At 60.0% G+C, this 115343-nt stretch carries 93 protein-coding genes and 6 tRNA genes (2 of these 99 only partly in view); 55 read left to right on the top strand and 44 right to left on the bottom strand.

Features of this window, described 5'->3' with window-relative positions:
• The 9 genes from ACOQOQ_RS13440 to ACOQOQ_RS13400 all read left to right on the top strand — a co-directional run.
• Positions 1-3335, top strand: the 3' portion of a protein-coding gene (locus tag ACOQOQ_RS13440) for an indolepyruvate ferredoxin oxidoreductase family protein (protein ID WP_420567495.1). The gene continues 85 nt to the left of window position 1, outside the view; only the last 3335 of its 3420 coding nucleotides appear in the window; its start codon lies beyond the left edge, outside the window; the stop codon is at positions 3333-3335.
• Positions 3336-3431: 96 nt separating this feature from the next.
• Positions 3432-4307 carry a lysophospholipid acyltransferase family protein gene (locus ACOQOQ_RS13435; protein ID WP_420567494.1) on the top strand — a complete coding sequence of 292 codons (876 nt, stop codon included), beginning with the start codon at positions 3432-3434 and terminating at the stop codon, positions 4305-4307.
• Between the two features lie 27 nt (positions 4308-4334).
• Positions 4335-5147 carry a glutamate racemase gene (gene murI / locus ACOQOQ_RS13430; protein WP_420567493.1) on the top strand — a complete coding sequence of 271 codons (813 nt, stop codon included), beginning with the start codon at positions 4335-4337 and terminating at the stop codon, positions 5145-5147.
• A gap of 103 nt (positions 5148-5250) precedes the next feature.
• Positions 5251-5685, top strand: coding sequence for a cytochrome c maturation protein CcmE (gene ccmE, locus ACOQOQ_RS13425; RefSeq protein WP_420567492.1), 435 nt, complete (start codon positions 5251-5253; stop codon positions 5683-5685).
• An 85-nt stretch (positions 5686-5770) separates the two neighbouring features.
• Complete coding sequence (locus ACOQOQ_RS13420; RefSeq protein WP_420567491.1) at positions 5771-6382, top strand: holin-associated N-acetylmuramidase; 612 nt, start codon at positions 5771-5773, stop codon at positions 6380-6382.
• A complete protein-coding gene (locus ACOQOQ_RS13415; RefSeq protein ID WP_420567490.1) occupies positions 6373-6885 on the top strand; it encodes a holin family protein in 513 nt (170 codons plus the stop codon). The genes ACOQOQ_RS13420 and ACOQOQ_RS13415 overlap by 10 nt, the downstream gene beginning before the upstream one ends.
• Positions 6886-7011: 126 nt before the next feature.
• Positions 7012-8880: a cation:proton antiporter gene (locus ACOQOQ_RS13410; protein WP_420567489.1), complete on the top strand. Its 1869-nt coding sequence runs from the start codon at positions 7012-7014 to the stop codon at positions 8878-8880.
• Entirely contained in the window at positions 8877-10280 is a 1404-nt protein-coding gene (locus ACOQOQ_RS13405) for an MATE family efflux transporter (RefSeq protein WP_420567488.1), read from the top strand. The genes ACOQOQ_RS13410 and ACOQOQ_RS13405 overlap by 4 nt, the downstream gene beginning before the upstream one ends.
• Before the next feature lie 308 nt (positions 10281-10588).
• Positions 10589-11347, top strand: coding sequence for a sulfite exporter TauE/SafE family protein (locus ACOQOQ_RS13400; RefSeq protein ID WP_420567487.1), 759 nt, complete (start codon positions 10589-10591; stop codon positions 11345-11347).
• A gap of 15 nt (positions 11348-11362) precedes the next feature.
• Here ACOQOQ_RS13400 and ACOQOQ_RS13395 read toward each other — a convergent pair whose 3' ends face one another.
• On the bottom strand, positions 11363-13963 hold the full coding sequence (locus ACOQOQ_RS13395) for a cation-translocating P-type ATPase (protein WP_420567486.1): 2601 nt from the start codon (positions 13961-13963) through the stop codon (positions 11363-11365).
• A gap of 474 nt (positions 13964-14437) precedes the next feature.
• Between ACOQOQ_RS13395 and ACOQOQ_RS13390 the strand changes: the two genes are divergently transcribed.
• From ACOQOQ_RS13390 to ACOQOQ_RS13380, 3 genes are all read left to right on the top strand, one after another.
• Positions 14438-16402, top strand: a complete 1965-nt coding sequence (locus tag ACOQOQ_RS13390) for a heme lyase CcmF/NrfE family subunit (protein ID WP_420567485.1) — start codon at positions 14438-14440, stop codon at positions 16400-16402.
• Positions 16399-16854 carry a cytochrome c-type biogenesis protein gene (locus tag ACOQOQ_RS13385; protein WP_420567484.1) on the top strand — a complete coding sequence of 152 codons (456 nt, stop codon included), beginning with the start codon at positions 16399-16401 and terminating at the stop codon, positions 16852-16854. Before ACOQOQ_RS13390 ends, ACOQOQ_RS13385 begins: the two co-directional genes overlap by 4 nt.
• Before the next feature lie 72 nt (positions 16855-16926).
• Entirely contained in the window at positions 16927-17703 is a 777-nt protein-coding gene (locus ACOQOQ_RS13380; protein WP_420567483.1) for an enoyl-CoA hydratase-related protein, read from the top strand.
• Positions 17704-17813: 110 nt separating this feature from the next.
• On the opposite strand, the gene ACOQOQ_RS13375 is transcribed toward ACOQOQ_RS13380, so the two are convergent.
• Positions 17814-19112 (bottom strand): citrate synthase, encoded by a 1299-nt coding sequence (locus tag ACOQOQ_RS13375; protein ID WP_420567482.1) that lies wholly within the window; start codon positions 19110-19112, stop codon positions 17814-17816.
• Positions 19113-19205: 93 nt separating this feature from the next.
• A complete protein-coding gene (gene gltX, locus ACOQOQ_RS13370) occupies positions 19206-20606 on the bottom strand; it encodes a glutamate--tRNA ligase (protein ID WP_420567481.1) in 1401 nt (466 codons plus the stop codon).
• A 104-nt stretch (positions 20607-20710) separates the two neighbouring features.
• On the opposite strand from gltX, the gene ACOQOQ_RS13365 reads away from it, so the two are divergent.
• Positions 20711-22750, top strand: a complete 2040-nt coding sequence (locus ACOQOQ_RS13365) for a ComEC/Rec2 family competence protein (protein ID WP_420567480.1) — start codon at positions 20711-20713, stop codon at positions 22748-22750.
• Here ACOQOQ_RS13365 and lexA read toward each other — a convergent pair.
• The 6 genes from lexA to ACOQOQ_RS13335 all read right to left on the bottom strand — a co-directional run bounded on the left by lexA (position 22744) and on the right by ACOQOQ_RS13335 (position 27613).
• Entirely contained in the window at positions 22744-23436 is a 693-nt protein-coding gene (gene lexA, locus ACOQOQ_RS13360; RefSeq protein ID WP_420567479.1) for a transcriptional repressor LexA, read from the bottom strand. The two genes, ACOQOQ_RS13365 and lexA, sit on opposite strands and share 7 nt — an antisense overlap.
• A gap of 116 nt (positions 23437-23552) precedes the next feature.
• Complete coding sequence (glp, locus tag ACOQOQ_RS13355) at positions 23553-24725, bottom strand: gephyrin-like molybdotransferase Glp (RefSeq protein ID WP_420567478.1); 1173 nt, start codon at positions 24723-24725, stop codon at positions 23553-23555.
• Complete coding sequence (moaC, locus tag ACOQOQ_RS13350) at positions 24722-25198, bottom strand: cyclic pyranopterin monophosphate synthase MoaC (RefSeq protein WP_420567477.1); 477 nt, start codon at positions 25196-25198, stop codon at positions 24722-24724. The genes glp and moaC overlap by 4 nt, the downstream gene beginning before the upstream one ends.
• A complete protein-coding gene (gene trpC, locus ACOQOQ_RS13345; RefSeq protein WP_420567476.1) occupies positions 25198-26016 on the bottom strand; it encodes an indole-3-glycerol phosphate synthase TrpC in 819 nt (272 codons plus the stop codon). Before trpC ends, moaC begins: the two co-directional genes overlap by 1 nt.
• On the bottom strand, positions 26013-27035 hold the full coding sequence (gene trpD, locus ACOQOQ_RS13340; protein ID WP_420567475.1) for an anthranilate phosphoribosyltransferase: 1023 nt from the start codon (positions 27033-27035) through the stop codon (positions 26013-26015). Before trpD ends, trpC begins: the two co-directional genes overlap by 4 nt.
• Positions 27032-27613, bottom strand: coding sequence for an anthranilate synthase component II (locus ACOQOQ_RS13335; protein ID WP_420567474.1), 582 nt, complete (start codon positions 27611-27613; stop codon positions 27032-27034). The genes trpD and ACOQOQ_RS13335 overlap by 4 nt, the downstream gene beginning before the upstream one ends.
• A 150-nt stretch (positions 27614-27763) precedes the next feature.
• Here ACOQOQ_RS13335 and ACOQOQ_RS13330 point away from each other — a divergent pair, with 150 nt between their 5' ends.
• Positions 27764-29137, top strand: coding sequence for a divergent polysaccharide deacetylase family protein (locus tag ACOQOQ_RS13330; protein WP_420567473.1), 1374 nt, complete (start codon positions 27764-27766; stop codon positions 29135-29137).
• Here ACOQOQ_RS13330 and ACOQOQ_RS13325 read toward each other — a convergent pair.
• The 7 genes from ACOQOQ_RS13325 to fabI all read right to left on the bottom strand — a co-directional run bounded on the left by ACOQOQ_RS13325 (position 29134) and on the right by fabI (position 36914).
• On the bottom strand, positions 29134-29682 hold the full coding sequence (locus ACOQOQ_RS13325; RefSeq protein ID WP_420567472.1) for an rRNA large subunit pseudouridine synthase E: 549 nt from the start codon (positions 29680-29682) through the stop codon (positions 29134-29136). The genes ACOQOQ_RS13330 and ACOQOQ_RS13325 overlap by 4 nt on opposite strands.
• 116 nt (positions 29683-29798) lie before the next feature.
• Entirely contained in the window at positions 29799-31310 is a 1512-nt protein-coding gene (trpE, locus tag ACOQOQ_RS13320; protein WP_420567471.1) for an anthranilate synthase component I, read from the bottom strand.
• A 12-nt stretch (positions 31311-31322) separates the two neighbouring features.
• Positions 31323-33164, bottom strand: coding sequence for a SurA N-terminal domain-containing protein (locus ACOQOQ_RS13315; protein ID WP_420567470.1), 1842 nt, complete (start codon positions 33162-33164; stop codon positions 31323-31325).
• A gap of 44 nt (positions 33165-33208) precedes the next feature.
• Positions 33209-34399: an aminotransferase gene (locus ACOQOQ_RS13310; protein ID WP_420567469.1), complete on the bottom strand. Its 1191-nt coding sequence runs from the start codon at positions 34397-34399 to the stop codon at positions 33209-33211.
• A gap of 64 nt (positions 34400-34463) precedes the next feature.
• A complete protein-coding gene (locus ACOQOQ_RS13305) occupies positions 34464-35411 on the bottom strand; it encodes an acyltransferase family protein (RefSeq protein ID WP_420567468.1) in 948 nt (315 codons plus the stop codon).
• Between the two features lie 36 nt (positions 35412-35447).
• Entirely contained in the window at positions 35448-35954 is a 507-nt protein-coding gene (gpt, locus tag ACOQOQ_RS13300; protein WP_420567467.1) for a xanthine phosphoribosyltransferase, read from the bottom strand.
• Positions 35955-36095: 141 nt separating this feature from the next.
• Positions 36096-36914, bottom strand: a complete 819-nt coding sequence (fabI, locus tag ACOQOQ_RS13295) for an enoyl-ACP reductase FabI (protein WP_420567466.1) — start codon at positions 36912-36914, stop codon at positions 36096-36098.
• Between the two features lie 164 nt (positions 36915-37078).
• Here fabI and pdxH point away from each other — a divergent pair, with 164 nt between their 5' ends.
• From pdxH to ACOQOQ_RS13275, 4 genes are all read left to right on the top strand, one after another.
• Positions 37079-37684 carry a pyridoxamine 5'-phosphate oxidase gene (gene pdxH, locus ACOQOQ_RS13290; protein WP_420567465.1) on the top strand — a complete coding sequence of 202 codons (606 nt, stop codon included), beginning with the start codon at positions 37079-37081 and terminating at the stop codon, positions 37682-37684.
• A gap of 116 nt (positions 37685-37800) precedes the next feature.
• The gene (locus tag ACOQOQ_RS13285; protein ID WP_420567464.1) at positions 37801-38340 is read left to right on the top strand and encodes a cold-shock protein; all 540 of its coding nucleotides are present in this window, start codon (positions 37801-37803) and stop codon (positions 38338-38340) included.
• Entirely contained in the window at positions 38337-38825 is a 489-nt protein-coding gene (locus ACOQOQ_RS13280; protein ID WP_420567463.1) for a DUF192 domain-containing protein, read from the top strand. Before ACOQOQ_RS13285 ends, ACOQOQ_RS13280 begins: the two co-directional genes overlap by 4 nt.
• A 68-nt stretch (positions 38826-38893) precedes the next feature.
• A tRNA-Pro gene (locus tag ACOQOQ_RS13275) sits at positions 38894-38970 on the top strand.
• Positions 38971-39050: 80 nt separating this feature from the next.
• Here ACOQOQ_RS13275 and ACOQOQ_RS13270 read toward each other — a convergent pair.
• The gene (locus ACOQOQ_RS13270) at positions 39051-39299 is read right to left on the bottom strand and encodes a hypothetical protein (protein ID WP_420567462.1); all 249 of its coding nucleotides are present in this window, start codon (positions 39297-39299) and stop codon (positions 39051-39053) included.
• 235 nt (positions 39300-39534) lie between these two features.
• Here ACOQOQ_RS13270 and ACOQOQ_RS13265 point away from each other — a divergent pair, with 235 nt between their 5' ends.
• Both ACOQOQ_RS13265 and ACOQOQ_RS13260 read left to right on the top strand, forming a co-directional pair.
• Positions 39535-42324 carry a bifunctional aconitate hydratase 2/2-methylisocitrate dehydratase gene (locus ACOQOQ_RS13265; protein ID WP_420567461.1) on the top strand — a complete coding sequence of 930 codons (2790 nt, stop codon included), beginning with the start codon at positions 39535-39537 and terminating at the stop codon, positions 42322-42324.
• A 711-nt stretch (positions 42325-43035) separates the two neighbouring features.
• Complete coding sequence (locus ACOQOQ_RS13260; protein ID WP_420567460.1) at positions 43036-46719, top strand: vitamin B12-dependent ribonucleotide reductase; 3684 nt, start codon at positions 43036-43038, stop codon at positions 46717-46719.
• A 123-nt stretch (positions 46720-46842) separates the two neighbouring features.
• On the opposite strand, the gene ACOQOQ_RS13255 is transcribed toward ACOQOQ_RS13260, so the two are convergent.
• Positions 46843-47301, bottom strand: a complete 459-nt coding sequence (locus ACOQOQ_RS13255; RefSeq protein WP_420567459.1) for a disulfide bond formation protein B — start codon at positions 47299-47301, stop codon at positions 46843-46845.
• Positions 47298-47876, bottom strand: a complete 579-nt coding sequence (locus ACOQOQ_RS13250) for a YqaA family protein (protein ID WP_420567458.1) — start codon at positions 47874-47876, stop codon at positions 47298-47300. Before ACOQOQ_RS13250 ends, ACOQOQ_RS13255 begins: the two co-directional genes overlap by 4 nt.
• A 118-nt stretch (positions 47877-47994) precedes the next feature.
• Here ACOQOQ_RS13250 and ACOQOQ_RS13245 point away from each other — a divergent pair.
• The 3 genes from ACOQOQ_RS13245 to ACOQOQ_RS13235 all read left to right on the top strand — a co-directional run bounded on the left by ACOQOQ_RS13245 (position 47995) and on the right by ACOQOQ_RS13235 (position 54224).
• Positions 47995-48078: transfer RNA gene (locus tag ACOQOQ_RS13245), tRNA-Leu, on the top strand.
• 892 nt (positions 48079-48970) lie between these two features.
• Positions 48971-51235: a Hint domain-containing protein gene (locus ACOQOQ_RS13240; protein ID WP_420567457.1), complete on the top strand. Its 2265-nt coding sequence runs from the start codon at positions 48971-48973 to the stop codon at positions 51233-51235.
• A 355-nt stretch (positions 51236-51590) separates the two neighbouring features.
• Entirely contained in the window at positions 51591-54224 is a 2634-nt protein-coding gene (locus tag ACOQOQ_RS13235; RefSeq protein ID WP_420567456.1) for a Hint domain-containing protein, read from the top strand.
• A 7-nt stretch (positions 54225-54231) separates the two neighbouring features.
• On the opposite strand, the gene ACOQOQ_RS13230 is transcribed toward ACOQOQ_RS13235, so the two are convergent.
• The 5 genes from ACOQOQ_RS13230 to ACOQOQ_RS13210 all read right to left on the bottom strand — a co-directional run bounded on the left by ACOQOQ_RS13230 (position 54232) and on the right by ACOQOQ_RS13210 (position 58821).
• Positions 54232-54807: a nucleotidyltransferase family protein gene (locus ACOQOQ_RS13230; RefSeq protein ID WP_420567455.1), complete on the bottom strand. Its 576-nt coding sequence runs from the start codon at positions 54805-54807 to the stop codon at positions 54232-54234.
• A 25-nt stretch (positions 54808-54832) separates the two neighbouring features.
• Positions 54833-56164: an HlyC/CorC family transporter gene (locus ACOQOQ_RS13225; RefSeq protein WP_420567454.1), complete on the bottom strand. Its 1332-nt coding sequence runs from the start codon at positions 56162-56164 to the stop codon at positions 54833-54835.
• A gap of 68 nt (positions 56165-56232) precedes the next feature.
• A complete protein-coding gene (locus tag ACOQOQ_RS13220; RefSeq protein ID WP_420567453.1) occupies positions 56233-57162 on the bottom strand; it encodes a site-specific tyrosine recombinase XerD in 930 nt (309 codons plus the stop codon).
• A complete protein-coding gene (locus ACOQOQ_RS13215; RefSeq protein WP_420567452.1) occupies positions 57162-58682 on the bottom strand; it encodes a hypothetical protein in 1521 nt (506 codons plus the stop codon). Before ACOQOQ_RS13215 ends, ACOQOQ_RS13220 begins: the two co-directional genes overlap by 1 nt.
• The gene (locus tag ACOQOQ_RS13210) at positions 58672-58821 is read right to left on the bottom strand and encodes a hypothetical protein (RefSeq protein ID WP_420567451.1); all 150 of its coding nucleotides are present in this window, start codon (positions 58819-58821) and stop codon (positions 58672-58674) included. Before ACOQOQ_RS13210 ends, ACOQOQ_RS13215 begins: the two co-directional genes overlap by 11 nt.
• 121 nt (positions 58822-58942) lie before the next feature.
• On the opposite strand from ACOQOQ_RS13210, the gene ACOQOQ_RS13205 reads away from it, so the two are divergent.
• The 7 genes from ACOQOQ_RS13205 (at position 58943) to ACOQOQ_RS13175 (ending at position 67052) form a co-directional block, all read left to right on the top strand.
• Complete coding sequence (locus tag ACOQOQ_RS13205; protein ID WP_420567450.1) at positions 58943-59491, top strand: shikimate kinase; 549 nt, start codon at positions 58943-58945, stop codon at positions 59489-59491.
• Complete coding sequence (gene aroB, locus ACOQOQ_RS13200) at positions 59488-60600, top strand: 3-dehydroquinate synthase (protein WP_420567449.1); 1113 nt, start codon at positions 59488-59490, stop codon at positions 60598-60600. Before ACOQOQ_RS13205 ends, aroB begins: the two co-directional genes overlap by 4 nt.
• A gap of 42 nt (positions 60601-60642) precedes the next feature.
• A complete protein-coding gene (locus ACOQOQ_RS13195) occupies positions 60643-62394 on the top strand; it encodes an ATP-binding protein (protein WP_420567448.1) in 1752 nt (583 codons plus the stop codon).
• Complete coding sequence (locus ACOQOQ_RS13190) at positions 62391-63626, top strand: sigma-54-dependent transcriptional regulator (protein ID WP_420567447.1); 1236 nt, start codon at positions 62391-62393, stop codon at positions 63624-63626. Before ACOQOQ_RS13195 ends, ACOQOQ_RS13190 begins: the two co-directional genes overlap by 4 nt.
• Before the next feature lie 266 nt (positions 63627-63892).
• The gene (locus ACOQOQ_RS13185; RefSeq protein WP_420567446.1) at positions 63893-64900 is read left to right on the top strand and encodes a DctP family TRAP transporter solute-binding subunit; all 1008 of its coding nucleotides are present in this window, start codon (positions 63893-63895) and stop codon (positions 64898-64900) included.
• A gap of 81 nt (positions 64901-64981) precedes the next feature.
• Positions 64982-65671, top strand: a complete 690-nt coding sequence (locus ACOQOQ_RS13180) for a TRAP transporter small permease (protein WP_420567445.1) — start codon at positions 64982-64984, stop codon at positions 65669-65671.
• 4 nt (positions 65672-65675) lie between these two features.
• Complete coding sequence (locus ACOQOQ_RS13175; protein WP_420567444.1) at positions 65676-67052, top strand: TRAP transporter large permease; 1377 nt, start codon at positions 65676-65678, stop codon at positions 67050-67052.
• A 67-nt stretch (positions 67053-67119) separates the two neighbouring features.
• Here the strand turns inward: ACOQOQ_RS13175 and tpiA are convergent, their stop codons facing one another.
• The 5 genes from tpiA to ACOQOQ_RS13150 all read right to left on the bottom strand — a co-directional run bounded on the left by tpiA (position 67120) and on the right by ACOQOQ_RS13150 (position 69967).
• Positions 67120-67869, bottom strand: a complete 750-nt coding sequence (tpiA, locus tag ACOQOQ_RS13170; RefSeq protein ID WP_420567443.1) for a triose-phosphate isomerase — start codon at positions 67867-67869, stop codon at positions 67120-67122.
• A 94-nt stretch (positions 67870-67963) separates the two neighbouring features.
• Positions 67964-68341 (bottom strand): TfoX/Sxy family protein, encoded by a 378-nt coding sequence (locus ACOQOQ_RS13165; RefSeq protein ID WP_420567442.1) that lies wholly within the window; start codon positions 68339-68341, stop codon positions 67964-67966.
• Positions 68342-68692: a HesB/IscA family protein gene (locus ACOQOQ_RS13160; RefSeq protein ID WP_420567441.1), complete on the bottom strand. Its 351-nt coding sequence runs from the start codon at positions 68690-68692 to the stop codon at positions 68342-68344.
• Between the two features lie 59 nt (positions 68693-68751).
• Complete coding sequence (locus ACOQOQ_RS13155) at positions 68752-69114, bottom strand: SUF system Fe-S cluster assembly protein (protein WP_420567440.1); 363 nt, start codon at positions 69112-69114, stop codon at positions 68752-68754.
• A gap of 94 nt (positions 69115-69208) precedes the next feature.
• Positions 69209-69967 carry an enoyl-CoA hydratase-related protein gene (locus tag ACOQOQ_RS13150; RefSeq protein WP_420567439.1) on the bottom strand — a complete coding sequence of 253 codons (759 nt, stop codon included), beginning with the start codon at positions 69965-69967 and terminating at the stop codon, positions 69209-69211.
• A gap of 106 nt (positions 69968-70073) precedes the next feature.
• Here ACOQOQ_RS13150 and tgt point away from each other — a divergent pair, with 106 nt between their 5' ends.
• From tgt to ACOQOQ_RS13130, 4 genes are all read left to right on the top strand, one after another.
• Entirely contained in the window at positions 70074-71204 is a 1131-nt protein-coding gene (gene tgt / locus ACOQOQ_RS13145; RefSeq protein WP_420567438.1) for a tRNA guanosine(34) transglycosylase Tgt, read from the top strand.
• Between the two features lie 328 nt (positions 71205-71532).
• Positions 71533-73938: an endopeptidase La gene (gene lon / locus ACOQOQ_RS13140; RefSeq protein WP_420567437.1), complete on the top strand. Its 2406-nt coding sequence runs from the start codon at positions 71533-71535 to the stop codon at positions 73936-73938.
• A 124-nt stretch (positions 73939-74062) separates the two neighbouring features.
• Positions 74063-74137: transfer RNA gene (locus tag ACOQOQ_RS13135), tRNA-Val, on the top strand.
• Between the two features lie 203 nt (positions 74138-74340).
• Positions 74341-76086, top strand: a complete 1746-nt coding sequence (locus tag ACOQOQ_RS13130) for a sugar phosphorylase (RefSeq protein ID WP_420567436.1) — start codon at positions 74341-74343, stop codon at positions 76084-76086.
• Positions 76087-76101: 15 nt separating this feature from the next.
• On the opposite strand, the gene ACOQOQ_RS13125 is transcribed toward ACOQOQ_RS13130, so the two are convergent.
• Positions 76102-77322, bottom strand: a complete 1221-nt coding sequence (locus tag ACOQOQ_RS13125; RefSeq protein ID WP_420567435.1) for a glycosyl transferase — start codon at positions 77320-77322, stop codon at positions 76102-76104.
• A 3-nt stretch (positions 77323-77325) separates the two neighbouring features.
• Positions 77326-78117, bottom strand: a complete 792-nt coding sequence (locus ACOQOQ_RS13120; protein WP_420567434.1) for an HAD-IIB family hydrolase — start codon at positions 78115-78117, stop codon at positions 77326-77328.
• 46 nt (positions 78118-78163) lie between these two features.
• On the opposite strand from ACOQOQ_RS13120, the gene ACOQOQ_RS13115 reads away from it, so the two are divergent.
• The 4 genes from ACOQOQ_RS13115 to ACOQOQ_RS13100 all read left to right on the top strand — a co-directional run bounded on the left by ACOQOQ_RS13115 (position 78164) and on the right by ACOQOQ_RS13100 (position 79029).
• Positions 78164-78239: transfer RNA gene (locus tag ACOQOQ_RS13115), tRNA-Val, on the top strand.
• A gap of 349 nt (positions 78240-78588) precedes the next feature.
• Positions 78589-78665 (top strand) — tRNA-Asp (locus ACOQOQ_RS13110).
• Positions 78666-78706: 41 nt separating this feature from the next.
• Positions 78707-78783, top strand: a tRNA-Asp gene (locus tag ACOQOQ_RS13105).
• Positions 78784-78813: 30 nt separating this feature from the next.
• A complete protein-coding gene (locus ACOQOQ_RS13100) occupies positions 78814-79029 on the top strand; it encodes an RND transporter (RefSeq protein WP_420567433.1) in 216 nt (71 codons plus the stop codon).
• Here ACOQOQ_RS13100 and ACOQOQ_RS13095 read toward each other — a convergent pair.
• Positions 79023-79778, bottom strand: coding sequence for a hypothetical protein (locus tag ACOQOQ_RS13095; protein WP_420567432.1), 756 nt, complete (start codon positions 79776-79778; stop codon positions 79023-79025). The two genes, ACOQOQ_RS13100 and ACOQOQ_RS13095, sit on opposite strands and share 7 nt — an antisense overlap.
• A gap of 93 nt (positions 79779-79871) precedes the next feature.
• Between ACOQOQ_RS13095 and ACOQOQ_RS13090 the strand changes: the two genes are divergently transcribed.
• Positions 79872-80747, top strand: coding sequence for a glycosyltransferase family 2 protein (locus tag ACOQOQ_RS13090; protein WP_420567431.1), 876 nt, complete (start codon positions 79872-79874; stop codon positions 80745-80747).
• Here the strand turns inward: ACOQOQ_RS13090 and ACOQOQ_RS13085 are convergent.
• Together ACOQOQ_RS13085 and ACOQOQ_RS13080 are read right to left on the bottom strand one after the other, a co-directional pair.
• On the bottom strand, positions 80744-81595 hold the full coding sequence (locus tag ACOQOQ_RS13085; protein WP_420567430.1) for an alpha/beta fold hydrolase: 852 nt from the start codon (positions 81593-81595) through the stop codon (positions 80744-80746). The two genes, ACOQOQ_RS13090 and ACOQOQ_RS13085, sit on opposite strands and share 4 nt — an antisense overlap.
• A gap of 40 nt (positions 81596-81635) precedes the next feature.
• Positions 81636-83012: a M20/M25/M40 family metallo-hydrolase gene (locus tag ACOQOQ_RS13080; protein WP_420567429.1), complete on the bottom strand. Its 1377-nt coding sequence runs from the start codon at positions 83010-83012 to the stop codon at positions 81636-81638.
• A 132-nt stretch (positions 83013-83144) separates the two neighbouring features.
• On the opposite strand from ACOQOQ_RS13080, the gene hemA reads away from it, so the two are divergent.
• From hemA to ispG, 3 genes are all read left to right on the top strand, one after another.
• Positions 83145-84377 carry a 5-aminolevulinate synthase gene (gene hemA / locus ACOQOQ_RS13075; protein ID WP_420567428.1) on the top strand — a complete coding sequence of 411 codons (1233 nt, stop codon included), beginning with the start codon at positions 83145-83147 and terminating at the stop codon, positions 84375-84377.
• Positions 84378-84486: 109 nt separating this feature from the next.
• The gene (locus tag ACOQOQ_RS13070) at positions 84487-85656 is read left to right on the top strand and encodes a helix-turn-helix domain-containing protein (protein ID WP_420567427.1); all 1170 of its coding nucleotides are present in this window, start codon (positions 84487-84489) and stop codon (positions 85654-85656) included.
• A gap of 76 nt (positions 85657-85732) precedes the next feature.
• Entirely contained in the window at positions 85733-86866 is a 1134-nt protein-coding gene (gene ispG / locus ACOQOQ_RS13065) for a flavodoxin-dependent (E)-4-hydroxy-3-methylbut-2-enyl-diphosphate synthase (protein WP_420567426.1), read from the top strand.
• 3 nt (positions 86867-86869) lie between these two features.
• Here ispG and ACOQOQ_RS13060 read toward each other — a convergent pair whose 3' ends face one another.
• Together ACOQOQ_RS13060 and ACOQOQ_RS13055 are read right to left on the bottom strand one after the other, a co-directional pair.
• A complete protein-coding gene (locus ACOQOQ_RS13060; protein WP_420567425.1) occupies positions 86870-87622 on the bottom strand; it encodes a DsbA family protein in 753 nt (250 codons plus the stop codon).
• Between the two features lies 1 nt (position 87623).
• A complete protein-coding gene (locus ACOQOQ_RS13055; protein WP_420567424.1) occupies positions 87624-88952 on the bottom strand; it encodes a M48 family metalloprotease in 1329 nt (442 codons plus the stop codon).
• A gap of 60 nt (positions 88953-89012) precedes the next feature.
• Here ACOQOQ_RS13055 and ACOQOQ_RS13050 point away from each other — a divergent pair, with 60 nt between their 5' ends.
• The 7 genes from ACOQOQ_RS13050 (at position 89013) to ACOQOQ_RS13020 (ending at position 98204) form a co-directional block, all read left to right on the top strand.
• Positions 89013-90158, top strand: a complete 1146-nt coding sequence (locus ACOQOQ_RS13050; protein WP_420567423.1) for a pyridoxal phosphate-dependent aminotransferase — start codon at positions 89013-89015, stop codon at positions 90156-90158.
• A gap of 92 nt (positions 90159-90250) precedes the next feature.
• The gene (locus ACOQOQ_RS13045) at positions 90251-91471 is read left to right on the top strand and encodes an N-acetylmuramoyl-L-alanine amidase (RefSeq protein ID WP_420567422.1); all 1221 of its coding nucleotides are present in this window, start codon (positions 90251-90253) and stop codon (positions 91469-91471) included.
• Positions 91472-91569: 98 nt separating this feature from the next.
• Complete coding sequence (locus ACOQOQ_RS13040; RefSeq protein WP_420567421.1) at positions 91570-94122, top strand: penicillin-binding protein 1A; 2553 nt, start codon at positions 91570-91572, stop codon at positions 94120-94122.
• Positions 94123-94198: 76 nt separating this feature from the next.
• Positions 94199-95326: a peptide chain release factor 2 gene (prfB, locus tag ACOQOQ_RS13035; RefSeq protein ID WP_420567420.1), complete on the top strand. Its 1128-nt coding sequence runs from the start codon at positions 94199-94201 to the stop codon at positions 95324-95326.
• 90 nt (positions 95327-95416) lie between these two features.
• The gene (locus ACOQOQ_RS13030) at positions 95417-96832 is read left to right on the top strand and encodes an amidase (RefSeq protein WP_420567419.1); all 1416 of its coding nucleotides are present in this window, start codon (positions 95417-95419) and stop codon (positions 96830-96832) included.
• Positions 96833-96902: 70 nt separating this feature from the next.
• Entirely contained in the window at positions 96903-97679 is a 777-nt protein-coding gene (locus tag ACOQOQ_RS13025; RefSeq protein WP_420567418.1) for a DUF2189 domain-containing protein, read from the top strand.
• Positions 97680-97799: 120 nt separating this feature from the next.
• Positions 97800-98204 carry a c-type cytochrome gene (locus ACOQOQ_RS13020; RefSeq protein ID WP_420567417.1) on the top strand — a complete coding sequence of 135 codons (405 nt, stop codon included), beginning with the start codon at positions 97800-97802 and terminating at the stop codon, positions 98202-98204.
• Between the two features lie 56 nt (positions 98205-98260).
• On the opposite strand, the gene ilvN is transcribed toward ACOQOQ_RS13020, so the two are convergent.
• Positions 98261-98821 carry an acetolactate synthase small subunit gene (gene ilvN, locus ACOQOQ_RS13015; RefSeq protein ID WP_420567416.1) on the bottom strand — a complete coding sequence of 187 codons (561 nt, stop codon included), beginning with the start codon at positions 98819-98821 and terminating at the stop codon, positions 98261-98263.
• Positions 98822-98882: 61 nt separating this feature from the next.
• On the bottom strand, positions 98883-100637 hold the full coding sequence (locus tag ACOQOQ_RS13010) for an acetolactate synthase 3 large subunit (protein ID WP_420567415.1): 1755 nt from the start codon (positions 100635-100637) through the stop codon (positions 98883-98885).
• A 479-nt stretch (positions 100638-101116) separates the two neighbouring features.
• Here ACOQOQ_RS13010 and ACOQOQ_RS13005 point away from each other — a divergent pair, with 479 nt between their 5' ends.
• Positions 101117-102988, top strand: coding sequence for a PhoX family protein (locus ACOQOQ_RS13005; protein ID WP_420567414.1), 1872 nt, complete (start codon positions 101117-101119; stop codon positions 102986-102988).
• 122 nt (positions 102989-103110) lie between these two features.
• On the opposite strand, the gene ACOQOQ_RS13000 is transcribed toward ACOQOQ_RS13005, so the two are convergent.
• Together ACOQOQ_RS13000 and ACOQOQ_RS12995 are read right to left on the bottom strand one after the other, a co-directional pair.
• Complete coding sequence (locus tag ACOQOQ_RS13000; protein WP_420567413.1) at positions 103111-103755, bottom strand: response regulator transcription factor; 645 nt, start codon at positions 103753-103755, stop codon at positions 103111-103113.
• Positions 103752-105179, bottom strand: coding sequence for a cache domain-containing protein (locus ACOQOQ_RS12995; RefSeq protein WP_420567412.1), 1428 nt, complete (start codon positions 105177-105179; stop codon positions 103752-103754). The genes ACOQOQ_RS13000 and ACOQOQ_RS12995 overlap by 4 nt, the downstream gene beginning before the upstream one ends.
• 246 nt (positions 105180-105425) lie before the next feature.
• Here ACOQOQ_RS12995 and ACOQOQ_RS12990 point away from each other — a divergent pair, with 246 nt between their 5' ends.
• The 3 genes from ACOQOQ_RS12990 (at position 105426) to ACOQOQ_RS12980 (ending at position 109927) form a co-directional block, all read left to right on the top strand.
• Positions 105426-106511 carry a TRAP transporter substrate-binding protein gene (locus tag ACOQOQ_RS12990; protein WP_420567411.1) on the top strand — a complete coding sequence of 362 codons (1086 nt, stop codon included), beginning with the start codon at positions 105426-105428 and terminating at the stop codon, positions 106509-106511.
• Between the two features lie 117 nt (positions 106512-106628).
• Positions 106629-107555 (top strand): TRAP transporter small permease subunit, encoded by a 927-nt coding sequence (locus tag ACOQOQ_RS12985; RefSeq protein ID WP_420567410.1) that lies wholly within the window; start codon positions 106629-106631, stop codon positions 107553-107555.
• A 17-nt stretch (positions 107556-107572) separates the two neighbouring features.
• Positions 107573-109927, top strand: a complete 2355-nt coding sequence (locus tag ACOQOQ_RS12980; RefSeq protein WP_420567409.1) for a TRAP transporter large permease — start codon at positions 107573-107575, stop codon at positions 109925-109927.
• A 71-nt stretch (positions 109928-109998) separates the two neighbouring features.
• Here ACOQOQ_RS12980 and ACOQOQ_RS12975 read toward each other — a convergent pair whose 3' ends face one another.
• The 4 genes from ACOQOQ_RS12975 to ACOQOQ_RS12960 form a co-directional block, all read right to left on the bottom strand.
• Positions 109999-110814 carry an arginyltransferase gene (locus ACOQOQ_RS12975; protein ID WP_420567408.1) on the bottom strand — a complete coding sequence of 272 codons (816 nt, stop codon included), beginning with the start codon at positions 110812-110814 and terminating at the stop codon, positions 109999-110001.
• A gap of 88 nt (positions 110815-110902) precedes the next feature.
• Complete coding sequence (locus ACOQOQ_RS12970) at positions 110903-111346, bottom strand: RDD family protein (RefSeq protein WP_420567407.1); 444 nt, start codon at positions 111344-111346, stop codon at positions 110903-110905.
• Between the two features lie 62 nt (positions 111347-111408).
• Positions 111409-111840, bottom strand: a complete 432-nt coding sequence (locus ACOQOQ_RS12965) for a DUF2852 domain-containing protein (RefSeq protein WP_420567406.1) — start codon at positions 111838-111840, stop codon at positions 111409-111411.
• Between the two features lie 113 nt (positions 111841-111953).
• On the bottom strand, positions 111954-112418 hold the full coding sequence (locus ACOQOQ_RS12960; protein WP_420567405.1) for a YbaK/EbsC family protein: 465 nt from the start codon (positions 112416-112418) through the stop codon (positions 111954-111956).
• Between the two features lie 84 nt (positions 112419-112502).
• Between ACOQOQ_RS12960 and ACOQOQ_RS12955 the strand changes: the two genes are divergently transcribed.
• Both ACOQOQ_RS12955 and ACOQOQ_RS12950 read left to right on the top strand, forming a co-directional pair.
• Positions 112503-115298 (top strand): bifunctional [glutamine synthetase] adenylyltransferase/[glutamine synthetase]-adenylyl-L-tyrosine phosphorylase, encoded by a 2796-nt coding sequence (locus ACOQOQ_RS12955; protein WP_420567404.1) that lies wholly within the window; start codon positions 112503-112505, stop codon positions 115296-115298.
• A gap of 3 nt (positions 115299-115301) precedes the next feature.
• Positions 115302-115343, top strand: partial view of a hypothetical protein gene (locus ACOQOQ_RS12950; RefSeq protein ID WP_420567403.1) — the beginning only. It continues 228 nt past the right edge of the window; 42 of the gene's 270 nt are visible here — the first part of the coding sequence; its start codon is at positions 115302-115304; its stop codon lies off the right edge, out of view.

Genomic DNA, 115343 nt, shown 5'->3' with positions numbered 1-115343 from the left:
GGATGATGCTGATGCAGCACGCTCGCGATCAGCAGGCGGGGCTGAATACTGCTGGGTTCTGCACCGGGTATCGCGGCTCGCCCCTGGGGGCGGTGGACATGCAAATGCGCCGCGCCGAGAAGCAACTGAAAGAGGCGAATATCCTGTTTCAGGAGGGCCTGAACGAGGATCTGGCCGCCACATCGCTTTGGGGCAGCCAGCAGGCCGAACTGCGCGGAGAGGGGCGCTATGACGGTGTGTTCGGCCTCTGGTACGGCAAGGGGCCTGGGGTCGACCGCTCGGGCGATGCACTGCGCCACGCGAATATGGCAGGCACCAGCAAGCATGGCGGAATTCTGCTGGCCATGGGGGATGACCACACGGGAGAAAGCTCGACCGTGCTGCACCAATCGGATTGGGCGCTGGTGGACGCCTATATGCCGGTGCTCAGCCCCGCAGGCGTCCAAGAGATTCTGGACTATGGTATCTATGGCTATGCGCTTAGCCGCTTTTCCGGCCTGTGGGTGGGTCTGAAAACCATGAAGGACACGGTCGAAGCCACTGCTGTCGTGGATGGCCGTCCTGACCGCATGAACCTGATCATCCCCGAATTCGACATGCCCCCGGGTGGGCTGAACATTCGCCTGGGCGACACGCCGCATGACCAGGAAACGCGGATGATCAACCACAAGCGCTTTGCCGCCGAGGAGTTCAGCCATGTCAACAAGATCGACAAGCGGGTTTGGGGGCGTCCCGGTGCCAAAATTGGTTTTGTAGCGGCGGGTAAGAACTGGTTGGACCTGACGCACGCTCTGTCGCTTTTGAACATTAACGAAGCCGAGGCCGAACGTCTGGGCATTACCACTTACAAGGTCGGGCAGACCTTCCCGCTGGATATGCGCAACTTCCAAGAATGGGCCGAGGGGCTGGATTTGGTCGTGATCGTCGAAGAAAAGCGCAAGCTGATCGAGATCCAGATCAAGGAAGCACTGTTCGACAACCGGCGGGGCCGACGGGTCTACGGCCGGTTCAAAGGCCATGCCGGGGAGTTGAACCGCGAAGAGCTGTTCCCGACCCGTGGTGCCTTGGATCCGATTTTCATTGCCGAAAAGCTGGGCGCCATTCTGACCGAAGAGGGGCGCGGCACCGAAGGCATCAAGGCCGGGATGACCGCGTTGTCCGATGCGCGCCGCAACGACAACGCCGAGGAGATCGCAACTCGTCTGCCCTATTTCTGCTCGGGCTGTCCGCATAACAGCTCGACCAAGGTGCCCGAGGGCAGCCGTGCCTATGCCGGGATTGGTTGCCATTACATGGTGCAATGGATGGACCGCCAGACCAGCGGCTTTACCCATATGGGCGCTGAAGGGGCGAACTGGATCGGCGAGGCGCCGTTTTCAAACACTCCGCATGTGTTCCAGAATTTGGGCGACGGGACATACAACCACTCGGGCATTCTGGCGATCCGCGCAGCCTTGGCTGCGGGCACCACGATGACCTACAAGATTCTCTACAATGACGCGGTTGCCATGACTGGCGGCCAGCCGAATGAAGGGGGACTTACTGCCTATCGTATCATCGACGAGGTCAAGGCCATGGGCGTGCAGAACATCGCCGTGGTCTATGACGAAAAAGAGGATGTGGACATGTCCGCAATCCCGGCTGGCGTCGAAACGCACGAGCGCGCCGAACTGATGCCAGTTCAGGAAAAATTCAGCAAACTCAGTGGTGTGTCGGTCATTGTTTACATCCAAACCTGCGCCGCAGAAAAACGCCGCCGTCGCAAGCGTGGCCTTTTCCCGGATCCTGATCGCCGCGTTTTCATCAACACTGACGTCTGCGAGGGCTGCGGCGATTGCGGAGTGCAGTCCAACTGTGTCTCGATCGTGCCGGTGGAAACCGAGCTGGGTCGCAAACGCGCCATCGACCAATCCTCGTGCAACAAGGACTTCAGCTGCCTGAACGGGTTCTGCCCGTCCTTCGTGACGCTGGAAGGCGCGCAGGTGAAAAAGTCCGAAACCGCGCAACTGGACCTGCCAGATATGCCCGCGCCTGCTTTGCCCGGCATTGACGGAACTTATAATGTCGTGATCACCGGTGTCGGGGGCACCGGGGTGGTCACTATCGGTGCGGTTATGGCGCAAGCCGCCCAGATCGACGGCATGGGCGCCGGCGTGATGGAAATGGCCGGCCTGGCCCAAAAAGGTGGCGCCGTGCATATCCATTGCCGTCTGGCCAATGCTCCGGAAGACATAAGCGCCGTTCGCGTAGCCACGGGTGAGGCGGATGCCCTGATTGGTGGCGACTTGGTGGTCAGCGCGGGGGCGAAAACCCTTGGACTGACCAAAACCGGCCGAACCGGCGCCGTTGTCAACAGTCACGAGATCATCACAGGCGATTTCACCCGGGATACCGAGTTTAGCCTGCCCACTGACCGGCTGGAGCTGCAGTTGCAAGCGCGGCTGCAAGAAAAGGTCGCTTTGTTCGATGCCTCCGAGCTGGCGAAGGTGACGCTGGGGGACTCGATCTTCTCGAACATGATGCTGTTCGGCGCGGCCTGGCAGAACGGGCTGGTTCCGCTAAGTTATGATGCGATCCAGCAGGCGATCACGCTGAATGGCACGGCGGTTCAGCGGAACCTAAGGGCCTTTGAGATCGGACGCTGGGCGATGTTGCACCCGTCTGACGCCGCGGGCTTGTTGTCGCCCAAGGTGGTACAAAAGGGGCTGAGCCTTGAACAGAAAATCGCCCATCGCGAGGCGCTTCTGACCCAGTATCAAGGCAAGCGACTGGCGCGCAAATACCGTAAACTGGTGGAGCAGTTCGATGATACCGATCTGCAAGAAGCCGTGGCAAAGTCTTATGCTAAGCTGTTAGCATATAAGGATGAATACGAGGTCGCACGGCTGCTGCTCAGCACCGAAGAAAAGGCCCGTGCCGAGTTCGATGGGGATTTCACTATGAAATTCCACATGGCGCCTCCGATCCTGTCCAAAATGGGCCCCAACGGGCGTCCCGAAAAGCGCGAATTCGGTCCGGGCATGCTGCGTTGGTTGCGGCTGCTGGCGCGGATGAAGCGGTTGCGCGGCACGCCTTTTGATCCGTTCGGACGCACTGAAGAGCGCAAGATGGAGCGTGCCCTGATCAAACAATACGAGCGCGACATGGCGATGGTCCGTAAGATCGTGACACCCGAAAAACTGGATGCGGCGATTGCGCTGGCTAAGCTGCCCCTGACCATTCGCGGTTTCGGCCCGGTGAAGATGGCAAACGAGGCCAAGGCCGCCAAACAGCGCGAGGCCTTGCTGGCCACGCTGCGCAGTGACCCGGACGCCGCGCTGAAAGCGGCGGAATGATGCCAATTGCGGGGGCGTTTCGCGCGCCCCTGTATCTCTTGTGGTGCGCGTCATAACCAAGCATTAAGAGGCATTTGATAGTGAAAGCAAAGCCTCATGACCTCTCGTCAGATTGCCCGGGATATCAGCTATGCGCATTCGGCCTCGACCCGTGGGGGCCGGGCGCTGATCCGCGTGATGGAGAACGCCACAGGCCGCGTGCGGATGATCAAACGTGCCGAAGGCTACGAGCAAGAGGTGCAGCGCGGCCGTGATTTCTGGTCGGTGATGGTCGAGCGTTATGGTCTGTCGCTGGACGTGGTCGACGGATCTTTGAACAACCTGCCACAGGACGGTCCGCTGATCGTGATTGCCAACCATCCGTTCGGTATTCTGGATGGGCTGATCATGGGGCATCTTCTGGAGCAAAGGCGCGGAGACTTTCGTATTCTGGCACATCGGGTGTTCCGCAAAGCCGAGGACTTGGACCGGATCATCCTGCCCATCAGCTTTGATGAGACCCGAGAGGCCGTTCAGCAAAACCTGGAAACCCGCAAAGAGGCGCTGCGCTATCTGGGGCAGGGCGGGGCGATCGGGGTTTTTCCTGGCGGCACCGTTTCAACCGGCGCGCGGCCGTTTTCCTATCCGATGGATCCGGGATGGCGGGCGTTTACTGCACGGATGGTAGCAAAATCCGGTGCCCAGGTCGTGCCGGTGTTCTTTGAGGGCCACAACAGCCGTCTGTTCCAGATTGCCAGCCATTTGCACGCGACACTGCGCATGGGGCTGCTGATCAAAGAGTTTGCGGCGCGGGTGGATGCTCCGGTCAGGTTGGCCATTGGCACCCCGATTGCCCAGGCAGAGTTGCAGGCACGCGCGGGCGATACCAAAGCAATGATGGATTTTCTGCGCAAAGCGACGTATGAGCTTTCCCCAACTCGGCTGCGGTCGTATGATTATGGCTACGAGTTCGAAGAGAAACACCGCCGATAACGGCGCAAAAACAAGAAAGCCGAGGCTATGGCAGTAGGGATTTTTGACAGCGGTCTGGGTGGGCTGACGGTGCTGGACGCCGTGCAAAAGCGCCTGCCTGATGTGCCTTTTGTCTATTTTGGCGACAATGCCCACGCCCCCTATGGCGTGCGGGATGCCGATGATGTCTATAATCTGACCACTAAGTCCGTCGAACGCATGTGGGAAGCCGGCTGCGATCTGGTCATTCTGGCGTGCAACACGGCCTCGGCAGCGGCACTGCGACGGATGCAGGAAAGCTGGATCCCGCGTGACAAGCGCGTTCTGGGCGTCTTTGTCCCGCTGATCGAGGCCCTGACCGAGCGCAAATGGGGGGACAACTCCCCGCCGCGCGAAGTCGCCGTCAAACACGTCGCTCTGTTCGCGACCCCCGCGACCGTGGCCAGCCGGGCATTTCAACGCGAGCTGGCCTTCCGCGCCATCGGCGTGGATGTCGAGGCCCAGGCCTGCGGCGGTGTCGTGGACGCGATCGAGGATGGGGACCTGATCCTGGCCGAAGCATTGGTGCGCAGCCATGTAGACGCGCTGAAACGCAAGATGCCGCATCCTGATGCGGCTATCCTTGGCTGCACGCACTATCCCCTGATGCAAGAGCAGTTCCAGGATGCATTGGGCGCCGATGTGACCGTGTTCAGCCAGGCGAACCTTGTTGCCTCGTCGCTGGCCGATTATCTGGATCGCCACCCTGAAATGCGCGGCCCGGGTAGCGAAAGCCTGTATCTGACGACCGGCAACCCGTCCAAGGTTTCGAACAGCGCGACCCAGTTCCTGCGTCGCAAGATCGAATTCCAGGCGGCCTGAGGCGCACGGCTTTGATTGACAAAAAGTAGCAGGGCCAAGCCCTTGCATGTTGCTGCTTGGATGTTACCTGTTTGCAAAGCTTTGGACTTGAGCGGAGGGCCCGATGAAGGGATTGAAGAAAAAGCGCCGAATTCAGATCATCGCCGTTGCGGCGATCGCACTGGTGCTGTCAACGGCCCTGATTGGTTATGCGCTGCGGGGCGGCATCAACTTCTTCCGCTCGCCATCGCAGGTGATGGAAGAGCCGCCCAAATCTTCGGAAACATTCCGCATCGGCGGATTGGTCGAAGAAGGCAGCCTGAAACGAGGTCAGGGTGAGGTGATCATGTTCAGTGTCACCGATGGCGGCGCCTCGATCCCGGTGACGTTCAAGGGTGTGCTGCCGGACCTGTTTGCGGAAAATCAAGGCATGATCGGCACAGGTAACTACATTAACGGTGTCTTCGAAGCATCAGAAATCCTTGCTAAACACGACGAAGAGTACATGCCCAAAGAGGTCGTGGACGCGTTGAAGGAACAGGGTGTTTACCAAGAATAAGCCCTTAGTTGCGAACGCCCGGTTTTCCCGGTCTTAACGAAAATGACCCCAGCCTTCGATCGTGCAGATCAGGCTGGGGTTTTTCATGCAGAAAGTCAGGGACATTGCCGAAAAGATCATCCTTCGCGAAGGGGGTTATGTGAACGACCCGGATGATCCGGGTGGGGCGACGAAATATGGTGTGACGATACACACGATGCGCCGGTTAGGGCTGGATCTGGACGGAAACGGCGTGGTGGATGCGGCCGACGTGCGGCGGCTGACACGCGATCAGGCGATCGAGATTTTCCTGAAGCAATACTATGACCGCCCCCGGATCGGAGAGCTGCCCGAGGCGCTGCGGGCCTCGGTTTTCGATATGTATGTGAATGCGGGCGGGAATGCGGTGAAGATCCTTCAGCGTCTGCTGAACCAGATGGAACATCCGGTGACCGTGGACGGAGTGCTGGGACCGCAGACGCTTGCCGCCGCGCATCGGGCCGCAAATGCAGCGCCGAACCATATCGCGGATGCCTATGGGATTGCGCGACGCAACTATTACTTTGCTTTGGCGGATCGCAGGGCGGCGTCACGCAAATACGCACGGACGCGGGCAGGGGGCAAAGGCGGTTGGATCAAGCGGGCCGAGGAGTTTATCTCGCCCCGCTATCACCTAAGCGCCGAGGAATTTCAGGAAAGGATTTCGGCATGGGGCTGATGACACAGGCATTCGATGTGATGTTCGGGGACGGTCGCAACGTGATCCGCGAGACCGCAGGCGTTTTTGCAGAAAACAAGGACGCAGGCGCGGACAGGGCCGCCCGGATGCAGCGCGCGGCGCTTGAGCAGTTCGGCGCGGAATTTTCTTTGCCACGCAAAGGGTTGTTCGACCGGGTGATCGACGGGATGAACCGTCTGCCCCGTCCGGGTTTGGCTTTGGGCACGTTGGGGCTTTTCATCGCGGCGATGGTCAACCCGGTCTGGTTCTCTGCGCGGATGGAGGGGCTGGCGCTGGTTCCCGAGCCCCTGTGGTGGCTATTGGGGGCTATCGTCTCGTTCTATTTCGGCGCGCGGCACCAAGCAAAGGGGCAAGAATTCCAAGAGCGTCTGATCAGTGGCCTTGTTCAGCGCGCGGCGGCATTTGAACCCGAGCCAGAGCCGATTGAACCCAACCCTGCGCTGCAAGAATGGCGGGACCACAGGCTGGCGCCTCAGTACTGATCAAGCCAAACTCTGGGCACTTCTCACTCTTGTCCCGGCCAGCTCTGGCCCAAATTCGTAAAATGGGCTTGTAACTTCAATGCAGGTCCATGCTAGGGTCACGGGGCGAACAGGTGAGGGTTTTCGGTGACTGATTTTCTGCTTTTGGCTTTTATCTTCCTAGTGGCCGGCGTTTGCTCGGTGCCTATTGCGACCCGGCTTGGGCTGGGGTCTGTGCTTGGTTACCTGATTGCCGGGATTGTCATCAGTCCGATCCTGGCCTTGCTTCATGTCGATGTGGTGTCGCTTCAGCATTTCGCCGAGTTTGGCGTCGTGATGATGCTGTTTCTTGTGGGGCTGGAGCTGGAGCCAAAGTTGCTGTGGTCCATGCGGGCGCGCCTGTTAGGGCTGGGTGGTGGACAGGTCGCTTTGACCACGCTTGCGGTGATGGCGGTGGCCATGTTGTTTGGGCAGGTCTGGACTGTGGCCCTGACGATCGGCCTTGTGCTGGCCCTGTCGTCCACCGCGATTGTTCTTCAGACCCTGAGTGAAAAAGGCCTGATGAAAAGCGACGGCGGCCAATCCAGTTTCTCTGTTCTATTGTTCCAGGACATCGCCGTCATCCCGATGCTTGCCCTGATCCCTCTGCTGGCCATGCCCGAATTGATGGATGCGATGGCCCATGCGGATCATGCCAGCGACGGCGGTCACGGAGCATCGCTGAGCCTTGTAGAGGGCTTGCCGGGGTGGGGGGTCGCGCTGGTCACGCTTGCGGCCATTGCTGCTGTTATTGGCATTGGGTCCTTTCTGACCGGACCGATTTTCCGCTTTATCGCGGCCGCAAATCTACGAGAGCTGTTCGTTGCCGCGGCCTTGATGATCGTGATCGGAATTGCCCTGCTGATGTCACTTGTCGGGCTGTCCCCGGCGCTTGGGACCTTCCTTGCCGGAGTGGTGCTGGCGAACAGTGAATATCGTCACGAATTGGAAAGCGACATTGACCCGTTCAAGGGCCTGCTTCTGGGGCTGTTCTTCATGACCGTCGGGGCAGGCATCAATTTTGGTCTGCTCTTCGACAACTTCGCCACCATCGTCGCGCTTTCGCTGGGGCTGATGATCCTTAAGGCGGCTGTGCTGTTCGTCCTTGCGGTCATTTTCAAGATCGGCAGCGCGGACCGTTATCTTTTCGCTCTTGGCCTGGCGCAAGCGGGCGAGTTTGGCTTTGTGTTGCTGTCGTTCACCGTGGCGAACGCAGTTCTGCCAACTGCCATCGCGGATCAGTTGTTGCTTGTGGTCGCGCTGTCCATGTTGCTGACCCCGGCGCTCTTCATCATCTATGACAAGCTTATCGCCCCCCGGTTCGACAGCGGGGAAGAGCGCGACATGGATCAGATCGAGGAAACCAGCAACGTGATCATCGCCGGACATGGCCGCGTTGGAGGGATCGTGGCGCGGATGCTGCGCGGTGCTGGGCTGAAGCCAACAGTCATAGATTTCAGCTCTAAACAGTTGGAAATGCTCAAGGCTTTCAAAGTGCAAGCCTATTACGGTGATGCCACCCGCCCGGACCTTCTGCATGCCGCCGGGATCAACGAGGCGAAACTGCTTGTCATTGCGATTGACGAAAAGGAACAGATCACCGAGCTGGTCAAATATGTTCATCAGTACCATCCCGATGTGCATATCATTGCGCGTGCCGTGGACCGCAGTCATGTCTTTGACCTGTGGTTCGCCGGATGCCGCGATATCATTCGCGAAACCTATGACAGCTCTTTACGCATGGGCCGGTCTGCCGTCGAAGCGCTTGGCTACAGCCGGGCTCAGGCTGAACAGGTGGCCGAAGCCTTTGCAGAGTTTGATCGCACAAGCATGTTGATTGCGGCCGAGCATCACGATCCGGGGGTCCCGATGCACCAGAACGAAGCCTTGCTGGCCCGCTTCAATCAAGAACGCGAGACAATGGAGGCGGATCTTTTCAATCGGATGATCGCCATCCTGTCGGAGAAACAGGCGTGAGCGATGGGAAGGCCCGGTTTCTGACCGGCGGCCTCACAGGCCATATCGTCTCGATGTCGCTCACGTCAGCGGTGGGCCTTTTGGCGCTGTTCGTGGTCGACATGGTGGACATGATCTTCATCTCCATGCTTGGCGTAGCCGAACTTGCGGCCGCTGTCGGCTTTGCCGGGTCCATCCTTTTCATGACCACTTCGGTCAGCATCGGCTTTTCCATCGCCGCTGGCGCGCTGGTCGCCCGCGCATTAGGAGAAGGCCACCCGGACCGCGCCCGCGAAGTCCTGACACATGTGATGGCTTTGGGGTTTGTCTTTGCCCTTGGGTTTGCGGCGGTCATCTATCTCAACCTGCCCGGCCTGACCGCGCTTGTTGGCGCAACGGGCCCGACGCAGGCACTTTCGATTTCCTACCTGCGCATCCTGATCCCGACCATGCCGATCCTGATGCTTGGCATGATCGCCTCGGCAGCCTTGCGTAGCCACGGGGCGGCAAACCTATCGATGATGGTCACGATCATCGGCGGAGTGGTGAACGCGGTGCTTGATCCGATTTTCATCTTTGTTCTGGACTTGGGGCTGGATGGCGCGGCCTGGGCCTCGGTGGCGGCACGTCTCTCGATCGCGGGGTCTGCACTTTGGTTCATCACCAGCCGCTATGGCGGGCTTGCCGGGCGGTCGGTCACCGCGGTTCTTAAGGATACCCGAACGATTGCTGCCCTCGCGATTCCGGCCATGCTGGCGAATATCGCAACCCCGATTGGCAGCGCCTACGTCACCCGCGCGGCATCTGCTTTTGGCGAGGAGGCCGTGGCGGGCATGGCGGTTGTCGGACGCCTGACCCCCATTGCCTTTGCCCTGATATTCGCCATGTCAGGCGCCATCGGCCCGATCATCGGACAGAATTTCGGCGCCGGGCAACATAAAAGGGTGCGCGAGGCCTTTCGCCGCGCCATCGGCCTGTGTGTCGCCTACGTGGTGCCGGTGGTTGCGCTGCTGTTCCTTTTGCGCGCACCGATTGCCGATCTGTTCAGCGCTCAAGGCACCTCTCGTGACCTGATCTATCTTTTTTGCGGGCCGCTATCGCTTGCCTGGGTGTTTAACGGGATCATCTTTATCGCCAACGCATCCTATAACAATCTTGGCCACCCTTTCTATTCAACCTGGATTAATTGGGGGCGAAACACTTTGGGGATGGTTCCCTTCGTGGCCATTGGCGCCTTACTTTGGGGGGCAGAGGGCGTTCTGATTGGCCAGATGGCTGGTGGCGCACTGATGGCGTTGATAGCCCTGTGGCTTGCCAAACGGGTGATGGATCAGGCTGAAACGGGTCCGGTCCAGCCGCCCGCGCGGCCCACATTCCTGGCCCATCGCCGGGCTTTCACGATGCTGCATCATCGCCGCTGAGCGAATTCCACCTTAGATCCGCAGGATTGCCTTGAAAGGGCGGGCGAGAGTGCGCTCGTCCCGGTGCGTGATCGCCAATGGCTTCAAACGCAGCGCAGGTCTGTTGTGAGCCCAGATGTGGCCACAGATGGAAACATTCGCTTTGGGTGTTGCAAGTAACGTTGGTACAATGCCGTTGATCTTCTGACGTACGAGCAGAGGGCTTCGACAAAGGCGACACGGCGTGCTGATGTAATCAGCAATCCAAAGTTACGATAGCAAAAGGGTCGAATTACAATGCTGTCGATGCGTTCACATGAGAGAGCCGAATGATAAGTGATCTCACCCTGAACCTGCCGCCTTTTGCGCTTATCTTGGCAGCGGTCGTCATCTTTGTCGCTTCGTTTGCGAGGGGGTACTCTGGCTTTGGGTTTTCAGCCATTCTAATGGTGGGTTTGTTGCCCGTCCTGCCTGCAGCGCAGCTTGTACCGCTCTCCATCGCGCTTGAAATTCTGGCGTCTTGCAGCCAAGCGCCGCGCATACTTCACGACATTAATCGGCGGTTCCTGGCTATTTTATTGTTGGCAAGCCTTCTGGGTGCCCCGGCGGGTGTTTTCCTGCTGTCGTACTTTCCGGAACAGCAGCTGCGGCTCGGTGTATACGGTATCGTTTTTGTTTCGACTGCCTTGATGCTCTTATCCTCGTGGCGTCCCTTTTCGGTCACCACTCTGGGGCTGTTCCTAGCCGGTTTGATGGCCGGGGCGGTCAATGGCGCGACCGCGTTAAGTGGGTTGGTACTTGCCCTTTTCTTCACCTCGTCAACGATCGCCTCGCATACCATGCGAGCGACAATGATCGCCTATTTGTTTTTCACCGATGTAATCACCGGCGGGATGTTGGTGGCCGCAGACCACTATGACATGCTTACTTTTTGGCGGATATTGGCTGCGACACCTGTGATGCTTGCTGGAATCTGGCTTGGATCACGCCATTTCCTTTCGACCCCTGCTGAATCCTTCAAAACGAGGGTCATGTGGCTGCTGCTGCTGTTCTGCTTGGCCGGAGTGGGGCGGCTGGTTCTGGGGTGAACCTGGCAAGGCTGACTAGTAGGTAGCGTCCTGTTCGGCAGGTTTGGCCCGCAGTGTTTTGATGATCTCGGGCACAACAATCAACGGGGCAGCAAAAAGAGCGATCATCTGCCAGTGCTCCCATCCAAGGGGGGCAGTGCGCAGCAGGGTCTGTAGCGGCGGCCAATACACGGCGGCAAGTTGCGCTCCGATCATGGCAAGTAGCGCCAAGACCAAAAGCGGATTGGAAAACCAGCCCAACCGCCAGCAAGGTCGCGAAAATGACCGGAAGGCAAAAACGCTCACTTTCTCGAACAAGACCATACCGCTAAAGGCTGCTGTACGTGCGACGATCTCACCCTCGTGCAAAAAGGTGTGAAACAGATAGAGGCTGGCCGTACCTGTGTAGGCACCGAAGGCCAGAATGATCCACATTGCGGTACGGTTTAGTATCCCGGCCTTAGGATCACGCGGCGGCGTGGTCATTTGGTCAGGCGTTCCCGGCTCCAACCCCAACATCAGTGCCGTGACACCGTCGGTAACGAGGTTCATCCACAGGATCTGAGTTGGAAGAAAGATCAGCGGACCACCCAAGGCAAGGTTCACGAGGATCGCGACCACTTCGCCCGCGTTAGAGGACAAGAGGTATCGCACGAACCGCTGGATATTGGCGAATTGACGGCGCCCCTCGCGGATGGCGCGCTCTAGCGTGGCAAAGTTGTCGTCCAGCAGAACCAGATCCGCCGCATCTTTGGCCACATCGGTGCCACGCGTGCCCATGGCCACGCCGATGTCTGCCTTCTTCAGGGCAGGAGCGTCGTTAACACCATCACCCGTCATTGCCACGATATGCCCCTGCGACTGCAAAGTTCGGATCAAGCGCATTTTGTGTGCGGGTGACGTACGAGCAAACAAAACGGGCTGTTTGAGAAGCTGTGCCAGAGCTTCATCATCAATATTTTCAAGCTCGGCTCCGGTGATGGTCCGCTCGACTGGAAAGTTCAATTTTTCAGCAATGGCCCGCGCGGTCAGAGGGCCGTCACCCGTAATCATGATCACGCGGATACCGGCAGACCTGCATGCCTGAATGGCCGCGCGAACCTCGGGGCGTGGCGGGTCGACCATTCCGACCAGGCCGATGAATTCAAGCTGCTCTTCCTTGACTTCTGCCTGCGAGACTTCGCGTCGCGCCAGTGCGATTACACGTAAACCCCGCGCTGCATAGGTGGCGTATGCATCTAGGATGTTGTCTCGATCCTGGGCGGTTAGTCGGGCTGTCCCCTTTGGCCCACGCCAGTGGGTGCACACGTCCAGAACCTGTTCGGGGGCACCCTTGACCAATTGGATCAGGTTTTGGCCTTGCCACCGAACAGTGCTCATTCGCTTGCGCTCGGACGAGAAAGGTATCTCTGACAAGGCCTTGCCAACCGGCATGGCGGTCCAACCTTTATAGGCGAAGGTCATCAATGCCCCTTCGGTCGGGTCTCCTATCATCTGCCACTGCGCGCCTTCCCGCCGAAGCTCGGCATGGGTGCAGCCCACCATCACATCCAAAGCAGCATCCAGATCGGTATCCGAGCCATATCGGATTGGCTGCCCCTCAAGTAGAATCCGGCCAGCCGGGTCATACCCTGTCCCGGTGGCTTCAAATTGATGGCCAGCAATCCACAGCCGTTCGGTCGTCATCATATTCTCGGTCAGGGTGCCGGTCTTATCGGTACAGATCACCGAGGCAGAGCCAAGGGTCTCCATCGCCTGTAACCGCCGGGCCAGAGCCTTTTGACGTACCATCGCCGCTGCCCCAAGCGCGAGGCTGATCGTCACGACCGCTGGCAGACCTTCGGGTACGATCGCCACCGCCATGGAAAGCCCGGTCATGACCATGTCAATCACGTCACGTCCCGCAATAACCCCCACCAGTGCGACCGCGGCGCCGACGCTTAGTGAAACAAGCCCCAATTGCGCACCAAGCCTGCCCAACTGCCGAGACAGGTTGGTTTCCTTCTCGCCGACGGAACCAGTCAGGGTGGCAATCTTGCCAAAGGCTGTATTTGGCCCTGTCGCATCGACAATGGCCTCGGCCCGGCCCGAAACCAAATGAGTCCCCATCAGCACGCGGTTGTCAGCGTTTTCAGACCGCAGCGACTTGGCGACTGGCGCAGACTCGCCGGTCAAAACACTTTCATCGACCCGCAGCTCCAGTGCCGAGATCAGAACTGCGTCAGCTGGCACCTGGTCGCCGGAATCCAACAGGATCAAATCCCCGGGAACAATTTCGCGCCGATCAATTGCAACCAGTTGTTGATCCCGGACTACACGCGCCATCGGGGCCAGCATGTTGCGCAGCGCAGCCAGGGCCGTCTCGGCGCGCCATTCCTGTGCGAACCCAAGTACCCCGTTCAAGAGAACAACCATGCCAATTGCAATGCTGTCGATATGCTCGCCCAACGCCAAGGCGACCATCGCTGCGGCGATCAGCAACAGAACCAAAAGACCTGTGAACTGGCGAAGAAGAATGCGCCATACCGGAGTCGACTTAGCTTCGGCCAATGCGTTTGGGCCGTGTTCTTCCAGCCGTTTGGCAGCCTCTTCACTGGTCAGGCCTCTTGCCTGATCTGGCGGGTTCTCAGAATGCATGATTGGTTGAATGCCCTACTATCTACCGATCACAGTTTGGGCATATCTGCACTTGAGGCATTGAGGCAGGTCAAAAACCCCTCGTGGTTATTTTGGTGCTGCGTTGTGAAAACTGGGTCGGCGTCGCAAAAGGTGCGATGGTTAACGGCAGGTCTGGGCCGCTTCTTCACCTTTAAAACTCATATGACCTTGGAAAACCGATTTAGAATCGGGGTTGTCCTAAATTGGGGGATGTTTGCAGTTGCTGAATGGCCACAAGGATATCTGCCGCCACACCGCTTTCGCGAAAATCGCCATCAAACGCGTATGCATACCCCCATGCGCCCAAGTCTTTGTTCTGATTTTGTAAAGTGAGGAGCCGCGAAGGATTCGAACCTTCGATCCACTGAACAAAAGTATAGGGCGCGACAATGTGATCACGTCTGATACCCGAATCGGATTGGATGAGCAAAATCAAAGCTCTATAACCGAGGCATGATTACAGAGCTTGGCCACTTCGCCCTTATCCTTGCCGCATTGGTCGCCGTCGTGCAGGCCATCGTTCCCCTCATTGGTGCGCATAAGCGCTGGCCCGGCTGGATGGCCGTTGCCGAACCGGCCGCGAACCTGCAGTTTTTGCTGACTGCGTTTTCCTTTGCCGCGCTGACCTATGCCTTTGTCACCTCGGACTTTTCGCTGCGCCTTGTGGTGGCGAACTCACATTCTGCCAAGCCGATGCTGTACAAAGTGTCCGGCGTTTGGGGCAACCACGAGGGCTCGATGCTGCTGTGGGTGCTGATCCTGACGCTTTTCGGTGCGATGGCGGCCTGGTTCGGCGGCAATCTGCCCCCGACGCTGAAAGCGCGCGTTCTGGCGGTGCAATCGGCGGTGTCGGTGGCGTTTTTTGCTTTCATCCTGTTCACCTCGAACCCGTTTTTGCGCATGGCCGTGCCGCCCTTTGACGGCCAGGACCTGAACCCGCTTTTGCAGGACCCCGGCTTGGCCTTCCATCCGCCGTTCCTGTATCTGGGCTATGTGGGGCTGAGCATGGCGTTCAGCTTTGCCGTCGCCGCCTTGATCGAGGGGCGCGTGGACGCAGCCTGGGGCCGCTGGGTGCGCCCGTGGACACTGGCCGCATGGATTTTCCTGACAATCGGTATCGGTCTTGGGTCTTGGTGGGCCTATTACGAACTGGGGTGGGGCGGCTTCTGGTTCTGGGACCCGGTCGAAAACGCCAGCTTTATGCCCTGGCTGATCGCGGCGGCTCTGCTGCACTCGGCCGTTGTTGTCGAAAAACGTGAAAGCCTGAAAAGCTGGACCATCCTGCTGGCGATCATGGCGTTTGGGTTCAGCCTGATCGGCACGTTCATCGTGCGCTCGGGTGTGATCACCAGCGTGCACGCCTTTGCCAACGATCCCGAACGAGGCGTGTTCATTCTGGCCATTCTGGCAGTATTCATGGGCGGGGCGCTGATGCTGTTCACCGCGCGCGCCACCGCGATGGAGGCCAAGGGCGTCTTTGGTCTGATCAGCCGTGAAAGCGGGCTGGTGCTGAACAATATCCTGCTGGCCGTCAGTTGTTTCGTGGTCTTCATCGGCACGATCTGGCCCTTGGTGGCCGAGATCGCCTTCGACCGGAAACTTTCGGTTGGGGCACCGTTCTTCAACATGGCGTTTTCGCCCTTCATGCTGGTGCTTGGTCTCGTTCTGCCAATTGGCGCGATGATGCCCTGGAAAAGGGCCTCGATAAGGCGGACCTTCAAGCCGTTGGTGCCCGCGCTGGTATTGGCGCTGGCGCTGGCCGGTTTGGCTTGGGCCATGCAATCCGGTCGCAGCCTGTTCGGCCCTATCGGTGTCTTTCTGGGCGCCTGGCTGGTTGCCGGGGCTGCGGTCGATCTTTGGAGCCGCACCGGCCGCAGCGGACGTTTTGCGCGCCTGACGCGCCTGCCGCGCGCCGACTGGGGCAAGGCCGTTGCCCATGGCGGGCTGGGCATCACCATGCTGGGCGTTGCGGGCCTGATGGCGTGGGAGCAAGAGGATATTCGCGTCGTCCAGCTGAACGAACCTTTCGAGGTCGCGGGCTATACCCTGCGTCTGACCGAGGTGAACCGTGTGCAGGGCCCGAACTATTTCTCGACCATGGCAACGATGGAGCTGTCCAAAGACGGGCGCGCCATTTCGACCTTGCATCCTGAAAAACGCCAATATCCCGTCGCCCGTATGCCCACGACCGAAGCCGCGATCGACGGTGGTTTCCTGCGTGACATCTATGCCGTGATCGGGGATCCGCAGGAAAACGGGGGCTGGGCCGTTCGCGTTTACTATAAGCCTCTGGCGAACTGGATCTGGGGTGGCTCGATCCTGATGGCTTTGGGCGGTGCGCTAAGCCTGTCGGACCGCCGCTACCGCGTTGCCGCCGGCGCCCGCAAGCGCCAACCTGCCGGAGTACCCGCGGAATGAAACGCCTGATCCTCGCTTTTTGCCTGCTGTTGGCCGTTCCTGCCTATGCAGTGCAACCAGACGAAATTCTGGACGATCCCGCGCTCGAGGCCCGTGCGCGAGAAATTTCCAAGGACCTGCGCTGCCTGGTGTGCCGTAACGAAAGCATCGATGATTCCAACGCCGAGCTGGCCCGTGATTTGCGCATCCTGGTCCGCGAGCGTCTGCTGGAAGGTGACACTAACACCGAGGTCGTGGACTATGTCGTTGACCGATATGGTGAATACGTGCTGCTGAAGCCATTGACTGGCGGCGTGAACTGGGTTCTGTGGGGCGCCGGCCCCCTGATGTTGATCCTGGCGTTGGGGCTGGGGCTGACCTATGTGCGCCGCCGTTCGATCACTTCCGAGGGGCCCTCGCAAGAGCTGAGCGCAGAAGAGCAGGAACGCTTGCGCGAAATTATGAAAGAGTGACGCGCGGTTTGCCCTTTACCTGACCGGGTGGTCGGTTAAGCTGCGCCCGAACAGGAAACCGGAGCCCGCCGCATGGACTATCAAACCATCACTTTCGAGATCGCCGACGACATCGCCGTGCTGACGCTGAACCGCGCAGACAAGATGAACGCCCTGAACACGCAGATGCGCGCCGAGGTGGCCAATGCCGCCCGCGAGGCCGGTCAATCGGCCCGTGTGCTGGTGATCACCGGCGCCGGTAAGGCATTTTGCTCGGGGCAGGATCTAAGCGATCGGGCGAACGCTGCCAACCTGGATCTGGAACGCACCCTGCGCGATGAATACATGCCCATGCTGAAGGCGATCTTCGATTGCCCAATCCCCACGATCTGCGCCGTCAATGGTCCGGCTGCGGGGGCAGGGGCCAACCTTGCGCTGGCGGCCGACGTGGTGATCGCGACCGAAAGCGCCTATTTCCTGCAGGCCTTCACGCGGATCGGCTTGGTTCCCGATGCAGGCGGCACCTATTGGATGACGCGCAACATGGGCAGCGCCAAGGCCATGGGCGCTGCGCTGTTCGCCGACAAGATCAGCGCTCGGCAGGCCGATGATTGGGGTATGATCTGGGAGGCCGTTCCCGACGCTGAATTCGAAGCCATCTGGAAGGCCCGCGCCGCGCATTTGGCCAAGGGCCCGACCATGGCCTATCAGCACGTCAAAGAGGCGATCCGCGGCAGCTGGGATAATACGCTGAACGAACAGCTGGCTCTGGAAGGGCGCGCGCAGGGGAAATGCGGGCAAAGCCGCGATTTCAAAGAAGGCGTGCTGGCCTTTACCGAGAAGCGCCCGCCGCACTTCGAGGGCCGCTGAGCCATCCGAATGACAAGGGGCGCCGCCATCTGGCCGCGCCCTTTTTTGATGCCCAAACGAAAAACGCCGCCCCTGTGGGACGGCGTTTCTTTTTTCTTTGAAGCCTTGGCTTAGCCGCGGTCTTCGACATCGGTGTAGCTGCGCGCGTTTTCGCCCAGGTACAGCTGACGGGGACGGCCGATTTTCATCTGCGGATCGCCCAGTTGCTCTTTCCACTGCGAGATCCAGCCCACGGTCCGCGACATGGCGAAGATCGGAGTGAACATCGAAGTCGGGAAGCCCATCGCCTCGAGGATGATGCCCGAGTAGAAGTCCACGTTCGGGAACAGTTTCTTGTCGATGAAATAGGGGTCGTTCAGAGCGGTGTGCTCCAGTTCCTTGGCAACCTGCAGCAGCGGGTTGTTTTCCACGCCCAGCAGTTCCAGCACTTCGTCGGCCGACTGTTTCATCACGGTCGCACGGGGGTCGCGGTTCTTGTAGACGCGGTGGCCAAAGCCCATCAGGCGGAACGGGTCGTTCTTGTCCTTGGCGCGGGCGATGAACTCGGGGATGCGATCGGGGGTGCCGATCTCTTTCAGCATCTCAAGGCACGCCTGGTTGGCGCCACCGTGGGCCGGACCCCACAGGCAGGCGATGCCGGCAGCGATACAGGCGAACGGGTTCGCGCCGGACGACGACGCCAGACGCACGGTCGAGGTCGAGGCGTTCTGCTCGTGATCTGCGTGCAGGGTAAAGATGCGGTCCATGGCGCGGGCCAGGATCGGGTCCACGTGATACTCTTCAGCCGGAACCGAGAAGCACATGTGCAGGAAGTTGGCCGCATAGGACAGATCGTTGCGCGGGTACACGAAGGGCTGACCGATCGAGTACTTGTACGCCATTGCAGCGATGGTCGGCATTTTGGCGATCAGGCGATGCGAGGCGATCTCGCGTTGGCGCGGATCGCTGATGTCGGTGCTGTCGTGATAGAAGGCCGACATTGCCCCCACAACCCCAACCATGGTGGCCATCGGGTGCGCATCGCGGCGGAACCCACGGAAGAAGTTGTGCATCTGCTCGTGGATCATCGTGTGACGGGTGATCGTCGTCTCGAATTTTTCCAGTTCGGCCGCGGTGGGCAGCTCGCCGTACAGCAGCAAATAGCAGACTTCCAGATAGTGCGACTGGGCGGCCAGCTCGTCGATGGGATAGCCACGGTGCAGCAGGATGCCTTCGTCACCGTCGATATAGGTGATGGTCGAGTCACACGCCGCGGTCGAGGTAAAACCGGGGTCATAGGTAAAGACGTGGCCTTGGGCGTAGAGCTTGCGGATGTCGAGGACATCAGGACCAACCGAGGGGGACAGGATGGGCAGTTCGATGGTCTTGTCATCGAAACTCAGCGTGGCTGTTTTGTTAGTATCAGTCATGGTGTTCCCTTCATCACTGGCCTCATGCGCGGACCGCACGGGCATTGGTAATTGCTAGGCGCAAGGATTGATTAACGGATTATCCGTTCCTCCTCAGGCCGCTGCGTCGGTCAAGCGGGCAAGTGTCTCCTCCTGCCCGAGAACCAGCATCATATCGAAAACGCTGGGGGTTGCGGCGCGCCCGGCAAGGGCGGCTCGGATGGGTCCGGCAAGCTTGCCGAACTTCAACCCTTGCGCTTCTGCGAACTGGGTGGCGGTCGCCTCCAGCTCGTCTCGGGTCCAGCTAGCATTTTGCAACTGCGGCGTCAATTCTTTCAGTATACCACGGGATACATCATCCAGGTTCTTCGCCGCTTTCTGATCCGGTTGAATCGGCCGATCTGCAAATACAAATTCAGCTTTTTCAATAAGTTGAGGGAAGGTTTTGGCGCCACCCTTCAGGCAGTAGATTGCTTTTGACAGCAGGATATTTTTCTCTTCAGACAATTCTTTCTGTCCGGTGACCTTCCGGAAAGCAAGAAGTTCATGCAGCACTGCGGCATCGTCAGACGATGCAAGGTGCTGACCGCACAGATTTTCCAACTTTTTGAAGTCAAAACGGGCAGGGGATTTGCCGATTCCCGACAGATCGAACCATTCCTTGGCCTGTGCGTCGGTAAAGAACTCGTCATCGCCATGGCTCCAGCCCAGACGCGCCAGATAGTTGCGCATGCCAGCGGCCGGATAACCCATCGCCTGGTATTCCTCGACCCCCAGCGCACCGTGGCGTTTCGACAATTTCTTTCCGTCCGGCCCGTGGATCAGCGGGATATGCGCCCAAACCGGCACGTCCCAGCCCATCGCATCATATACCATCTGCTGACGGGCGGCGTTCATCAAGTGATCGTCCCCGCGGATCGCGTGGGTCACACCCATATCATGGTCATCAACAACAACGGCCAGCATGTAAACCGGGGTGCCATCCGAACGTAACAGGATCATGTCGTCCAGCTGATCATTGCGGATGGTCACGTCGCCCTGAACCTGATCGCGAATGATGGTTTCGCCATCTCGCGGGGCTTTGATCCGCACTACATAGGGGGCATCGGGGAAGGTCGCGGGATCGGCGTCGCGCCAGGGGCTGCGATATAGCGTCGATTTGCCCTCGGCCCGCGCGGCCTCGCGGAAGGCCTGGATTTCCTCTTGGGTGGCAAAACACTTATAGGCCTTGCCCTCGGCCAGCAGCTGCAGGGCGACCTCGGCGTGACGGTCGGCGCGTTCGAACTGGCTGACTACCTCGCCATCATGGTCCAGCCCCAGCCAGTCCATGCCCTTCAGGATCGCCTGTGTTGCCTCAGGGGTCGAGCGCTCGCGGTCCGTGTCCTCGATCCGCAGCAGAAACTTGCCGCCACGGCCCCGCGCATAAAGCCAGTTGAACAGGGCAGTGCGCGCGCCGCCAATGTGCAGATAACCAGTGGGTGAGGGGGCGAAGCGGGTCACGACTTGGGTGGACATCGGGATTTAACCTTTCGGTAACCATGAGGGGGTTAGCGTTTTGCCGTCTGTCTATCGGTCCGCTGGTTCAAGGACAAGGACTTGCAGCCGTCAAGCATAGGAGAATGGGCGTGCCAGGGTTTCGCACGATCGGGGACAGTCTGGGAATGGTCCTGCTGCATCAGCGCCTTCACCTGTTTCCATGGAGCCCAGTTTTCCTTTCCCTTGGAATTGGCCTTTATTTTCTGCTGCGGTTCGAGCCGGGCTGGCAGGTCTATGCGCCCCTTTGCGTGACCGCCCTGGCATGCCTGACGCTTGCCCTGCGCCGGGGCCCCGAGGTCTCGCCCATTTTCTGGGCCGTGGGGCTGACTTGCTGCGGTTTGCTGCTGGCCGGCGCAAGGGCGCATTCATTGCAAAGCCCGGTGCTGGACTGGCGCTATTACGGGCCCATCCAGGGGCGCGTGGTGCAGGTGGATCGTTCCAGCTCGGACGCGCTGCGGCTAACGCTGGATCAGGTGGTGCTAGAGGATGTTGCCCCCGAACGCACGCCTCAAAGGGTGCGCGTTTCCCTGCACGGAGATTGGGACTTGCCACGCCCGATGCCGGGTCAGGTGGTGATTACCACCGGGCATCTTTCGCCTCCGGCTGGCGCGGTCGAGCCCGGCGGATTTGATTTCCGCCGCCATGCGTTTTTTCGTCAGCTGGGCGCCGTGGGCTATACCCGCAACCCGGCTCTGATCTGGCAGGACCGGCAAGGGGGCGTTCCCATCGGGGCGCTGCGCGCGGCGTTCTCGGCGAAGATTCAGGCGGGACTTCCCGGTGATGCAGGCGCCTTTGCCGCGGCCGTGATGACCGGGGATCGTGCCCCCATGCGGCTGGCCACGGTCGAGGCATTGCGCGCCTCGAACCTGGCTCATTTGCTGGCGATTTCGGGGCTGCACATGGGGCTGCTGGCCGGGGTGGTCTTTGCGGCCGCACGGGTGGCTTTCGCGCTGGTTCCCTATGTGGGTTTGCGCCTTCCGGCCAAGAAAATCTCGGCCATGATCGCACTGGTGGTTGCGGCCTTCTACTTGCTGCTTTCCGGCGGCAGCATCGCAACCGAGCGTGCATTCGTCATGGTTGCGGTCATCCTTTTGGCCGTGGTGTTCGACAGACGTGCGATCAGCCTGCGCGCCGTGGCGGTTGCGGCGTTCGTCGTGCTTGTCATGCGCCCCGAAGCTTTGCTGAGCCCCGGTTTCCAGATGTCATTTGCGGCAACCACGGCGCTTGTTGCGGTGTTCGGCTGGTTAAGGGACGGGCAAGTGCCGCTGGGCCCCAAGTGGTTGCGGCCCGTGGTGGCGGTGGTCATCTCGAGCGCGGTGGCGGGGGCTGCAACAGCCCCCTATGGCGCCGCGCATTTTAACCAGATTTCGCAACTGGGCCTGATTGCCAACCTGCTGTCTGTGCCCTTGATGGGGGCCCTGGTGATCCCGGCAGCGGTTGTCGCCACCTGCCTGTTGCCACTGGGGCTGGAATGGATGGCACTTTGGGTGATGGGGCACGGGCTTAGCTGGATCCTGGGCGTGGCCAACTGGGTGGCCGGAATGGAACACGCTACGCGCCCGATACACAGCCCCGGTTGGGTGGTTCTTCCCGTGCTGACGTTTGGGGCGTTGATGGTGATCTTGTGGCACGGGCGTGCCAGGTGGCTCGGGGCTGTTCCAGTTGCACTGGCCTTGGGGGTTTGGAGCGCAACGCCGCGCCCTTTTATGCTGATCGATCAATCTGGCGCCCTGGTGGGCATCATGACTGACCATGGGCGGGCGCTGAGTAAAGCTAAGGGGCAGGGTTTTGTCGCCCGCAGCTGGCTGGAAAATGACGGAGTTCGATTGACTCAGGAAAGAGCTGCCGGCCTGTGGCCTCGCGCGCCTGTTGTCTCGGGGCTGCAAATCCGCGTGGTTTCGGGCAAGGCGGCACAACTTGCCAGTTGTAACACGGCGGAATGGCTGATCTCGGGCAAAGACTTGCCCGATGGTCTTCCCTGCCGTGTAACGGACGGGCCGATACTGGAAAATACCGGAGCGATAGCCGTTTATCGCACCGCCCATGACCCCCGTTTGGTGACAGAGCGGCAGATTACAGGCTGTCGTTTATGGACGCAATGCGGCCGTGACGGGGATCAATAGCTGCGGATCAGACCGACCAGACGTCCCTGAACCTTGACCTTGTCCTCGGGCAGAACGCGGGTTTCATAGGCGGGGTTTGCGGCCTCCAGTGCGATGGCGTTGCCGCGACGGTAGAACCGTTTCAGCGTGGCCTCCTGATCTTCGACCAAGGCCACCACGATGTCACCATTATCGGCCACCGTCGTCTCGCGGATGATCACCACATCGCCATCATTGATCCCGGCCTCGATCATCGAGTCGCCCTTGACCTCAAGCGCGTAATGCTCGCCCTGGTTCGATATCATCTGGCTGGGCACCGCCACATTATGCGAGGCGTGGGCAATTGCTTCGATGGGAACGCCGGCTGCGATGCGGCCCATCACAGGCAGCTCGATCGCTTGGGCCGCTTCGACCGGCATAGCGGCGGGTGGCGTCTGGTCGGGCCGATCACCATCGATCACGCGCGGGGTAAAACTGGCCTCACCACCCAAAGCCTCGGGCAATTTTACGATTTCGATTGCACGGGCACGGTGCGCCAACCGGCGGATAAATCCACGTTCCTCCAGCGCTGTGATCAACCGGTGGATGCCGGATTTCGATCGCAGGTCCAGCGCCTCTTTCATCTCGTCGAACGAGGGCGGAACCCCGTCTTTCTGCATGCGCTTGTGGATGAATTCCAAGAGATCCAGTTGTTTCTTGGTCAGCATGTGCCACCCCCGATACCAGTTGGTTTGGGTTTGTTCTACGCATGTTCTTGTTTTGTGTCAACAGTTTCGCGACTTGTTCTGCTTTTCACCCAGTGGTGGAACGGATAAGCGGTTCCCTAAATGGGCAGATAATCGACGCAGTCACCGACCTTGCGCGGGCCATCTTCGGGCGGACGTACGATCAGCGCGTTGGCCTCGGACATTACCGACAAAAGTGAGCTGTCCTGACGGTTGAAAACGGTGATGCGGCCATTTTCAACCCGGCCGCGCATGTAATGTTCGCGCGGGCCGTTGGCGGGGATGTCAGCGGCCAGTGGGGCGCTTAGGCGCTCGCGCGATCCCGGAGCGAACCCCAGCATGGCCCGGATCATCGGCAGCACAAACACATGCCCGCAGACCATGGCCGAGACCGGGTTCCCCGGAAGTCCTACCATCACCGCATCCCCCATCCGGCCCGCCATCAAAGGCTTTCCAGGACGCATTTTCACCTTGTAGAAGCTTTGCTGTAGCCCCAGCTGATGGGCCACGGCGCCGACAAGGTCGTGATCGCCAACCGAAGCGCCGCCGATCGTCACCACCAGATCCGCGCCCTGGGCCAGGTCAAACGCCATCTCGATCGAGGCAGGGTTGTCCTTGGCAATCGGCAGGATGCGGGCCGTGGCTCCGGCCTGATCGAACAGGGCCTTCAGCCCAAAGGTATTGGACACGATGATCTGATCGGGGCCGGGGGTGTCGCCGGGCATCACCAGCTCGTCCCCGGTGGAGATCAGCGCAATATCGGGCTTGCGCGCCACCGTCACCGTTGGAATGTTCATCGAGGCCAGCAGCGCAATATCATTAGGGGCCAGTAACCGCGGGGCGCTTAGGGTGAAGCCTTCGGAGAAATCATTGCCAGCAGGGCGGATATTGGCGTTCTGTCCGGGGTCCTGATCAATGGTGATCGTGTCGACAAAGCGGTCAACGTCTTCCTGAATGACCACGAAATCGACGCCCTCGGGGACGGGGGCGCCAGTGAAAATGCGTACGGCCTGACCCGGGCCAACCGAGCCCTCAAAGCCATGGCCCGCTGCGCTTTCGCCGATGATCTTGAACTTGGCGCCAACGGCGACCTCGTCGGCGCGCACGCCATAGCCATCCATGGCCGAGGCAGCAAAGGGCGGCTGAGTGCGTTTGGCCACCGCGTCCACGGCCATCACACGGCCCAAGGCCTGGGCCAGCGGCACATCTTCCGTGCCCAAGGGGCGGACCAGCGCGAAAAGCTGCTCAAGGGCCTCGTTTACCGTAATCATTTCGCCTCGTAACGCCCTGATTTTCCACCATCTTTCAGGATAACGCGGATGCCGCCGATTTCCATGGCCTTGTCCACGGCCTTGATCATGTCATAGACGGTCAGCGCGGCGGTGCTGACGGCGGTCAACGCCTCCATTTCCACGCCGGTCTGGCCGGTGGTTTTCACCGTTGCTTCGATCTGAACGCCGGGCAGGTCAGGGTCCAGCGTCAGTTCGACCGCGACCTTGGTGACGGGCAGTGGATGGCACAGCGGAATCAGGTCGGGCGTCTTCTTGGCCCCCATGATGCCAGCCAGACGCGCGATCCCTAGAACATCACCCTTCTTTGAGCGACCTTCGGCAATGATATCAAAGGTTTCTGAGGCCATCTTCACCCAGCCCGCCGCCGTTGCAACGCGCGCGGTCACGGCCTTGTCGGACACGTCCACCATGTGCGCGTCGCCCTTGGCGTCGAAATGCGTGAGGCCAGCCATCAGACGCTCCCCGGCATCAACGGATTGGCCAGCAGAGCGCGGGTTGCAGCGGCCACATCGTCCTGTCGCATCAGGCTTTCGCCGATCAGGAACACACGCGCGCCATAGCGGGCCATGTCCGACAGATCCTCGGGGGTGAACAGTCCCGATTCCGAGACCAGCATCCGGTCCGCCGGGGCCAGCCGCGACAGGCGGCGCGTGGTGTCCAGCGTGGTTTCGAACGTCTTGAGGTTCCGGTTATTGATGCCGATCATGCGCGATTTCAGCAGGGCGGCGCGTTCCAGTTCGGCCTCGTCATGCACCTCGATCAGCGCGTCCATGCCCCAGGCATGGGCGGCGTCCTCAAGCTCTTGCGCTTGTGCATCTGACACGCTGGCCATGATGATCAGGATACAGTCAGCCCCCAGCGCGCGCGCCTCGGCGACCTGATAGGTGTCATACATGAAATCCTTGCGCAGGGCAGGCAGATCGCAGGCATCGCGCGCGGCGGTCAGGTATTCCTTGGCACCCTGAAAGCTGGGCGTATCTGTCAGCACGGACAGGCAGGTCGCCCCCCCGGCCTGATAGGCTTGCGCCAGCGCGGGCGGATCGAAATCGGGGCGGATCAGACCCTTCGAGGGGCTGGCTTTCTTGATCTCGGAAATCAGGCCATAGCCATTGCGCGAGGCACTGAACAGCGCGTCGGCAAAGGGGCGTATGGGGCTGGCCTCGCGAGCTTCGGCCTCGACGGCCTCCAGCGGTTTGGCGGCCTTGTCGGCGGCGACCTCTTCCAGTTTATAGGCCTTGATCTTGTCCAGAACGGTGCCGGTTTCGGTCATGCGCTTGCCTCCGAGGTGATGCGGGCCAGGGTTTCCACGGATTTCAACGCCGCGCCGCTGTCGATGGATTCCTTGGCGATTTCAACACCTTCTGGCAAGGTGGTGGCCTTGTCCGCCACGACCAGCGCACAGGCTGCGTTCAGCAGAACCGCATCGCGATAGGCTCCGGTGGTGCCCTCCAGCAGGGCGCGCAGGGCTTTGCCGTTTTCCTCGGGCGTACCGCCCAGAATGGCGGACAAAGGATGCACGGGCAGGCCAGCATCCTCGGGGTGGATCTGGCGGCTGTGGATCTGCCCATCTTCCAGAGCGGCCACATCGGTGGTGCCGGTGATCGTGACTTCGTCAGTGCCGTCCGAGCCATGCACAAGCCACGCCTTTTCAGAGCCCAGCGTCTGCAGCGTTTCGGCCATCGGGAAGATCAGGTCGGGCGCGAACGCTCCGGTCAACTGGCGTTTTACACCGGCCGGATTGGTCAACGGGCCCAGGATGTTGAAGATCGTCTTGCAGCCCAGTTCCTGCCGGACGGGCATCACGAATTTCATCGCCGGGTGATGCATCGGAGCCATCATGAAGCCGATCCCGGCCTCGGCCAGACCCTTTTCAACCACATCTGCGCCGACCATTACGTTGATGCCCATTTGGCTCAGGGCATCTGCCGCGCCGGATTTTGAACTCAGGTTCCTGTTGCCGTGCTTGGCCACCGGCACGCCGGCACCCGCAACCACAAAGGCCGTCGCTGTCGAGATGTTCAGCGTGCCCATGCCGTCGCCGCCGGTGCCGACAATGTCCATCGCGCCTTCGGGCGCCTGAACGGCCAGGCATTTGGCGCGCATGACGGCAGCTGCTGCCGCATATTCAGCAACGGATTCACCGCGCGCGCGCATCGCCATCAGCAGCCCACCAATCTGAGCGGGGGTGGCGTTGCCTTCGAACAGCTCTGCAAAGGCGGCCTCGGCCTGGGAACGGGACAGAGGCCCCTCGGAGGCGGCAAAAATCAGGGGTTTCATCGCGTCGCTCATGCGGGCACCTTCATTACGTTCAGGAAGTTTTGCAGCATCTTGTGACCATGTTCGGACCGGATGGATTCGGGGTGGAATTGCACGCCATGGATCGGCAGCGTGCGGTGTTGCAGACCCATGATGGTGCCATCTTCAAGCTCGGCGGTGACCTCAAGGCAGTCGGGCAGGCTTTCGCGTTCGACCACCAACGAGTGATAGCGCGTTGCCTGGAACGGCGAGGGCAGGCCGGCGAAAAGGCCTTTGCCGGTGTGATGCATCACACCCATCTTCCCGTGCACGATCTCGTGGCAGCGCACGACCTTGCCGCCAAAGGCCTGACCGATGGTCTGGTGGCCCAGACACACGCCCATCAGGGGGGTTTTGGTCTCGGCGGCGGCTTCGGTCAGGGCCAGGCAGATGCCCGCCTGATCCGGGTCACAGGGGCCGGGCGACAACAAGATACCCGCCGGGTTCATCGCCATGGCGGTCTGAACATCCAGCGCGTCATTGCGGCGCACGACCACATCGGCGCCCAATTCGCCCAAATAATGCACGAGGTTATAGGTGAAACTGTCGTAGTTATCGATCAGAAGCAGCATCAGCGCGGTCTTTTCATACAGGTCATGTGTTTTGGGGGCTGGAGGCGCCTCCCTTGGTCGCGGTATACTTGTTCAGGGTTGGCCCACAGCGTCAAGGGGGGCAGGGTGCCAATCGAGACAAAGAGATGAAAAGAACGAGAGGGCAAAGCAGTGGCTAAGGGCGTATTCCGAGGATTCGTAACCGGCTTGATAGTGGCAGGCGCCGGTGTCAGCGTGATTTCACTGACGCGGCCACCCAGCCCAGCACCCGAGCCGACGGCCGAGGCGGTCGAAGTTCCCGCAGGTTCGGATTTCGAGACCGGGCGCGAAGACACCGCGCCCACGTTGCCCGTCGGTGCCGACAGCGCACCCCAGCCCGGCGAGGCCCCCAGGATTGAGGCTGCCGATGGCTCGGAAAGTCCCGTAGACGCGGCCGCAACCCAGCCCGCTGCGCGCCCCGAAACCGGCACGCCCCAAGGCACACTGACCGCCCCTGACGCCGAAACCGTTGATGCGCAAAGCACCGAACCTGGGTCGGCTCCGGATGTGTCGGACACGGTCGCCAAGCCGGCGATGCCCGCGGATGCAACTGAGGGCAAGATCTCGACCGATCCGGCCCAGCCTGCAACGCCCCCCGAAACCGAGCAGACGGCCTTCCCCGAGGAGACCGTTGATGCGAGCCCGGCCGCCGAGGCTGATGCGCCCCCGGCGCCGACCCAGCGCACCAGTCCCTTGCCGTCGGTCACTGATCCGGTTGAAGCCGCGCCCGAAGAGACCCGTCCGCGTATCGGCACCCCCGTTGGCACGTTCACTGATCGCGACGACCCCGTGACCGCGCCGGAACCTGCGCCCGAACCTGCACCCCTTCGCCCGATCGAGGCCAATGCGGTGCCCTTTGACAATCCCGAGAACAAGCCGCTGATGTCGATCATCCTGTTGGACGATCAGGCGGGCGCCATCGGCCCCGAGGCCCTTGCCGCCTTCCCATATCCGATCGCCGTGGCCGTGAATCCATTGTCCGATAACGCGCAAAGCCGCACCGAAAGCTATCGCGCCGCGGGGTTCGAGGTCATGGCCCTGATCGACATGCCCCAAGGCGCTACACCCTCGGATACCGAAACCCTGCTGCGCGCAGCCCTGACCCAGATGCCCGGCGCTGTGGCCGTGATGGAGGGCGCACAGACCGGCCTTCAGTCGGACAAACCTGTCAGCGATCAGGCAGCCGCCATTCTGGCCGAAACCGGCCACGGTCTGGTGCTGTTTCCCAAGGGGTTGAACACCGCTCAGAAACTGGCCGCGCAGGGCGGAGTGCCCTCGGCGACCGTGTTCCGCGATTTCGATGCCAAGGGGCAGAACGCCTCGATCATCCGGCGCTTTCTGGATCAGGCAGCCTTCAAGGCGCGGCAAGAGGAAAACGGCGTGATCATGCTGGGCCGTATGCGGGCTGATACGATCTCGGCGCTGCTGCTTTGGGGCCTGCAGGATCGTGCGGGCAGTGTCGCGCTGGCGCCGATCTCGGCCTTGCTGCTGGCAAACGACGGTTAAGCGTCGCGCCAGCGCCCCGGCTCCAGCCCGTCCAGGCTCCACTCGCCAATGCGAAAGCGGATCAGACGCAACGTGGGGAAACCTACCGCGGCTGTCATCCGCCGTACCTGGCGATTACGCCCCTCGGTCAGGGTCAGTTCGATCCAGCAATCGGGCACAGATTTGCGAAAGCGCACCGGCGGCACCCTGGGCCATAGCCAGGCAGGCTCTTCGATCCGCCGCGCCTTGGCAGGCCGGGTGCGCCCATCCTTCAGCTCGACCCCACGCGAGAGCGCCTGCAAGGCCTCGTCCGTGATCTCACCCTCGACCTGCGCCAGATAGGTCTTGGATATCTTGTTCCGGGGGTCCGCGATCCGCGCTTGAAGCCGGCCATTGTCCGTCAGCATCAACAATCCCTCGCTGTCGCGATCCAATCGCCCAGCGGCATAGACCCCGGGGACATCGATGAACTCGGACAGTGTCTTGCGATCAGACCCTTCATTTCCCTTGTCGGTGAACTGGGAAAGCACGTTGAACGGCTTGTTGAACAGGATCACACGGCTCATGGCTTGTATTTCCTTTGGTTTCTCAGGGTCCGAGCGCAAGGGACCACCAGCCCCGAGGCCGCAAGGCCGAGATATCCAGTGCGCGCCCCGGCGCGCTCCGCTGGATCACGCAAGGATCAGCCGTTGCCGTTGCCAGTGAACCGGGCCGCATCGGCTGCGGCGCGGCGGATCGCGTTGGACTTGTGGACGGTCTCCATGTACTCGGCCTCGGGCACCGAGTCGTATACGACCCCGCCGCCCGCCTGGATGTACAGCTTTTGGTCTTTTACGATCGCGGTTCGCAGCGCGATGCACATGTCCATGTCGCCACCCGCGCTGAAATAGCCGCAGCCGCCGCCATAAACGCCGCGCTTTTCCGGCTCCAGCTCGTCGATGATCTCCATCGCGCGAACCTTTGGTGCGCCTGACACGGTGCCCGCAGGCATGCCGGCAAAAAAGGCGCTCAGCGCGTCCTGATCATCGGCCAGCTCGCCCACGACGTTGGAGACGATATGCATCACGTGGCTATAGCGCTCGATGATGAACTCTTCTGTCGGGCGAACGGTGCCGATCTTGCTGACTTTGCCTGTATCGTTCCGGCCCAGGTCCAGCAGCATCAGGTGCTCGGCCAGTTCTTTCTGGTCGGCCAGCAGGTCCTCTTCCAGGGCCTTGTCTTCGGCAGGGGTGGCGCCGCGGGGGCGGGTGCCGGCGATGGGGCGGATGGTGACCTGACGGTCGAACACGCGCACCAGGATCTCGGGGCTGGCGCCGATCACCTGGAATCCGCCGAAATTGAAATAGAACATGAAGGGCGACGGGTTCGTCCGGCGCAGCGACCGATACAAGGCAAACGGCGGCAGCGGAAAGTTTTGCGTCCAGCGCTGCGAGGGCACGACCTGGAAAATATCGCCGGCGCGGATGTATTCCTTGGCCTTCTCGACAGCCTCCATATAGCCCGATTTCGAGAAATTGCTGATGGGCGCGCTGGTGTCATGCGCCTCGCCCAGATCGCGGCTGGCTTGCGGCATGGCGCGTTCCAGATCGCGCACGGCGTCCATCACACGTTCGGCCGCCTGGGCATAGGCAGCGCGGGCGGACAGACCATCGTTGATCCAGGCAGGGGACACCACGGTCACCTCGCCCTTGACCCCGTCCAGAACTGCCACGATCGAGGGGCGCAGCATCATCGCATCAGGCAGGCCCAGCGGGTCGGGGTTCACATCGGGCAGGTGTTCCACCAGACGGATCATGTCATAGCCAAGATATCCGAACAGGCCCGCACTGGCGGCGGGCAGATCCGACGGCAGATCGATCTTAGTCTCGGCGATCAGCGCGCGCAGGGCGGTCAGCGGATCGTCGTCGCAGGGTTGGAAAGCGTCCGGATCGAACCGCGCCTGACGGTTCAGCGAACTTTCGGTGCCATGACATTTCCAGATCACGTCAGGCTTCATCCCGATGATCGAATAGCGCCCGCGCACCTCGCCGCCCGTGACGGATTCCAGGATGAACGCGTCTTTCTGGGCCCCGGATAGCTTCAACATCAGGGAAACCGGCGTGTCCAGATCAGCCGCCAGGCGGGTATAGACCACCTGGTTCTTTCCCGCCTCGTATGCCTTGGCGAATTCTTCAAAAGTAGGCGTCAGTTCCACGGCGTCCGGTCCTTACTGGAAGTTGGCATGCACGGCATTGATCGCCGCCTGGTCCAGGTTGATCCCGGCGGTGTCCTGGATGTTGCGGGCATAGGCCGCGTACAGGTCCTGCGCCAGCGAGGCGTTGATTTCCTGTGCCAGCGACGCAGCCAGAGCGCTGACCTCGGGGTCGTCCATATCGGGCGGCAGGATATCGGTTAGCTGCACGATGGTTACCGTCGCCGCATCCGAGACCACGGCCGCGGTGCCGGCGTCCATCTCGAAGACCTTGGTCAGGAAACCGACGGGCGAACCACTGATGAACTCGTTGCGGGTCACGGCGGTTTCCACGCGGGCGGTCAGGCCCAATGCCGCCATATCGCCTGCGCCGGACAGCTCTTGCGTGATCTCGTCTGCGCGGGCGGCCAGCGCCTTGGTGGTCTCGGCCGCGAGCCATGCTGCCGAGACGTCCTCGCGGACCTCGTCCAGGGGCTTGAGCGCCGGGGCGACTTCGCCCTCAAGGCGCAGCGCAGCCAGACCGCCATCGTCCAGACGGATCAGTTCAGGATAATCGCCATCTGCCACGGCCTCGGCCGCGTTGCGGAAGGCAGCATAGCCGTTGATGCGATCCTCGGCGTCGTCATGCCAGTCCATGGTCGCCAGTTTCATGCCGGCCTCGGTGACCAGCTCTTCCAGCGTGGCGCCACCGGCCAGCAGATCGTCCACGTTCTCGGATTGGCTTTCGACCATGCGGCGGGCGCGGTCAGCGGCCAGTTCCAGACGGATCGCCTCGCGCGCATCTTCATAGGCGGTTTCCTTGGCGGCCAGAATGCCGTTCACGCGGAACAGCGCCGGACCCAAAGAGCTTTCGAACGGGCCGACAACATCGCCCACCTGAGCGTTGAAGACGGCGCCGCCGGCGGCGTCCAGATCGTCTTTGGTCACATCGCCCAGATCCACGTCGGACAGGTCCAGCCCGCGGTCTTCGACCAGGGTTTCGAACTGGGTCTCGCCGGTTTCGATCTTTGCCTTGGCGGCCAGCGCGGCGTCATCGTCCGAGAATACAAGGCGTTCCACCAGACGGCGTTCAGGGCGCATATAGGTGGCAAGGTTGGCGTCATATTGTTCGCGGATCGCGGCCTCGTCGACGTCAACCTGATCGATCACCATTTCAGGGGACAGCCAGACATAGGTCAGCTGCTTGATCGCCGGGCTGGTGAACCGGGCGGCGTTATCCTGGTGATAGGTGGCCAGCTGTTCCTCGGTCGGGGCAGGGACTGGGGTTGTCAGCGCGGCGCGGTCCAGCACGGCCCAAGTGAAGTTGCGGCGCTCGGCATAGTAACCCAGCAGGGTGTCGCTGTAGGCGGCGGGCATGGTAACGCCGGTGATCAGCGCGCCCTGCAGCAGGCTGCGGGTTGCGTCGGCGCGCATTTCCTCTTCAAACTCGGCCTCGGTCAGACCTGCCTGGCCCAGGGCAAAGCGATACGCCTCGCGGTCGAACTTGCCATCCCCCCCTTGGAACGAGGGGATTTCAACGATCTGGCGGCGCAGGTTCTCGTCGCCCAGCGACAGGCCGATGCTGCGCGCCTCGTTGTCCAGCGCAGCCGAGCCGATCAGGCGCCCCAGAACCGAACGGTCAAGGCCAAAGGCGATGGCTTGTTCAAAGGTGATGGTCTGGCCGGTTTGCGCCTGGATGGCGCGGATTTCATCCTGAAGGGCGCGGGCGTATTCCTGGATAGAGATTTTCTCGTCGCCGACAGCGCCGATGCTGCGCGAGTTGCCCGAAAGCGAGGTCGCGCCAAAGCCTGCAAGGCCCACAATCAGCAGAGCCAACAGAATCCAGACAAAGATTTTCGAAGTAGCGCCTTTGGCCATGAGCTTCCCTTATCACCGGGTAAATTGAAATCGTCCGCCCGTGTCTACGACGAGACCTTGCGGGGGGCAAGGCCCGCCAGCCGTTCAAACAGGGTGTTGATGCCCGCGCGATCGATATTGGCAAAGGCGATCCTTAGCTGGCGCTGCCCTGCGGGGTCATCATCGGGCATGAACATGGTGCCAGGCAGGGCCAGAACGGCGGCGTCGGATACCATGTCCTGCGCCAATTGCAGCGAGGATCTCCGAAATGGATGCGTCACATAGGCGAAATAGGCGCCGACGCCCAGCAGGTCCCATCCTTTTTCGGCAAGCTTGGGAAAGCCTTCCTCGATCGCGGCGCGGCGATCCAAGATCTCGGCGCGCTCTCCGGCCAGCCATTGGCCAAGGTTCTGCATCCCCCATAGCGCGGCGTGCTGCGCCAGTTGGTTGGGGCATATGGTGACGGTGTCCAGGAACTTTTCCACCTGCGCAAGGCGATCAGGATGCGCGATCATCGCGCCGACACGGTGGCCGGTCAGACGATACGCCTTGGAGAAGGAATACAGCTGGATCACCGTGTCGGCCCAGTCGGGATCGGTGAACAAATCATGCGGCGCGCCGCTTTTGCTGTGAAAATCGCGATAGGTTTCGTCCACGATCAGGGCGATCCGGGCTTCGCGGGCGACATCGCGGAAGGCCGCGACCAGATCGGCGGGATATTCAACGCCCGCCGGGTTGTTCGGCGTGACCAGCACGATTGCGCGCGTGCGCTCGGTGATCATCGCGCGGGCCACATCAGGGTCGGGCAGCAGGCCCGGACCCGTGGGCAGATCCACGCAGCGCACACCGGTCATGTCCAGCCACATCTTGTGGTTAAAGTAGTAAGGGGTGGGCAGGATCACCTCGTCACCCTCGGCGGCCAGGGTCATCATCGCAGCACAAAAGGCCTGATTGCAGCCAGCGGTAATGCAGACATTGCTGTCGTTGATCGCGCCGCCATACGCGGCACTGAAATTGCTGGCAACCTCGGCGCGCAGAGCAGGCAGACCCAGCACGGGGCCATATAGATGGGCGCTGTCCAGCGTAAGGGCAGTTTCAGCGATGTGCTTGCGTAACGCGTCTGTCGGCGGGTCCACCGGCGCGGCCTGGCTGACGTTGATCAATGGCCGTTCCGCCGAGAATTTCGCATCCGCGATCCAGCGGCGCGCCTCCATGACCGGAGGGGGAAAGGTTGCGGCGGTACGAGGCAAAGTCATGGTCAGCTCCGGTTCCTTGGTCCTCGCAGGATAGGCCGCGTTGCGGTCGGGGCAAGCCCGGATTTTAGGGCTCTGTGCTGGTTCGGGCGGCGGCGAAATTTGCTGTCAGCGCCTGACCGATCCGAAGCAAAGCATAACTGCCTGCCCAGGACGCCAGAAAAACCAGCTCGGCGAAGAATATCGTATGCCCGGTCAAAGAGATGAAATGAGCAATGACCACGATGAAAAACGGGTGCAGCACATAGATGCCAAAGGCCGCATCGCCCAAGGGGCCGGCCCAGCGTCCGATCTTGTCGAAGTGCAGGAAAACCTCGAACAGGACGGCGGACAGGATCAGGAACCAGGCGGGTTCGGGGTGGCCCAGCAGCGTCATGCCGATCAGAGTTCCGACAAGCAGAAAGCTTGGCCCCCAGCGGCGGCCCGATACGCGAATGACCGCATAAAACAGGGGTGGCAGGGCAAAACACCACTGCGTCCATGGGGGCGAGAGCATCGCGTTCCATTCAACATAATAGAGCCCGCACGAAAGCGGCAATGTTACGACCACCATAATGGCGCCGAACACACGGCCATGGGGCAGGTGCATCGCGATATAGGCAAAGGGGGCAGAAATCAGGATGAAGGGCAGGAACCACAGGTGAATCTCGGGGCCGATCAGAAGCCAAGCTGGGTCCGTCAGTTGGAACATCGTGTGCCAACCATCACGCAGCCCGCGAAAGAACAGATAGAAGCCCGACCAGATCACCCAGGGAACGAAAATGCGGATCACCCGGCGCATCATAAAAGTGGCGAAGTCTTGCCGGGTGGCAGCACGGGTACTAAGCGCGACGCTGAGAATGATAAACGTGTCCAGCCCGGCATAGGCCACGATTGCATGCGGGGCCCCCAGATGCCCCCAAACAATGGAAAACGCGCAGATAAAGCGCAGAAGTTCGAGCGAATAGAACTTCGGCGCTCGCTCGCCTGGCAAAGCGCCGCCGATCAGCTTTTCGCGGATGGTGTCGGTGCTCATGCCGCCACCATCGGGTCAGCGGTTGAAATAGGCCGCTTAGTCAGTTCCTCGGTACGGTTCAACATATTGCAATGCCATATCCCAGGGGAAGAAAATCCAAGTGTCCTGGCTTACTTCGGTAATAAATGTGTCGACCTGAGGGCGCCCTTTGGGCTTTGCATAGACAGTCCCGAAATGCGCTTTCGGAAACATTTCGCGCACCAGTTCCAGGGTTTTGCCGCTGTCGACCAGATCGTCGATGACCAGGATGCCTTCTCCGTCGCCCATCAATTCCGCGTCGGGGGCTTTCAGAACCGAGGCCTCGGACTGTGACTGGTGGTCATAGGATTTGACACTGATCGTGTCGATCGTGCGGATGTCCAGCTCGCGCGCGATGATCATCGCCGGGGCCATGCCACCGCGTGTGATCGCCACGATGGCTTTCCAGGCGCCATTGTCGGGGCCTTGCCCATCCAGCCGCCAGGCCAGCGCCCGGCTGTCGCGGTGAATTTGATCCCAGCTGATGTGGAATCCTTTTTCATGGGGCAGGCGGGTCTCGGCCATGATGTGTCCTTCGTGAAAGCGTTTTCAGAAGTGATAGCGTCAAACTGATGTGTGGAAAAGAGGCCGATCGCCGGGTCACTTACAAGAAAACACCGGCAGAGTGCTCTGCCGGTGTTGAATAGTTTGAAAATCGAGAGGGCGTTACTTGCGCCCGGTCACTGCGTCGATGTCCGGCGCGTCCACGGCCTTCATTCCGACCACATGGTATCCTGCATCAACATGCAGGTTTTCCCCGGTCACGCCGCTGCCCAGGTCGGACAGCATGTAAAGGGCCGATTTGCCCACATCATCGATGGTCACGTTGCGGCGCAGGGGCGAGTTCAGTTCGTTCCATTTCAGGATATAGCGGAAATCGCCGATGCCGCTGGCGGCCAGGGTCTTGATCGGGCCGGCGCTGATCGCATTGACGCGGATGCCGTCCTTGCCCAGATCCTCGGCCAGGTATTTCACCGACGCCTCCAGCGCGGCCTTGGCCACACCCATGACGTTATAGTGCGGCATCACCTGCTCGGCGCCATAGTAGGTCAGGGTCAGGGCGCTGCCGCCATCGTTCATGATCTTCTCGGCGCGCTGCATGACGCTGGTGAAGCTGTAGCAGCTGATATCCATTGTCATCAGGAAGTTGTCGCGGCTGGTGTCGACGTAACGGCCGCGCAGCTCGTTCTTGTCCGAAAAGCCGATGGCGTGGACCAGAAAATCGATCTTGCCGAATTTCTTTTCGATCTCGGCAAAGGCCGCATCGACCGAGGCCGCATCCGACACGTCGCAATCGATCAGGGTTTCGACGCCCAGCTGTTCGGCCAAGGGGGCAACGCGCTTGCGGAAAGCATCCCCCATGTAGGTAAAGGCCATTTCGGCCCCTGCGTCCGCACAGGCCTTGGCAATCCCCCAGGCGATCGACTTGTCATTGGCAAGTCCCATGATCACACCGCGTTTCCCGGCCATCAGTTGATTTGACATTTCTCGTTCCCCGACGTGCTTAACTGGTTACCTGTGCTTTAGGGGATAGAACCTGCAGCATCAAGTGCAGCCTTACCCTTGGGGCAATCCGAGTTGCCGGGCAGGGGGCCTACACCGTCCCTGCAGGACGCGTTAGGCTGACGACAGAAGACAAAGAGGGAATCATGACCGACAGAACCGGAATTTTTGCAGGGGACGATCCGTTCCAGATCGCGCGTGATTGGCTGGCCGAGGCCGAAAAGAGCGAAGTCAACGACCCGAACGCCATCGCACTTAGCACGGTAGACGCAGATGGCATGCCGAACGCGCGCATGGTGCTGCTGAAAGAGATCGAGGACGCGGCCTTTGTTTTCTACACGAATTACGAAAGCGCGAAAGCGACCGAGGTGACACAGGCTGGCAAGGCCGCTTTCGTGATGCATTGGAAGTCGCTGCGGCGGCAGATTCGCGTGCGCGGGATCGTCACAAAAGAGGACGGACCGCAGGCGGATGAGTATTATCGCTCGCGTTCGCTGAAAAGCCGGCTGGGGGCCTGGGCGTCAAAACAATCGCAACCGTTGTCTTCGCGAGCATCGCTTATGGCTGAGGTTGCAAAAGTGACCGCTCAGCAGGGCCCCAACCCGAAACGACCATCCTTTTGGGGAGGTTTCAGAATCACGCCAATTGAGATTGAATTCTGGGCAGACGGTGCTTTTCGACTGCATGATCGGTTCCAATGGCGTAGGGAAACACCGCAAATGGCGTGGAAAGTAACACGCCTAAACCCTTGATACTCGCGTAACGTGAAATGCAAGCGATTGATAAAAGTCAAATTTTCGACTTGCACAAGCCGGTCCAATTGTATCATGACTGTGTCGGGGATGACGTTCATTTGGGTACCAACGCTGTGAAGACTGAAGAAGACGGCGAACGCAGGGTACACGGGCACGTTAAATGGTTTGACCCTGTAAAGGGGTTTGGTTTTGTAGTCGCGGAAAGCGGTGGGCCTGATATTCTGTTGCACGCTAACGTATTGCGCAATTTCGGGCAAAGCTCGGTTGCGGATGGCGCGTATATCGAGATTTCGGTTCAAGAGACCGGTCGCGGTGTGCAAGCCATCGAGGTTTATGTGATTGAACCTCCGAAAGCCACCGAAGGCTCTGCCTTGGCAGATTTCGAGGATATCGATCCCGAAGTGATGCGCAACGCACCGATGGAACCGGGCCGGGTGAAATGGTTCGACAAGGGCAAGGGGTTTGGCTTTGCCAACATCTTTGGCCGCCCGGAAGATGTGTTCGTGCATATCGAGGTGTTGCGCCGCTCGGGATTGGCCGATCTGCAACCCGGCGAGGCCGTGGGCCTGCGGGTGATCGAGGGCCAGCGCGGCCGTATGGCCACCGAGATCCTTGCATGGGAAGCCGCCGTTAAATTCAAGGACGCCGAATGAGCCAAGTGGGGCGTCAAATAAAACGCGCCCTGTGGCTGTTGGCCTTTTGTTTTCTGGCGCCCGCCTTGGCGATGGCCGAATGCCGGACCGAGACCGTCTTTTTGAAGGGCGACTGGGGGCAGGCGCGCTTTGCCGTCGAGGTGGCAGACACTGCATCCGAGCGCGCCGTGGGCCTGATGTATCGCGAAAAGATGCCCCGGATGGCAGGAATGCTGTTCGTCTATCCCAGCGCGCAGCGCGTATCATTCTGGATGCGCGACACCTATATCCCTTTGGACATGTTTTTCCTGAACGAGGCAGGCATCGTGACTCGGATCCACGAAAATGCCGTTCCGTTGGATGAAACTCCGATCCCTGGGGGCGATGACATCAAGTTTGTGCTCGAGCTGAATGCTGGCATGGCCAAGCGTTTGGGCATCGCTACGGGCAGCCTGATGCGTCACCCTTCGGTCGAGGCCAGCCGCGCTGCTTGGCCGTGCAGATAAGATCGTGCTTGTGCGCTCTTTTTTGGCTTTTCAATCCCGGCAGGGGCGGCTATGTGGAACGAACGGTCCGGGGCGTAGCGCAGTCTGGTAGCGCACCTGTTTTGGGTACAGGGGGTCGTGAGTTCGAATCTCGCCGCCCCGACCATCCTTCCAAGAATATTGTGACAGCGTGGCCGTTTGCCATTCACTGATATTCTGTTCGGGGTTCTCCTGACCAAGTTGACGTCACAGATTGCCGGTTTGAAACTGCGATCTGGTTTCAGTCGCGAATCTTCGAAGGATTGCTTTGAAGGTCTCTTCTGATTTGGTGGCGGTTTGACCGTTGCGACTGAGAATCCCGATGGGCCGCGTGATATGTGGATGTTTGACCAGTTGGAAGCCAAAGGCCTCGCGCGGCATATGCAAAACCTTCGAGCGTAGCATCAACGCCAGCCCATTGCTGCAACGGAAGCCGAACGCCACGGCGGAAGACATGAAATCGATCCCGTCGAGAAGGGCGCAAGTCTTATTCTGTCAGTCCTGTTGGAAGAGGTAGGATCGCCCGGCTGAAGCCTGGTTTTACCCAGGGATCGGTCGCCGTATGTCTGGTGGCTCTTGTAGAAAATGCAAATTTGGTATACAGCGGCATACAAAATTGCCTGATGCGACTCGGAAGACATATTTGCCAGCCGCCCAGGCCTTGACCCGGCACTAATTCGTAGGAATCAACATGAGCTTGTACACAGATTACCTTACCGAGATCGAGACCCGTAAAGATCAGGGATTGCATCCCAAGCCTATCGACGATGGTGCCCTGGTTGGGGCGTTGATCGCGCAGATCAAGGATACCGGGAACGAGTATCGCGCGGACTCTTTGCAGCATTTCATTTACAACACGCTGCCCGGCACCACGAGCGCGGCCGTTGTGAAGGCGGCGTTTTTGAAGGACATCATTCTTGGCACCGAGACTGTTGCCGAGATCACGCCTGATTTCGCGTTCGAGCTTTTGTCGCACATGAAGGGCGGCCCCTCGATTGCGGTTCTGCTGGATGTGGCGCTTGGGGATGATGCGGCGCTGGCCGGTCAGGCAGCCGAGGTTCTGAAGACCCAGGTATTCCTGTACGAAGCGGACATGGATCGCCTGTCCGAGGCCCACGCCGCAGGCAATGCCGTGGCGACCGATATCCTGGACAGCTATGCCAAGGCCGAGTTCTTCACCAAGCTGCCGGACATCGATGAAGAGATCAAGGTTGTCACCTATATCGCCGCCGAGGGTGATATCTCGACCGACCTTCTGTCGCCCGGCGCCGAGGCCCACAGCCGTGCTGACCGCGAGTTGCATGGCAAGTGCATGATCACCCCCGAAGCTCAGGGTGAAATCGTTGCCCTGCAAGAGGCCAACCCCGGCGCCCGCGTCATGCTGATCGCGGAAAAAGGCACGATGGGTGTTGGCTCGTCGCGGATGTCTGGTGTGAACAACGTGGCGCTGTGGACCGGCAAACAGGCCAGCCCCTATGTTCCCTTCGTGAACATCGCCCCCGTTGTGGCCGGCACCAACGGCATCTCGCCGATCTTCCTGACCACCGTTGGCGTGACCGGCGGCATCGGCATTGACCTGAAGAACTGGGTCAAGAAGGTCGACGCGGACGGCAACACCGTTCTGGATGACAATGGCGATCCGGTGCTGGAGCAGGCCTATTCGGTTGAGACCGGCAAGGTTCTGACCATCAACACCAAGGACAAGAAACTGTACGACGCCGACGGCACCGAGCTGGTCGACATCTCGTCCTCGCTGACCCCTCAGAAGGTCGAGTTCATCAAGGCTGGCGGTTCCTACGCCGTGGTCTTTGGCAAGAAGCTGCAGACATTCGCAGCCGAGGCCCTGGGCCAGGACCTGAAATCGGCCTACGCGCCGTCGAAAGAAGTATCGATCGAAGGCCAGGGCCTGACCGCGGTCGAGAAGATCTTCAACCGCAACGCCCGCGGCGCGACCCCGGGCAAGACGCTGCATGCTGGCTCGGACGTGCGTGTTCAGGTGAACGTTGTTGGCAGCCAGGACACCACCGGCCCGATGACCGCGCAGGAACTGGAGGCCATGGCGGCCACCGTGATCTCGCCCTCGCTGGACGTTGGGTACCAGTCGGGCTGTCACACCGCGTCGGTTTGGGACCTGAAGGCACAGGCCAACATCCCCAAGCTGATGGCCTTCATGAACTCCTTTGGCCTGATCACGGCGCGCGATCCCAAAGATAAATACCACGCGATGACCGACGTGATTCACAAGGTGCTGAACGACATCACCGTGGATGACTGGGACATCATCATCGGCGGCGACAGCCACACCCGTATGTCCAAGGGCGTAGCCTTTGGTGCGGACAGTGGCACCGTGGCGCTGGCGCTGGCCACCGGCGAGGCGTCGATGCCGATCCCGGAATCGGTCAAGGTGACCTTCAAGGGCCAGATGGCCGATCACATGGACTTCCGCGACGTGGTGCACGCCACCCAGGCGCAGATGCTGGCGCAGCATGGCGACAACGTCTTCCAGGGTCGGGTGATCGAAGTGCATATCGGCACCCTGCTGGCCGACCAGGCCTTTACCTTCACCGACTGGACCGCCGAGATGAAAGCCAAGGCTTCGGTCTGTATCTCGAATGACGAGACGCTGATCGGGTCTCTGGAACTGGCCAAGAGCCGCATCCAGATCATGATCGACAAGGGCATGGACAACGAGGCACAGCTGCTGGCTGGTCTGATCGCCAAGGCGGACAAGCGGATCGCCGAGATCAGGTCGGGTGAAAAGCCGGCCCTGACGCCGGATGCCAACGCCAAGTATTTTGCCGAGGTCGTGGTCGATCTGGACCAGATCGTCGAACCGATGATCGCGGACCCGGACGTCAACAACATCGACGTGTCCAAGCGCTATACCCATGACACGATCCGCCCGATCTCGTACTACAAGGCTGAAAAGCATGTGGACCTGGGCTTTGTCGGCTCGTGCATGGTGCACAAGGGCGACATGAAAATCGTGGCGCAGATGCTCAAGAACCTGGAAAAAGCCACCGGCAAGGTCGAGTTCAAGGCCCCGCTGGTCGTGGCCGCCCCGACCTACAACATCATCGATGAGCTGAAGGAAGAGGGCGACTGGGAAGTTCTGGAGAAATACTCGGGCTTCGAGTTCGACGACGCGGCGCCGAAAACCAACGCCCGCACCGAGTACGAGAACATCCTGTACCTGGAGCGTCCGGGCTGTAACCTGTGCATGGGCAACCAGGAAAAGGCTGCCAAGGGCGACACCGTCCTGGCCACCTCGACCCGCCTGTTCCAGGGCCGCGTGGTGGGCGATGCCCCCGACAAGAAAGGCGAATCCCTGCTGGCCTCGACCCCGGTCGTGGTCCTGTCAGCCATCCTGGGCCGCACCCCGACCCTGGAAGAGTACAAAACCGCCGTCGAAGGCATCGACCTGACCAAGTTCGCACCCCCAAAAGAAATCCCAGGAACCGCACGTTCCGTGCACTTCTAAGGGACTGAAAGTCTTGTAAGAATGGGCGTCACCAGGAACGGTGGCGCCCATTTCTTTTGTTTAGTCCGGCTGTTCACAGCTGAGGAAAATCTAGCGGCACCTGCATTGGTCATAGGGGCGTTGGCGCGAATCTCGCTGCTTTCTTCACCATGTCGTCATATTTCTATGGGACACGAAGATTGCTCAATATTCGGTCATTTTGCGTCCTTGATTCGGGTTCCCACAAGATGTGGTGGACGTGGGCGAATTTATTTTGGAAATCACTTCGCAGGTGCAGAAAATCCTTTCTACGCCGCAGCATAGCTGAAGTGCTGCAGGAACCGTGTCCGCTAAACCAGCCAGAACCAAGGGAAAATTTCAGCTGTCCACAAGGATGCCCACAGGCTGCATTAACCAGCGGTTAACTTGTTGAATCACCCGATTGCGGAACCTGCACTGGGTCAACACCCAAAAGCCAAAATTTTCGTAAAAAAATCCGTTGACCGTCTAGAGGGTGATACGCCAGATTGTGGGAGCCAGCCGGATAACGCACAAGATATAGTGGCGGTAGCGCAGGGACGTAAGTTTCGTACATCAGGGTCATTAGGCCCACAGAGCCCCGGTTATTCGTGACCGGGCTGATGAGCTTTTGCCCGACGCAACGCCCGATCAGGACCGCAAGGTCAATCGGCAGCTGGCAGGGATTGAATGCTGAAGTATGGGGCAGCGCACATGAAAATCGAAAGAAAATTTACCAAGGCCGGGCAGGACGCTTACGACGATCTGGATTTTATCACCACCGTGTCGGAAATCCGCAATCCGGACGGGTCCATCGTTTTCCGTCTGGACGAGGTCGAGGTGCCGCAAAGCTGGAGCCAGGTGGCTTCGGATGTGATTGCGCAGAAATACTTTCGCAAGGCTGGTGTTCCGGCCAAATTGAAGAAGGTCAAGGAAAAGGGTGTGCCCGAGTTCCTGTGGCGCTCGGTTCCCGCGACCAAAACCACCGAAAAAACCGGCGAGACCAGCGCCAAGCAGGTATTCGATCGTCTGGCGGGCGCCTGGGCCTATTGGGGCTGGAAGGGCGGCTATTTTTCGACCGAGGAAGACGCGCGCGCCTATTATGATGAAATGCGGTTCATGCTGGCCACGCAGAAGGCCGCGCCGAACTCGCCCCAGTGGTTCAACACCGGCCTGCATTGGGCCTATGGCATCGATGGTCCCAGCCAGGGTCATTACTACGTCGATCACGAAACCAAGACCCTTACCAAATCCTCCAGCGCTTACGAGCATCCGCAGCCGCACGCCTGTTTCATCCAGTCGGTTGCTGACGACCTGGTGGGCGATGGTGGCATCATGGACCTGTGGGTCCGCGAAGCGCGTCTGTTCAAATACGGCTCGGGCACGGGCACCAACTTCTCCAGCCTGCGTGCCGCGGACGAGCCGCTGTCGGGCGGTGGGAAATCCTCGGGTCTGATGGGGTTCCTGAAAATCGGCGACCGCGCTGCGGGCGCGATCAAATCGGGCGGTACCACCCGCCGCGCAGCCAAGATGGTGATCTGTGACGTCGATCACCCCGATATCGAAGAATTCGTGAACTGGAAGGTCAAGGAAGAGCAGAAGGTCGCCAGCATCGTTGCCGGGTCCAAAATGCACGAGGAACGCCTGAACGAGATTTTCGGAGCAATCCGTGAATGGGATGGCAGCACCGAGGACGCGGTGGACCCTGCCAAGAACGCCACACTGAAAACGGCGATCCGCAGTGCCCGCAAGGTGCAAATCCCTGAAACTTATGTGAAACGTGTGCTGGACTATGCCAAACAGGGCTATGACAGCATCGAATTCCCGACCTATGACACCGATTGGGATTCCGAGGCTTATGCATCGGTTTCGGGTCAGAACTCGAACAACTCGGTCCGTGTCACCGATGCCTTCCTGAAGGCAGTGAAGGACGACAGTGATTGGGAACTGCTGCGCCGCACCGATGGCGCGGTTGCCAAGACCGTCAAAGCGCGTGACCTGTGGGAAGATATCGGCCACGCCGCTTGGGCCTGCGCCGATCCGGGCATTCAGTTCCACGATACCGTCAACGCCTGGCACACATGCCCCGAAGATGGTGCGATCCGCGGATCCAACCCGTGCTCGGAATACATGTTCCTGGACGATACCGCTTGTAACCTGGCCTCGATGAACCTGCTGACCTTCCTGAAGGACGGAGAGTTCCAGGCCGAGGATTACATGCACGCCACCCGCCTGTGGACCGTAACGCTGGAAATCAGCGTGATGATGGCGCAGTTCCCCTCCAAGGAAATCGCGCAGCTGTCCTATGACTTCCGCACCTTGGGTCTGGGCTATGCCAACATCGGCGGTCTGCTGATGAACATGGGCTTCAGCTATGACAGTGACGAGGGCAGGGCGCTTGGTGCTTCGCTGACCGCGATCATGACCGGTGTCTCCTATGCCACCAGCGCCGAAATGGCCGGAGAGCTGGGCCCGTTCGACGGCTATGCCCGCAACAAGGACCACATGCTGCGCGTCATTCGCAACCACCGCACCGCCGCCTATGGCGCGGCCGAGGGGTACGATGGGCTGGACGTTAAGCCCGTCCCGCTGGACCTGTCCAACGTGCCTGATCAGCGTCTGGCCGAGCTGGCCATGACCGCCTGGGACGAGGCGCTGAAACTGGGCGAGCAGAACGGGTTCCGCAACGCTCAGGTCAGTGTGATTGCCCCCACCGGCACCATCGGTCTGGTTATGGATTGCGACACCACCGGGATCGAGCCTGATTTCGCGCTGGTGAAGTTCAAGAAACTGGCCGGGGGTGGCTATTTCAAGATCATCAACCGCTCGGTTCCCGCCGCGCTGGAGAAGCTGGGTTATTCCAGCGCCCAGATCGAGGAAATCGTCAGCTACGCAGTGGGGCACGGCACCATCGGCAACGCGCCGGGGATCAACCACTCCACCCTGATGCAGCACGGGTTCACTGAAAACGAGCTGAACAAGGTCGAAGAGGCCCTGGGCAGCGCCTTTGACATCCGTTTCGTGTTCAACCAGTGGACCCTGGGCGCGGAGTTCTGCCAGAACGTGCTGAAAATCTCGGCCGAGCAGCTGAACGACCCGACCTTCGACGTGCTGCGGCACCTTGGATACTCCAGGTCCGACATCGAGGCCGCGAATGACCACGTTTGTGGCACCATGACGCTGGAAGGCGCGCCGCATCTGGACGAAAAGCACTACGCGATCTTCGATTGCGCCAATCCCTGCGGCAAGAAAGGTAAACGCTTCTTGTCGGTGAACAGCCACATCGACATGATGGCGGCGGCGCAGTCGTTCATCTCGGGGGCGATCTCCAAGACGATCAACATGCCCAACGATGCCACGATCGAGGATTGTCAGGCTGCCTATGAACGGTCTTGGCAGATGGGCATCAAGGCGAACGCCTTGTACCGCGATGGCTCGAAGCTGTCGCAGCCTTTGGCCGCCGCGCTGATCGAGGATGACGACGAGGCCGCCGAGATTCTGGAAAGCGGCTCGACCCAGGAAAAAGCCGCCGTTCTGGCCGAGAAAATCGTCGAAAAGGTTGTGGTCAAGGAAATGGTCCGCAGCCACCGCGAAAAGATGCCCGAGCGCCGCAAAGGCTATACCCAGAAGGCCGTCGTTGGCGGGCACAAAGTGTATCTGCGCACCGGCGAATACGAGGACGGTAGCCTTGGCGAGATCTTCATCGACATGCACAAAGAGGGCGCTGGCTTCCGTGCGATGATGAACAACTTCGCCATCGCGGTGTCAGTGGGCCTGCAATATGGCGTGCCGCTGGAAGAGTTCGTGGATGCCTTCACCTTCACGAAATTCGAACCTGCGGGCATCGTGCAGGGCAACGACTCGATCAAGAATGCCACGTCGATCCTGGATTATATCTTCCGCGAACTGGCCGTGTCCTATCTGGATCGCACGGACCTGGCCCATGTGAAGCCGCAGGGCGCATCGTTTGACGATCTGGGCCGCGGGGTCGAGGAAGGTGTTTCAAACGTCGAGGAAATCAGCGAAACCGCAGCCAACCGCAGCCTTGAAGTGCTGAAACAGATCAGCTCGACCGGCTATCTGCGCAAGCGTCTGCCGCAAGAACTGGTGGTTCTGCAGGGCGGTCAGTCCGTTGGCGGCATGGCGTTTGGAGGTTCGAATCCCGAGGCTGCCTTGCAGGCGCTGGTGCCTGAAACCATGGGCACGGTTGTCGAGACTGCAGCGCTGTCCACAACGACCGCCGTCAGCACCGGGGCCGTCTCCATGGACGCGCGGGCCAAGGCCAAGATGCAGGGCTATGAAGGCGAGGCCTGTGGCGATTGCGGAAACTACACTTTGGTGCGCAACGGCACCTGTATGAAATGCAACACCTGCGGGGCGACCTCGGGATGTAGCTAAACAGTCACGGGGCGGATGCGTCTGCCCCGAACGACGCTCAGGCCGCAGGCAAAAACACCGAGCGGTAACAATGATTGAGCTTGAGCGGCGAAACTGGCCCCCTGAATTCAGGGGGCCTTTTCTTTAGGATTTGGTGCGGGCGGCCAGGATCCAGATTGCCATCAGTCCGAACGAGAAGATCGCATTCCAGCTGGCCATGGAAACGCCGAACAGATCCCATGCGACCTGGTCACACAGCACCAGTTTGGGGCCCGTCATGTCCAGCAGGTTGCCCGCATCCAGCCCTCCGGTGCCGGTGCAACTGCTGGGGCCTTCCCACCAATCACGCTCGACCCCGGTGTGATAGACGCCAATTGCGCCGGTCGTGCCGGCGGCCAAGGCGCCCAGCCAAGCCAGCAGCCGGGTTGGTGCGGTTATTAGCGCAATGATCCCGATCGCAATTGCGGCGCCATGCGGCCAGCGCTGCCAAAGGCACATCGCGCAGGGGGCAAAGCCCAGGAACTGGAACACGAAAGCCCCGCCCAGCAGGCCCGCAGACCCAGCAGATGCCAATGAAATCAGTGTATTACGGTTGAGTGTCATAGGTATTTCACCACGTAGAAGCCACCCAGTAGGATGAGCACGAAAAGGGTGAACATCAAGCCCAATCGACGCTCGATGAAATCACGAATGGGTGCGCCGAATTTCCACAACAGGGCGGCGACGATAAAGAACCGCAGCCCGCGCGCGATGATCGAGGTCACCACGAATGTCACAAGCGGCAGCCCGGTCCAGCCGGACATGATGGTGATGACCTTGAAGGGGAAGGGGGTAATGCCCGCAATCAGCACCGGCCAGAAGCCGAAATCGTTGAAACGAGTGTTGAACTCGGCCATTGCGTCGGCCTTGCCCATGGTTTCCAGGATCGGGCGGCCGATCAGGTCATAGAATTGGGCGCCGATCAGGTATCCAAGCAATCCGCCCGCGACAGACGAGATCAACGCAATCCCCGCGATCAGCCACGCGCGCGAAGGGCGGGCCAGGATCATCGGAATCATCAAAACGTCCGGCGGGATCGGAAAGACCGATGCCTCGATGAACGAGATAGCCGCCAGCAGCCAAAGGGCGCGCGGATGTTGGGCCAAGGACATGGTCCAATTGTACAGTCCCTTGATCATCGGGCGCTCCTGTCCGGTTTGCCCTGTTACGCCATGGCTGCAAGGCAAGGTCAACATGAGAATCTATGCGTTTTCAGTCTGGACGCGGGCGCAGCTGTTGGGTAGACGAAGGAAACGTGCCCAAGTGGCGGAATGGTAGACGCAGGGGATTCAAAATCCCCCGCCGCAAGGCGTGCCGGTTCGAGTCCGGCCTTGGGTACCACCTTGACCTTCAAGGCTTTCCGCATTTTTCGATTTGTTTGTTAAATTGCAGCGATGCTGATCTGATTAGGTCAGTCGCGGCTTGCGCACAACAATTCTCCGGTTGTCGGGTCAGTGCCTGGTATCAAAGAATCGACGGGCCGGGCGAGGCGTCATGAAAAAGCAAAAGGAAGCAAGCTCGATGCAGTGGGGAGGCAGGGCGATCCCCTATGATTCGGCGGGTTTGTTCTTGATTCAGTTTTGCCTGGATCTCCCGGATGATTACCAATGCTTGTAAATGGCGACGATTGGTTCCTGCTAAGCGACAGTCATGGCTGCGGATTGCCCAATTTGGGCGAAAATATGTCATGTTTTCGGCGGACCGCCCAAATGTGTCATTGTTTCTGAAATATCAACAAGTAACCAAGAATTTGCCTGCCATGGTTCATCCTATGGGGGAAATGCGCCGCATTTACTGACATTAATCCCCGGTTAACGCGAAATAGGTGTCAAATTCGCCTTTGATATTTTCCAAATTCACTGCAAATGCCCGATTAGATTTAGGCAAATTTGGTCAAAACAGGGCGATTTCTGGGAAATGCCGTCTTTTTTGAACACAATTGCATAGGGTATGTTTGACCAAAGCCCGACTGGGGGGCGAAGTCTGATGGCCGGGGGCGGCCACGCAAACCGATGCGCATCCAAGGCGATGCGAAGCTGCCAAATAGGCGCAAAACCATGACCGGGGGGGAATGGAGGCGCTGCAAAGGTAAGGCCCAAGCAGGACATTTTCTGCGATTGGGCCGGGTTGGCTTCGTGCATTTCTTGGACCGCGTGAACACAGAAGGGCTTTTGCCACACGTCTTGTCTGCATGGATTTCCCATGGACGTGTGCGCGGGTGAAAGAGGTAATAATGGCTGAGTTGTTTTTGGATTGGGGCGATCTGGGCCCGGTGAATTCTGCGGTTTCGCCAAGCACGAGCGTCGATACCGGTGGTGTGACGGTTGATATTACCTTTACGCCCGTGGACGAGGGCGCCGAAGCCTACGTCATGGACACCGACACTTATGTTGGCCCCGGCGAGGATTTCGATCCCAACTCGGTTCTGAAACTGCTGGGCCTGGGCGGCGAGGGCGGCACGGACCAGACCTCGGTCACCACTCTTGATTTCTCGTCCAGCAATGATGCCTATGGCGATGAAGTGCAGAACGTCAGCTTCCGTATTTCGGACATTGACGCGGGCACCGATCCCTACACCAACGCTGGCCAGTCCATGCTGGATGTGGTCACCGTACGCGCATATGACGCCGATGGTAACGCGATTGACGTGACCCTGACCCCGGGAAGCGGCGTAAGCACCACTGGCGACACCATGAGCGGCAGCGGCACCAGTTATGACGCCACCGATGGCGAGGCTTCGGTTCTGGTGGATATCGCCGGCCCCGTGTCGCGGATTGAAATCCTGTACGCCAACGAGGGCGATGGCGGTCAGCGCGTCTATGTCAGCGACGTGCATTTCGAGACCACCGATGATTGCGAGCCCGAGCCCGAGCGTGACGGCATCGTGATGGGTTCCGACGGCGACGACCTGATCGACACCTCGTATGACGGTGATCCAGATGGCGATTTTGTCGACAATGACGACAACATCTTCCCCGGCAACGATCCCGATGATGACATCATCATCGCATATGACGGCGATGACACCATTCTGGGGGGCGAGGGCGAAGACACCATCTATGGCGGTGACGGCAACGACGTGATCGAAGGCGGAGACAACCGCGATGTGATCTATGGCGACGACACTGTAACCGACCTGAGCGATCTGCCCGATCTTGGTTATCCGGGGCTGTACGGCTCGGACGCGGATCCGGACAACAACCGTGACTATATCGACGGTGGCGATGGCGGCGACGTGATCTTTGGTGGTGACGACGCGGACACCATTATGGGTGCTCGTGGATCTGACTTCATCGATGGCGGTATTGATGCCGACCTGATTGACGGCGGCAGCGGCCATGACACCATCATCGGTGGCGAGGGTTCGGACACCATCAATGCAGGTTCGGGCAATGACCTGATCTATGGTGGCCTGGACCCAAGTTTTCCTGACGCTGTGAACATTCCCGACAGCGTGGATCTGGTGCCTGACAACGGTCAGGATTTGATCCACGGTGAGACTGGCAATGACACCATCTATGGCGCCGATGACGATGACACGCTGTACGGCGACGCGGGCAACGACTATCTGGATGGCCAGATTGACGAGGACTCGCTGATTGGTGGCAACGGCGACGACACCCTGATCGGTGGCGACGGTGCTGACACCCTGATCGGTGGTGCGGGCGTCGACGCAATTGACGGTGGCGCAGATCGTGACGTGATCATCGGCATCAATCCGGGCGAGCATGTCTCGGGCGGGTCGGCCGGCGATGACTGGGACACTCTGTACCTGACCGGCGGCAATACCCGCATTGGCACCACGACCGTGGACAGCGATGGCAACGGCTTTGACGGCACCATCGAGTTCCTTGACGGCGACGGCAACGTGATCGACACCGCGACCTTCGAAAACATCGAAGAAATCGTGCCCTGTTTCACGCCGGGAACCGTGATTGCCACGCCTCAGGGCGCGCGTCTGGTGGAAGAGCTGAAAGAGGGTGATAAAATCATCACCCGCGACAACGGCATTCAGGAAATCCGCTGGGTCGGGGCCAAGCAGATGTCTGGCCTTGAGCTGGCGCGTAATCCGCACCTCAAGCCCGTGCTGATCAAGGCTGGCGCCTTGGGCAACGGTCTGCCGGAACGTGACATGATGGTCTCGCCGAACCACCGTATGCTGGTGAACAGCAGCAAATCCGCTTTGTATTTCGAAGAGCGCGAAGTGCTGGCCGCCGCCAAGCATCTGGTCGGTATGGATGGTATCCACAACGTGGACGTGATGGGCACCACCTACATCCACTTCATGTTCGACCGCCACGAGGTCGTTCTGTCGGATGGCGCCTGGACCGAAAGCTTCCAGCCCGGTGACTATACGCTGAACGGCATCGACGATGCGCAGCGCCAGGAGATCCTGGAACTGTTCCCCGAGCTGGCCACGCAGCAAGGTATCAGCGACTACAGCGCGGCGCGCCGCTCGCTGAAGGGCTATGAAGCCCGCCTGCTGATCAACGGCTGATCAAACACAGATTGCAGCGTCCACCCGGTACGGTCCGGGTGGATAATCCTGTGGGCGCGGGGCTGCGCCTAATGGGATCAGGACCCGTCTCTGCGATGCAGGGCGGGTTTTGGTCGTGGAAAAATGACGATCTTGGCGAAACAATCTGCCCAAATTCGCTTTATTTCACCTGAAAAGCCCCAATCGCGCCCCATTCTTGCCGGGAAACCAATGTGTAACCAAGCCTGAGTTAATGTCCCCGGCGCAGGCTGGGGCCTATACACAAGGCAGAGAGCGATGCACACGCGCCACCAATTCAAACCGTCCAAATTGGGCTGGATCCGTTGTTGTTTGCCCCTGCCAGGAGGCCAGAGCAATGAGTGAGACTTTTCTAATTCACGGCATCGATGTGGTGTCTGACCCCTCGATCAGCACCCTTTCGGGCGCTGGAAATGACGGAGCGGGGCAAATCACCCTTACGGGCGGCACTCAGATCTTCGACGATAACCAGATCGTCGTGGTCGAGATGGAGAACATCGACATCAACGGCGAAGTCTCGGGCAGCAGCCAGATCATCGGCCTGACCGTTTATGACAGCGAGGCTGACTATCTGGCTGGTAATGCCTTGTACGAATACACCCCGATGAACGCGGGGCAGTTTGCGTCGGTTCAGGATGATCTTTCCGGTGTGGGGGACACTTACCTGCGGTTCAACGCGAATGTGCTGGTCTCGGCGGATGCTGGCGCGCCTGTGCTTAGCTCTTTGCTGCTGGCGCCCGGAACGGATGCCAACGACAATATCGGCAGCCTGACGATAGATCGTGATACGGATGTGGACTACGACGCAGATGGCTCGATTGGCGCGGGCACCATCGAAGAGGGAAACACCTATTTCAACATCAACTATCCCGAAGAGGCCTACGGCCCTGTTTCAGACGGGGTGGTCAGCGGCACCGACGGTGACGATTGGATATCCGAGTTCTACGTGGACGATCCTGAAGGCGATAGGATCGACGCTGGCGATGCGCCCGACGGATCGAACGATGATCACGTGCAGGCCGGATTGGGCAATGATACCGTTCTGGGCGGCGCCGGGGATGACCTGATCGAGGGCGGTGCCGGCGATGACCAGTTGGAAGGTGGCGATGACAATGACACGCTGATCGGCGGAGATGGCGCGGATTACCTGTACGGGAACACCGGCGACGACGTCGGCTTTGGCGGCGACGGAAATGACTCGTTCGAAGGCTATGACGGCAATGACTATGTCGATGGCGGCGCGGGCGACGACCGGCTGGAAGGCGACCGCGGCGATGACACCATCCTTGGCGGCGAAGGCAACGACTGGCTGCGCGGCAGCTTTGGAAATGACTATATGGAGGGAGGCACCGGTGCCGATTTCATCTGGTCTGGCTATAACGATGACACCATCGCCCTTGAAGATAACTTTGGCAACGACACCATCGAGATGGAAGATCAGGACGAGCTTACCGGCGACGTTCTGGACCTGAGCCGTATCACGGCTGACCTTGTGATTGACCTCAGCTCGGACGTGCAGGGGCGCGGCAGCCTGACCGATGGCACCTCGACCGCGATTTTTGAAGGGGTCGAGCATCTGATCCTGGGGGGCGGGACCAACACGATCCGTTTGGGCCATATCTCGGGCAATGACAGCGTGACGGGCTTTGATGTCCCTGTCGACAACGGCGATGGCACCTTTACCGGGCAGGACCTGCTGGACCTGACCAATATGCAGGACGCTGACGGCGGACAGGTGGATACCTCGGATATCACTGTGACCGAAGATGCCGACGGCAATGCGGTACTTCATTTCGGCAATGGCGAAACCCTGACGCTGGTGGGCGTTTCCGCGGGCGATGTTTCCAGCCCTGCGCAACTGGGTGCGATGGGCATCCCGATGGGCGCCAGCAATGGCACCGTTGATGGTACTGCGGGTGACGATCTGATCGACGGCGCATACACGGGTGACCCCGAGGGCGACATGATCGATGGCGGCGACGGTGCGGGCGGCTCGGATGCTGACTGGGTCGAGGCCGGTGCGGGCAATGACACAATCTTTGGCGGCGCCGAAGGGGATACGATCTTTGGCGGCGACGGCAATGACGTGATCGACGGCCAGGACGGTCCGGACCGCGTGTTCGGAGATGCGGGCGAGGACACGATCCACGTCGGTGTCAGTGATCAGGCGCAGGGCGGGGATGGAGACGATACCTTCTATGCCTCGGGCGCCGGTGGCGGCACCATGCATGTTGATGGCAGCGAGGGTGACGAGACCGTGGGCGATACGCTCAACATCACCGGACCGGCCACGATCGTCTATGACGCCGATCCCGAAAACGGTACCGTCTACTGGGATGACGGCACCACGCTGACCTTTGAAAACATTGAAAATATCAACTATGTGCCCTGTTTCACGCCCCGCTCTTTGATCAAGACGCTTAGGGGTGAGGTGCCTGCCGCGCATTTGCGTCAGGGCGATCGGGTGCTGACCCGCGACAACGGGTTCCAGCCTGTCAGCTGGATCGGGACGCGCACGTTGGATAACTCCGAGCTGGCCCGGAAGGCAAACCTGCGCCCGGTGCTTATTCGTCGTGGCGCCCTGGGCAATGGACAACCGGAACAGGACCTCTTGGTCTCGCCGCAGCACCGCATGTTGGTCTGCTCGTCAACGGCGGCGCTGTGGTTCGGCGAGGAAGAGGTCTTTGTTCCGGCCATTGCTTTGACCGTGATCGAGGGGGTCGACCAGGTTGATTTGCCCAGCGTGACCTATGTGCATTTCATGACCGAACGGCACCAGGTGGTAATGGGCGATGGCGCCTGGAGCGAAAGCTTCCAGCCGGGAGATCTGACCCTTGCGGGCATGGATATGGATCAGCGGGCCGAGCTTTTCGCGCTGTTCCCCGAGCTGGCCTCGAATACACCGTCCGAGATTTACCCGGCCGCACGCATCACGCTGGCCGCTCACGAGGCCCGGATTCTGACCCGGTAACTGTGGTTTAGTTCTTGGCGCGCCAGTTGGCCCAGGCCTCGGGTGTGTCCAGGTCCGTCAGCGCGTGCTGATCGGGCAGGGGAACCAGGTTCAACCGTTGGCGGTGACGTACCAGCACGGATTTAGCGCCCTCATCCCCGCGCAGGGTTTCCAGCTCGCGCAGCAGGTCTTGCGGGAAAATTACCGGATGGCCCGGCCGCCCGTCGGCGCTGGCGCCACGCGTGATCGCATCGGGGGTATGAGCCTGCCAGAGCGTTTGCAGGTCATTGGTCGTCAGTTCAGGCATGTCGGCTGGCAGGATCATCAACGCCTCGGTCCGGGCTGCGGACAGGACGCCGGTTCGGATCGACGCCCCCATACCCTCGGCCGCGTCCGGCACCCAAACGGGGCGCGCATCTGCGGGCAGGGCCTTGACGCGCGGATGGTCCGGACCGGGCAGGCAAACACGGACCTGCGCCCTGGTCTCCAACGCTCGTTGCGCCATCAAGGTCAGCAGGGGCACGCCCTGAACCTGTTCAAGCAGCTTGTCGCGATCGCCCATACGGGACGAGGATCCCGCAGCGAGAATCAAAATAGTTTTCATATTAGCAATACCTTACGCGGCAAAGTTATTGCGACCGGATTTTCAGCTTCGTGACGCGGTTTCCTTCGCGGCCACAGACTTCGAAGCGGAAACCGTGGAAGTTGAAGACCTGCCCGATCTCGGGGATCATCTGCGCCTCGTGGATAACCAGACCGGCGACGGTGTTGGCTTCCTCATCGGGCAGAGACCAGTCATTCGCGCGGTTCAGGTCGCGGATCGTCATGGCGCCATCGACCAGGAAATGCCCGTCCTTGGTTTTCAGAATCGAGTGATCGGCGTCGGGGTCGAACTCGTCAGTGATTTCACCAACGATCTCTTCAAGGATATCTTCCAGCGTGATCAGCCCTTCGAGGCTGCCATATTCATCCACCACCAGCGCAAAATGGGTCCGGCGGCGCAGGAATTGGCGCATCTGATCGTCCAGAGTGGTCGTGTCCGGCACGAAATAAGGGGGCATCGCGACGTCCTGAATGTCGAATTTGCGCAGCTCCATCAGCCCCGGGGCCTCGTCTTCGGTATCGCCAAACGTCAACTTGTGCATCGAGCGCAGCAGATCCTTGGCGTGCACGACGCCCACGATATTGTCAGGTTCACCTTTGAAGACAGGCAGTCGCGTGTGGTTGCTTTCCAGACATTGCGAGAGAATCTGATCGGGGGCATCGTCGGCGTTGATCATCTCGATCTGGCTGCGGTGAAGCATGATTTCCTCGACCGAGCGGTCCGACAGGTCCAGCGCACCCAGAATGCGGTCGCGGTCCTCTTTTTCGACCACACCTTCGGAATGGCCCAGATGCAGGGCGCCCGCGATTTCTTCGCGGACAGCCAGGATGTGGCTGTCGGGATCGGTCTGCACGCCAAATATCCGCAGAACCATACGCACGAAAAGACGTACCGCGCTGACGACAGGGGAAAACACCGTGATGACGACCTGAATAACTGGCGAAACCCCGGCGGCGGCGCGCTCGGCGTTGGTGATGGCATAGGTTTTGGGCAGCACCTCGGCGAAGATTAGCACCAGCAGGGTCATGACCAGCGTCGCCAGCGCCACGCCACTTTCACCAAAGACGCGGGTGAACAGGGCCGTCGCAAGCGAGGCCGCCAGGATATTCACCAGATTATTGCCCAGCAGGACCGAGCCGATCAGCCGCTCGTTATCCTCGGTGATGTCCAGCGCGCGTTGCGCCCCTCGCGAGCCCTTGTCGGCCTGGGCACGCAGCTTCCCGCGCGAGGCGGCCGTCAGGGCGGTTTCAGACCCGGAAAAGAAGCCTGAAAGCACCAGCAGCAACAGGATCGCTGCGGTGGTGATCCAAAAGGCAGCGTCCAGAACGGGCTCAACTAAGGTGGTGGTCTCCATCATGTTCCATCATCGGAGGTTTCGGCCAAGTTATGGGGTCCAAACGGTCTGCGTTCAAGGGGTTGCAGGCCCTAGCTGTCCCGTGCCAGTGGATGATGGGTCAACACCAGCTCTTTCAGGCGCTCGTCCAGCACATGCGTGTAAATCTCGGTGGTCGAGATGTCCGCGTGCCCCAGCAGCGTCTGAATCGCACGCAGATCGGCGCCATTGGCCAGCAGATGGGTCGCAAAGGCGTGACGCAGCGTGTGCGGGGTAACCTTGTCTGCGGGCACTCCGGCGGTGAAGGCCATGTCCTTGAGTAGCGCAAAGAAGCGGTGGCGCGTCAGATGGCCGGTCTTGCCCCGCCCCGGAAACAGGAATTTCGAGCGCTCAAGCCCCTTGTTCTTGGGCAGGTCTGCCTCGATCTCAAGTTCGGCCCGCCAATCCGATAGCGCAATCCGCGCCGAGCTGGACAGAGGCACCATGCGTTCCTTGCCGCCCTTGCCCAGCACCAGCAACATGCGCGGATCGCCTTGGGTGGCGGCAAGCGGCAGGGTCACCAGCTCGGTCACGCGCATCCCAGTAGCATAGAGAAGCTCCAACAGGCAGATGTTGCGCACGCGATCGGCATGGGATCGTCCGGTGTGGCGGGCGGCGTGCAGCAGGCGATCGACTTCGTCCTGGGACAGCACCTTGGGCAGTTTTTTCGATCGCCCCGGCCCGCGGATCTGAATGGCGGGATTGTCCGCGCGCCAGCCTTCCTCGAACGCAAAGCGAAACAGCTGCTTGATCGAGGACAACCGCCGCGCAACGGTGGCCTGAGACAGGCCCTGGGCGTCAGAGTGCACCAGATAGGATTCGACGTCTGCGCGGGTCAGGGTATCCAGGCTATGACCCTGATCCTCGGCCCAGTCGCAAAACCCCATCAGATCGCGCCCATAGGCCTGAAGCGTGTTTTCAGCCGACCCAAGCTCGGCCGATTGCGCCTCGAGGAAGGTGGATATCCAGCGATGCGCGTTCATTACGGCGCCCGTGTCAGCAACAGCGCCTGAAGCGCGGCTTGGCGGGCGGTGTCCTCAAGCCCCAGATGGCGAAAGGTGGCCAGCGCGGTCACCAGGTCCTTGGTCTCGCCATGCATGGCGTTTTCATAAAGACGCATCGCGTCAAGAATGGCCTCGCCCAGCCGGCCCTGCGTCAGTCGCATGGCTTGGTCATCGGGCAGATCAGGGGCGGCAAAGCCCTTGACGATTGCCTGTTCCATCGGCGAACGCGACAGGCGCGAAGCGGGGCGGCCCATCGCCAGTGTCTGCGCGAAATCAGGGTCGGGGCCTTGCGCGCTGCGCTCGTAGTCAGGCGACAGCAACGCGATGTCCCGCGCCAGTTCAGCCGCTGGGCCGGTCAGCGGCATTTGGCCAAGCTGTGCCCCAAAAAGCCGGGCAAAGGGCACCTCAAGCCGGGCGGCCTGCATCGCGCGCCAGGCATTGGGCAGTGCACGGGTGACGTCGCGGGGGTCGCGCTCGGCCAGGGCGCGATCCAGACGCTGAATGGCGTCGACACGGTCCCAGATCCCCCCCGACGCCGCGGGCTCGCGTTCAGAGTAGATCCCCAGCAGGCGGTTTTCCGGCAGGGCCGAGGTCTGCGCCAGACGCTCGGCGGCTTCGATCCGGGCCTTCCATCCGGTGATGTCGCGCAGATCGGCCACGGCAAAGGCGCGCGGCAGGGGCGCGGTGGGCAAGGGTTCGCCCAAGGCTTCCCACAGGCGGAACACAAGGGGGCTTGGCCGTACGGGCGGCAGCGGCAGGGGCTCTTCCTCGTATAGCTCGGGTTCAAGGAAGTGTTGAAGCAGCGCAGCTTCTTGGCTGGGCAGTGTTTGCAGTGCCAGCGCGGTGTTCAGCATCAAGGCAGCTGCGCGCCAATCGCCCCGGCGCGCGGTGCAAAAGATAAGCGCAGCCTGCGAGGGGGACAGTCCTGGTGTGCGCACCAGCTGGGTGCAGGCGGCCTCTTCGTCGCCGCTCAGAAGCGTGGCGTCGAACCAGCGTTTGAACAGAGGTTTCGAGCTTGGCCCCGCGCGCTGCACAAGCGCCTGGGCCGGTTCAACCGCGCCAAGCGCCAGAAGATGATCCAGCCGGGCCGCCACGAAATCACCGTCGGCCTCAAGGTTCATAGGCGGTTCGGCCTCGGCCAGAAGCAGGGTGTAAAACAGCGACTGCATCGCAGGCAGATCGGTCAACTTCTGCGCTTTCATCAGCGCGCGGATCTGCCCGGCATCACTGTGTTGCCAAAGCGACGCAGGAAGCCCCGTCACCGAACTGGGCAGCAGCCCCACGGAATCCGCCGATGCCTCGCCTAGTGGTGAGACATCCACAACCGGCAGGACAACACCCCCGGTGACCGGAGGATCACCCGCGCCGGGCAAGGGTTGAATCACTGGAACAGGATCGTTCAGCCAGTCGATGGCTGACAGCGGTGGCCCGGTCTGTGCGCTGGCGTCCAATCCCCAAAAGGACGCGCAGGCAAAGGCCACCAACCATCTAGCCTGCATCAAGAATCACCTGCTGGCGTATCTCGGACTGCTGTGGTGAGAAATCCGCGCCCAGGAACGGGCCGACATAGGCATAGCCCGCCAACCCGATCAGTCCCAAGAATATCAGGATGAACAGCCATTTAAGAAGTCGCCCCATTTGTCTGCCCGTTTTTTGATGTGTGCATTTTCCCTAACTTATAACTGGCCTTTTCCCCAAGATCACGTCATTCATCCGTGAACATTGAAAAACGGCGCGAGATAGCCGAAAAGGCCGCCCTATGAGCTGGAAACTGAAAAAAACCGTGGCGCTTGTCGGGATGATGGGCGCAGGAAAAACCGCTGTAGGCAAGGCACTGGCGGCCAAACTGGGCGTGGCTTTCCTCGATTCGGATGCCGAGATCGAAGCGGCCGCCAACATGACCGTCGCCGAGATTTTTGCCCGCGATGGCGAACCGTTCTTTCGCGAAAAAGAAAGCCAGGTCATCCAGCGTCTTCTGGAGACGGAAAGCTGCATCCTGTCCACGGGCGGGGGCGCCTATATGGCTCAGGGCAACCGGCAGATGATCTCGGACAAGGGCGTGGCCGTCTGGCTGAATGCCGATCTGGACCTGCTGTGGCAGCGCGTGCGGCACAAGGATACGCGTCCTTTGCTCAGGGCCCCGAATCCGTTGGGCGTTCTGACCGAGCTGTTCAACAAACGAGTGCCGATTTACGGGCTGGCCGATCTGCAAATTCACGTCAAACCAGGATGCTCGATTGACGAAACGGCCTTGATGGTGCTGGACGTCCTGCAAACGCGCCCGGATGTATTGGAGAAGGTAGAATGATGGAAACGGTGCATGTCGGCCTGGAGGGGCGCGAGTATGACATCCAGATCGGGCCCGGCTTACTTGCTCGCTCGGGCGAGCTGATTGCGCCGCTGCTGAAACGTCCGCGTGTGGCAGTTGTATCTGACGAAAACGTCGCTGCGCTGCACCTTGGTAACTTGAAAAGTGGCTTGCAAGCGGCTGGTATTGAAAGTGTTTCACTGATTTTGCCTGCGGGTGAAAGCACCAAGCAATGGCCCCAGTTTACCAAGACCGTGGAATGGCTTCTGGAACAGAAAGTCGAACGAAACGACGTGGTAATCGCCTTTGGTGGGGGCGTGATCGGCGATCTGGTGGGCTTTGCGGCGGCAGTTTTGCGCCGGGGCGTGCGTTTTGTTCAGATCCCTACCAGCCTTCTGGCTCAGGTTGACAGTTCTGTCGGCGGTAAAACCGGGATCAACGCGCCTCAGGGCAAGAACCTGATCGGAGCCTTTCACCAACCCTCGATGGTTTTGGCGGATACCGAGGTATTGGGCACCCTGACCGAACGGGATTTTCTGGCCGGCTACGGCGAGGTCGTGAAATATGGTCTTCTTGGGGATTTTGAATTTTTTCAATGGCTTGAAAAGAATGCTTCACGTGCTGCTGCGGGGGACATGGACGCGCGGATTTATGCGGTAAAACGCTCGGTCCAGATGAAGGCGGAGATTGTCGAGCGTGACGAGACCGAGCAAGGGGACCGTGCGCTTTTGAACCTGGGTCACACGTTCTGTCACGCGCTCGAGGCTGCGACGGGCTATTCCGAGCGGCTTCTGCATGGCGAGGGTGTGTCCATCGGATGCGCACTGGCATTCGAGGTTTCAGCGCGTTTGGGGCTGTGCCCACAAGAGGATCCCAGCCGCGTTCGCGCCCATCTTCGCGACATGAAGATGAAGGTCGATCTATCTGATATTGATGGTGAATTACCTTCGGCTGATGATCTGATTGCGCTGATGGGGCAGGACAAGAAAGTCGTGGATGGCAAGATCCGGTTCATCATGGCGCGCGGGATTGGCCAGGCGTTCGTGACACAGGATGTGGATCTGTCGATCGTTCGAAATGTGCTGACCGAGGCATTGGACGCGCGCTAAACTCTCTGGTCTTTGCGGCAAAGCACGCGATAGATTGGCCCCATGCGACAAGATTTGCACAGACGTGCGCTGGTTTTGCTGGTGTTCCTTGCGGCCGTGGGCATGTTTGCCGGCGGCGTGTGGCGCTATGGTTATGTGCAGGCGCTGGATCAACTGTCCAAACGCGGCGAATCCGACATGACTTTGGCTGCGGACCGGCTGATGGGGCAGTTACAACTGTATCAGCAGCTTTCGGTGCTTACGGCCGAACATCCGTTGGTGCAGGCCGTTCTGGCCGGGGCCGAACCCGGGATCTTGCAACCGCTTTTGCTGCGTCAGGCTGACAAGACCGCCGCGCTGGACGTGCTGCTTGTGAACCATGCGGGGCAGGTGCTGGCCTCGGCCAACCAGACCGAGCCCGTGGATTTATCGCACACCTATTTCGTGAAGCGCGCCAAGCAGGGCGCCTTGGGCGAGGCGCATGGCATCAATCTGAAAACCGGCCAGAGGGCCTATTATTTCGCGGCGCCCGTCTTTGCGCCTGCGGGTCACGTGCGTGGTGCGCTGGTTGTTGTCGCCAATGTGAGCCGCGTCGAGGCCGAATGGCGCGGCGCGCGTCCGGCGGTCTTCTTCACCGATGGGAATGGCGAGGTGTTCATCACCAACCGCTCGGAACTTCTGTTCTGGCAACGCACCCCGGCTGGAGGGTTGATGCCTTCAGAGGGACCCGAGCCTGATTTCACCGCCCGCCAGACCTCGGGGCACGAGATATGGCAGCAAAGCTGGTCTCCCTACGTTCCCGAGCGCGCGATGCATCTGTCGCGGCACTTGCCGGTCATCGGGCTGACGGTGGAAACCATGCTGGACGTCGACCCTGCGCGCGGGCTGGCATGGTTGCAGGCCACGGTGGTGGCTGCGGTGTGCCTGGCCTTTGGCGCGTTCCTGTTCCTGGCGACCGAGCGACGCCGCACGCTGAGCATCGCCAACCTGCGCCTGGAAAGCCGCGTGGCCGAACGCACGGCTGAGCTGTCTCAGGCCAACCTTGCGCTGCGCCACGAGGTTGCAGAACGCTCGGCCGCCGAGGCCGCGCTGAAGAAAGCACAGGACGATCTGGTGCAGGCCGGCAAGCTGTCGGCGCTGGGGCAGATGTCCGCCGGGATCAGTCACGAGTTGAACCAGCCCCTGATGGCGATCCAGCAATTTGCCGACAATGGCGCGGCCTTTCTGGCCAAGCAGCGCACCGATGTGGCCGCGCAGAACCTGACACGGATCAGCGCCATGGCAGCCAGAATGGCCCGCATCATCAAGAACTTACGGGCGTTTGCGCGACAGGAATCCGAGCCGGTGACCCGTGTTGATCTGACCTTGGTCATCGATCAGGCGCTGGAGCTGAGTGAAGCTCGGTTGCGGCAAGAGGGCGTGACGCTGGATTATACCCCCCCCGGCGTGCCGGTACATGTGATGGGGGGCGATGTACGGCTGGGGCAGGTGCTGGTGAACCTGATCTCGAACGCGGTGGATGCGATGGCCGGGCGGGCAGACAAGCATATCCAAATCAGGTTGCGGCCCGAGGGCGACAAAATCTGCCTTGATGTGGCCGACACCGGCCCCGGTATCCGCGAGCCCGAAAAGATTTTTGACCCGTTCTATTCCACCAAGGAAGTCGGCGCCGAGGACGGAATGGGCCTTGGGCTTTCCATTTCCTACGGTTTGGTTCAAAGCTTTGGCGGCGCGATCCGCGGTCGCAACCGACCCGAGGGCGGCGCGATTTTCACCGTGGAACTGACCGCAGCACAGGGGGCACAGGCAGCATGATCAGTAAGGTTCTGGTCGTCGATGATGACATCGCCGTCCGCGAAGCCTTGGCGCAGACGCTGGAACTGGGCGAGCTGTCGCCCACGGCCGTCGGCTCGTTCATCGAGGCAAAGGATCATATCTCGGATGATTTTGCCGGGATCATCCTGTCAGACATCCGTATGCCCGGCCGCGATGGGTTTCATCTGCTGGAATACGTGCAGGGGCTGGACGCCGAATTGCCCGTGATATTGCTGACCGGCGAGGGGGATATACCGATGGCCGTACGCGCCATGGGACAGGGAGCGTTTGGGTTTCTGGAAAAACCCTGCGCGCCGACGGATTTACTGGCGGTGATCGATCGGGCGCTGAAAACGCGTGCGCTGGTGTTGGAAAATCGCCGTCTGAAGGCGCAGCTGGAAACGGGCGATCCGGCGGCACGGCTGCTGTTCGGCTCGTCCGCGCAGGCCGAGGCCTTGCGCGCCCGAGTTCGTCTGGCCGCACAAGCCCGGACCGAGGTGCTGGTCAGTGGCCCTCCGGGTTCGGGGGTCAGCAAGGTGGCAGAGGTGGTGCATCTGATGTCCCGGCGCGCGAAAATGCCCTTTGTGAAACGCACCGCGACAGGCATGGATGGCACCGCGCTAGGGCAGGCCTTTGAAGCGGCGCAGGGCGGAAGCCTGTTTCTGGATGACATCGGAACGCTGCCCGCCGAGACACAGTTTTCCTTGCTGGAACGTCTGGAAAAAGAGGATGACAGTGTTCGCTTGATCGCGGGCTCGACGGCTGATCTGCAGCAAGCGGTGGCCGAGAAGGGCATGAATTCGGATCTCTTTTATCGGTTGCAGGTGATGCCGGTGCGCATCCCGTCGCTGGCCGAACGGCCCGATGATATTCCCGTGCTGTTCCGGCACTATGTCGCCCAGGCCAGCGAACAGGCCGGGCTGACACCACCCGAGATCACGCCCGACGTACTGGCCGGGCTGATGGCGCAGGACTGGCCGGGAAATGCGCGGGCATTGATGAGCGCTGCGATGCGGTTTGCCCTGGGTCTGGGCGGGCCCGAGACCGAGGATGCCAGCGAAGAGCTGGGCCTGGCCGAGCAGATGGCGCGGGTCGAACAATCCCTGCTGATCGCTGCATTGCGCCGTGCGCAGGGGCGGGCCAGCGAGGCCGCGAAGGCGCTGAAACTGCCGCGCAAGACCTTCTATGACAAGCTGGCGCGCTATGGGTTGAGGCCCGAGAGCTACCGCTGAGTCGCCTTGTGCTGCCCTGCAGAAGGCTGTGCGAATTTCCGCACAAGCTTGCGAAACCCCTGTGCGGAATTTCGCACAATATCGCGCTGCAGCATGGCAGGTATGCAAAATCGGCGTTCGTATGGTGCTGAAATTGTTGGCATATTGTCCAACTTTCACATTTTTATCACTTTGTCTTGTCTGCTTGCCCGGCTGCGGGAAATCTTGGCCTATCGCGTCAAAAGGCGCTGATTTCCACGTCTCAAGATCTCTGGGAGGAGACAGACATGAAATTCCTGACCACTGCCGCAATGGCCTTGGCTCTGAGTGTGACCTCGCAAGCGGCGTTCGCTTCGGACGCGTGTGATGACGGCGAGATCGTTATCAAGTTCAGCCACGTCACCAACACCGACAAGCACCCCAAGGGCATTGCCGCATCGCTGCTGCAACAGCGCGTGAACGACGAAATGAACGGCAAAGCCTGCATGGAGGTTTTCCCGAACTCGACCCTGTACAACGATGACCAGGTTCTGGAAGCGATGCTGCAAGGCGACGTCCAGATGGCTGCTCCCTCGCTGTCGAAATTCGAGCAATTCACCAAGAAGTTCCGCATTTTCGATCTGCCCTTCATGTTCAAGAACATCGACGCCGTTGACGAGTTCCAGAACTCGGATACCGGTCAGGCGATGAAAGAGTCCATGTCGCGCCGCGGTCTGCTGGGCCTGGCCTTCTGGCATAACGGCATGAAGCAAATGTCGGCCAACAAACCGCTGGTTGACCCCTCGGATGCTGAAGGCCTGAAATTCCGCGTGCAGAACTCGGACGTTCTGAAGGCGCAGATGGCCGCTTTGGGTGGCAGCCCGCAGCCGATGGCCTTCAAAGAAGTGTATGGCGCGCTGCAAACCGGCGTTGTGGACGGGCAGGAAAACACCTGGTCCAACATCTATGGCCAGAAGTTCTTTGAGGTTCAGGACGGCGTCACCGAAACCAACCACGGCATCATCGACTATCTGCTGGTGACCGGCACCGATTGGTGGGACAGCCTGCCGGCGGACGTTCAGGAACAGCTGAGCACCATTATCGCCGAGGTTTCGGCCACGCGTAACGCCGAATCCACTGCCGTCAACGAAGCGGCCAAGAACGCAGTAATCGAAGCGGGCGGGGTCGTACGCACGCTGAACGCGGAGCAACGCGCCGGATGGGTCGAAACCATGAAACCCGTGTGGGAGCAGTTCCGCGATGACGTCGGTCAAGAGAATATCGACGCTGCACAGGCGATTAACGCCAAACACTAAAGCCTGATCAACAGGCCGAACTTTCCCGGCCCCACTCTCGGGGCCGGGTTTTTCATATCCTCGGGGGAAAGGGGATACGCCATGTCCACCCACTATCATGCAAAATCGGCCCTGGGCCGGTGGGTCAACGAGTTCGAAGAGACCGCCATCGCGGTGCTTCTGGGACTGATGACCCTGATCACTTTCATCAACGTCGTCCTGCGCTATGGCTTCAACACCGGGCTGATCTGGGGGCTGGAGGCCGTGACCTTCCTGTTCGCCTGGCTGGTGCTGTTTGGCCTAAGCTATGCGGTCAAAGTTACCGCGCATCTGGGCGTGGACGCGCTGATCGCCTTTTTCAATCCATCGCTGCGCCGTGCCGTTGGGCTGGCTGCGGGGGCTGTGTGCATCATCTATGCGGGCCTGCTGCTGAAGGGCGCCTGGGACTACTGGGCCAACTTCGCCAACCTGCCGCAGACCACGGGCCGTTGGTTCCCCACCGGTCTGGAAGAGATGAAGCGCACCTCATATCGCGGTTGGTACGAGGTCGTGGACATCCCGTTCCCCGAATGGCTGCGCTGGATTCAGCCGATCATGAATGACGGAGAAAGCTATGAAAAGCTGCCCCGGTTCATTCCCTACTTCATCCTTCCCTTCGGCATGGCCCTGCTGTTTTTCCGCTTCGTCCAGGCCACCTGGCGCCTGTTTAAGGGGGAAACCGACAGCCTGATCGTCAGCCACGAAGCTGAAGACGCCGTCGAAGATGTCAAACATATGAACGCCGGAGACTAAGATCATGGAAGTCGCAATTCTCTTTGCCATGGTCGTTGGCCTGATGCTGATCGGTGTGCCGATCGCGGTGTCGCTTGGCTTTTCGTCCATCGTGTTCCTGCTGGTGCTTAGCGATACCTCGCTGGCATCCATCGCGCAGACCCTGTTCCAGGCCATGGCAGGCCACTATACCCTGCTGGCCATTCCGTTCTTCATCCTGGCGTCGTCCTTCATGTCGACCGGGGGTGTGGCGAAACGGATCATCCGTTTCTCGATCGCCATCGTGGGGCATTTCCCGGGCGGTCTGGCAATTGCGGGTGTGTTCGCCTGTATGCTGTTCGCGGCCCTGTCCGGGTCTTCGCCTGCGACCGTGGTGGCCATCGGCTCGATCGTGATCGCCGGGATGCGTCAGGTTGGGTATTCCAAGGACTTCGCCGCCGGCGTTATCGCAAATGCGGGTACCCTGGGCATCCTGATCCCGCCGTCGATCGTGATGGTGGTTTATGCTTCGGCGACTGACGTGTCCGTGGGCCGGATGTTCCTGGCGGGTGTGATCCCGGGCCTTATGGCGGGCACCATGCTGATGCTGACCATCTATCTGATCGCCAAGGTGAAAAATCTGCCCAAAGGCGAGTGGAACGGCTGGGGCGAGGCGTTTGTCGCTGGGCGTGAGGCCGGTTGGGGCCTGTTCCTGATCGTAATCATCCTGGGCGGTATCTACGGCGGTATTTTCACCCCGACCGAGGCCGCAGCCGTGGCCGCGATCTATGCCTTCTTCATCGCGAACTTCATCTATCGCGACATGGGGCCACTGGCCCGTCCCGAGGGCGAGCGCAATATCTCGTTGCTGCAAAAACCAGTGGCGATCGTTACCGCGTTCTTCCACCGAGATACCCGCGATACCCTGTTCGAGGCCGGCAAGCTGACCGTTACGCTGATGTTCATCATCGCCAACGCGCTGATCCTGAAGCACGTGCTGACCGACGAGCAGATCCCGCAGCAGATCGCCGAGGCGATGCTGTCCGCAGGGTTCGGTGCGGTGATGTTCCTGATCATCGTGAACATCATCCTGCTGATCGGCGGTCAGTTCATGGAGCCCTCGGGCCTTATCGTGATCGTTGCGCCGCTGGTGTTCCCCATCGCGATCGAGCTGGGCATCGACCCGATCCATCTGGGTATCATCATGGTGGTCAACATGGAGATCGGCATGATCACCCCGCCCGTGGGTCTGAACCTGTTCGTGACCTCGGGCGTGGCCGGGATGCCGATGATGCGGGTTGTCCGCGCGGCGCTGCCGTTCCTGGCTGTGCTCTTCGTCTTCCTGATCATGGTGACCTATATCCCATGGCTGTCGACCTATCTGCCGACAACCTTCATGGGGCCGGAAATCATCACCAAGTAATATCCACTCGCGAAACTGAAAACGGCGCCTCTTGGGGCGCCGTTTTTGCATTCTGGGATGGGCGAGCTTAGGCCGCTTCCAGCGCCTTGATGATCGGCGTGAAATCAGCAGCGCTCAAACTGGCGCCACCGACCAAAGCACCATCTACGTTGGTGACGGCGAAAATCTCGGCCGCGTTGCCGGGTTTGACCGAGCCACCATAGAGGATGCGAATACCCTCGGCCGTGTCAGCACCATAACGAGTGGTCAGCTCGGCGCGGATGAAATCATGCACTTCGGCGATCTGTTCCAGCGTGGGGACAAGCCCGGTGCCGATAGCCCAGATGGGTTCATAGGCGATAACCAGCTTGGCGGCGTCCACCTCATCGGGTAGGGATCCGGCCAGCTGTGCACCGATGACTGCCAGTGTGTCTCCGGCCTCGCGCTGCGCCAGCGACTCGCCCAGACAGGTGACCGAGATCAACCCGGCCTGCATCGCGGCCACGGATTTGGCGCGGACATCTGCGTCGGTTTCGCCGTGGTCCTCGCGCCGTTCGGAATGGCCCACAATCACTGCTCCAGCACCTGCGTCGGCCAGCATTTCGGCCGAGATATCGCCTGTATGCGCGCCAGAGGTGTTCGCATGGCAATCCTGCCCGCCGATCATCAAAGGGTGGTCAGCCAGCTTTGCCGCCGACACCCCAACCAGCGTTGCAGGGGGGCAGATCAGCAGATCAACCGAAGGGGCGCTGTTCTGGTCGGCGATGGCCTTCAATTCGGCCAGTTGGGCGGTCAGCCCGTTCATCTTCCAGTTTCCAGCGGCAAGTTTGCGTCGCATTCAAAGCACCCCGTCAATTTTCATTATCTATTGGGGGCAATATTGCGATGGGGCGCGATAGGTCAAGCCTGATGCAGAAATTGCGACACCGGGATTACGACTTCTTCTTACGTGCCTTTTGTTTGCGCTTCTCTTCTGCCGCCGCGCGGGCAGGCGGCAGCGCCAGATTGGCCCAGTGCATTGCCTCTTCGGGGTCGTCAAGCGCACTTTCAGGAAGTGTCATAAATGTCTGAAGTTCCATGCGCTTTTCGCCGCGCATGTACCAGAAAGCCTCGCTGCCCGCAGTCTGGAATTCTGGCAGGGTCGTGGCGTCGGCCTTCATATAGACCGTGCCCGAGGACGAGATCATCGCGAACATTACGTCCTCTTCGACGAACAGGCCCGCGCCGCCGAACATGCGGCCGGTGCGAATGGGGCCCAGATCGGCAAACAGTTCCAGCACGTGGGTCAGGAACTCTTGCTCGACTGCCACTTACATGCCCTCGAACTTGATGGATTCCCCGCAGCCGCAAGCCTCGGTCACGTTGGGATTGTTGAATTTGAAGGCCGATTCCAGCAACGAGACCTCATAGTCGATCTCGGTACCGAACAGGAACATCTGCGCCATGGGGGCGATCATCACCCGCGCGCCGTCCTGTTCGACGACCTCGTCATTCGGGTCCACGTCATCGACATAGTCCATGGTGTATTCCATGCCCGCGCAACCGCCCTTTTTCACGCCGATACGCAAGCCCTTGTGGCCGTCTTTGGCCATCAGCTTGGCGATCTGGGCCGCCGCTTTGGGGGTCATGGTGACCGCTTGTTTTCCGGGAATTCCGAACATGCGTGTTTCCTGCGTTGCGTGGACCTGAATCTAATCGTGGCCCTGCAAATCTCAAGGGGTTACATAAAGCCCAGTTCAAGGCGGGCTTCGTCGCTCATCATTTCCATGCCCCAGGGCGGATCCCAGGTCAGCTGCACATCGACGGTTTTCACGCCTTCCATCGGTTCGACCGCATCGACGATCCAACCGGGCATATCCCCCGCAACCGGACAGCCCGGAGCGGTCAGGGTCATGATGATCAGAACGTCGTTCTCTTCGCTGATCGAGATGGTATAGATCAGGCCCAAATCGTAGATGTTGACCGGAATCTCAGGGTCATAGACCGACCGACAGCCTTCGACGACCGCGTCAAAAAGCGGGTGATCTACGGTCGAGGGCGCAATCAGCGGGGCGCCTTCCATGGGCTGAGTGGTATCGGTCATGGGCCTGTCCTGTATTTCCTGAGCGAAGATATAGGGAATGTTACCCCATTCGTCCAGAGCACCGGTTGCCAAGTTTTCGCGTCCGCGGCAAGTCTCAGCGGTTACTGTCTTTTTCCGCACGGTGCGGGTCCAGAAAGTGCCCGACCATGGTTTTCGTGGCCAACGCATAGGCCTGTTCCAGCGGCATCTCAAGGTGCTGGTACAGCGTTTGCTTGCCCGCAGCGATGGCCGGTGTGTGGTACGAGGCGACCTTGCGGGCGAACTCGGTCGTTTCGGCAAGGATCTTTTCTTTGGGTACGATTTTGTTGATCAGACCGGCCCCAAGCGCCCAGTCAGCCGACATTGGGGTGCCGGACAGGGCCAGCTCCATCAGGTGTTTGCGTGCAATCGTCCGCGAGATGGTCACCGCAGGGGTCGTGCAGAACCCTCCGTTCACCACTCCTGGCAAGCAGAAGGTCGCGTCCGGCGTGGCATAGGCCAGATCGCAGGCCGCCATCAGCTGCAACCCGCCGGCAGTCGCGATCCCTTCGACCCTCGCAATCGAGGGTTTGGGGCAGTTGGTCAAATCCAACATCATCGCGCTACAATCGGTGAAAAGTTGGGTCAGATAGGCCTTACCCTGATCGGCGTCACCGCGGTGGGCCGCGATTTCCTTGAGGTCGTGCCCGGCGCAAAAGATGTGGCCGGGGCCATGGATGATCAACGCCTTGACGGCCTCGTCCTCAGCGGCCATGCGGATCTGCGCGTGCAGAGCATGGATCATTGCCAGAGACAGCGGATGGGCGACACCGGCGCCAAGGGTCAGGGTCAGCACCCCGTCAGCAAGGCTGGTCTGTAGCGGGTTGATGGTCATCATGTCTCCTTTGATGCCAACTATGTCACGCGCGACGGGGTTTTCAACGCTTGGCATTTTGCTCTGGTCGTGAAAATAAAGCGCAATCCGCAAACAGGGGTCCGGCATGGCAGAGAAATTCTCGTTCGAGCTTCAGGCAACAGATGGCGCCGCGCGGCGCGGTGTGATCCGTACCACGCGTGGGGATATTCGCACGCCCGCCTTTATGCCCGTTGGGACTGCTGCGACCGTAAAGGCGATGCTGCCCGAAAGCGTGGCCGCCACGGGCGCCGATATCCTGTTGGGCAATACCTATCACCTGATGCTGCGCCCCACGGCGGAGCGGGTGGACCGGCTTGGCGGGCTGCACAAGTTCATGAACTGGGACAAGCCAATCCTGACGGACAGCGGCGGGTTCCAGGTAATGAGCCTGTCTGATCTGCGCAAACTGACCGAGGACGGCGTAACCTTCAAATCTCATATCGACGGATCCAAGCATTTCCTGACGCCCGAACGCTCGATGGAAATTCAAAAGCTGCTGGGTTCGGACATCGTGATGTGCTTTGACGAATGCCCCGCGCTGCCCGCTGATGAAAAACGCGTGGCCGAAAGCATGCGTCTGTCGATGCGGTGGGCGCAGCGGTCGCGCGATGCCTTTGGGGATCGGCCCGGTCACGCGCTGTTCGGGATCATGCAGGGCGGAGTGACGCCGCATTTGCGCGAAGAAAGCGCCAAGGCGCTGGTCGACATTGGCTTTGATGGCTATGCGGTCGGGGGGCTGGCCGTGGGCGAGGGCCAGGAGGCCATGTTCGGGGTGCTGGACTATGCCACGGGGTATTTGCCTAAGGACAAGCCGCGGTACCTGATGGGCGTCGGCAAACCTGATGACATCGTAGGCGCGGTAAAACGCGGGGTGGACATGATGGACTGTGTGTTGCCCTCGCGCTCGGGGCGTACGGGGCAGGCGTGGACGCGTCACGGGGTGGTGAACATCAAGAACGCACGGCACCAGGATGATCCGCGCCCCCTGGACGAGGCGTGCAGCTGCCCGGCCTGCCGCAGCTATAGCCGTGCTTATTTGCATCACGTGTATCGCTCGGGCGAGATGATCTCGGGGATGCTGTTGACCTGGCACAACCTGCATTATTTCCAGGAAATCATGCAGGGGATGCGGGAGGCGATTTCCGAAGGGCGCTTTGCCGACTGGGAGGCAGATTTTCACGCGCAGCGCGCCCAAGGGGACATTGAGCGGCTGTAAGCTTTGAGCCGATAAGTGACGCTCTCTGTCGCATCGCGCCACTTGCCGCGCCAAACGAAATACTACCACATTTTGTGGTCGTAAGGCCTGTGGAGCGCGCCAATTGTGGTTTTGTTTTGCTCTACGCTCGGACTTTGGTCCCTTTCTTGCTCAAAACTCCGGTTCTCTGCTTGCACCTGTCTCTTGTGGCGGGCAGTCTGGTGTCAGGAAACTGTGACATGGTTGAAATCCGGCGCCGCGGGCCCCAGATTAGCAATCAGGAAACGGAGACAGCCGCGGTTGCCGATGATCGGGACCAGTGCCGTCTTGCCAAGAACAAGGAAAACGCATGCAAGAGCAACTCAACGCATCCTATCCCGTGCTTCCGCTGCGCGACATCGTCGTGTTCCCGCATATGATCGTGCCGCTGTTCGTCGGGCGAGATAAATCCGTGCGGGCTTTGGAAGAGGTGATGCAGGATGACAAGCAGATCCTGCTGTCCAGCCAGATCGACCCCGCAGTGGATGACCCGACCGAGGACGGGATTTATCGCACCGGCGTGTTGGCCAATGTGCTGCAGCTGCTGAAACTGCCTGATGGCACGGTCAAGGTGCTGGTCGAAGGCCAGGCGCGCGTGCAGATCACTGAATTCATCGAGAACGACTCTTTCTTCGAGGCCAGCGCCGAGCTGCTGCCCGAAGCCGAGGGTGATCCCGAGGCGATCTCGGCCCTGTTGCGCACCGTCGCGACCGAGTTCGAGCGTTACGCCAAGGTCAAGAAAAACATCCCCGATGAGGCGCTGGTCGCTGTCTCGGAAAGCACCGAAGCTGACAAGCTGGCCGATCTGGTCTCGGGGCATCTGGGCATTGAAGTGGCCGAAAAACAGGACCTGCTTGAGACCCTGACCGTCAGCGAGCGGCTGGAGAAGGTTTACGGCCTGATGCAGGGCGAAATGTCCGTTCTGCAGGTCGAGAAAAAGATCAAGACTCGCGTGAAATCGCAGATGGAGCGCACCCAGCGCGAATATTATCTGAATGAGCAGATGAAGGCCATTCAGAAGGAGCTGGGCGATGGCGAGGATGGCAGCAACGAAATTGCCGAGCTGGAAGAGAAAATCGCCGCCGCGAAGCTGTCGAAAGAGGCCAAGGAAAAGGCCGATGGCGAGCTGAAAAAGCTGAAAAATATGAGCCCGATGAGCGCCGAGGCGACCGTCGTGCGAAACTATCTGGATTGGCTGCTGGGCATTCCGTGGGGCACTAAATCCCGCGTGAAAAAGAACCTGAACAAGGCCCAAGAGGTGTTGGATGCGGATCACTATGGCCTGGAAAAGGTCAAGGAACGGATCGTCGAATATCTGGCGGTTCAGCAGCGTTCGGCCAAGCTGAAGGGCCCGATCCTGTGTTTGGTTGGCCCGCCGGGCGTTGGTAAAACCTCGCTGGGCAAATCCGTTGCCAAGGCTACGGGGCGCGAATTTATTCGTATCTCTTTGGGCGGGGTGCGTGACGAAAGCGAAATCCGCGGTCACCGCCGGACGTATATTGGCTCGATGCCCGGTAAGATCATCCAGGCGCTGAAAAAGGCGAAAACCACCAACCCGCTGATCCTGCTCGATGAGATCGACAAGATGGGCCAGGATTTCCGGGGCGATCCTGCCTCGGCGATGCTGGAGGTACTGGACCCTGAACAGAACGGCACTTTCGTGGATCACTACCTGGAGGTCGAATATGACCTGTCCAACGTGATGTTCCTGACCACGGCGAACTCGTACAACATGCCAGGTCCTCTGCTGGACCGGATGGAGATCATTTCGCTGGCCGGCTACACCGAGGATGAAAAACGCGAGATCGCGAAACAGCATCTGGTGGCCAAGCAGGTCAAGAACCACGGGCTGCGCAAGGGCGAGTTCGAGATCACCGACGACGCGCTGGACGAGATGATCCGCCGCTACACCCGCGAGGCGGGCGTACGGAACCTGGAACGCGAGATCGGCAAGCTGGCGCGGAAAGCCGTGACCCAGATCGTCAAGGGCGAGGCGAAGTCCATCAAGGTGACGCCTGAAAACCTGGACGAATTCCTGGGCGTGAAGAAGTTCCGCTATGGTTTGGCCGAAAAAGAGGACCAGGTGGGTGTTGTCACCGGGCTGGCCTATACCTCGGTCGGGGGCGACCTGCTGCAGATCGAAGCGCTTCGCCTGCCGGGTAAGGGCCGGATGAAGACCACCGGGAAACTGGGCGACGTGATGAAAGAATCCATCGACGCGGCCAGTTCCTACGTGCGCTCGATCGCGCCGCAAATCGGGGTTAAACCGCCCAAGTTCGACAAGATGGACATCCACGTCCACGTTCCCGATGGCGCGACGCCCAAGGACGGGCCAAGCGCTGGTCTGGCCATGGTCACCGGCATTGTCTCGGTCCTGACGGGCATTCCGGTGCGCAAAGACATCGCCATGACTGGCGAGGTCACGCTGCGCGGCAATGCCTCGGCCATTGGCGGGCTGAAGGAAAAGCTGTTGGCCGCCTTGCGCGGGGGCATTAAGACCGTCCTCATCCCCGAGGAAAACGAGAAAGACCTGGCCGAGATTCCGGACAACGTGAAGGAAGGGCTGAAGATCATTCCCGTAACCCATGTCAGCGAAGTGCTGAAACTGGCGCTGGTCGAAGAACCGACAGCCATCGACTGGGATGAAGAGGCCGAAGAGGCCGCTGCCGCAGCGGCTCTGGCTCAGAAACCGGGGGCAGGGGCCGTGGCCCACTAACCTTGGGTGAAAACAAAGCCAAAGGCGCCCTGCGGGGCGCCTTTTTTGTTGCTGAAAGCGTTGGAAAATTCTGGGGAAAACCCTCTTGCACTCTGACAGCGGATTCTCTAAATACGCCGCTACCGGGTGATTAGCTCAGTGGTAGAGCGCTTCGTTCACATCGAAGATGTCAGGAGTTCAAATCTCTTATCACCCACCATTCCCCCCTTTTTCTTTTTGATGAAGAACGCACACTTGCGACCATATCCGTCGTCTTTGCTCTTGGCACGATCGTGGGGCTGAGTGCCGTGTTTTTCAGCAGAGATGACGGCGCGCGCGACTGATTTCCGTGCAATTGCCTGCTTTGCTTGCGCTTTTGGCCCAAATGCGGGCACAACAGGAAAAAAGTAGTAAGACATTGAAATGGCCCCTTTAAATCAATCCTTCAGCCTCAAACTTGCCGCCCTGCTCGAGCAAGTCTATCCCGATTTGGACAGTGCGATCCTGTCCAGCCAGGTGATCGAGGCATTTTGGCCCGAGGGCAGCCATCGCCGCAAACGTGGACGCGTTCCGGGTAACAATCAGTGGTCCGAGCGCGATTCCCTGCTGATCACCTATGGCAATTCGATCGTGGATGGGCAGCACAAACCGCTGGACCTGCTGCATGATTTTCTGGAACGGCACCTGAAGGGCGTGATTGACGGCGTACATATCCTGCCGTTCTTTCCCTATACCTCGGACGACGGCTTTGCCGTGACGGACTATCGCGCGGTGAACCCGGTGCTGGGCGACTGGGCCGATATCAGCCGCATCGGATCCGAGTTCAAGTTGATGTCGGACCTTGTGCTGAACCATGTCTCCAGCCAGTCCATGTGGTTTAACGCTTACCTGCAAGGCCATGAACCTTATCATAAATTCTTTTTCGAGGCTGACCCTTCGGATGATCTGAGCAGCGTCGTTCGGCCCCGCACGCATCCCTTGTTGCGCGAGGTGGAAACGGTGAACGGCCCGCGTCATGTTTGGTGTACGTTCAGCCATGATCAGGTCGATCTGGATTTCCGCAACCCCGAGGTACTGCTGGAATTCTTGCGTGTGATGCGTCTGCATATCGACATGGGTGTACGGATCATTCGCCTGGATGCGGTGGCCTTCTTGTGGAAGGAAATCGGCACAAGCTCGATCCACCTGCCACAAACCCACGCGATCGTACGCTTGATGCGCTTGCTGGCCGACTATGCGCTGGAGCCGGTGATCCTGCTGACCGAAACCAACGTGCCCAAGGCCGAAAACCTGTCCTATTTCGGCAACCGGAACGAGGCGCACGCGGTTTATAATTTCTCGCTGCCACCCTTGGTCTTGCACGCGATGATGGCGGGGACGGCCCGGTATCTGAACCGCTGGCAGGGCTCGATGCCGCCGGCGCAGATGGGCTGTGCCTACCTGAACTTCACCGCCAGCCATGACGGGATCGGCATGCGCCCCGCCGAGGGGCTGCTGACCAGTGCCGAGGTGGATCAGGTCATCGGGATGGTCCGCGATTTCGGCGGCGAGGTCAGCATGCGCGCGCTTCCGGGTGGGGGCGAGGCCCCGTATGAGCTGAACATCACCTGGTACGAGGCCATGAAGGGCACTTTCGACGGGCCCGATCATTGGCAATTCGACCGTTTCATGACCAGTCAGACCCTGATCATGGCGCTGGAGGGCATTCCGGCTTTCTATATCCATGCGCTATTGGGCACGCCGAATGACCACGAAGGGGTAGAGAAGTCAGGCCACAACCGCGCGATCAACCGTCACCGCTGGGACTATGGCGAGCTGAACACGCGTCTGTCCGATCCGGAAACCGTTCAGTCCCGCGTGATGAACGAGCTGCTTCGGCGCATGTCGGTGCGGCGCAAACAACCTGCGTTTCACCCCAATGCCACTCAGTTCACCTTGCAGATTGATAACCGCCTGTTTGGCCTTTGGCGTCAAAGCCTGGAACGGGACCAGTCGGTTTTTGCGCTACACAATGTCAGCGATGACGCGCTGACTATCACGCCTCAGTCGATCAACCTGATCGATGGCGAGGAATGGGTGGATCTGCTGAGCGGCGAGCATATCGACCCGGCTGGCAGCGAAATTACCTTCGCACCGTACCAAAGCCGTTGGATTTCAAACAGAATCTAGGGGGCGTGTCGCCCCTTAGGTGAACTCGGCAAAGTCTGCTTCGGCGGCCAGCTTGCGATCGCGCATCAAATCGGGATCGGCCGCATTGACCCGCGCCCAGGTGGGGATAAAGGGCGTCTCGGCCGGGTTTTCCAGATACACGCGGCCTGCCTCGACGATGTTTTCAGCGAACATTTCCACGCTGCGCTCTTCTGCGTGACGGTCCACGTTCAGCCCGTTCATCTGGGCGTCGTGATAGTAATCTTCCAGCAGGTCAAGCGCGGTGCGGTAATAGGTGGCCTTGAGCGTGCGGAAGGTTTCCTCGGTGAACACGGTGCCGTCGGTGGCCAGCTTGCGGAACATGGACTTGCAGATGTCGATAGACATGCGGCTCAGCCCGGTGGTCTGGTCGTCGGGGCTTAGGTCCTGGTGCTTGTGGTCGTAATGGTCCGCGATTTCGACCTGGCAGACCGATTTGCGCGCCAGGTTGCGCCATGCTTCGGATAGAAGGCCAATCTCAAGTCCCCAATCCGATGGCATCCGCAGATCCGGCAGGATCGAGGTGCGCATGGCAAACTCGCCCGACAGCGGATAGCGGAAGGATCGCAGGAAATCGATATAATCGCGATCGCCGATCACCCGTTTCAGCGCGATCAAACTGGGCGAGACCAGCATACGGCTGACGCGCCCGTTGATCTTGCCAGCGCCCACGCGGGCATAGAACCCTTTGGAAACCTGGTAGGGAAAGTTGGGGTTGGCAACGGGATAGACCAGCCGGGCCAGCATGTCCTTGTCATAGGTGACGATATCACAGTCATGGATCGCCACGACCGAGCTGTCCTGACAGGCCATCAGATACCCCAGGCAGGACCACACGTTCTTGCCCTTTCCGGGCTCGCATGGGCCAAGCCCAAGCTCTGCCAGCCGGTCATCTATTGCTTTCATCCGCGGGCTGTCGTTCCAGATCACGATATGGTTCTGCGGCAGTCTCGAGAAAAACTCCTTGGCATAGCGGAACTGATCTTTGTCAGCGCGGTCCAGACCGATGATAATGCGGTGCAGGTAAGGAACCTGAGCCAGCTGATCCAGGATCTTGGGCAAAGCGTCGCCTTCAAGCTCGGAAAACAACGAGGGCAGGATCAACGAGATCTTGCGCGTGGCCGCGAAGTTTTCCAGTTCGCGGGTCAGGGCGGCGCTGTCATTGGCGCGCAGGTTATGAAGGGTGGCGATATTGCCGTTCTGGTGAAAGTCAGCCACGTGTCAGGCTCCTTTTGGGTCGTTGGGCAGCGCAGCCAGAAGGGCGCTGATGGTTTCGTTCCAGCCGGAGGGACCGGGCAGAGTGCTTCGGGTCAGGCGCGGCGCAAGCGTCCCGGGGACGGTCAGGGGCTTGGCCTGTGCATTGGTGATCAGGATCGGGTGGTCAGCGGCCTCAAGCATCTCAACATCATTGGGCGCATCGCCAAGGGCGATCATGGTTGTGGCGCCGTACATAGCACGGATCGCCTCCATCTGGTCGGCCTTGGTGCGTCCGAAGCTAAGGGTCAGATAGCGGCCTCCGAACCTGCAGCTGACACCAAGCGCGGTTAGCGCGTTCTGAAATTCGGTCTGCTGTTCGGGCGTGCCGGTCCAGATGCCGGGCTCGGAATAGTTTCGGGTCTTTGCCAGTTCAGCCTGGGGCAGGGGCAGGCCGGTGTGATCGGCAACGTCCCGGGCGGTCATGTCGCCAAACCCGATGTAAAGCCCGCGCAGCGCACTTGGAACCTGATCCAGCGCGGCGCGCAGGTCCAGATAAGCGCTGTTATCCCCGGCAGAGCTGGCCCCCGCAGGCAGCAGCCCGGCGCCGTTTTCGACAATCGCGGGGTGGGCCGACAGGTTTAATTCCTTGCGCAGCGGAGCAATCTCGGCCGCAGTTTTCGAGCTGGCTAGTATCACCGGAATTCCGCGCTGCGCCAGGGCGTTCAGCGCGGGCAGGGCCGGTGTATAGTCATAGCTGTGGTGATCCAGAAGCGTGCCATCCAGATCAGTGAACACAATTGCGGAAAATTCCGTCATCAGACCTCTTGCGCCTCGCAAAAGCTTTCGGTAACAGAGGCGCCACGGGTGATTAGCTCAGTTGGTAGAGCGCTTCGTTTACACCGAAGATGTCGGGAGTTCGAGTCTCTCATCACCCACCATTTTTCTTTTTGTTCCATAACGTTGCGGTGCCGTCCCTGGCCCTGCCTTTCGCTGTGTTCTCGCTAACATCCTAAGCGCCACATCGCCTTTAAAACAGGCGTTTGGGTGAATTTATGCTGGAAATTGTAACACGGACCTTCGCGCTGCACAGGAATTGGGCGTTTTCAGGTGGCCGGGGTGTCGGTTTCGACTGGCGCCCAGGCTTGGCACCGGGGGTAAAAACAGGCGGCTTTGAGTGATCTGAATTTTGCGAAAATATTTGCACTTTTTCCATCATCATCCGCTTGACGCCCGACAGGGTTGCGCATAAACAGCCTCTCACGCTCGGGTCGCCTGAGCGGACAGTGAGCGGTTGTAGCTCAGTTGGTTAGAGTACCGGCCTGTCACGCCGGGGGTCGCGGGTTCGAGCCCCGTCAACCGCGCCACCACTGTCCGATCCACAGGCGAATGACTCGAGAGGAAAAGCGCGGTTGTAGCTCAGTTGGTTAGAGTACCGGCCTGTCACGCCGGGGGTCGCGGGTTCGAGCCCCGTCAACCGCGCCACTTTCCCCCCTTTCTTGAATGGATATGATCATGCGCTGGCTCGACTCGATTTCATGGGCAACTGTTCTGTTGGTTTGTGCGACGCTGGGCCTGGCTCCGTTTGTTCCTGAACCGCACATCTGGGAAAAGCTGAAGATGCTGGTCGCCGGCGATCTGGTGCGCCCGCTTGATATGTTCGATCTGCTGTTTCACGGGCTGCCGTGGCTGCTGGCCGCTCTGAAGGGCCTGCGCACTTTGCGTCAGTAGTCGTATCCCAGCGCTTTTTCCAAAGGCAGGTCCAGTTGCGCGCGCAAAAAGGCGCGGTCGCCGTCCGTGATTTCCTTGGGGGCATCAGGCCGGCCGCTGACGGCCGCCACGAACCGAGAGCCAAGACGTTTCACCACGGGCCGCAAGGGCGCGTCCAGCGGGGGCAGGCCCATCTGGCTGCGGAATTTCTGAACGAATCCTTCCTGATCGGCCAGAACGCTTTCGTGACGCACGACCACCACGCTGCAGCCCCGGTTCAGCCAGCTTAGATGCGCAGCCAGCTTGCCCACCCGCAGCGCAAACAGGTTGGGGTAGGGACGGCCCATCGGGTCCCGATCTTGTTGCAGGGGCTGGCCGACCATCAGGGGGCCCGCGCCTTCGAAATACTTGGGATGGTCAAGAATCGTTTCCCAAGGGGTGCGCAAAAAGTCAGCGAATTCAAGTTGTTGCATGGTCGGAGGCGTGTGCCACGGCTTGGCGTACATTGACAGCGCCCAATCCACCGCATTGCGCAGGCTTAGTACCACCACCATATCGCGCGGCACTGCCTGCGCCTGTATGCCACCGTGTTTCCAACCCAGCAGTTCAACGGGGATTAGCGGCGTGTTGCGCCCCAGCAGGCGTTTGACATGGTTGGTGCCACTGCTGCGCTCTCCGATCACCTGAAAGCGAGTGGGATTCACGCCGCTTGGCGCAAAATGCAGCCCCGTCCGGGCAAAATCAGCAGGCACAAGCGAGGCAAGAAGCACGAGAGGCAATCCATTCGGTCAAAATTCGATTCTCTTATAACAGCAAAAAGGTTAGGCTTGCCAAAAGGCAGTTGAGCAGAGGCCAAACTAAAGATGCAGTCCACCGTAGCGGTTGTCACCATGGTGCGTGACGACCTGTTCTTTCTCGATATTTGGTTGCGCCACTACGGTCGCATTTTCGGTCGTGAGAATCTGTACATCATTAACCATGGTCGGGGCGAGGACGTCGCCAGGTTGGCCGAGGGCTGCAACATCATCGGTATCCCCGGTGACCCGCATAAAAATTTCGACATGAAACGCTGGCGGCTGCTGAACAACATGGTGATGGGGCTGCGCAGTTATTATGACCATGTGATCGTCGGGGATGTCGATGAACTGGTGGTGATCGACCCCGAGGACGGGCGCACCTTGCTGGAATTCCTGAATGACGCGCGCAAAGGTCGGGTTTTGACCCCCTTGGGTCTTGAGCTGATCCACAGAATAGACGTTGAGGATCAACCGGTTACAGATCATCTGCTGGGGCCAAGGATGCATGTCCGGCTGGCGCCGCATTACTCGAAACCCTGTGTGGTTTCTGTTGGTACCAAGATCGCGCGGGGCGGTCATTTCACCCAGTTTGACAAGCTGTTCACGCCTGACAGCCTGTTCCTGCTGCATCTGAAGTTCTGCGATTTCGGAGAATATGTCGGCGCGATGAACCGTCGAAACCAGATCACTCAGGACATTGGCGGCTCGGTTCAGGAGATTTCCATCGGCCGCCATTGGTTTCCTGACGCTCGCGGCGAGGATCGCGCGTTGTTTGACGACTTTGCCCAGATGGAAATGGTGCCGGGCTTTGACATGCGCCCCTATCGCAAGAAAATGCACCGCAGCTTTGGCCCGCGTGGCGAGACAGGGTTTTATCAGTTCAACAGACCCGACTATGCGCTGCAGTTCCGCCTGCCGGATAGGTTTAAGGGCGTTCTCTAAGTCTCTGACAGGAATTCTAAAATCGCTTTAGAGGTTTCTTTCGGCGCGGTGTCCGGAAAGAAATGACCGCCCGGTATGCCCGCTGCGCGCATGTCTGTGCAACGTGCGCGCCAGGTTCCCGGAATATCAAAGGCGCGCGCCATGGCCCCATCGGCTCCGTACAGGATAAGCGCAGGGCAGGTGATCTGCCGGTCAAGATCCTGCGCATCCAGATCGAAATCGACATCCAGCGCGGCGCGGTAATCGTTACACATGCCGCGGATCGTTTCAGGATCACGCCAAGCGGTGCGGTATTGCTCCAGAAGGCGCGGGTCGAAATCACGGATCTGAGAGGCACCCCATCCCAACAGGCAGCTTTCGAAATAGTGGTCGGGGTCGGCCTGGATCATCCGTTCCGGAAAGGGGGCGGGCTGGGACAGAAAGAACCAGTGGTAATACGCGCGCGCCACCTGCTGCGTCAGCTGATCCAGCAACAGATGGGTCGGCACGATGTCCATCAGGCAGATCGAGAGAACGGCCTGAGGATGATCCAGGGCCATCCGGTGTACAGTCCGCGCTCCTCGGTCATGTCCAACCGCATGGAATTGCGGAAAGCCAAGTTCCTGCATCAGCGCCACCTGATCGGCGGCCATGGCCCGAAACGAATACTCGGATACCTCTGCCGGTTTGTCCGTCGCGCCATAGCCCCGCAGATCGGCCCTTACGACAGTAAAGCGCTGCTCCAGGCTTGGCACGATCGGGTCCCACATGGCACGGGTTTGCGGAAAGCCGTGCAACATCAACACCGGAGGGCCGTCTCCGCTGATGTCGTAGGCCACATTCAGCCCGTTTACATGTAGTTCAGCCATGCTTTTTCCTTTGCTCGTATTCGACGCTGGCGCAAAGCCATTACCCGCGCGTCAAGGCTTCCAGCACGCGAGCCCAGCTGCGGATACCCATATGAAAACTGCTTAGATCGTATTTCTCGTTGGGGCTGTGGATCTGGTCGTCATCCTTGCCAAACCCGATAAGCATCGCATCGGTTCCCAAAATGTCCTTGAAATAGCCCGCGATGGGGATCGAGCCGCCACAGCCCACATAGGCCGCAGGGTTAGGCCATTCATCCGACAGCGCCAGCCGGGCCTTGTCGAACATCGGGTTTTCGATCGACATCTGCGAGGCCGGGGCCCCTTTGTCGGTGCGGTATTCGACTGTGAAACCTTCGGGCAGGCGGCTTTCCAGATGAGCGCGGAAGGCCTTGCGCACTTTGTCGGGGTCTTGCTGACCAACCAGGCGAAAGCTGACCTTGGCGCTGGCCTGACTGGGCAGCACGGTCTTAAAGCCCGCGCCCGTGTAGCCGCCCCAGATGCCGTTCACATCGCATGTGGGACGCGACCAGATCATTTCCAGCGGCGTGCGATCCTGCTCGCCTGCAGGGTGTTTCAGGCCGACTTCACCCAGGAAACTCGTGTGGTCAAAGGCCAGGCCCTGCCACTGGGACATGACCTCTTGGGGTAGTTCGGGCACATCGTCATAGAACCCGTCCAGCGTGACGCGGCCGGTGTCATCATGCAGCTCGGCCAGGATCTTGTTCAGGACGCGGATGGGGTTCATCGCAATGCCACCATACATCCCCGAATGCAGATCCCGATCCGGTCCGGTGATGGTGAAATCTTCGCCCAGAAGGCCGCGCAGCATGGTGACGATCGCAGGGGTGCTGTCGCCATACAGCCCCGTATCGCAGATCAGCGCGATGTCCGATTTCAGCTCGTCCGCGTTTTCCTGCATGAACGGGATCAGCGATGGCGAGCCGCTTTCTTCTTCGCCTTCGAAAAAGAAGGTGATCTTGCAGGGCAGGGCACCGTGAACTTCTTTCCAGGCGCGACAGGCTTCGACAAAAGTCATCAGCTGCCCCTTGTCGTCCGAGGCCCCCCGTCCGCGGATCACCTGTTTGCCGTTTTCTTCCTCGATGGCCGGATCAAACGGGTCGCGATTCCACAGCTCCAGCGGGTCCACGGGCTGTACGTCATAGTGACCGTAAAACAGGATATGCGGCCCGTCGCCCTCTACGTGTCCCACAACCATCGGATGGCCCGGTGTCTGCCGCTTTTCTGCTGCCACGCCAATGCTTTGCAGGTCATCCACCAGCCAGTCGGCGGCGCTTTGGCATTTATCGTCATAAGCCGGATCGGTCGAGATCGAGGGGATGCGCAACAGTTCAATCAAGCGGTCCAGGGCTTGGGGCAGATCGGCATCAATGCGGGACAGGACAGGGTCCAGGGTCATGGTCGCTCCTTTTCGTTCACCGCAGCTAGGGTAGCACCGGGCGCGTCACTGTCCAGCGGGGAACTTGATGGAAATCAAGGTCAACGAACCGGGCTGCGCGTACACCCTCGGCAGCGAACCGGAGGACACATCATGACGCGCGCCGATTATTCTGCCCAGCTGGACACCGCTTTGAGCCGCCTGCACGAGGAGGGGCGTTATCGCACCTTCATCGATATCGAGCGCCAGAACGGCAATTTCCCCCATGCTGTCTGGCGACGCGAGGACGGAACCAGCCAAGACGTCACCGTATGGTGTGGCAACGACTATCTGGGCATGGGGCAGCATCCAGTGGTTCTGGCCGCCATGCACGAGGCGCTTGATGCGACGGGCGCCGGCTCGGGCGGGACGCGGAATATCTCGGGCACCACAGTTTATCACAAACAGCTTGAGGCCGAGCTGGCCGACCTGCACGGCAAGGAATCGGCCTTGTTGTTCACCAGCGCCTATATCGCCAATGACGCGACGCTGAGCACGTTGCCCAAGCTGTTCCCCGGCCTGATCATCTATAGCGACGAGTTGAACCACGCCTCGATGATTGAAGGTGTGCGACGCAACGGTGGCGCGAAGCGGATTTTCAAACATAATGACGTGGCCCATCTGCGAGAGCTGCTGGAGGCGGACGATCCCGCAGCCCCCAAACTGATCGCATTTGAATCGGTCTATTCCATGGATGGCGATTTCGGCCCGATCGAGGCGATCTGCGATCTGGCCGACGAATTCGGCGCGCTGACCTATATTGACGAGGTGCACGCGGTGGGGATGTACGGCCCCCGCGGGGCCGGTGTGGCGGAACGTGACCGGCTGATGCACCGGCTGGATATCATCAACGGTACGCTGGCCAAGGCCTATGGGGTGATGGGCGGCTATATCGCGGCCTCGGCAAAGATGTGCGATGCGATCAGGTCTTACGCGCCGGGCTTTATCTTCACCACGTCATTGCCGCCTGCCGTAGCGGCCGGGGCGGCTGCCAGTGTGCGCCATCTGAAGACCGACAGCGCCCTGCGCGAGCGTCATCAACAACAGGCCGCCGCGCTGAAACTGCGCCTCAAGGGGCTAGGCCTGCCAATCATCGATCACGGCAGCCATATTGTTCCGGTGATCGTTGGCGACCCGGTCCATACCAAGCAACTGAGCGATATGCTGCTTGAACGGTTCGGCATCTACGTGCAACCCATCAATTTTCCCACTGTGCCCCGCGGCACCGAGCGCCTGCGCTTTACTCCGTCGCCTGTACACGGACCGCAAGAGATGGACGCATTGGTGCACGCGCTGGATGAGCTTTGGGCGCGCTGTGAGCTAAATCGCGCCGAATTATCTGCCTGACCTTGCCCAAAATGCTTTTTCGCTTGAGTTGTGCTAGAGTGAAGAAAATAAAGGTCGCGTCTCGAATCGGCAGGTTCGGAAAAGCGAATTGCTTAAGGGGCAGATGGGGATGATCAGGCGCAAGACACCGCGTATCGACGAGGAAGATAAAGTTGAACCCAAAGGGTTCGACAGTTTCGAGACTCGCCTAGGCGACATGATGCGTGGCGAGCGGGCCACCATGGGCAAATCCTTGCTGGATGTGCAACGAGAACTCCGCATCAAAGCGTCTTACATCGCTGCCATTGAAAATTCCGATCCTTCAGCCTTTGATACGCCCGGCTTCATCGCCGGCTATGTGCGGTCCTATGCGCGCTATCTGAATATGGATCCCGATCAGGCCTTCGAAAATTTTTGCCGGGAAAGCGGGTTTGCTACCGCGCATGGCATGTCGGCCGAGGCGTCCTCGATCCGCAAAAACAACGCGCCCAAAATGCCCGTCCATAGTGACACCGACCTGTTTGCCGGAAGCTCGTTCGCACCCAGCCGTGACTCGTTTTTCGCGAATATCGAACCCGGGGCCATTGGCTCGGCGCTGGTTCTGCTGCTGCTGATCGGCTCGATCGGGTTTGGCGGGTATTCCGTGCTGAACGAGGTGCAGCGCGTGCGCTTGGCGCCCGTTGAGAACACACCTGACGTTCTGGCCGATCTGGATCCGCTGGATGTGGGCACTGCCCCGCAGATGGCCGACTCTGGCCTGACCGCCCCGCGCGCGGATGCCCTGGATCGTCTGTATCGCCCGCAAGCGCTGGATGTGCCGGTGATGGTGGCGCGTGATGCGCCGATCTCGACGCTTGATCCAAACATGGTGGGCAGCTTCCGCACGGCCGAGACCGAGGCCGACCCCTTGGATGTGGCCCCGGTGCCCGAACCTGCGGCCACCCCGCAAGTGGTTGCCGATGCCGCGCCTCAGGTGGCCATGGTTGCCGTGCGCCCCGCATGGGTTCGTGTCCGCGCCGCTGATGGCAGCGTGATCTACGAAGGCATCATGGAGGCCGGCGATCGCTGGGTTGTGCCTCAGACCGAACAACCGCCCGTGCTGCGCGTGGGCGAATCCAGCGCGATCTATTTCGCGGTGAATGGCCAGCATTACGGCCCTGCAGGTTCTAAGGGCACCGTGACCAAGGACCTGTCCCTGTCACAAGACAATCTGACCACAGCCTATGCCGTGGCCACGTTGGAACAGCATCAGGAACTGGCCCGCACCGTGGCCGAACTGAGCCAACAGCCCGACAACTGACCGCAGCCCATTGAAGCGCGCAGGCGGGGGCGCTAAGTAGCCTCTAAGCTGATCTTCTGGATGCAAGGACGACCTCATGTCGCTGAACCATGTTCGCCCGTGGCGCAATATCTATCGCCGCCAAAGCCGCAAGATCCACGTAGGCTCTGTGCCTGTTGGGGGGGATGCGCCGATCTCGGTTCAGACCATGACCAACACGCTGACGACGGATGTAAAAGGCACACTGGATCAGGTGATCCGCGCCGCAGACGCCGGGGCTGACATCGTTCGGATTTCGGTGCCTGATCAGGAAAGCTCGAAGGCGCTGAAAGAGATCGTGCGCGAAAGCCCGGTGCCCATCGTCGCTGACATCCATTTCCACTATAAACGCGGGATCGAAGCCGCCGAGGCTGGCGCTGCCTGTCTGCGGATCAATCCGGGCAATATCGGTTCCGAGGATCGGGTGAAAGAGGTCATCCAGGCCGCACGCGATCATGATTGCTCGATCCGGATTGGCGTGAACGCCGGATCTTTGGAAAAGCACCTGCTGGACAAATACGGCGAGCCGACGCCCGACGCGATGGTCGAAAGCGGCATGGATCACATCAAGATCCTGCAGGACCACGATTTCCACGAGTTCAAGATCAGCGTGAAGGCCAGCGATGTCTTCATGGCCACCGCCGCCTATCAGCAACTGGCCGAGTTGACCGATGCCCCGATCCATCTGGGCATCACCGAGGCAGGCGGGCTGATGTCCGGCACGATCAAATCCTCGATCGGGTTGGGGAACCTGCTGTGGATGGGCATTGGTGACACGATCCGCGTCAGCCTGTCCGCCGATCCGGTCGAAGAGGTAAAGGTCGGCTATGAGATCCTGAAATCGCTGGGTCTGCGCCACCGCGGTGTAAATATCATTTCCTGCCCGTCATGTGCGCGCCAGGGCTTTGACGTGATCAAGACCGTGGAAACGCTGGAGCAGCGGCTGGAACACATCAAAACCCCCATGAGCCTGTCGATCATCGGCTGCGTGGTCAACGGCCCCGGCGAAGCGCTGATGACAGACGTCGGATTTACCGGAGGTGGGGCAGGGTCTGGCATGGTCTATCTGGCCGGCAAGGCCAGCCATAAAATGTCCAACGACCAGATGGTCGATCACATCGTGGAAGAGGTCGAAAAACGCGCCGCCCAGATCGAGGACGGCGCGGTCGAGGTCATGGACGAAGACGTCTGAGTCTCAGCTGTCCTCGCGGGCGGCCTCTACCAGCTCCATCATATCCGCCAGCGGGACATAGCCGCGCAGCAGGTCAGTCCCCAGCACGAATGTCGGCGTGCCCGAAATTTGCAGTGCCTGGGCCAGCTGATGGTTTTCACTGATGATCTGATCCACCAGCGGGTCGTTGATCTTGCCCCGGATCGCGTCGCCATCCAGCCCCAGTTTGTTCGCCAGACGGGTCAGGGTTTTTTCGCTGACGGCGGCTTTGGTTTCCATCATGGCGTTGTGCATCTTCTCATAGGCTTCGTCGCCGCCAACGATCCGCGAGGCGATGGCAAAGCGCGAGGCCAGCACTGATTGATCGCCCAGAATGGGGAATTCCTTGATGATCAGCTTGATGTTGCCATCGGCTTCGAGCAGCTGCTGGACCTCGGGGTGGGCTTTGCGGCAATAGCCACAGCGATAGTCCGAAAACTCGACCAGAACGATGTCGCCATTCGGATTGCCACCGACCCACGAATTCGGATCGTCAAAGATCTTGCCTGCATAGGCGGCGACCATCTGCTGCTCGATCGCGGCCTGGGCGGCGGCCTGGCGCTGTTCGTAAACCTGGTAGGCTTCCAGGATCACCTCGGGATTGTCCATCAGATAGGCGCGTACTTCGGCACGAAACGCCGAGCGTTCGGCATCGCTCATCTGGGTCAGGTCAGAGGCCTGGGCAGGGGCGGCCACACCTGCGATCAGCAGTGCCGCAGAGGCAAGAAGACGTTTCATATCAATTCCTTTTGTTTACAGCGGCTTTCGAGGCAGAAATCACATCCTGCGCCCGAAGCCAAGAGGCAGAACCACGAGGCAGCAGCCCCTCGGCTCGTTTGGCATGGATCAGCGCATCCTTGGGGCGACCGATCAAAGCATAGCGTTCGGCCGTGACGACCGAGGCCATGCCGGTTTGTCCAAGCTGCGCATAGGCCATCGCCAGATCACGCAGCAGGCTGGGGTTAGTGGCGTCACGCGCGCGGGCTTTTTCCAGCACCTGGCGCGCGGATTTGTGTTGGCCCGAAACCAGCAGCGCGCGCCCATACCCGCCCAGGATCAGCGCGTTCTTGGGGGCCAGGTTGGCGGCTGTCTTATAGGCTGCAACGGCAGCACTGGTTTTGCGCGATTCCAGCAGGATTTGCCCGCGCAGGTCATGCGCGAAGGCATCCTTGGGTCGCATGGCCACCAGACGGTCGATGGTTGCGATGGCTTTCGCGCTGTCGGGTTTGCGGTGATGGGCGACGGCCTCGCGCATCAGGCGAATGTCTTTGGTGGCGCTTTTGGGCGCACGGCGCAGCGTCCAGCTGGAGGCGCGCAGAAACGCCGACAGCTTTCCTTGCGCGCGCTGAAACCAATAGTCCGCCTTGGGATCGGGTTTGGGTGTTCCGTTCAGTGCGGTGACCTGCGCCTTGAAAGCGCGGATCCGGTCGCGGGTCAAAGGGTGCGAGCGTGCATAGGGATCCTGATGCGATGCCGACAGCATTTCCTGACCTCGAAAGATGTCAAGCACCTCCAGATAGGCCTGGGGGTTCACGCCGGCCGAGATCATGTAGCGCAAGGCTGAAAGGTCCGAGGCAGCTTCCTCGGCGCGGGTATGGGATAGGAACAAACGCTGTGCTGTCGCGCTGATCCCCGCGCCAATGCCTGATGCAGCGTCCGCATTGCCGGTGGTTGCGGCGGTCGCAGCTGCAAGCGCCATGCCAAGCCCTGCGATCGTGTTCGCTGCACGGGCGTTCTGCTGGCGCCGGGTGATATGACCGTTTGCAATATGGGCCGCCTCGTGCGCCAGCACCGATTGCAGCTGCGCGGCACTTTTCATTTTCAGCAGCAGGCCCGAATGAATGAAGATATGCCGCCGGTCGACGATAAAGGCATTATAGCTGCTGTCCTTGATCACCACGATCTTGACCGAAGAAGGAGATAATCCTGCCGCCGCCAAGATCGGACGGGCCAGTTGACTCAGCGAATGTTCAATATCCGCGTCCCGCAACAACGTAGCTGCGCGGGCGGGGACGGCCAGCACAAGGCAGAGCAGGGTAATTGTGGCCAATCGGCCCATGAGGTGCATTGACGGCGGTCCTGTTTCGCTGTGAATTGGCGTCTCTTTCGGCACCTTAGGAATGAACAGATGCGAAACTCAAGACGTGGCGAGGTTGATCCCTTTATTGTGATGGACGTGATGGAGGCCGCGCGCGCCGCTGAAGAGGCAGGGCGCAACATCATTCACATGGAAGTCGGTCAGCCCAGCACACCGGCCCCCGCCGGTGCGCGCAAGGCGCTGAGTGATGCCATGAACTCGGATTCGCTGGGCTACACCGTGGCCCTTGGACTGCCTGCTTTGCGAAAACGCATCGCCCGTCTGTATGGCGAATGGTATGGCGTCGATCTGGACTGGAACCGCGTGGTGGTCACGCCGGGATCGTCCGGGGCGTTCATCCTGGCCTTTACGGCCCTGTTCGATCGCGGCGCCCGCGTAGGAGTGGGCGAGCCGGGGTACCCGTCTTACAGGCAGATTCTGCGCGCTTTAGACCTGGAGCCGGTGGCCCTGCAGGCCAGCTCGGCCAACCGGCTGCAGCCCGTGCCCGCTGATTTTGCTGATCTGAACCTTGATGGGTTGATGGTTGCCTCGCCCGGTAATCCGTCGGGTACGATGCTGGATCGTCCCGCAATGGAGGCAATCGTCAAAGCCTGCGCTGACAGTGACACCATCCTGATCAGCGACGAGATTTATCATGGAATCGAGTATGACCAGAAAGCCGTAACCGCGCTGGAGATCACGGACGAATGCTATGTGATCAACTCGTTCTCGAAATATTTCAGCATGACCGGCTGGCGTGTCGGCTGGATGGTGGTTCCGCAAGACCATGTGCGACTGGTTGAACGGATCGCTCAGAACATGTTTATCTGCCCGCCGCATGCCAGCCAGGTCGCCGCCTTGCATGCGATGGACTGCACCGAAGAGCTGGACCGGAATGTCGCCATCTATGCCAAGAACCGCCAACTGATGATGGAGGGGCTGCCCAAGGCCGGGTTCGACAGGATCGCACCACCCGATGGGGCCTTTTATGTCTATGCCGACGTCAGCCATCTGACTGAGGACAGCCGCACCCTGGCCGCCGAAATTCTGGAACACGCGGGCGTTGCCGTTACGCCGGGTCTGGATTTCGATCCGGTGCGCGGGGGCGGAACCTTGCGCTTTTCCTATGCCCGGCAGACCGAAGATATCATTGAAGGGCTGGAGCGGCTGACCCGCTACATGGCTACTCGGGGCTGATTTTCGCGCAATGATGCGGCAGGGGGCTGGGCAGCGCCGCGCCCTTGCCGTATCGTGCCCTCAACGAGGCAGCCACACGCCGGAAAGAGCGGATGCGCAGTATTATTTGGGTAGTTATGGTTTTGCTGGCGGTGATGCCAGCCCGCCTGCAAGCACAAGAGCTGAGCGGGCTTGCTCGTGTGGACGTGGGATATTCGCAAATCCGCGACACCTGGGGCGGAGGGCTTTCGGTGGAGCTGGCGTTGACACAAGGCGTGCCCTATCGCGTCTACACGCTGGATCAGCCACGTCGGCTTGTCATGGATTTCCGCGAGATCGACTGGACCAACGTGTCCTCAGAGGTACTGTTGAATGCCAATCGCGCCTCGGATGTGCGGTTCGGAGCTTTCCGGCCCGGCTGGTCGCGGATGGTAATTGACCTTGCCGAGCCCCTGTTGCCCGATGCTATTGAGATGCAGATCGATCCGGCCACAAGCAAGGCCCGGCTAAGCGTGTCCCTGTCCGAAACGTCAGCGCAGGATTTTGCCGCACGTTCGGGCGCGCCCTATGATCCGCGCTGGGATCTGCCCCCCCCCGCCGAGGTGGCCAAAGCGCAAAAACGCGGGGACGGTCCGCTGGTGGTGGTGCTGGATCCCGGCCATGGGGGGATTGATCCGGGTGCCGAACGTGACGGGTTGAAGGAAAAACACCTGATCCTGAAATTTGCCAAGGAATTGAAAGAGGTACTGGTCCGTTCAGGCCGCTTCGATGTGGTGCTGACGCGCGAGGATGACAGCTTTGTCTCGCTTGAACGGCGCATCGCGATTGCGCACGAAGCCGGGGCGCATGTATTCATCTCGCTGCACGCTGACGCGCTGTCCGAGGGCAATGCGCATGGCGCCACGGTGCATCTGCTGCGCGACAGTGCCAGCGACGAGGCCAGCCAGCAATTGGCCGAACGTCATGATCGCGATGATATCCTTTCCGGCGTCGATCTGTCTGGTCAGGACGACGTGGTGGCTGGCATCCTGATGGACCTGGCCCGCCAGGAAACGAAACCGCGTTCAGAGCAACTGGCCCAAAGCCTGGTGCAGGGCCTGCGTGCCGCGCGTACGCCGGTGAACAACAAGCCCATCCGTTATGCGTCATTCTCGGTGCTGAAATCTGCCGACATCCCTTCGATCCTGCTTGAGATCGGCTTCATGTCCTCGGAACGGGATCTGAAAAACCTGCAGGACAAGAACTGGCGGCTGAATACTTCGGTGGCGATCCGGGATGCGCTTCGGGCGTGGATGGACGCCGATGCCAACCTGCGCGAACTGGTCCGGCGCTAGGAAAACAGCGGATTCTCGCGCGCTGATCAACGCTTCTTGTTTTGACGCTATGCGATGTGAGAAGTATAGAGACGCCAACAAGCATAGGGGCGCGGTGGGTGCTGAGGTTCATTCTTTCCTTTTTCGGAGCGATCTTTACGGCGGCGACGCTGGGGCTGACCGTTGTGGCTTTGTCCATTGGTGCGGTGTTCTGGATCTATGGTCAGGACCTTCCCAGCCACGAAAGCCTGGCCCAATACAAACCGCCCACCATCAGCCGGATTTATTCGGGCGAAGGTCAGATCATCGATGAATTCGCCAAGGAACGGCGCCTGTTCACCCCTGCGGATGAAATCCCCGACCTGGTGAAGCAAGCATTCATCAGCGCCGAGGACAAGAATTTCTATACGCACAAAGGCTATGACGCGCGCGGCATCGTTTCAGCGGCGGTGGATGCGGCCAAGTCGCGGGGCAAGAACCTGCGCGGGGCCTCGACGATCACGCAACAGGTGATGAAGAACTTCCTTCTGGGTGGCGAAAAGAAGATTGAACGCAAGATCAAGGAAATCATCCTGGCCACCCGTGTTGAAGAAACACTGAGCAAGGACCAGATTCTTGAGTTGTATCTGAACGAGATTTTCCTGGGCCAGAACTCGTATGGTGTGACCGCAGCGGCGCAGACCTATTTCAACAAGACTCTGGGCGAATTGGCCCCGCACGAGGCGGCAATGCTGGCCTCGATGCCCAAGGCGCCGTCCGACTATCATCCGGTTCGGAACAAATCGCGCCTGCTGGCGCGCCGCAATTTCGTGCTGAAGGAAATGGCCGAAAACGGCTACATCACCCAAGCGGTCTATGAAGCTGAGAAGGCCAAGCCACTGCGCTCGGTGCAGAACGGTGATTTCGAAAGCTTCCGCACTGCGCTTCCGCCGCGAGACTATTTCACTGATGAAATCCGCCGCCAGCTGTCCGAGGAATTCGGCGAGGGCGAGTTCTTCTCGGGTGGTTTGTCCGTGCGTGCCACGATCGACCCCGAAATGCAGGTGGATGCTGCCTCGGCCTTGCGTCGCGGCCTGGAAAAATACGACCGCAGCCGCGGTGTTTGGCGCGGAACCGAGGTAAAGATCGACGCCGCTCAGCTGGACACAGAGGAAAAATGGCGCGCCGCGCTGGACGCCACCGATGTGCCGCGCGACATCGTGCTGGACGGTCAATGGTACCCCGCCGTTGTGCTGGAATTGGGCAAGAATGACGCCCGTATCGGCATCGAGGGGATCGCCGAAGACGCCGATGGCCACTGGATCGTCGCCAAGGACGTGACCTGGGCCGGCAAGCAACTTGAAGACGGAAAAACTGGTAAAAAGGCCAAGCGCGCCAGTGATCTGCTTGAAGTTGGTGACGTGGTTCTTGTGCGAGCATTGACCAAGGAAAGCGACGGAAGTTTCGTCCGCTGGACCCTGCGCCAGGTGCCCGAGATCCAGGGCGGTTTCATGGCCATGGACGTTAACACTGGCCGCGTGATCGCCATGCAGGGCGGGTTCAGCTATCAGCATTCGGTGTTTAACCGCGCGACGCAGGCGAACCGTCAGCCGGGCTCCAGCTTTAAACCCTTCGTCTATGCCTCGGCGCTGGACAGCGGATATAGCCCGGCCACCATTGTGATCGACGCCCCGATCGAGATTGATACCCCTCAAGGTCTGTGGCGGCCCAAGAACTCGTCCAACCAGTTCTACGGCCCCACGCCGCTGCGCACCGGGATCGAGCAGTCGCGGAACCTGATGACAATCCGTCTGGCCCAAGAGGTCGGCATGGATGTGATCGCCGATTACGCCGAGGATTTCGGAGTCTATAACGCGATGGGTGAATTCCTGGCCAACTCGCTGGGCGCCGAGGAAACCACCCTGTTCAAGATGGTTGCGGCCTATGCGATGTTCGCCAATGGCGGCGAGCGGGTCGAGCCTACGCTGGTTGACCGCGTTCAGGACCGCTATGGCCAGACGATCTATCGCCACGACAAACGCACCTGCACCAACTGTTTCGATGGGTTCCTGAGCGCTGGCACCAAGCCCAATATCGTCAGCAACCGCGAGCGCGTGATGGATGCGATCACCGCCTATCAGCTGACCTCGATGATGCAAGGTGTGGTGCAGCGCGGAACCGCGGCGGGCATCGTTAATCTGGGCGTTCCCACGGCGGGCAAAACCGGTACCACCAACGAATCCAAGGACGTCTGGTTTATCGGCTTCACCAGCAATATCGTGGCAGGGTGTTACATGGGTATGGACACGCCGCGCCCGCTGGGCCGAGGGTCCTACGGGGGAACCATGTGCGGCCCCGTGTTCCAGGAGTTCATGAAGAAAGCCACGCAGAAATACGGTGGCGGCAAGTTCCGCGTGCCCGAGGGCGGACGTTTTATCAAGATCGACCGTTTCACCGGCGCGCGGCTGCTTGATGGCGAAAGTGGCTCGCATGTTGTGGCAGAATATTTCCGTGAAGGCGAAGAGCCGATCTTTGGCATCACCTATGATGGCGGTTTTGCCATGGGGTCGAACCTGCCGCTGATCGACGAGGTGCAGGAATACTCGCAAGAGGTCACGACCTCGACCGGGGGAACGGCGGTTGTGGGGCCCAAGGCTTCGTTCGGGTCCGTGTCTTCGGGCGGACTGTATTAACGCGCGCGCCTGCTTGCCCCGGCCTTCGGGCTGGGCTATCACCCAAGCCGGATAATAAGATATTCAGGGGCCTTCCATGCGCGCAGAAGTTCAGAACACGGTTGCAGCTATCGAGAAATCGCTGGCCCTGTTGCGTCAGCGTATGAACTGGGAAACTGTGCAATACCGGCTTGAGGAATTCGATGCCCGTGTCGAGGATCCGACCCTGTGGGACGATCCCGAAGGCGCGCAGAAACTGATGCGTGAACGCCAGTCGCTGCTGGATGCGGTGGCCAGTCACAATGACATCCAGACCGAACTCAACGACAATATCGAACTGATCGAACTGGGCGAAATGGAAGAAGACGAAGAAGTCGTCGCCGAGGCCGAGGAAACCATCAAGGCGCTGGCCGTCAAGGCCGCCGAAAAAGAGCTGGAGGCGCTGCTGGACGGCGAGGCTGACAGTTCGGACACGTTCTTGGAAATCAACTCGGGCGCGGGCGGCACCGAAAGCTGCGACTGGGCCTCGATGCTGGCGCGGATGTATGTCCGTTGGGCTGAGAAGAAGGGTTACGAGGTCGAGCTGCAATCCATCAGCTATGGCGAAGAGGCGGGGATCAAATCCGCCGCCTACAAGATCAGCGGGCATAACGCCTATGGTTGGCTGAAATCCGAAAGCGGCGTGCACCGTCTGGTGCGGATCTCGCCCTATGACAGCTCGGCGCGGCGGCATACCTCGTTTAGCTCGGTTTGGGTTTATCCGGTGGTGGACGACAATATCGAGATCGAAGTAAACCCTGCTGACATTCGCATTGATACCTATCGTTCCTCGGGCGCGGGCGGTCAGCACGTGAACACGACGGATTCGGCCGTACGGATTACCCACATCCCGACAGGGATCGTGGTGACCTCCTCGGAAAAATCGCAGCACCAGAACCGTGACATCGCCATGAAAGCGCTGAAATCGCGCCTGTACCAGATGGAGCTGGACCGCCGCAATGAGGCGATCAACGCCGCCCACGAATCCAAGGGCGACGCGGGCTGGGGCAACCAGATCCGGTCCTACGTGTTGCAGCCCTACCAGATGGTAAAGGACCTGCGGACGGGCTATGAAACCTCGGACAGCGCGGGCGTTCTGGATGGCGATCTGGACGGGCTGATGGCCGCCACGCTGGCCATGCAAGTGTCGGGTAAATCCCGCGCCGAGGCGAACGCGGAAGAGTAACGCACACCCTTGGGGATTGATCCAAAAGGGATTTTGCTAAATCGTGAGCGGGCAGGGGGCGACCTCTGCCCGTTTTGCGTGGGAGGGCAAATGGGCGATTTACTGGAACATGACGCGTTAAGCCTGTCGGGGATGCTGGCTCGCAAAGAGCTGAGCGCGGTCGAGCTGATGCAAGCCACACTGGCCCAAATCACGGCGTGGAACCCGCGGGTGAATGCCATCGTAAGCGCGATTGACCCCGATCAGGCGCTTGCCCTGGCAGCAAAGGCGGACAACGCCAAGCGAATGGGCTGGCTGCACGGGATACCCGTCGCGATCAAGGACTTGGCCAATGCACAGGGGCTGGAAACCTCGATGGGCTCGCCGGTTTTTGCGGGGCAGGTGGCGCAGGCGGATGATCTGTATGTCGCCCGGATGCGCGCTGCCGGAGCGTTGATCATCGGCAAGACCAATGTGCCCGAGTTTGGTCTGGGCAGTCATACCTTCAACCCGGTGCATGGGGCGACGGTGAACCCCTATGATCCGGGGCGCAGTGCGGGTGGGTCCTCGGGTGGGGCAGCGGCAGCGCTGGCCACGCGGATGCTGGCGATCGCAGACGGATCGGACATGATGGGCAGCCTGCGCAATCCGGCAGCGTGGTGCAATGTCTATGGTCTGCGCCCGACCTGGGGCCGCATTCCGAACGAACCTACGGGGGATATGTACCTGCATCCGCTGGCCACGAACGGGCCTATGGGACGCTCGCCGGCTGATATCGCTGCGCTGCTTGAGGTGCAGGCCGGACGCGATCCGGTGCAGCCCTTTGGTGTGGCCCATAATAACGTGTCTCGGGGGCTTGATGCGCCCATTCAAGGGATGCGGATCGGGTGGCTGGCCGATTGGGGCGGGGCCTATCCAATGGAGGACGGAATCGTGCAGCGGTGCGATGCTGCCCTGCAGGTGTTCCGAGATCTTGGGGCAGTAGTCGAGCATCTGGCACCGCCCTTTCCTGCGTCCAAGATCTGGGACAGCTGGCAGGTGCTGCGCTGGTTCGCGGTGGCTGCCAAGCTGGAACCGCTGTACCGGCAGGAAAAGACCCGCGCCCAACTGAAACCCGCCGCAATATGGGAGATCGAGAATGGTCTGGCCCTCAGCGCCATGCAGGTGCAACGGGCCAGCGCGCTGCGTTCAGAATGGTTCCGCGCTGCGGCCGTGATGTTCGAGCAATTTGATGCGGTGGTGCTGCCCACGGCGCAGGTCTGGCCGTTCCCCGTCGATGACATTCATCCCACCCGGATCAACGGCCAGCCAATGGATACTTATCATCGCTGGATGGAGGTGGTCGTGCCCGCCAGCCTGATCGGATTGCCCGCACTTTCGGTTCCGGTGGGTTTTGGAGTGAACGGCCTGCCCATGGGGATGCAGCTGATCGGGGCCGCCCGAGCGGACAATACCGTCCTGCATTTGGGCCAAGCCTATCATCAGGCGACGCTCTGGCCGCAGAAAATGCCCCCACGCCAGCCCTGAGCGCTTGATTTCGAGGGTAAAACCCGGTCCCATACTCAAAAATAAGAATGTATCGCTTTGGGAGGAGTGTATGCCGTACGAATTGGAACATGGTGCGCCGCAGATGGGGCAGGTGAGTCTCGGCATGCTGAAAGAGGCCCTGCGCCGTGGTTGGTCGGACATGAAACGTGCCCCGGTATTCGGGTTGGTGTTCGCCTCTTTCTACGTGGGTTTGGGTCTGATCTTTGCGTGGATCACCCTGGCCACGGGTAAAAGCTATTGGTTGGTCTTTGCCGCAGTCGGCTTTCCCCTGATCGGGCCTTTCGCGGCCGTGGGCCTTTACGAGGTCTCTCGCCGGCTCGAGCAGGGTCGCGCCATGGATATCTACAAGATTTTTGGCGTGGTTCTGATGCAGTCCAAGCGCCAGCTTCCGTCGATCTGCGCGATTGTGATCTTCATGTTCCTGTTCTGGTTCTTCATTGCCCATATGATCTTTGCGCTGTTCCTGGGGCTTAGCACGATGACCAACGTGTCCACCTCGTTCGAGGTCTACCTGACCGGCAATGGCCTGATGATGCTGGGGGTTGGCACCGTGGTCGGGGCTTTGTTTGCGCTGCTATTGTTCATGATCACCGTCCTGAGCCTGCCCATGCTTCTGGACCGCGAGGTGGACTTTGTCACCGCCATGATCACCAGCTTTCAGACCGTGGCGCAGAACTTGGTGCCCATGCTGATCTGGGCGTTTTTCATCGCGGTGATTACTTTCGTTGCGATGCTGCCGGCGTTCCTGGGGCTGTTTATTGTCTTGCCGTTGCTGGGGCATGCAACATGGCATCTGTACCGGCTTTTGTCCTCGTCGCAGGATTGACCTAGGTCAACGAGGCTCTTTCCATGGCGGGATATCATATCAGGGACGCGGAATGTTTTTTTCGGTGTCTTTGATTAAACGTGCCGCGTCTTTCTGACCTTAGGAGGAGAAGGAAAGAATATGCGACCAAAACTATCTGTACTGACGGCTTTTGCCTTTGTTGGCATGGCCTCGATCACTTCGGCCGATGAAATGGCCGATCCCGGACAGACCACGTTCCAGCAATATTGCGCGACGTGTCACGGTATGTCTGGCGACGGAGCTGGTCCGATGACCGAGATGATCACAGCAGCCGTGCCCGATCTGACCGGCATGACCGCCCGGAACGATGGCGTATTTCCCATGCTTCAGGTGATCCACATCATCGACGGGCGCACTGGGTTGCGGGGCCATGGTGGCCCGATGCCCGTGTACGGTGCAATCTTCGACGACGAGGCCTCGGATACTGGTCCGTACGGGGGGCCACTTTACACGCGTGGCAAGATCCTGTCGGTGGCTTACTATCTGGAAAGCCTGCAGAAATAGGCAAAAGAAAAGGGCCGGTGCAGACCGGCCCTTGGATTGTCGATTTAGACGTTTTCTTACAGACCGCGCGACAGCGCTGCCACGCCTGTGCGCGCAATTTCGACCAGGCCCAGCGGGCGCATCAGGTCGGCAAAGGCGTCGATTTTCTCGGGCGTGCCGGTGATCTCGAAGACAAAGCTTTCCAGCGTGCTGTCCACCGCGTTGGCACGGAAAATGTCGGCCAGGCGCAGTGCTTCGACCCGTTTTTCCGAGGCTCCCTGAACCTTGATCAGCGCCAGCTCGCGCTCCACGGCGTGGCCTTCGACGGTCAGGTCGTGAACCTCGTGCACGGGCACGATACGACCCAGCTGCGCCTTGATCTGTTCGATCACCTGCGGAGTGCCGGTGGTGACGATGGTGATGCGCGAGCGATGGCCCGCGTGATCAATCTCGGCCACGGTCAGGCTGTCGATGTTATAACCGCGCGCGCCAAATAGCCCGATAACGCGGGCTAGAACCCCCGCCTCGTTGTCGACGATGACAGCCAGGGTGTGCTTTTCGATAACATCGGAAAAATTGGGCCGCAGGTTATATGCGGAATGCTTGGTCGAGCCTTTTTTGATTTGCAGAGCAGACATGTCGTTTCTCTTCTTTTCTATCCTTCAGGGGCCGGGGGCAGGGTGGTGCCCCCAGGGCTCATCACACCAGAACCGCGCCGGTGTTGCCGATGGCGTCTTGGGTGTTGGCATCGCCCATCAGCATCTCGTTATGCGGCGCGCCCGACGGGATCATGGGGAAGCAGTTTTCGTGCTTTTCCACCAGGCAATCAAAGATCACCGGCCCGTCATAGTTGATCATCTCAAGGATGGCGTCATCCAGATCATCGGGGTTGTCGCAATAGATGCCCTTGGCGCCGAACGCCTCGGCCAGCTTGACGAAATCGGGCAGGGCTTCGGACCACGAATGCGAGTACCGCTCGCCATGCAGCAGTTCCTGCCACTGGCGAACCATGCCCAGACGTTCGTTGTTCAGAATGAACTGTTTCACCGGCAGGCGGAACTGCACCGCGGTGCCCATTTCCTGCATGTTCATCAGCCAGCTGGCCTCGCCTGCGACGTTGATCACCAGACTTTCAGGATGCGCCATCTGCACACCGATCGAAGCCGGGAAGCCATAGCCCATGGTGCCCAGTCCGCCCGAGGTCATCCAGCGGTTGGGATCTTCAAAGCCCAGGAACTGCGCGGCCCACATCTGGTGCTGGCCCACCTCGGTAGTGACATAGCGGTCATGGTCCTTGGTCAGGGCCTCAAGACGTTCCAGCGCGTATTGCGGTTTGATGATCTTGTCCGACCCGTTGTAGGTCAGGCATTTCACCGAGCGCCACGCGTCCAGCTGTTTCCACCATTCGCTCAGCGCGGCCTTGTCGGTCTTGCGACCGCGGGCCTTCCAGACCTTCAGGATGTCTTCCAGCACGTGGCCAACATCGCCGACAATCGGGATGTCCACGCGGATCACCTTGTTGATCGAGGACGGATCAATGTCGATATGCGCTTTGACCGAGTCCGGGCTGAAGGCATCGATGCGGCCGGTGATCCGGTCGTCGAAACGCGCGCCGATGTTGATCATCAGATCGCAATCGTGCATCGCCATGTTCGCTTCGTACAGGCCATGCATGCCCAGCATCCCCAGCCATTTGTCACCCGAGGCCGGATAGGCGCCCAGACCCATCAATGTGCTGGTGATAGGGAAACCGGTCTGCTCGACCAGTTCGCGCAGCAATTGGCACGCGGCGTTGCCCGAGTTGATCACGCCGCCGCCTGTATAGAAGACGGGCTTTTTGGCGGTTTCCATGGCAGCGACCAGTTCGTTGATCGATTCCATGTCGCCCTTGACTTGCGGCTGATAGCGACTGGTCGAAACCTTCTGCGGGGCGTTGTATTCACCAGTGGCGAACTGCACGTCCTTGGGAATGTCGATCAGCACCGGACCGGGACGGCCCGAGGTGGCAACGTGAAACGCCTCGTGCAGGGTGGCCGACAGCTCGTCGGTTTCCTTCACCAGCCAGTTATGCTTGGTGCAGGACCGGGTGATGCCGACGGTGTCCGCCTCTTGGAAAGCATCCGAGCCGATCATGAACGTCGGCACCTGGCCGGTCAGAACCACGATCGGGATCGAGTCCAGCAAAGCATCGGTCAGGCCGGTCACCGCGTTGGTGGCACCGGGCCCCGAGGTCACCAGAACACAGCCGGGTTTGCCGGTCGAGCGGGCATAGCCCTCAGCTGCGTGCACGGCGCCTTGTTCGTGGCGAACCAAAATGTGACGGATGTCATTTTGCTGAAAAATCTCGTCGTAAATCGGTAGCACAGCGCCCCCGGGATATCCGAATACGACGTCCACGCCCTGATCCTTGAGGGCTTGAACTACCATTTTCGCTCCGGTCATTTGACGTGTCATCTTGTTTGCTCCGTTTACGACGTCACTGTATGTGCCAAAGAAAAGCCCCCGATGTTTAATCGGGGGCGCATGGGGTACCGTTATGGTGTCCGTTACCGGCCCATGCGCCATTTACCTACGATTACGACTAGCGTTGTCATCAAAAGGCTCCTTCGTGCGAGCGCGACATTAGGAGCGCAGGGAAGTAGCGTCAACAGCGAAAATGCGGTCTTTGCGAACATTTCTGCCCTAAAATCTTTGCAAAAGTTGCGTCACGCGCGGTATCGAGTGAAATTTTCGGAATTTCGCGCCCGGATTCGGGCAGAATCTTCAGGCATTTTCGCAGGGTGACGCCACGACAGGTGGCGAAATCTCGCGCTGTCAGACAGCTTTCATGTTTTGTTTACACCTATGTCACGAAAAACATCGAATTCTCAGGACGGACGCTTTGACCCTCAAGGCGCGAACACCTTCTTTCATAGCTATTAAAGAGGCTAGCCATGCAAAAGCACGACAGCAGCGACCTGTCCTGGGATGAATTTGACGAAATGCGCGACCCGCGCCCCGAGGAGAACGGCTTTGACGCCGTCGTAGACCGCGCGATCTCGCGTCGCGGTTTCCTGGGTGGCGCTCTGGCCTTTGGGTCCGGTGCCGCCGTGTTCGGCTCGGGTCTGTTCGACAGTGCCGCAGCCATGACCAAGGGCTTCAAGTTCCAGCCCATCGACATCGCCACCGATTACGACATCCACGTGCCCGAAGGTTACGACTGGAAGGTCCTGACCCGCTGGGGCGACGCGCTGTTCAGCGAAGCCAAGGACGCCTATTCGCCCGAGACCGGCGTTTCGGTTGACATGTCGGACAAGGTTTTCGGCGAAAACACCGACGGGATGGAGCTGTTCGAAGTGGACGGCAAACAGCTGATCGCCGTGAACTCGGAATATGTGCGCCCCAAGCTGAACCTGCCCGCCGATGCCGAAGGCACCCCGCGCAGCGCTGACGAGGTCAAGTTGCTGAAGAACCTTCAGGGCGTGACCGTGATGGAAGTGGCCGACAACGGAAACGGCTATGAAGTTGTCGTCGACAGCCCCTATAACCGCCGCATCACTCACGACACCGAAATGATGCTGGCAGGCCCTCTGGCAGGTCACGACCTGGTGAAAACCAAGGCTGACCCCGAAGGCCGCACCGTTCTGGGCACCATGAACAACTGTGGCTCGGGCAAGACTCTGTGGGGCACCTACCTGACCTGCGAAGAAAACTTCAACGGCTACTTCGGCGCAACCGGCGAGATGCCCGTAGGTGACGGCTACAAGCGCTACGGTATCGGTGGTGAAGGCCGCTATGCCTATGAAAAGTTCGACCCGCGCTATGACATCTCGAACGAGCCGAACGAACCCCACCGCCACGGTTTCATCACCGAGATCGACCCCACTGATCCCACCAGCACCCCGGTGAAACGCACCGCCTTGGGCCGTTTCAAGCACGAGAACGCCGAAATGGTTCACGCCAAAGACGGCCGTATCGTGGTCTATATGGGCGATGACGAGCGCGGCGAATACCTGTACCGCTATGTCTCGAACGGCACCTATGTCGAAGGTGGCAGCACCGAAGGCCTGCTGGACGACGGCACGCTGTATGTGGCCAAGTTCAACGACGACCAGACCGGCGAATGGCTGGCGCTGACCCCGGAAACCACCGGCATGTCCGCCGCTGAGATCCTGGCCTTCACCCGCATGGGCGCCTCGGCTGTCAAAGGCACCACCATGGACCGCCCCGAATGGGTTGCCGCCAACCCGCTGAAGGTCGAGGCTTACTGCGCCCTGACCAACAACAAGAACCGCGGCAAGAAGCCCAACAAAGGCGGCGACGACATCTCCGTCAACGGCCCCAACCCGCGTGAGACCAACAACTACGGTCAGATCGTGCGCTGGACCCCGGCGGATGAAAACCACGCGTCGGACAGCTTCACCTGGGATCTGTATGTGATGGCCGGAAACCCGACCGTCTACAACAACGCCTATGCTGGCTCGGCGAACGTCAACGAAGGCAACATGTTCAACTCGCCTGATGGCATGGCGTTCTCGTCCGACGGGATGCTGTGGATCCAGACCGATGGCAATGACAAGAACGAGGGCGAGTTTGCCGGCATGGGTAACAACCAGATGCTGGTGGGCAACCCTGAAACCGGTGAAATCGCCCGCTTCATGACCGTCCCCAAAGGCGCCGAAGTGACCGGCCTGTGCTGGTCGGCGGACAAGAAAGTGGCCTTCGTCGGCGTGCAGCACCCCGGCGGTCAGTGGCCCGATGGCAACGGCAAGCCCCGTTCCTCGGTCGTGTCCGTCTGGCGCAAAGATGGCGAAATGATCGGCTAACCGATCGGCAAGGGCAGGGGGCGCGTCAGCGTCCCCTTTCCCCGAGGCAGCAGGCCGCCCAGGCCGAATGCCGAGATATCCAGTGCGCGCCCGTCAGGGCGCGCTCCTTCGGATCAAGACTGCTAAAGACTTACGCCTGTCCCCTGCAGCACACCATGTTCCAAAGCATAGCGTGTCAAACCCGCAGTCGAGGATATCCCCAGCTTCCGTTTGATATTCTTGCGATGTGTCTCCACCGTCCGCACCGAGATATCCAACACCAGAGCGACCTCTTTGTTGGACTTGCCCTGCGCCAGTTGCAACAGCACCGTCTGTTCGCGCCCGGTCAGCTGTTCGCGCTGCTCGTCCCCTTCGGGTTGCAGTGATCCCTTGGCGCCCGTGCACAGATACCGCTCGCCGCGCATCACCGTATCGATCGCGGTTTTGATTTCTTCGGTGGGAACATCCTTCAGCACGTATCCCTTGGCGCCGTGGCTAAGCGCGGACGAGATATATTCGGGGCTGTCATGCATCGAAAGGATCAGAATCCGCGTTTCCGGGCGCTGCTCCAAGATCATCTCTGTTGCGGTCAGTCCACCGATTTCGGGCATATTCAGGTCCATCAGGATCACGTCTGGGCGCAGGCTGTCCACCTGGTCCACGATCTCGCGACCGGTGCGCAAAGCGGCCAGAACCTCGAAATCATCATAGGATTCCAGCACCGCCTGAATTCCCTCGGCCACCATGGGATGGTCGTCCACGATCACGATTTTCACGGGTCCGCTCATTCAGCAGCCTTTTTCGTCGTTTCCAGGTCTTCCGGCGACAGCATGTGCGATAGGGGAACCTTGGCCTCGATCAACGTGCCATTGCGCCCTGAAGTGATGGTCAGTGTGCCATCAAGCTGTTCCATACGCTCTTGCATGTTGCGCAAGCCCATTCCTCCCTTTCCGCCATCCTCTTGTGTGGATTGCGATATTCCGCGGCCATTATCCCAGATTCTCAGCGTCGCGCCAGTGCGATGTCCGCGCAGGTCCACGGAAACCTCGGTAGCCCCTGCGTGACGTTCTACATTTGTAAGGGCCTCCTGCGCGATCCGGTACAGGGCGATCTTGCTTTCCTGATCCAGACGGTTGCGGAAAACAACAGTGGTGAACGAGGTTTCTATACCCGTGCGGGTGCTGAAGTCCTGGGTCAGCGATTTCACGGCGGGGCCAAGGCCAAGGTCGTCCAGCACACCGGGGCGCAGGTCGCGGCTGATGCGGCGGACCTCTTGGATGGCGCCCGACAGATGCGAGATCCCACGGTCCAGCATTTGCAGCCCGCGCTCGTCCTGTTCGGGCGAAAGGCGCCGACGTGCGGTGTCCAGTGCGTAACGTACCCCCACAAGGATCTGGCTGATGCCGTCGTGCAGTTCACGGGCGACGCGGCCGCGCTCTTCTTCCTGGGCGTCGAACACCCGCTGGGTCAGCTCTTTGAGCTTGGCGTCAGCCAGCATTCGCTCGCGGATGTTCAGCGCCATGCCCGAGACGAACACCACCATCAGCGCTGCAAAGGTTATGACGCCAATATTGTAAAGCGTACGCTCGACGCGCTGTTCGACCTCGGCCCGGGCCGCCGCGACCGAGGCTTTCACGTCATCGATGAAGACCCCCGTTCCGATCGCCCAACGCCAATCCTGAAGGCCCAGCACATATGTTACCATCTGCGCCTCTTGTCCGGTCGAGGGCTTTTCCCACAAGAACTGGTGATACCCGGCGCCCTGCTTGGCAAGATCGATGAAACGATCCACCACTGGGGTGCCGGCGCTGTCTTTCAGACCGGCCCAGTTTTTACCGATGAAATCGGTCTGGCGCGGACTGACAAGGTTGGTGCCATCATAATCGTAGACGAAAAAGAAACCGTCCGTGCCATAGATCATTGCCGCCAGAATCTGCGAGACCCGCTCTTTGGCATCCTCATCATCGGGCGCGGCCTGACCATAGATGTGGTAAAATCCGTTGCGCGCCTGGGTGACATAGTTGCGCAGCTCTTCTTTCTTGGCGTCAAGCATGCGCTGTTCCAGCGCCTGGATTTCGCGCTCGGCGAAGGCCCGTGACTGATGCGATACCAGAAGGGCGATCATCACCACCGACAAAACAAGCGGAAGCGTCGCCAGAAGGAACAGTTTCTGAGCGTAAGACGGGCGTAGGATGCGGCGTAGCCAATTCATGCCCCGAATCGATACGAGAACTTGGCCCCAAAAGCAAAGTGGTTCCGGATCAGCGCGAAAATTAGCTGTCAAATGATCTTTGCGATTCTCTCGTTTAAAGCTGTCCACGCGTAATAAGTGGCAAAAAATGCGGCGTTCTACGTAGAACTAGGTATTCACATCCGTAATTGGATAGCTAACCTGACCAAACTTCAAACGATCCGTCCGTCCAAGGGGCGGACTGAAAACTATCTGGGAGGATACATAATGGATCGTCGCTCTTTTTTGAAAACGTCTGCTCTGGGTGGCGCTGCTGCCGCTTCGACCACTGCTCTGGCCGCTCCGGCTTATGCGCAGGGTAAGCGCACCCTGACCATGGTCACCACCTGGGGCCGCGGTCTGGCTGGCGTGTTCGACGCAGCGCAGCGTACCGCTGACAACATCACCGCCATGTCCGACGGCAACCTGACCGTAGACATCAAGGCCGCCGGCGAGCTGGTTGGTGCTTTCGAAGTGTTCGACGCCGTATCGTCGGGCCAGGCAGACATGTACCACGGCGCTGACTACTACTTTGTCGGTCAGCACCCGGGTTATGCGTTCTTTACTGCAGTTCCCTTCGGTATGACCGCACAGGAACTGGTGAACTGGTACTACCAGGACGGCGGCATGGAGCTGCATGACGAACTGGGTCAGATCTTTGGCCTCAAGTCGTTCCTGGCAGGCAACACCGGCGCGCAAGCTGGTGGCTGGTTCTCGAAAGAGATCAACAGCCCCGAAGATTTCAACGGTCTGAAGTTCCGTATGCCCGGTCTGGGCGGTAAAGCCCTGGGCAAGCTGGGCGCATCGGTTCAGAACATTCCGGGCTCTGAAGTGTATCAGGCGCTGTCCTCGGGTGCGATTGATGGCACCGAATGGATCGGCCCCTGGGCGGACGAAAAGGCTGGTTTCCAGGAAATCACCAAGACCTACTATACCGCTGGCTTCCACGAACCGGGTGCAGGTCTGTCGGTTGCCACCAACCGCGACGTGTTCGAAGGCCTGTCGCCGGCGCACCAGAAGATCATCGAGGTCGCCTGTGCCGAAACTCACCAGTGGAACCTGTCGCAGTTCCTGGCCAACAATGGTGCCGCCCTGCAGCGTCTGCAGGCTGGTGGCGTGAAGGTCATGGAATTCCCCGACAGCGTCTGGGATGCGTTCGGCAAAGCTTCGCAAGAAGTTCTGGCCGAGAACATGAGCGACGAGCTGTTCAAGAAAATCCACGACAGCGCTATGGCATCGATGAAATCGTCGGCCGCTTGGCTGGAAAAATCGTCGGGCGCCTATACCGCTCAGCGTGGCCGCGTCCTGGGTTAATCCAGACGTTAGACGCTAATCTGATCCCCCGCCCACGCGGGGGATCGCTTTTCACTTGCCAGGCCACAGAAACCCGAAACGGCGTCAGGCGGCGGCAAGCAACATTCCGGGGGATACATGCAGGAAGAAAGTGGCGCATCCGCCATTGGTGCCCTGTTTGACGGGCTCTGGTGGGTCATTCAGAATATCGGACTTGCCTTTTACAACTTCGGCTATGCCGTAACCCATCCGCAGTTGTGGTTGGACTGGTCAGACAAAGCCTCGATCATGCGCTTTGTCTACTACGGCGGGTCGGTCGAGTTTTTCTTTGTCATCTTCACACTGTTCTTGGTCCTGACGGCTGTCGGGCTGTATTTCCGTGGCTTCATGTGGGGCATGGTTCGGGGATTTGAGGGATTTGCAAACACCGTAGGCCGGTTCTTTGCCTGGGCGGGTCTGCTGATGGTATTTCAGCAGATCATCATCGTGTTCATGCAACGCGTCTTTGCCCGGCCGGACATGTCCTTTGGCTTCGGCATTCCTCTGCAGATGGACATCAGTTGGTTCGCAGAAGAGCTGAAGCTTTATAACGCCATGGTCGTGTGCCTGTGCGCCACCTACACCTTTGTGCAGGGCGGGCATGTGCGCGTTGATCTGGTCTATTCCGGCATTTCGCACCGCGCCAAGCGCGTAGTGGACATGCTGGGCTCGCTTTTGTTCATGATGCCGATGGCGGTGCTGGTCTGGATGTATGGCTGGTACTTCATGTGGCGCCACCTGATCGTGCCGAAACCTTCGGCATCGGATACGCTTGAGCGTTTGGTCATGAAATCCCGCGCCCTGCGCTGGAACGTGGAAACCATCGGGTTCTCGCCCAACGGGTTCAACGGGTACTTCCTGTTCAAGATCCTTCTGATCGGCTTTGCCGCAATGGTGTTCATTCACGCCGTGGCCTTCTTCTACCGCTCTTTCCTGGAATTCATCGAAGGCGAGGAAAGCATCGGCAAGCACCTGGACAAGGATTCGCTTGGCGAAGGTGAAGAAGCCTATGAAGGCACGCATTAAATAAGGGGCATGCAGATATGCTATTCGGTCTAGATGGGGTCGAGGTCGGCCTGATCATCGTCTTTCTCTGCCTCTTTGGAGGCATCCTTTCCGGGTTTCCGGTGGCGTTCGCCATCGGTGGGGCCGGTGTCATCTCTTTCGGGATCATCGCCGCTCTGGACAGCTCGGGCATTCTAATTCACCAAGCCATTGATACGTCCTCGGCGGCGTATCGCGATCTGGTGAATGCCGGGATCAAGTCTGACACGATCTCGATATTCCGATATCCGGACTTGCCACGCGAGGCGATTTCGGTTTTCCCGCAAGGCTGGGAAACCGCGCTGGATCGCAACATCTCGTTCATTGTGAACCGCATGAACGAACGTGTGCTGGCGGGCCAGTCCATTGAAACCCTGCTGGCGGTGCTGATGTTCGTCCTGATGGGCATCACGCTGGAACGCTCCAAGATCGCAAATGATCTGCTGACCACCATGGCGCGCGTCTTTGGTCCGCTGCCGGGCGGTCTGGCCGTGTCGGTTGTGGTTGTGGGCGCCTTCCTTGCGGCCTCGACTGGGATCGTGGGGGCCACTGTGGTCACCATGGGCCTGCTGAGCCTGCCCACCATGTTGCGCAACGGCTATAGCCCGGAACTGTCGACCGGTGTGATTGCCGCGTCGGGTACGTTGGGGCAGATCATTCCGCCGTCCATCGTGATCGTTCTGCTGGGCACGCTGGCTGGGGACCTGTATTCCACCGCGCAAGAAAGCCGTGCTGTCACGGCGGGCTGTTCGGATGCGCTGACCTACCTGGGCGAGCCGGCCGTTGTGTCTGTGGGTACACTGTTCCAGGCGGCGATGCTGCCGGGGATCATGCTGGCGCTGCTTTATGCGCTGTACGCGTTTGGCTATGCGATGTTCAACCCGTCCAAGGCTCCTGCAGTGGAACTGGGCGCAACCAGCGACGAGCCAATCAGCAAAGGTGAGGGCTTTACCTGGTTCGTTGGTCTGCCGGTCGCGCTGATCGCGGGTGTGATGCTGCTGGGGCAGGTGAATATCGTGGGCAGCCAGGACATTTCGGTGTCGGGCTTCTCGGATGCGGGTCAAACCGCCAGCCTGCGGACCAATGTTTCCGATGACTGTAAAGCCTCGATGATCGAGCTGCACGGCCAGGAAAAATGGGATGCTGCTGTTGCCGAACAGAAAGCCATCGATGCAGCTGGCGGCGTCGCTCAGGCAGAACGCCTGACCGACGAGCAAATGGCCGACCTGCAAGAACAGAAGATCGCCGATGCCGCCCCAATCGGGACCGGAATTGCCACGATCATCATCTTGCTGGGCCTGACCTTGATCTTCGGACGCGGCGTTTCGCCGTCGGCAGATCCCAAACCGCTGATTGTTGGCGCGATTGGACTGCTTCTGCTGACTTTGGTGGATATGGTGCTGATCAAGCCGACGACCTCGTCCGGGGTCTCGGTGGTGCTGATGCTTATTCCGCTGGTGATTGCCCTGTATGGCTGCAAACACGCCGCCATGCGCTGCGCCAAGAACGAGCTGATCCGCGTGGTGTTCCCGCCGCTGGTTCTGATCGTCGCGGTGCTGGGCTCGATCCTTGGCGGTATCACCAACCCAACGCCCGCTGCGGCACTGGGTGCCGGTGGTGCGGTTATGCTGGCGGCTTATCGCAAGCTTCAGGACCAGGGCAAATCCGGCAAGATCATCCTGTGGGCAACTGGCGCCGTGGTGCTGATGCTGCTTGTGGGCATGAACTTTGATCTGCGCATCAACAACGCCGATGTCAGCTTTGAAAGCTGGGTTGGGTTCTTCGTTGCCTATGGCGCGTTCCTGTTCGCGGCCTTTGGTCTGGTCTATGCGGCCTGGGTCTTGTTCGCGGGCGGGGTGCTAAGCCCCATCGTGCGCGAAACGGCTAAGGTGACCTCGATGGTGTTTACCATCCTGATCGGGTCGCAGTTGCTGAACCTGGTGGTGATCTCGTTCGGGGGTGAGCACTATATCCAGCAGTTCCTGAAGTCCTTTGACAACGAGTTCACGGTCTTCCTGATCGTGATGCTGGTGCTGTTCATCCTGGGCTTTGTGCTGGACTTCCTCGAGATCATCTACATCGTGATCCCGATCGTGGGGCCCGTCATCTATGGCGGTACCTTTGATCCGAAATGGGTGACGATCATGATCGCGGTGAACCTGCAGACCTCGTTCCTGACACCGCCGTTTGGGTTCGCGCTGTTCTATCTGCGCGGCGTGGCCCCGGCCAGTGTGACGACGGGCCATATCTATCGCGGGATCATTCCCTTCGTGTTGATCCAGGTGGTGGGGCTGGCGATCCTGTGGTTCTTCCCCTCGATCGTGACCATCGTTCCGGCGCTGATCCCGAACTAAGAACGGGATCCGGAAAACAAGAAAGCCGCCCTTCGGGGCGGCTTTTTCATTTGGTGCTTTTCATTTGGTGCCTAGTGGTCGCGCAGATCAGGCAACGAGATATTGGCCACCTGTTCGGCAATCGGATCAGTCGAGGCCGGATGCAGTTCGGATTCGTAATCCTCTTCGGGGCGCATAGGCTCCCATTGACCTTTCGAGAACAGCTCAATCCCCTTGAAGCGCGCCTTGTATCCCATCTTGGGGCTGCCGGGCACCCAGTAGCCCAGATAGACAAAGGGCAGGCCAGCCTCGCGGGCGATTTCGATATGATCAAGGATGATGTAGGTGCCCAGACTGTCACGCTCGCGCTCGGGGTCGTAGAAGGAATAGACCATGCTGACACCGTCATCCAGGATGTCGGTCAGGCATACTGCAATCAGCTCTCCGGTGGCGGCGTCGGTGTATTCGATCACACGGGTGCGGATCGGGGTTTCCTCGACCATGGCTGCGAACTCGAACACGTCCATGTCAGCCATACCGCCATCTGCATGGCGCGCGTCCAGATAGGTGCGGAACAGGTCGAATTGTTCTTCGGTGGCCCAAGGCGACGTGGCCCGGCGTGTCAGATAGCTGTTTCGCTTGAGAACCCGGCGCTGCGTGCGGCTGGGGCTGAACGCATCGACGCGGACCCGCGCTGACAGGCAAGCGGTGCAGTCGGTACAGGACGGCCGGTACAGCACATTTTGCGAGCGTCGAAACCCTTGCTTGGACAGGCTGTCATTCAGCTGCTTGGCCCCTTGGCCCTGCAACGCGGTAAACAATTTCCGTTCCATCCGGCCGGCCAGATACGGGCAAGGCTGCGGAGCGGTCACATAAAACTGAGGAGCAAGGGGTAACGTATGGCGCATCGGGTCAGAAAATCATTCAACTGACGGAAAGATAACAATCATTTGCCGATGCGCCAAGGGGGGGTGAAAAACCCGCTTAATAGGTGTGTCAGAAACGTGCCGCGCGGTTGATCGCAACCGAGCCCATGACATAGTCGGTCACGCCCTGGCCGCGCTCGGTGGTGGCCATCAGGATGATCGAGCCGATCTGGATAGGCATAAAGGCAAAGGACACGCACAGGCCAACGGTATGCAGGAAGGCCTGGCCAAGTCCAAAGCGGCTGCCATCTGCGGCGCGGAACTCGATCGCAAGCAGACGCATCCCCGGAGTGGCCGATCCAGCGGCAAGCGTTATCACCCGGTAAACAAAGCCCACGATGGCCATCAGAAAGCCGAAAAAGAAGATGCCGGTGAAGGCCGTCAACGGCAGGATCGCCACGGTGATCACCGCGATCAGAACCGAATCGATGATGAATGCGAACAGGCGCTTCATCGGCACGTCGTCGTAAAATTCTGGCTGGGTCTGGGGGTCAGGCAATTGCCACGCGGTCATATCTTTAGGTCCGGTTGAAATGAGAAAGGGAAGGCCCGGATCTCTCCGGGCCGTTCGGTGTCTTATGCGTCTTCGCGCGCTTCGGGTTCTTCAGCGGCGCGGCGGGCCCGGTCTTCCATGAACTGGTCGAACTCGGCCTGGTCCTTGGCATCACGCAGACGCTGCAGGAAGGATTCGAACTGGTCTTGTTCTTCTTCCAGACGGCGCAGGGTTTCGGCCTTATAGGCGTCAAAAGCGCTGTTGCCCGAAGATTTCATGGCCGAGAAGCCGTGACGGGTCATAGGGTTGCGGCGTGTGCAGTTCTTGCCAAACATTTGCTTGCTCCAGATCATGTAAAAGAGAAGGGCCAGACCGACGGGCCAGAAGAAGACAAACCCCAGGACCATCGCAGCGATCCAGGCGCCTTTCCCCTTGCTGTCCAGCCAGGCCTCGGCGCGCGAAAGCCAACCCATTCGAGGGGCGGTCGGTGCGGTATAAGCGGCGGCGGGTGTCATCAGCGTCTCCTTGTTGTTTAACGATGTGAATGCTTTTCACATTACAACAGATCGGTGCTCACGAGGCTTTGCGCAAGGGTCTATGTGAATGTTTTTTACATTATTTTGGTTTGTTAGGAGAAATCAATGGTTTGCCCACCGGTTATTTCCGGCAAAAGGGCGGATTTCATCTCGAATACATGATGCGGAGTGCCCGCCGCAGCCCAGATCGTGGGAAATTCCAGCAAGCGAGGATCAACAAAGGCGCGGATCGGGTTCAGGTGCCCGATGGGGGCAACGCCCCCGATGGCAAAGCCGGTCTGCTTGCGGATCAGCGCCGCATCCGCCTTACCCAAAGGTTCGCCCGCGACAGCGCTGGCCTTGTCGGTATCCACCTGGTTGCCACCTGCCGTCAGGAACAGGATCGCCTGACCCGAGACCTCTCCGCGAAAAATCATGGACTTGGCGATCTGGTCCAGATGGCACCCGGCAACGTCTGCGGCCTGCTGCGCCGTACGGGCCAGCCCCAGTTCCTTTATCTCGGTCTCGATACCCAGATCTTCCAGCGCGCGGGCCACGCGCTTCAGGCTCTTGCTCATGGTGTTCTCTTTCCTGCGAATGGTCGCACTATTTACTGACTTTGACCTGTTGACCAGCCCCCCAAGCGGGCGCATCTTGCGGCCATGAGTTTCGCTGCACGACTAACCCGCTCGCCCCGTCCTTTTGATCCCGATCGCGGTGCCGAGGCGCTGACGCTATTCCCGGATTTTGCGCCTGAAGTGACCGAGGTGATCGCAGGCACCGCCGGCTGCAGCCCCTATCTGAAACGCCTGATGGAGAAAGAAGCCGCATGGCTGCCCGAGGCGTTGGACGATCCCGAGCAGGCCCTTGAGGGTGTCTTTGATGATATCCGCGCGATGGCCCCCGATAATCTGGCGGCCGGATTACGACAGGCAAAACGGCGGGTCGCCCTGCTGACCGCGCTGTGCGATCTGGCCGGGGTCTGGCAGCTGGAGGATGTTACCGGTGCGCTGTCCCGTCTGGCCGATCTGGCCTGTGACGTGGCGATGAAATCCGCCGTCGCAGCCGAGATCAAGCGTAAGAAACTGCCCGGTGCCACCGAAGATGACATTCCCACGGCCGCTGGTCTGGTGGCGCTTTCTATGGGCAAGGGCGGCGCATTCGAGCTGAACTATTCCTCGGATATCGACCTGATTTGCCTGTTCGACGAAACCCGTTACGACCCCGATGATTATTTCGAAGTCCGCGCCTCCCTGATCCGCGCCACCCGCAAGATGAGCTCTTTGCTGAACGATGTCACGGCAGACGGCTATGTGTTCCGCACGGACCTGCGCCTGCGGCCGGACCCCTCGGTGACGCCGGTCTGCATGGCCATGGCTGCTGCCGAGGCATATTATGAATCCGTCGGGCGTACCTGGGAACGCGCCGCCTATATCAAGGCCCGCGCCGCCGCCGGGGATATCGCGGCTGGCGAGCGGTTCCTGGAAAGCCTGCGGCCGTTCGTGTGGCGCAAGCATCTGGATTTTGCGGCGATCCAGGACGCCCATGACATGCGACTGCGTATTCGCGAACATAAGGGCACAGGCCGCAAGCTTAGCCTCTTTGACCACAACATGAAGTTGGGGCAGGGCGGCATTCGCGAGATCGAGTTTTTCACTCAGACCCGCCAGTTGATTGCCGGCGGGCGCGATCCCGAGCTGCGGATGCGCGCAACCGTGCCCGGGCTGGCCGCGCTGGCTTCCAAGGGGTGGATCCCCGAGGATGCCGCCGAAACCCTGACCCGGCACTACCGCTATCACCGCGAGGTTGAACATCGCCTGCAGATGATCAACGACGCCCAAACGCACCAGTTGCCCAAATCCGACGAAGGCTTTGACCGGCTGGCCTGTTTCATGGGCACCGACACGGATGCCCTGAAGGCCGAGCTGACCGCCCGCCTGGAAGAGGTTCACGAAGTGACCGAGGGTTTTTTTGCCCCCGGTACCGCCGCACCAGAACCAGAGGTCGGCGAAGAGCTGGACTCGGAGATTCTGCAGCGGTGGCAAAGCTATCCCGCGATGCGTTCCGAGCGCGCAGTCGAAATTTTCAAGCGCCTGCGCCCCGAGTTGCTGCGCCGCGTTCAGGCAACCTCCAAACCGGCCGAGACCCTGCACGCACTGGATGGGTTCCTTTCCGGGCTGCCCGCGGGCGTGCAAGTATTCTCACTGCTCGAAGCGAACCCGCAGCTGGTGGATCTGTTGATCGACATCGCGGGGACCTCGCCGGCGTTGTCGGCACACCTTTCGCGCAATGCCTCGGTGTTTGATGCGGTGATTGGCGGGGCGTTTTTCGCCGATTGGCCCGGCGCTCAGGCCCTGACGCAAGAGCTGTCCGCCCGCCTTGCGGATGAACCCGATTACGAACGCAAACTGGACATGGCTCGCCGCTGGGCGAAGGAATGGCATTTCCGCATCGGTGTGCACCACCTGCGCGGGCTGACCGATGCGGATCGGGCCTCGCGCGAATATGCGGATCTGGCGCAGGCGGCGTTGGCGGCCTTGTGGCCGGTCGTGGTGGAAAACTTCGCAGAAAAACACGGGGACCAACCGGGGCGTGGCGCAATGTTGCTGGGCATGGGATCGCTTGGGGCAGGGCGCATCAACGCGGTCTCCGACCTGGACCTGATCGTCATCTATGATTCTGCAGGCGTTGACTATTCCGAGGGCCGACGTCCTCTGGCAACGCGCGCCTACTATGCGCGTCTGACACAGGCGATGGTCACGTCGGTCACCGCGTTGATGGCCGAAGGGCGGCTGTACGAGATCGATCTGCGGCTGCGTCCGTCGGGTACACAGGGGCCTGTCGCGGTTAGTCTTGGTGCGTTCCGCGAATACCAGAAAACCCAAGCCTGGACATGGGAACACCTTGCACTGACGCGCGCGCGTCCCGTCGCGGGCGAATCCGTCGTGGCAGGCGAGGTTCTGGACGTGCGCGCCGAGGTCCTGGCGATGCCGCAAGACGTGCCCAAGTTATTGCAGGACGTGGCCGATATGCGTCAGCGGATCGCTGACGCGAAGTCCCCAAATGGGATATGGGACGCCAAGATCGGACCGGGTCGGCTGCAGGATATCGAGCTTTTGGCCCAAACAGGCGCCTTGCTGACCAGCTTTGACGGCCACACGATCCACGGTGCGATTGCGCATTCAGCGCGATGTGGGTTCCTCTCTGAACCCGAAGCAGATGTACTGATCCGTGCCTATGATCTGTGCTGGCAGGTGCAGCTTGTCTCGAAGTTGTTGACAACCAAACCGCTGGATCCTGGGGCCGTTGGCGAAGGTGGTCGCCAGATGCTTTTGCGTGAAACCGGATTTGACAGTATTGATGCGCTAAGCGATGCGCTGTCTCAGGCGGTTTCGGCGGCCGAAGAGGTGGTGAAAAACGTGTTGGCCCGTGATTTCACCCCAGAAGTTCAGGAATGACGAATGGATAAAAATCCACATGATCCCAAAGGCTTGATCCGCGAA

Origin of the sequence: Thalassovita sp., assembly GCF_965218685.1 — a bacterium.
In the GTDB taxonomy this organism is placed as follows: Bacteria; Pseudomonadota; Alphaproteobacteria; order Rhodobacterales; family Rhodobacteraceae; genus Thalassobius.
The sequence above is the reverse complement of the archived record's forward strand: the minus strand, read 5'-3'. Positions and strand labels throughout refer to the sequence as shown.

What these genes read in the sequence shown, in the direction of transcription:
- ACOQOQ_RS13435 (WP_420567494.1), top strand. Translation starts at nt 3,432, where the DNA reads ATGACCTCTCGTCAGATTGCCCGGGATATCAGCTATGCGCATTCGGCC.
- murI (WP_420567493.1), top strand. Translation starts at nt 4,335, where the DNA reads ATGGCAGTAGGGATTTTTGACAGCGGTCTGGGTGGGCTGACGGTGCTG.
- ccmE (WP_420567492.1), top strand. Translation starts at nt 5,251, where the DNA reads ATGAAGGGATTGAAGAAAAAGCGCCGAATTCAGATCATCGCCGTTGCG.
- ACOQOQ_RS13420 (WP_420567491.1), top strand. Translation starts at nt 5,771, where the DNA reads ATGCAGAAAGTCAGGGACATTGCCGAAAAGATCATCCTTCGCGAAGGG.
- ACOQOQ_RS13415 (WP_420567490.1), top strand. Translation starts at nt 6,373, where the DNA reads ATGGGGCTGATGACACAGGCATTCGATGTGATGTTCGGGGACGGTCGC.
- ACOQOQ_RS13400 (WP_420567487.1), top strand. Translation starts at nt 10,589, where the DNA reads ATGATAAGTGATCTCACCCTGAACCTGCCGCCTTTTGCGCTTATCTTG.
- ACOQOQ_RS13395 (WP_420567486.1), bottom strand. Translation starts at nt 13,963, where the DNA reads ATGCATTCTGAGAACCCGCCAGATCAGGCAAGAGGCCTGACCAGTGAA.
- ACOQOQ_RS13390 (WP_420567485.1), top strand. Translation starts at nt 14,438, where the DNA reads ATGATTACAGAGCTTGGCCACTTCGCCCTTATCCTTGCCGCATTGGTC.
- ACOQOQ_RS13385 (WP_420567484.1), top strand. Translation starts at nt 16,399, where the DNA reads ATGAAACGCCTGATCCTCGCTTTTTGCCTGCTGTTGGCCGTTCCTGCC.
- ACOQOQ_RS13380 (WP_420567483.1), top strand. Translation starts at nt 16,927, where the DNA reads ATGGACTATCAAACCATCACTTTCGAGATCGCCGACGACATCGCCGTG.
- ACOQOQ_RS13375 (WP_420567482.1), bottom strand. Translation starts at nt 19,112, where the DNA reads ATGACTGATACTAACAAAACAGCCACGCTGAGTTTCGATGACAAGACC.
- gltX (WP_420567481.1), bottom strand. Translation starts at nt 20,606, where the DNA reads ATGTCCACCCAAGTCGTGACCCGCTTCGCCCCCTCACCCACTGGTTAT.
- ACOQOQ_RS13365 (WP_420567480.1), top strand. Translation starts at nt 20,711, where the DNA reads ATGGGCGTGCCAGGGTTTCGCACGATCGGGGACAGTCTGGGAATGGTC.
- lexA (WP_420567479.1), bottom strand. Translation starts at nt 23,436, where the DNA reads ATGCTGACCAAGAAACAACTGGATCTCTTGGAATTCATCCACAAGCGC.
- glp (WP_420567478.1), bottom strand. Translation starts at nt 24,725, where the DNA reads ATGATTACGGTAAACGAGGCCCTTGAGCAGCTTTTCGCGCTGGTCCGC.
- moaC (WP_420567477.1), bottom strand. Translation starts at nt 25,198, where the DNA reads ATGGCTGGCCTCACGCATTTCGACGCCAAGGGCGACGCGCACATGGTG.
- trpC (WP_420567476.1), bottom strand. Translation starts at nt 26,016, where the DNA reads ATGACCGAAACCGGCACCGTTCTGGACAAGATCAAGGCCTATAAACTG.
- trpD (WP_420567475.1), bottom strand. Translation starts at nt 27,035, where the DNA reads ATGAGCGACGCGATGAAACCCCTGATTTTTGCCGCCTCCGAGGGGCCT.
- ACOQOQ_RS13335 (WP_420567474.1), bottom strand. Translation starts at nt 27,613, where the DNA reads ATGCTGCTTCTGATCGATAACTACGACAGTTTCACCTATAACCTCGTG.
- ACOQOQ_RS13325 (WP_420567472.1), bottom strand. Translation starts at nt 29,682, where the DNA reads ATGAGCCGTGTGATCCTGTTCAACAAGCCGTTCAACGTGCTTTCCCAG.
- ACOQOQ_RS13315 (WP_420567470.1), bottom strand. Translation starts at nt 33,164, where the DNA reads ATGGCCAAAGGCGCTACTTCGAAAATCTTTGTCTGGATTCTGTTGGCT.
- ACOQOQ_RS13310 (WP_420567469.1), bottom strand. Translation starts at nt 34,399, where the DNA reads ATGACTTTGCCTCGTACCGCCGCAACCTTTCCCCCTCCGGTCATGGAG.
- ACOQOQ_RS13305 (WP_420567468.1), bottom strand. Translation starts at nt 35,411, where the DNA reads ATGAGCACCGACACCATCCGCGAAAAGCTGATCGGCGGCGCTTTGCCA.
- gpt (WP_420567467.1), bottom strand. Translation starts at nt 35,954, where the DNA reads ATGGCCGAGACCCGCCTGCCCCATGAAAAAGGATTCCACATCAGCTGG.
- fabI (WP_420567466.1), bottom strand. Translation starts at nt 36,914, where the DNA reads ATGTCAAATCAACTGATGGCCGGGAAACGCGGTGTGATCATGGGACTT.
- pdxH (WP_420567465.1), top strand. Translation starts at nt 37,079, where the DNA reads ATGACCGACAGAACCGGAATTTTTGCAGGGGACGATCCGTTCCAGATC.
- ACOQOQ_RS13280 (WP_420567463.1), top strand. Translation starts at nt 38,337, where the DNA reads ATGAGCCAAGTGGGGCGTCAAATAAAACGCGCCCTGTGGCTGTTGGCC.
- ACOQOQ_RS13270 (WP_420567462.1), bottom strand. Translation starts at nt 39,299, where the DNA reads ATGTCTTCCGCCGTGGCGTTCGGCTTCCGTTGCAGCAATGGGCTGGCG.
- ACOQOQ_RS13265 (WP_420567461.1), top strand. Translation starts at nt 39,535, where the DNA reads ATGAGCTTGTACACAGATTACCTTACCGAGATCGAGACCCGTAAAGAT.
- ACOQOQ_RS13260 (WP_420567460.1), top strand. Translation starts at nt 43,036, where the DNA reads ATGAAAATCGAAAGAAAATTTACCAAGGCCGGGCAGGACGCTTACGAC.
- ACOQOQ_RS13255 (WP_420567459.1), bottom strand. Translation starts at nt 47,301, where the DNA reads ATGACACTCAACCGTAATACACTGATTTCATTGGCATCTGCTGGGTCT.
- ACOQOQ_RS13250 (WP_420567458.1), bottom strand. Translation starts at nt 47,876, where the DNA reads ATGATCAAGGGACTGTACAATTGGACCATGTCCTTGGCCCAACATCCG.
- ACOQOQ_RS13240 (WP_420567457.1), top strand. Translation starts at nt 48,971, where the DNA reads ATGGCTGAGTTGTTTTTGGATTGGGGCGATCTGGGCCCGGTGAATTCT.
- ACOQOQ_RS13235 (WP_420567456.1), top strand. Translation starts at nt 51,591, where the DNA reads ATGAGTGAGACTTTTCTAATTCACGGCATCGATGTGGTGTCTGACCCC.
- ACOQOQ_RS13230 (WP_420567455.1), bottom strand. Translation starts at nt 54,807, where the DNA reads ATGAAAACTATTTTGATTCTCGCTGCGGGATCCTCGTCCCGTATGGGC.
- ACOQOQ_RS13225 (WP_420567454.1), bottom strand. Translation starts at nt 56,164, where the DNA reads ATGATGGAGACCACCACCTTAGTTGAGCCCGTTCTGGACGCTGCCTTT.
- ACOQOQ_RS13220 (WP_420567453.1), bottom strand. Translation starts at nt 57,162, where the DNA reads ATGAACGCGCATCGCTGGATATCCACCTTCCTCGAGGCGCAATCGGCC.
- ACOQOQ_RS13215 (WP_420567452.1), bottom strand. Translation starts at nt 58,682, where the DNA reads ATGCAGGCTAGATGGTTGGTGGCCTTTGCCTGCGCGTCCTTTTGGGGA.
- ACOQOQ_RS13210 (WP_420567451.1), bottom strand. Translation starts at nt 58,821, where the DNA reads ATGGGGCGACTTCTTAAATGGCTGTTCATCCTGATATTCTTGGGACTG.
- ACOQOQ_RS13205 (WP_420567450.1), top strand. Translation starts at nt 58,943, where the DNA reads ATGAGCTGGAAACTGAAAAAAACCGTGGCGCTTGTCGGGATGATGGGC.
- aroB (WP_420567449.1), top strand. Translation starts at nt 59,488, where the DNA reads ATGATGGAAACGGTGCATGTCGGCCTGGAGGGGCGCGAGTATGACATC.
- ACOQOQ_RS13195 (WP_420567448.1), top strand. Translation starts at nt 60,643, where the DNA reads ATGCGACAAGATTTGCACAGACGTGCGCTGGTTTTGCTGGTGTTCCTT.
- ACOQOQ_RS13190 (WP_420567447.1), top strand. Translation starts at nt 62,391, where the DNA reads ATGATCAGTAAGGTTCTGGTCGTCGATGATGACATCGCCGTCCGCGAA.
- ACOQOQ_RS13185 (WP_420567446.1), top strand. Translation starts at nt 63,893, where the DNA reads ATGAAATTCCTGACCACTGCCGCAATGGCCTTGGCTCTGAGTGTGACC.
- ACOQOQ_RS13180 (WP_420567445.1), top strand. Translation starts at nt 64,982, where the DNA reads ATGTCCACCCACTATCATGCAAAATCGGCCCTGGGCCGGTGGGTCAAC.
- ACOQOQ_RS13175 (WP_420567444.1), top strand. Translation starts at nt 65,676, where the DNA reads ATGGAAGTCGCAATTCTCTTTGCCATGGTCGTTGGCCTGATGCTGATC.
- tpiA (WP_420567443.1), bottom strand. Translation starts at nt 67,869, where the DNA reads ATGCGACGCAAACTTGCCGCTGGAAACTGGAAGATGAACGGGCTGACC.
- ACOQOQ_RS13160 (WP_420567441.1), bottom strand. Translation starts at nt 68,692, where the DNA reads ATGTTCGGAATTCCCGGAAAACAAGCGGTCACCATGACCCCCAAAGCG.
- ACOQOQ_RS13155 (WP_420567440.1), bottom strand. Translation starts at nt 69,114, where the DNA reads ATGACCGATACCACTCAGCCCATGGAAGGCGCCCCGCTGATTGCGCCC.
- ACOQOQ_RS13150 (WP_420567439.1), bottom strand. Translation starts at nt 69,967, where the DNA reads ATGACCATCAACCCGCTACAGACCAGCCTTGCTGACGGGGTGCTGACC.
- tgt (WP_420567438.1), top strand. Translation starts at nt 70,074, where the DNA reads ATGGCAGAGAAATTCTCGTTCGAGCTTCAGGCAACAGATGGCGCCGCG.
- lon (WP_420567437.1), top strand. Translation starts at nt 71,533, where the DNA reads ATGCAAGAGCAACTCAACGCATCCTATCCCGTGCTTCCGCTGCGCGAC.
- ACOQOQ_RS13130 (WP_420567436.1), top strand. Translation starts at nt 74,341, where the DNA reads ATGGCCCCTTTAAATCAATCCTTCAGCCTCAAACTTGCCGCCCTGCTC.
- ACOQOQ_RS13120 (WP_420567434.1), bottom strand. Translation starts at nt 78,117, where the DNA reads ATGACGGAATTTTCCGCAATTGTGTTCACTGATCTGGATGGCACGCTT.
- ACOQOQ_RS13100 (WP_420567433.1), top strand. Translation starts at nt 78,814, where the DNA reads ATGCGCTGGCTCGACTCGATTTCATGGGCAACTGTTCTGTTGGTTTGT.
- ACOQOQ_RS13090 (WP_420567431.1), top strand. Translation starts at nt 79,872, where the DNA reads ATGCAGTCCACCGTAGCGGTTGTCACCATGGTGCGTGACGACCTGTTC.
- ACOQOQ_RS13085 (WP_420567430.1), bottom strand. Translation starts at nt 81,595, where the DNA reads ATGGCTGAACTACATGTAAACGGGCTGAATGTGGCCTACGACATCAGC.
- ACOQOQ_RS13080 (WP_420567429.1), bottom strand. Translation starts at nt 83,012, where the DNA reads ATGACCCTGGACCCTGTCCTGTCCCGCATTGATGCCGATCTGCCCCAA.
- hemA (WP_420567428.1), top strand. Translation starts at nt 83,145, where the DNA reads ATGACGCGCGCCGATTATTCTGCCCAGCTGGACACCGCTTTGAGCCGC.
- ACOQOQ_RS13070 (WP_420567427.1), top strand. Translation starts at nt 84,487, where the DNA reads ATGATCAGGCGCAAGACACCGCGTATCGACGAGGAAGATAAAGTTGAA.
- ispG (WP_420567426.1), top strand. Translation starts at nt 85,733, where the DNA reads ATGTCGCTGAACCATGTTCGCCCGTGGCGCAATATCTATCGCCGCCAA.
- ACOQOQ_RS13060 (WP_420567425.1), bottom strand. Translation starts at nt 87,622, where the DNA reads ATGAAACGTCTTCTTGCCTCTGCGGCACTGCTGATCGCAGGTGTGGCC.
- ACOQOQ_RS13055 (WP_420567424.1), bottom strand. Translation starts at nt 88,952, where the DNA reads ATGCACCTCATGGGCCGATTGGCCACAATTACCCTGCTCTGCCTTGTG.
- ACOQOQ_RS13050 (WP_420567423.1), top strand. Translation starts at nt 89,013, where the DNA reads ATGCGAAACTCAAGACGTGGCGAGGTTGATCCCTTTATTGTGATGGAC.
- ACOQOQ_RS13045 (WP_420567422.1), top strand. Translation starts at nt 90,251, where the DNA reads ATGCGCAGTATTATTTGGGTAGTTATGGTTTTGCTGGCGGTGATGCCA.
- prfB (WP_420567420.1), top strand. Translation starts at nt 94,199, where the DNA reads ATGCGCGCAGAAGTTCAGAACACGGTTGCAGCTATCGAGAAATCGCTG.
- ACOQOQ_RS13030 (WP_420567419.1), top strand. Translation starts at nt 95,417, where the DNA reads ATGGGCGATTTACTGGAACATGACGCGTTAAGCCTGTCGGGGATGCTG.
- ACOQOQ_RS13025 (WP_420567418.1), top strand. Translation starts at nt 96,903, where the DNA reads ATGCCGTACGAATTGGAACATGGTGCGCCGCAGATGGGGCAGGTGAGT.
- ACOQOQ_RS13020 (WP_420567417.1), top strand. Translation starts at nt 97,800, where the DNA reads ATGCGACCAAAACTATCTGTACTGACGGCTTTTGCCTTTGTTGGCATG.
- ilvN (WP_420567416.1), bottom strand. Translation starts at nt 98,821, where the DNA reads ATGTCTGCTCTGCAAATCAAAAAAGGCTCGACCAAGCATTCCGCATAT.
- ACOQOQ_RS13010 (WP_420567415.1), bottom strand. Translation starts at nt 100,637, where the DNA reads ATGACACGTCAAATGACCGGAGCGAAAATGGTAGTTCAAGCCCTCAAG.
- ACOQOQ_RS13005 (WP_420567414.1), top strand. Translation starts at nt 101,117, where the DNA reads ATGCAAAAGCACGACAGCAGCGACCTGTCCTGGGATGAATTTGACGAA.
- ACOQOQ_RS13000 (WP_420567413.1), bottom strand. Translation starts at nt 103,755, where the DNA reads ATGAGCGGACCCGTGAAAATCGTGATCGTGGACGACCATCCCATGGTG.
- ACOQOQ_RS12995 (WP_420567412.1), bottom strand. Translation starts at nt 105,179, where the DNA reads ATGAATTGGCTACGCCGCATCCTACGCCCGTCTTACGCTCAGAAACTG.
- ACOQOQ_RS12990 (WP_420567411.1), top strand. Translation starts at nt 105,426, where the DNA reads ATGGATCGTCGCTCTTTTTTGAAAACGTCTGCTCTGGGTGGCGCTGCT.
- ACOQOQ_RS12985 (WP_420567410.1), top strand. Translation starts at nt 106,629, where the DNA reads ATGCAGGAAGAAAGTGGCGCATCCGCCATTGGTGCCCTGTTTGACGGG.
- ACOQOQ_RS12980 (WP_420567409.1), top strand. Translation starts at nt 107,573, where the DNA reads ATGCTATTCGGTCTAGATGGGGTCGAGGTCGGCCTGATCATCGTCTTT.
- ACOQOQ_RS12975 (WP_420567408.1), bottom strand. Translation starts at nt 110,814, where the DNA reads ATGCGCCATACGTTACCCCTTGCTCCTCAGTTTTATGTGACCGCTCCG.
- ACOQOQ_RS12970 (WP_420567407.1), bottom strand. Translation starts at nt 111,346, where the DNA reads ATGACCGCGTGGCAATTGCCTGACCCCCAGACCCAGCCAGAATTTTAC.
- ACOQOQ_RS12965 (WP_420567406.1), bottom strand. Translation starts at nt 111,840, where the DNA reads ATGACACCCGCCGCCGCTTATACCGCACCGACCGCCCCTCGAATGGGT.
- ACOQOQ_RS12960 (WP_420567405.1), bottom strand. Translation starts at nt 112,418, where the DNA reads ATGAGCAAGAGCCTGAAGCGCGTGGCCCGCGCGCTGGAAGATCTGGGT.
- ACOQOQ_RS12955 (WP_420567404.1), top strand. Translation starts at nt 112,503, where the DNA reads ATGAGTTTCGCTGCACGACTAACCCGCTCGCCCCGTCCTTTTGATCCC.